The sequence below is a fragment of the Kitasatospora sp. NPDC048365 genome, from assembly GCF_043200835.1.
Lineage (GTDB): Bacteria > Actinomycetota > Actinomycetes > Streptomycetales > Streptomycetaceae > Kitasatospora > Kitasatospora terrestris.
Genome location: NZ_JBICYJ010000019.1, coordinates 54,638 through 166,928 on the forward strand (window position 1 = coordinate 54,638; position 112,291 = coordinate 166,928).

The window sequence follows — 112,291 nt, forward strand, 5'->3', positions numbered from 1 at the left end:
CGCACCGGTGATCATGAACTGGATGGCGTTGCTCAGGCCCTGGATGTTCATGCCGGACTGGATCGACCCGATGACCAGCGCACCCAGCAGCGCCGACCAGGTCGAACCCCGGCCGCCGAAGAGGCTGGTGCCGCCGATGACGGCCGCCGCGATCGCGTTCATCAGCAGGTTGCCGCCGCCCGAGGTCTGACTGGCCGACTGGATCTGCGCCGCCAGGAACAGACCGCCGATCGCCGCCATCGTGGAACAGATCATGAACACCGTGATCCGGACCATCGACACGTTGATGCCCGCCCGTCGGGCGCCCTCGATGTTGCCGCCCAGCGCGAACACCTGGCGCCCGTACGGGGTCCGGCGCAGCACCCACTCCAGCACCACGATGAAGATCAGGAAGACCAGCAGCGCCAGCGGCAGGCCCTTGTACTGGTTCAGGGTGTACGCCGCCAGGAAGGCGACGATCGCCAGCAGCCCGGTGCGCAGCGCGATGTCGGACACCGGCCGGGACGGGATGCCGGCCGCCTTCCGCCGCCGGGTGTCCAGCAGCGAGGCCCCCAGGAAGAGCAGCACGCCCACCACGGCCACCCCGTACGCGGCGATCTGCTGCCCGTAGATGGTCGAGTAGAGCCGGGAGACGATGTCCGTGCCCGAGAGGTTGACGGTGCCCTGGCTGCCCAGGATCTGCAGCATCAGGCCGTTCCAGCCGAGGTTGCCGGCCAGGGTGACGACGAAGGCCGGGACGCCGACCTTGGCGAAGAAGAAGCCCTGGATCAGGCCGACCAGCGCGCCGCCGACCAGGGCCGAGAGCAGCGCCACCCACTGGTTGACGCCGTGGGTCACGTTCATCACCGCGAAGATCGCCGCGCACAGGCCGCTGACCGAGCCGACCGACAGGTCGATCTCGCCTAGCAGCAGCACGAAGACCACGCCGATGGCGATCATCCCGGTGCCGACGATCTGCTGCGAGAGGTTGGACAGGTTCTGCGCCGAGAGGAAGCTGCTGTTCAGGCTGCCGAACACGGCCCAGATCACGATCAGCGCCACCACCACCGGCAGCGAGCCGAGCTCACCGCTGCTGAGCCGCCGCTTGAACTCGCCGAGGTAGCCCTTGACGCCCTCCTGCCGGACGATCAGCCGCGGGTCGACCGCCGGGGTGGCCTCCGCCGCCACCGGCACCGGCGCGTTCACCCCGCCCTTGGGCATGGTGTCCTCGGGCAGCGGGTGGTGCCGCTCCTGGCCGTCACCCGGCATGTTCCCGCTCATTGCGCACCCTCCGAGCCCCGGGCCCTGCGGCGGGTCACGGCGTTGTCCGTGGCGCCGGTGATGGCCGAGATGATCTCTTCCTGGTTGGTCTGCCGCTTGTCGAAGACCCCGTTGTTGCGGCCCAGCCGCAGCACCGCGACGGTGTCCGCCACCGCCATCACGTCCGCCATGTTGTGGCTGATCAGGATCACGCCCAGGCCCTGCTCGCGCAGCCGCTCGACCAGGTCGAGCACCTGGGCCGTCTGCTCCACGCCGAGGGCCGCGGTCGGCTCGTCCAGGATGACCACCTTGGGCGAGCCGATCAGCGCGCGGGCGATCGCCACCACCTGCCGCTGACCACCGGAGAGCGAGGCGATCGGGATCCGCACACTGGGGATCCGGATCGACAGGGTGTCCAGCAGCTCCCGGGAGCGCTTCTCCATGCCGACCTCGTCGAGGACCAGCCCGAAGTGCCTCAACTCCCGTCCCAGGAAGAGGTTTCCGACCACGTCCAGGTTGTCGCAGAGTGCCAGGTCCTGGTACACGGTGGCGACGCCGAGGTGCTGGGCGTCCTGCGGCCGGTGGATGGAGACCGGGTGGCCCTCCCATTCGATCGTGCCCTCGTCCGGCTGGTGCACCCCGGCGATCGACTTCACCAGGGTCGACTTGCCGGCGCCGTTGTCGCCGACCAGCGCGACCACCTCGCCGGGGTGCACCTCCAACTCGATGTCGGTCAGCGCCTGCACGGCGCCGAACCGCTTGGAGACGCCGCGCAAGGCCAGTACCGGCTCACCCGTCACCATCTCCAACTCCCTTCCGCAGCGCTCCGGTTGTCGACGGTTACTGCAGTCCGGCAGCGGCGCAGGCCGAGGCGTAGTCCGGGGTGCAGATCTGCGCAACGGTGTACAGGCCGTCCGCGACCACGGTGGACTTGATGTTGTCCTTGGTCAGCACGGTCGGGGCGATCAGCAGCGAGGGGACGGTGGCGCCGCTGCCGTTGGTCGAGGTGGTCGGCGCCTGCGAGGGCTCCAGCGACTTGCCCTGGGCGAAGGCCACCGCCATGGCACCCGCCGCGTCCGCCTCGGGCTTGTACGGCTTGTAGATCGACATGGTCTGAGTGCCGATCAGGATGCGCTGCACCGCGTCGAGTTGGGCGTCCTGACCGGTCAGCGGCACGCTCAGGTTGGCCGCCTTCAGCGCGGTCGCGATGCCGGCCGCCATGCCGTCGTTCGCCGAGTAGACGCCGACCACGTTCGGCCCGCCGATCGCGGTGATCGCCGCCGCCGCCTCCTGGTTCGCGGTGTTCGGGTCCCACTGCGGGGTGTCGTACTCCTTGCCGACCTGCAGCTTGCCGTCGATCGCGCTGTGCGCGCCCGCCTTGAACTCCGCGGCGTTCGGGTCGGTCGGCGAGCCGTTGATCATGATGATCTGGCCGCTGCCGGCCTTGTTGCCGACCGCCGCCACCAGCGCCTCACCCTGCAGCCGGCCCACCGCACGGTTGTCGAAGGACACGTACGCGTCCACCGGCCCCTGCGCCAGGCGGTCGTACGCGATCACCTTCACGCCCGCGTCGTGCGCCTTCTGCACCGAGGACTGGATCGCCTTGGAGTCCACCGCGTCGAGGATCAGGACCTTGTCGCCCTTGGTCAGCGCGGTGTCCACCTGGGTCTGCTGCTGCGTCGCGTCCTGGTTGGCGTTGTAGTAGTCGATCTGCGCGTCCGGGACCAGCGACTTGATCTTGGCCTCGATGAGCGGCTTGTCGAACTGCTCGTACCGCGTCGTCTTCGTCTCCGGCAGCAGCAGCCCGATCTTCACCGCCCCCGCAGCGGTGCCGGACGCGCCACCCGAGCCGGTGGACTGTTTTGCACTGCCGCAGGCCGCCAGCGACAGCCCGAGCGAGGCCACCGCGGTGACCAGGGCGATACGACGGAAACCGATGTTCATGACGAGGGCGCCTCTCCGGTTGAATCCACTCCCGTCACTCAGTGTGAGATTCCCCGTCCGCCCCCACGATCCGGACTGCGCCGAACGGGTCCAGAAGCCCCCGGGCGTCCCTCAGATGCTCCAGTGCGGCAGCTCCCGGCCGCTTCCCGACCCGGTTCCCGGCCGTCTCCCGCCACCGCCCCGGGCACCCGCCCGGCCCGTCCCTTGTCCGGCGGATTGGTCCAGTCCAGACTGATCACCGTGGTCGGGACGAGGGGGGACGCCGTGGTGGAGCACGCACCGGCCGCGCAGGTCACGCTCGGGGAACGGCTGCAGGCACTGCGCAGGCGGGCCGGGCTGAGCCAGGAGGCGGCTGCCGCCCGGGCCGGAGTCAGCACCAGGGCACTGCGCGACCTCGAACGCGACCGGGTCCGGCAGCCCCGGGCCGCCACCGTCCGGCGGCTGGCCGACGCCCTCGACCTGAGCGAGGACGACCTGGCCGGGTTGCGGGACGCCGTCCGCGGCCGAGCGCCGCACAGCACCGGCGGACCGCGGGTGCTGGTCCTCGGCCCGCTCGCACTCCGGCGCGGTACGGCCACCGTCCCGGTGACCGGCCCCATGCTTGGGCGGCTGCTCGGACTCCTCGCCCTCAAGCACCCCGAACCCGCCGGCATGCAGGAGATCACCGACATCCTCTGGCCGACCGGTCCACCCGGCTCCTGGCAGAGCCTCATCCACACCTACGTCAGCCAGGTCCGCCGCCTGCTGGCACCCGCCGGCCCGACCGTCACCCGGACACCCACCGGCTACCTGCTGCAGGCCTCCCCGCACCTGATCGACCTCGGCCGCTTCGACGCGCTGCTGACCCGGGCGACCGGCGGGCACCCCGCACCCGAGGCCGCGTACGAGTCACTGACCCGGGCGCTGCGCGAATGGCGCGGCCCGGTGCTCGCCGACGCGGACCCGGCGCTGCGCCGGCACCCGGCAGCGGTCGCGGCCGACGAACGGCGGATCAGGGCAGCCCTGCTGCACGCCGACACCGCGCTGCGGCTGCGGCGGCCCGCGGAAGCCGTCCCGTTCCTCTCCGACCTGGTGCACGCCGAACCGCTGCACGAGAGCCTGCACGCCCGGCTGATCCTCGCCCTGGCCGGCGGCGGGGAGCAGGCCGCGGCGCTCGCCGTCTTCACCCGTCTGCGCGACCGGCTCGACGAGGACCTGGGCATCGCCCCGGGCCCCGAGGTCCGCGACGCCCACCTGCGGGTCCTGCGCGGCCGGCTCCCCCGCGCCGGGCGGCCCGCCCCGACCGGCCCGGTCCCCGCCCAACTGCCGGCCGGGGTCGGCACCCACGTCGGACGCGAGGAGGAGCTGCAGGTCCTGGACACCCTCGTCTCGCCCGACCCCGCCCGGCGGCCACGGCTGGTGGCGGTGGTCGGCGCGCCCGGCATCGGCAAGACCGCGCTGGTCACCCACTGGGCGCACGCACGGCGCGGACACTTCGCCGACGGCCAGCTCTTCGCCGACCTGCGCGGCCACTCCCGGCTTCCGGCGCCGCGTCCCGACGAGGTCCTCGCCCGGTTCCTGCGTGCCCTCGACACCCCGCCCGACCGGATTCCCGCCGACCCCGACGAGGCCGGCGCCCTCTACCGGACCCTGCTCGCCGACCGGCGGACCCTGATCGTGCTCGACGACGCCCGCGACGCCGACCAGGTCAGGCCGCTCCTCCCCGGCTCCCCGAGCTGCGCGGTGGTGGTCACCAGCCGCAACCGGCTCGCCGGGCTGGTCGCCGCCGAGGGCGCCCGGCGGATCGGCCTGGACGTGCTCGCGCCGGACGAAGCCCTCCAGCTCCTGGGCAGCATCGTCGGCGGCTGCCGGGTCGCGGCCGAACAGGAGGCGACCCACCGACTCCTCCGCAGCTTCGGTGGCCTCCCGCTGGCCATCCGGATCGCCGGCGCCAACCTGGTCGCCCGCAACGCCGACCTCGCCGCGTACAGCGCCGAGCTCACCGGCGACGACCTGATCTCCCGCCTGCGCGTCGAAGGCGACCGCCGCTCGGCCCTGCAGGAGGCCTTCGACCTCTCGTACAGCGCCCTGCCGGCCGACGCCCGGCGGATGTTCCGCCTCCTCGCCCTGCTCCCCGGCCCCGACCTCACCCCGGCCGGGGCCGCCGTCCTCGCGGGCACCACCCCGGACCGGGCCGCCGTCCTCCTCGCCGGACTGGCCGACGCCCACCTGCTGCGCGAGCACCCGGGCGGCCGCTTCGACCTGCCCGACCTGCTCCGCCGCTACGCCCGCGACCTGCCCGCCCGCGACCTGCCCGCCGAGGCCTGACCCCGACGGACAACTGTCGGGGCAGTTCCGACCGTTCTGCCGGTACCCGCCGTCCGGACGGCAGAAGTGCAGGTCAGCGCCGGTACCGGCGGGGTACCGGCGCACCCCGGGCCTTCCGGTCCGGCTCCAGGAACCGCACCAGCCCCTCTCCGTACGGTGATCGCACCCGATCCACCGACCGAGGAGCACCGCATGAGCCGGTTCGACCGCCTCGCCCTCACCCCGACGGTCCGCCGGGTGCAGCAGGAGATGGGCAGCGCCGCGGCCGCCGACCGCCGCCTGCGGGATCCCGCCGAGCACCCCGAACCGCTCACCGCCGCCGAGGCGGACTTCATCGGCGGCCTCGACGCCTTCCTGTTCGCGAGCGTCGGCGAGACCGGCTGGCCCTACGTCCAGTTCCGCGGCGGCCCGCCGGGATTCGTCCATGTCCTCGACGAACGGACCCTCGGCTACCTGGACGTCCGCGGCAACCGGCAGTACATCACCACCGGCAACCTGCGCTCCGACGACCGGGTCGCGCTCTTCTTCCTCGACCACGCCCGCCGGACCCGGCTCAAACTGCTCGGCCACGCCACCGCCGTACCGGCCGGTGCCGACCCGGCGCTCACCGAACGGCTCGGCACCCCGCGCACCGACGGCACCGTCGAACAGCTCGTCACCGTCCGGGTCGAGGCCTTCGCCTGGAACTGCCCCAACCACATCACGCCCCGTTTCAGCCACCCCGAACTCGCCGAGGCCATGGCCCCGGTGCACCGGCGCCTCGCCCGGCTGGAGCAGGAGAACGCCGCACTCCGCGCGGGGCTCGCCCGATGACCGCCCGCACCGACACCCACACCGCCGCCGACGCCGACGCGCCCGTACCCGCACCCGCACCCGCCCGGACGGCCGGAGGATCACCGGCCATCTGGTCCCGCAACTTCCGCTACTGGTTCACCGCCCGGTCGGCCGGCCTGCTCAGCTGGGCGATGCTCCCGGTCGCGGTCTCGGCCGGGCTGCTCAGCAGCGGCCACGGACTGGACACCGCCGGGTACGCAATGGCCTTCCTGGTCGGCCCGTTCGCCGGGCTGGTGCTGTTCGGCGGCGTGCTCGCCGACCGGTTCACCGCCCGCCTGATGATGATCACCGCCGACCTGGCCAACCTCGCCGCCCACGTCCTGCTCGCCCTGCTCTTCCTCCACGGCATCGACCACCTCTGGCAGCTGTACGCCCTCCTCGCCGTGGCCGGGACCGCCAACGCCATGTTCCAGCCCGGCGCCTCCTCGACCGTCCCCCTGATCGCCCGTGACGTCCAGGGTGCCAACGGCGTCCTGCGCACCTCCGAAGCACTCACCGGACTCGCCGGCCCCGCCCTGGCCGGCGCCCTCGTCGGACTCGGCGCCACCGGCTGGGTGATGGCCGTCTCCGCCGCGGCCTACGCCACCAGCGCACTCTGCCTGTTCGCACTCCGGCTCGGCACCGTGCCCGGCCCGCCCGGCGGCCGGGGCCTGGCGCACAACCTGGCCGTCGGCTGGCGGGAGTTCCGCGCCCGCAACTGGCTGTGGAGCGTCGTCCTGATCTGGATCGTCTTCGCCGTCCTCTCCTGGGGCCCCCAACTCTCGGTCGCCGCCGGAGTGATCGTGCCCCGGCACGGCGCCACCGCCTTCGGCCTGCTCAACTGCGCGCTCGGCGCAGGCACTGTCGCCGGCGGCCTGCTGGCCATCCGCTGGAAGCCCACCCGCCCCCTCGCCGCCGGCGCCGCGGCCATGCTCGCCTTCCCGCTCTACCCGCTCGGAATCGTCCTCGACCTGCCCGTCGGGCTGCTCGCCGCCACCCAGATCGCGGTCGGCACCGGAATCGGCATCTGGGGCGTCATGTGGGCCACCACCGTCCAGACCCAGGTCCCCGGCGAAGTCCTCAACCGCGTCCACGCCTACGAGGTCGCCGGCTCCGTCGGCATGTACCCCATCGGCAGCGCCCTGGCCGGCCCCGCCGTCACCGCCGTCGGCACCGCTCCGGTCCTCCTCCTCGGCGCCGCAGTCGCCCTCGCCACCGCCACCGCCCTCCTCCTCACCCGCCCGGTCCGCACCCTCCACCGAGCACCCACCGGTCCGGACAACGAAAAAACCCCAGGTCGTTGACCTGGGGTTTTCTCTGTGGAGCGGGCGACGAGAATCGAACTCGCGCTCTAAGCTTGGGAATCTCAACAGCTGATCAGCTCGATAGGAGCTCTGACGTGCACAGATGCCGCCGGAAGGCACTCTGTGACGCTGGTCGGGAGCCCACGATTTGACCGCCACTGACCGCCCATCTCCGTCCCTTAAGGCACGGATGGGACACGCCTGGGGGCACCTACTCGTCGTCGTCCCGCTCGAGGATCAAGCTGACCGAGCCGTCCTCGAGCCCGCTGCTGTCTTCGAGATGCAGGTGGCTACCGTCCGGCGTGCCGTCCTCGGCGAGCGTCAGGAGGTGCCGAGCAAGAGTTCGCAACCCGGCGGCATTCGCCTCGATGACGACCTCGGCGCCAAGGTTGCGGACATTGATCCGCGCACTGTCGTCCCAGCTGAACACTCGCGGCACGCCATCACTGTTCACGGTCATGGTGCTGCTGGAGATCGGCGGCTGCTCCTGCTCGGCTGTCATGAGGCACATCCTGCCCGATTTGGTCTCCGGGCTTAGGCATGGTCCGCCCAGTGCCGCAGATCCGGAGAACTGTCCATTGTCCCGCAAGGGGCGGAGGGTGCAGCCGTAGTCATCGCCTGTCATCGTCGGCCACCCCCGCACGGCCCGCAGACGGCCCAGGACTCCCGTCGGTGCCGATCAACCTGCTCGGCCAAGAAGCAGCCCGACCACTGCCGTACGAGGCCCCGGGTAGTGATCCGGGTCCCAGAGATCGATTCCACGACGAAAACTCCCGGCCTTCACATTCCCACCTATGGAAGACCGGCTATCCTGATGCTCAATTCCCCGGGGAGTAACCCTAACCGATAGCCCTTCATGAGAAAAGAACCCGCGCTCGATAGAAATTCCACCCGGAGGATTGAAGACTACCTTTACAATAATCTCCCGCATGGCACTTCTAATCACGAGGCGGTCCGCAATAAATTCAACATCCCAATGTCCGGAAGAATAGCAGAGCTCATTATCTTCAATCCATAAAGCATCACCGCCCGATGGGTCCATGAGCCTCGCAGTAATGAGCAGATTTGCCCCCTCGGTGCGAAGCCTGAACACCGGCTCCCCATTTAGCACGAGAGTGTCAGAGCACTCCTTCTCACCAAGCACCTGGAAGAACTCGTTCGTCCCGATCGAGACTCGACTTGCGAGGCCCTCATACCTGAGAACATAAGGGGCCGAGTTGCCAGCCAGAACATTCCGGGGGCGCCGGTTCGCCGCTCTTATTTGCTCTAGGGAAATTAACCCCCTCCCCTTTTCGGAATGATGATTCGAGCAAAGGAGTGTCAAATTATCCGGATCATGCTCTTGGACGTCCGACCATGGCTCCATGTGGTCATACTCATAGAATGGAATGCCGCAAAAAACGCAGCCGAACCCGCATCGCTTCCTAACCGCACGCTTAACAGAAGCCAAGATGGCGGGGCGATTCGTCGACATTTTACCTCCGAAGCCCTACGCGCGCCGGAACCCGGCGACGCAGTACTTACATCCCGCTCCCTACTGCCCTGTCTCCATAGCTCCAGCCTCGCCCCGCACCTCGATACTCGGCAACAAGAATATGCTCCACTCCGGGCCGCATTCGCGCCGTGTAGAGCACATTCCCGCGGCTCGCTCGGCCGCCGCATTCAGCTCAGCCACGACCCGCTGCACGTCCTCGGCCTCCGTCGGCAGGTCGAACGGACGGGCCTTGTTGGCAGGCTTAGGCATGGTCCATCCAATGTCGCAGATCCGGGGAGCTGCTCCCTGTCCCACTTGGGGCGGAGAGCTCGGCAGCGGTCGTCATCTGTCGCTGGCCGACCTTGCACGGCCCACAGATGGCCCAGCAAGACCATCGCTACGCCCAGTGGACAGCTATCTGATCTTTCGCTTCCCAGAGGTGATCTTGTTGACGATCCGCTCGGCATCGGCATAGGCCTGCTTGTACGTGAACCCATGCCCTACCGCCTGCGGCCTGCCGGTAAAGGTGTCCGTGATCACGGCCTTGTGAGACAGCGATCCGCCGGACCCCCCGATGATCGTCTGCTCCTGCTGAACCTCGATGCTGAACCGCTCACGGGTCAGCGGTGCTGACTGCGCTTCCGCGAGCTCCGTCATAGTCGGCAGACCTCGCCGCTTGCGCTGCTCGTCCGTCTTGCCGAACCACCATTCCTTGGAAGCCAACTTGCCCATGTCGATCACTCCTCAGAACCAGCCTAGGACTGAGTGGACGGACCCTGCACGCGGGTGGTGGAGCGGTTTTGGCCGGTGTCCTGTCTGGTCTGGGTCCGAGCATGATCGGGGGGCCGTAAGCTGCTGCGACTCGGTCAGGGCTTTTGGGGCCTGACCGCAATTTGGCCGAGTGGCCCCCCGGTCTTGCTCGGTGCGGGTCCCGGTCCTGGCAGGTGGGTAAAACCGTGGAGCCGCCCGCCCCCGGCCCCGGCGGGGTTCTGGGCTCAGCCCTCTTCTGCCGTCCGTCCGCCGGCGCGGCCGGGGCGCCGCCGGAGTGGGGCGAAGACAGGAGCGTCGGCGAGCGGCCAGGGCCGCGCGCTGGCGCGCTGTGCGCGCCTTGATGAAGTAGCGAAACTCGTAACAACGTCCTCCACCCCTGCCTTGCTTCCGATCCTCGGGGCCCGCTGGTCGGCTTGGCTGACGGCGTTCTTGTCAGACCCGTACCGCGCGTGCTGATCTCGTGTCAGGGATCGCGCGAAGGGGGTAACGTGCAGGAACTGACGGTCAAGCTCTGGCGAGTGCCGGGCAAGGAGCGGCTGTACGTCAACCTGTCGGGCGCCCGCGGTGAGGCTGTTGCATGGCTCGACTGCCGAACAGGTGCAGTGGAGATCAAGGTCGAGCGCCTGAGAACGGCAGCGCTCGCGAAGGTCGAGGAGTGGGTCGCAGCCTCTGGCCGGCCAATCCCAGCGCGCACAGTCACCGCTGCTTCGCCAGCACCTGCGCCGATCCGCTTGCAGCAAGATCCGCCTCCGAGGCCAACAGCAGTCGCTCCGGCCTCAATCCCGGCCTTGCCTCCGTTCACCACAGAGGATGACCTCGCGGGAAACCTTCCAGGCACTGGCGTCCAAGGGATGATCCGCGAGGAGATGGACCAGCGGAAGTGGCTCGTTCGGGTAGCCGCGAAGCTGGCGCGTGATCCGTTGACGTCTCAGAAGCTGGTGACCGGGCTTCGCGGCGAAGAGATCGTCGGGAGCCACCTCAATGGGCTCCGCGGTCATGGCTGGCACGTGCTGCATGGCGTTCCGCTGCCGAGTGGCGCGGACATCGATCACGTGGTGATCGGCCCGCCAGGGGTCTTCACCGTGAATACGAAGCACCACCCCGATTCTTCGGTATGGGTGGGTGACAAGCGGGTCCTGGTGAACCGGGTCAGCTATCCCTACCTGGCGAACGCGGAGTTCGAGGCGGCCCGGGTGACCCAGCTCCTGGAGCGCTGGTGTGGCCACCCTGTGCCGGTTCGAGCCATCGTTGCCGTAGTCGGCGCTCGCAAGATCACCGTTCAGGGCAGCCCGATCGTCGAGGTGCTGGACGGTGAGCGGATCGCCTCGCTCCTTGCGAGTCGGCCGGCATCGCTTGAGCCGCATCGAGTCGACTCGGTGTTCACCGTGGCCCGTCGGCGAAGTGTGTGGGCGCAGATCGGGAAGCGCGGCTAACCAGGGATCTGACCGCCGAGCCACTGCCGGCCGTCATGGGTGCGAATGCTCGGAGCCGCATCTGCCTGGAGCGCGTCCAGCATGCGCACGGCGTAGACCTCAGCCATCCGCTCGGTGACCTCCGCCGGAGTCAGCCAGTCCACCGCCGTGGACTCGTCCGAGACCTGCTCGGTCCCACTCTCGGGGTGGCACCGGAACACCAAGGCAACGACTCCACGCGTGACGTTCTTGTAGACGCCCGTCAGGCGTTCGACGTCCACCCTGATGCCGGTCTCTTCGAAGACCTCCCGTCGGACGCCGTCTTCGACGCTCTCCGTGAGCTCAAGGACACCGCCCGGGGGCTCCCAGGTGCCGTTGTCGGCTCGGCGGATGGCCAGGACCTTCCCGTCCTCACGAACGACAGCACCCGCCACAGACACCGAGTGGAGGGGCGTTGAAACTTGCAGTGCGGGGCTGCTACTCATGTACAGGAGAATAGGAGCCCTAAAGGACTATGGCGAGCAACGAGGTGGCCTCCTCGGCCAAGGCGAAGTATCTGCAGATTGCTGATGATCTCGCCGCGCAAATCAAGTCAGGTGCCCTGGCCCCCGGCTCGGCGGTCCCCAGTGAGGCCGAACTCATGCAGCGGTACGGCGTTGCCTCCGGGACAGTGCGCAAGGCGATTGCTGAGCTGCGGACCTCGCAGCTGATCGAGACCCACCACGGCCGCGGGTCCTTCGTGCGTTCTCGCCCACCGGTGCAGCGCAAGTCCTCGGACCGTTTCCGCCGCGCACACCGGATGGCCGGCAAGGCGGCCTACCTGGCCGAGGCTGAGGTTTCCGGTGGGACGCCGTCCGTCACCGTGCTGTTCGTCGGGCCCACCGAGGCCCCTGCCGACATCGCCGAGCGGCTGAACGTTCCCGCCGGCGCCCAAGTGCTGGCTCGCAAGCGCCGGTACTTCCGGGACGGCGTGCCGACGGAGGAAGCGACTTCCTACCTGCCGTGGGACGTGGTGAAGGACATCCCCGAGATGTTCGCCGAGAACCCGGGCGGCGGCGGCATCTACGCCCGGCTCGAAGAGCGCGGCCAGCAGCTCGCAGAGTTCACCGAGACCGTTCGGGCCCGCCTGGCAACCAAGCCTGAGACCGCCGCGCTGGCCCTCAGCCCCGGCTCACCCGTGATCCACCTGGTCCGCGACGCGATCACCACCGAAGGGCGCGTGGTCGAGGTCTGCGACACCGTCATGGCCGCTGATCAGTTCGTTCTTGACTACCGCTTCCCCGCCAAGGACTGACGGAACATCATATTCCGCAACCCGTCTGGGCTTTCAGGCCTAGGCGGGTTGACTCATATACAGGAGTCGGGCACTCTTCTAGTCATCACTCCTGTACATGAGTGCAGGAGGTCACCTCATTTAGAGGAGAGGCCGTCATGGCTGTGTTCAAGGTCGACACGTCCACCGCGTTCGTGTTCGTCGCCGTTCCGCCGGCGCCGAAGGTTGCCAACCGGCAGACGGGCGAGATCGCCATCGACCGGGAGACCGGCGCCCGGCTGGTGACCGTGGGGCTGACCATCGCGGACGAGGGTGAGGCGAACCTCTACACCGTGTCGGTGCCGGAGACCGGAGTGTCCGAGGGGCTGGCGGTCGGGATGCCGGTCGCACTGACCGGGCTCAAGGCGCGGGACTGGGAGAACGAGTTCAACGGGCAGAAGCGGCACGGCATTTCGTTCCGCGCTGCGGCGGTCACCTCCCTCGTGCCGGTCCAGGGCTGATCACCGTGTCGGGGGAACTGCTTCTCGCCGAGGTCGGCGGCTCGCTCGCCGCTCTCGTGGGGACTGCTGCGTACACCCGGGTGAAGGCTCCGGCGGTGTACTGGTCGACGGTCGGTCTCCCGGCTGCCGCTGTGCGGTTCGCGGCGACGTACGGCAGCACGATGGACGCGTGCGGGCTGACCGTGGCGCCGTCGCGGCTGCGGGTGCTGGTGACCCGGGCGACGACCCGCCGGGAGATCCGGCCGGTGCCGCCGCGTATCCGCCGGGTCCGTCCGACGTCGACCGGGATGCGGGTGCGGCTTCGGCTCGCTCCCGGCCAGGAACCGGCTGACGTGGCGGCTTCCGCCGAGCGTCTGCGGCACGCGTGGGGTGTCCACTCCGTGCACGTCGCGGAGATCAAGCCCGGTGTCGTGGAGCTGCGGATGACCGGCTTCGATGTCCTGCGTCAGGTGCGGATGCCGCGCCGGGTGCCGTCCGGTCACCTGGTGGTGCCGGTGGCGATGCGGGAGGACGGGACCGCGTATGTCCGCGACTACCAGGCCGTGCCGCACGCGATGACGCTCGGTGCTCCGGGCAGCGGCAAGTCCGTCTACGTCCGCAACCTGGTCACCGGCCTGGCCAAGCTGCCGGTCGCGATCGCCGGGATCGACTGCAAGCGGGGCGTCGAACAGGCCCCGTTCGCCCCTCGCTTGTCGGCTCTGGCCACCGACCCGGACATGGCCCGGGACCTCCTGGACGCCCTGGTGGCCGAGTTGGAGGACCGGTACGACCGGATTCGCGACTACCAGGGGCTGCCGCGCACGGTCGCGGACGAGGAGATCACTTCCGACATCTGGGGCCTGCCCGCGAAGCTTCGACCGGTGCCGCTGATCCTGATCGTGGACGAGGTCGCGGAACTCTTCCTCGTCGCCACCCGCAAGCACGAGGAACGCCGGGACCACATGGTCACCCAGCTGATCCGCCTCGCCCAGCTCGGCCGCGCCGCCGGCATGTACCTGGAGGTGTGCGGGCAGCGCTTCGGCGCCGAACTCGGACGTGGCGCGACCATGCTCCGCGCCCAGCTCACCGGCCGCGTGGTCCACCGGGTCAACGACAAGGCCACCGCCGAGATGGGGCTGGGCGACATCTCCCCGGAGGCCGTCCTCGCCTCGACTCAGATCGCCCCGGAGATGCCAGGCGTCGCGGTCGCCGGAGACACCTCCGGAGGCTGGTCCCGGATCCGCACCCCTGATCTGTCCCTGGCCGAGGCCGCCGCCGTCTGCCGCCGCACCGCCCACCTGGTGCCTGACCTGCCCGCGCTCGACCAGTTCCGGCCGCACGTCCCGCCGGCCGTCGTGATCCCGGCGAAGCCCTCCGTGTCTCCCGGGCTCGTCCCGAACCCGGCCAGCGAGTAGCACCCGACTTCACCCGCCCGGCGCACTCGCGCCACGTCCCTACCCCGTCATGCCCCAACGGCCAACCGTTCTGACAAGGAAGGAACGGCCCATGCGCCTCCCGCGCCCGGACGCCGTCCTCGTCCAAGCCGCCATCGCCGGTGCCCTGTCCTTCGCCCACCTCCACGACCTGGCCGAAGCCGCCGGACAACACGGCTGGAAGGCCTGGGCCTACCCGGTCTCCGTGGACCTGCTGCTGGTCGCTGCGTGGCGCCGCATGCGGACCCTGCGCACCGCCCACCGCCCCGCGGCTTCCGCCTGGACCTGGTTCGGCATCGCCCTGACCGCCTCACTCGGCGCCAACGTCGCCACCGCCGGACTCCTCAACCTGACCCACGTGCCCTCGTGGCTGCGGATCCTGGTCGCCGGATGGCCCGCCCTGGCCTTCTTCGGCGGCACGCTCCTCGCCCACACCACCACCGCGCACGTCCAGGACGACAGCCCCGAGGTCGACCTCCCGCTGTACGAGCCCCCGGAAGCCCTGGACCTGGTGGAACCGGCCGCACCGGAACCGGCCCCGGAGCCGCCGGCCATCGCGGTACCCGCCGCCCTGCTCGACCACGCCCGCAAGGTCGCCGCCGACCACCAGACCCGCACCGGTGAGCCGATCGACGCGGACACCCTGCGCGCCCGCCTTGGCGTCCCGCCGCACTTCGCCACCGCGATCACTGCACAGCTCGCCTGACAGGAGGTCAGCCCATGCCCCGCCCGATCCGCCCCCGCAACGTCTCCCGCATCGGCCCCGTCCAGGTCGCCACCTACTACGACGGCCGCGGCCGCGAACGCCACACCGCCGTCTGCACCGCCCCGCGCTGCGGCTTCTCCGCGGACTACGACAGCCGCCCCGCCGCCGAGATCGCCGCCCGCACCCACCGCTGCGCCGTCCGCTGACAGGAGAGCTCCGCCATGACCATCACCCTGCCCCTGGTCCTCGTCCTCGGGATCCTCGCCTGGGCCGTCGTTCGCTTCCTCGGCGTCCGTCTCTGGGTCGCCGTCGTGATCGGCCTGTTCGGCTTCTACCTCGCCAGCACGTTCATCGCCCCGGTGATCGACGGCGCCACCCGCACCGGCGTCGAGGTCGTCAACGGCACCCAGCAGGACCGGCGATGACCACCGCCCTCGTCCTCCCGGGCGTCCTCGCGCTGACCCCCGAGGGCGCCGCCCTGGTCGCCGAGATCGAGGCCTACCTCGCCACCCTGCCGGCCACCGCCCGGCCCGCCGTCCCGTACGTCTGCCCGCACGGCAGCACCGTCCAGGCCTGGAACGCGGGCTTTCAGCTGCCCCGCCCGACGCTCCTCGACCGCATCGCCCACCGCCCGGCCCGCCCGCTGGCGGTCACGGTCGCCGACCACCTGGCCCTCGCCAACCGGTACATGACTGCGTTCGGCTGGACCCAGGGACGGCTGTGGGACTCCGCCGGCCGCGTCTGTCTCCTCGGTGCCCAGGCCGCCGTCCTCGCCCACGGCTACGGCACCCCGACCACCGTCGTCCGCGCCCGTGTCCAGGTGATGGAAGTCCTCCACGCCACCGGACGCCCCGTGCCCTCCCCCGACGCCTACAACGACGACCCGACTACCCGTCAGGCCGACGTGCACCACCTGCTCGACCGGGCGTCTGCCCGCGCACTGTCCCTCGGCATCTGACCGAGCCTCCCGGGCGGTCAAGCCGCCAAGCATCCCGCCGCCCCGAGGCCCCGCAGCCCACCCGGAAGGACTCGCACCGTGGACCTCGCCCCGATACTCGCCGCCAGCCTGCCGCTCCTCGGCTGGACCACCCACGGCACCTACCTCGCCCGCCGCCTGGCCACCGCCCGCCGCGACCCACTCACCGGGCTCCTCACCCGCGACGGCTTCACCACCCGCGCCGAACGCCTCATCCGCTCCCACCCCGACCGGACCACCGTCCTCCTGATCGACCTGGACGACTTCAAGGCAATCAACGACACCCACGGCCACGCCACCGGAGACGCCGTCCTCAAGGCCACCGCCGACCGCCTCACCGACTGGTGCGGGCCGTCCGGACTGGTCGCCCGACTCGGTGGGGACGAGTTCGCAGCCGTTGCCCTCGACGCCACCCACCGGCTCCCCGGCCTTACCGCGGCTCTTCGCCAGCCGGTTGAACTCGGCGGCCTGGTCCTCGACGTCAGCGCATCCGTCGGCATCTCACACCCGGCCGCGCTCCTGCTCACCGAGGCCCTGTCGGCGGCCGACCGCGACATGTACGCCCACAAGCCCGGAAGCCGGACCTCGCGTCGCCGGTGAGGTGTGCGGTCGGCGCTGGCGGGACTCACTCTTAGCCCTCTACTAGGCCTGGCCGTCGGTTAGGTCACGGGCGCTACCCGTGCCGCCCCCAGACAGAACCAGGGAGGCCGGCCGCTTTACGGAGCTGGACTCCCCGGAAGCCGACCGCACGCCCGCAGGGTAGCCGCGCACACCGACAGTCCCACCGGCCGCGATCTCCGCAAGACCGTCCCCGGGGCGGCAAAAGCCGCCAAGCATCCCACCGCCCCGAGGACTGCAACCCCTTCCCGAACCGAAGCCCACGAAGGAGACCTTCATGATGCCCCCGCAGCCCCACCGCCACGCCCGGATCTGCCCGAACTGCGACGGCTTCGCCCGCGTAGCCATCGCCACCGGAAACCACCTCCCCGATGGCTCCCGCCACACCATCCCGGTCAACTGCCTCACCTGCCACGGCCTCGGCGTCATCGCCCGCCCCCTGGCTACCGCCAAGAGCGCCTGACCGGCCAGACGACCGCCCGCCCCGGAGCCCCCGGCCACCCGCCGGCACTCCGGGGCCCCTGTCGGAGGGAACCGCCCGTGCCCCGCACCACCGCCCCGGCGCCCGACCTGGAGCGCCTGGCTGTCGCCGACCTCGCCCGCCTCGCCTCCCGCGGCGACCTGCCCAAGCTCCGCGAACAGATCGTCCGCACCGGAGGCTGCTCGAACCCGATCCACCTGTCCGGCTTCCGCACCCTCACCCACGTCCCGACCGGCAACGTGCTGCACCGCTACTCGACCTGGCACGAACCCGGCCACCGCCTCAAGGTCGCCTGCGGCAACCGCCGGGCCTCCCGCTGCACCTCCTGCGCCCGCACCTACTCCGCCGATACCTTCCACCTCATCCGCGCCGGCCTCGCCGGAGACGACACCAAGGGCGTCCCGGCCACCGTCCGCTCCCACCCCCGGGTCTTCGCCACCCTCACCGCCCCGTCCTTCGGCCCGGTCCACAACCGCCCCGACAAGGGCCGCTGCCACTGCGGCACCCAGCACCCGGCCGACTCCCCGATCCTCGGCACCCCGCTCAACCCCGACCGCTACGACTACGCCCACGCCGTGCTCTGGAACAACCACGCCCCCGACCTGTGGCGCCGCTTCACGATCTACCTGTTCCGCACACTGGCGAAGATGGCCGGGCTCTACCAGTACGAGCTCAAGGAGCAGGCGAAGATCTCCTTCGGCAAGGTCGCCGAGTACCAGCGCCGAGGCGCCGTCCACTTCCACGCCGTCATTCGCATCGACGGCCCCACCGGCCCCGACTCCCCGCCCCCGGCCTGGGCAACCGTGAGCCTGCTGGACGCCGCGATCCGCTCCGCCACCGACCGCGCCACCGTCCCCCTCGCCGCCGCCGGCCACCTGCCCGCCCGCGTCCTGGGCTGGGGCGACCAGGTCGACGTCCGACCCATCAAAGGCTTCGCGAACGGTGAGATCACCGAACAGGCCGTCGCCTCCTACGTCGCCAAATACGCCACCAAGTCGGCCGAGGCCACCGAGACCGTGGACCGCCGCATCCTCGAACGCCGCGAACTCGACCGCCACCAACTCCCCGACCACACGCGCCGCCTGATCGAAGCATGCTGGGACCTCGACCCGCTCTACCGGGGCCGACTGCTGGCCCACTGGTCACACATGCTCGGCTTCCGCGGCCACTTCTCCAGCAAGTCCCCCACCTACTCGACCACCCTCAGCGCGCTCCGCCAGGTCCGCGCCGACTACCGCGCCACCGAGGCCCGCACCGCACTCCGCGAACGCCTCCTCGCCGCCGGCCATCCCGACCTGGACGAACTGCCCGACACAGACACCCTCGTCCTCGCCCACTGGGTCTTCGCCGGATCGGGCAACTCGCCCGGTGAATCCCTGCTCGCCGCCAGCATCGCCCGCGAGCTGCACGAACGCCGCACCACCGACCGACAGGAGATGAACGCGCAACTCGCGCGAGAAGGGGAGGAGATGGCATGGACCGACTGCTGACGGTCAAGGAAGTCGCCGAACACCTCGGCACCTGGGAGACCAGCGGGGAGCGCTTCCCCCGTCGGCTCGTCGCCGAACGCCGCATCGCCTTCGTCAAGGTCGGCCGGCACGTCCGCATCCCCGCGGCGGCCCTCGCCGACTTCATCGCGGCCAACACCGTCCAGCCGGTCACCCGCCGGACCCGTCGACTGCGGGCGGTGGCCTGATGGCGGGCAAGCGCCGGCAGTTCGGCCGGATCCGGAAGCTCCCGTCGGGCCGCTTCCAGGCTCGGTACCTCGGTCCGGACGGCCTGCTCCGCCCGGCTCCGGAGACGTTCGAGACCAAGGCGGACGCCGATGACTGGCTCGCCGAGATGCAGACCGCGATCCGCAAGAAGGACTGGCGCGACCCGGACGCCGGCGCGGTCAACTTCACCGAGTACGCCGAGGCATGGATCACCGAGCGCGGGCTGATGCCGACCACAGAGGAGCTGTACCGGAGGCTGCTGCGGCTGCACCTCGTGCCCACCTTCGGCGAGTGGGACTTGGACGAGATCACGTCGCCGCGCATCCGGACCTGGCGGGCCGCGCTGCTGGCGACCGGCAAGCCCACGACCACGGCGAAGGCGTACCGCCTGCTCAAGGCTGTTATGGCGACCGCCACCGACGATGAACTGATCCGCCGCAACCCGTGCCGGATCAAGGGGGCTGGCAAGGAGTCCGCTGCGGAACGAGGGATCGCCACCGTCGAGCAGGTCTACGAGCTGGCCGAGCTGGTGGGGCCTCGCTGGCGTCTGATGGTGCTGCTCGGCGCCTTCACGACGCTCCGCCCCGAGGAGTTGGCCGAGCTGCGGCGGCCGGACTTCGACCTGGTCGCCGAGACAGTCCGGATCCGTCTCGCTGCCCCGGAGCTGAACACCGGCCGGCGGGCCCTCGGCGAGACCAAGACCGAGGCGGGCAAGCGGATCATCACGATCCCGGCGGCCGTGCTGCCGGACGTCCGGATGCACCTGGAGCTGTTCGCCGAGAGGGAGTCGGACGGACTCGTCTTCGTGGGTGAGAAGGGCGCCCCGTTCCGCCGGACCAGCTTCGGCCGGATCTGGCGCAAGGCACGCGCCAAGGCAGGCATGCCGGACTTCCGCTTCTACGACCTCCGTCACACGGGCAACACCATGGCGGCCGCCACCGGCGCCAGTCTCAAGGAGCTGATGGCTCGCATGGGGCATGCCTCCGTCCGGGCGGCGCTGATCTACCAGCACGCAACCAGCGAGCGGGACAAGAAGATCGCCGACGGCATGGACGCGGAGATCACGCGCCGGATCGGCCGGGGCACGCCCCCGCCGGCGGAGGCATAAGGCACGCAGGGGGCACGGGATCCCCGAATTGGTTCAGACAACAAAGAAACCCCAGGTCATTGACCTGGGGTTTTCTCTGTGGAGCGGGCGACGAGAATCGAACTCGCGCTCTAAGCTTGGGAAGCTCATGTTCTACCATTAAACTACGCCCGCATCTGACAGTCCGTCACAGACGGTCTGATCAAGCACCACTGTACCCCATCGCCGGAGCGGTTTGGGGCGTGCTGCGAGGGGCGGCGAGCCGTTGTGCACCGTGTCCGGAAGATCCCCTAATGTGACGCTGTCGCCTGGGCGCAGGCCGCGGAAGAGTGTGGGGAAAGGGGACCGATGGAGCAGCGCACCGTCGTTCGTTGTGCCGAGGGGCACGTGTTCAGCACCGCCACGTTTCCGATGCAGAACCTCCTGGAGGGACGGCTCGGGCCGGGGAGACTGATCCGCTGCCCGCAGTGCGGACGGCTGCGGAACTCGGTGCCGGCGGACGTCGCTGAGCTGTCCGGGGCCCAACTGGCCCGCGCGTTGCGGCTGGAAGCGGTCGAGTCGCTGGCCTGAGCCGTCCCGGAACGGTTCGGACGGGCTCCGGAGGGCCCCCGCGATTGGGCGGGGGCCCTCCGCTGCACGTAACCTCGGGGGCGTGCTGCTCTCTGACAAGGACATTCGTACCGAGATCGACAAGGGCCGGGTCGTGATCGACCCGTTCGAGCCCGCGATGGTCCAGCCCTCCAGCATCGACGTGCGGCTGGACCGTTTTTTCCGGGTGTTCGAGAACCACCGGTACCCGTACATCGACCCCTCCGAGGAGCAGTCGGACCTGACCCGGCTGGTGGAGCCGGAGGGCGACGAAGCGTTCATCCTGCACCCGGGCGAGTTCGTGCTGGCCTCGACGTACGAGGTGATCACGCTGCCGGACGACGTGGCGGCGCGCCTGGAGGGCAAGTCGAGCCTCGGCCGGCTCGGTCTGCTGACGCACTCGACGGCCGGCTTCATCGACCCGGGCTTCAGCGGTCACGTGACCCTGGAGCTGTCGAACGTGGCGACCCTGCCGATCAAGCTGTACCCGGGCATGAAGATCGGCCAGCTGTGCCTGTTCCGGCTGAGCTCGCCCGCCGAGCACCCGTACGGCTCGGAGCGGTACGGCTCGCGCTACCAGGGCCAGCGCGGCCCGACGGCCTCGCGTTCGCACCTGAACTTCCACCGCACCCAGGTCTGACCGACCGCGGACGAGAAGCACCGGAGGGCGGCCCGGTCCCGGCAGGGACGGGCCGCCCTCGCGCGTGTCCGCCGACGGGCCGCGGCGGGGGCGTTCCAGGCCGCTCAGGCGCGCTTGGGGCGGGTGACGGCGACCAGTTCGGCGCCGTCCTCGGAGAGCCGCAGTTCGGTGCGGAGCTCGGCGAGTTCGCCGAGGTGGTGCAGGTGGGTGCCGCCGCAGAAGATCTCGGCGGGGCCGGCCGGGAGGTCGGCGTGCCAGCGGCGACGGGCGGTCAGCTCCGGGCCGGGGACCTCGATGCGGACGGCCGCGTCGGCGGCGACCCAGGCGGCGAGCTGGGCGTTGACGGTCGCGGTGAGGGCGGGCAGTGCGTCGGCGAGGGAGGGCAGCTCGTCGGTGGCGTCGGTGGTGAAGCCCTTCTTGCGCAGCGACTTGCCGAGCCGGTAGGTGTCGGTGCTGGCCTCGGTGTCCATCACCGAGGTGTCCATCGCGAGGCTGTCGAAGTCGGGGCTGCCGAAGGCGTCGGAGCGGCCCGGGTCCTTGCGCCAGCGCGGGGCGAGCCCGGCGTTGAGGGCGAGCGCGAGCAGGTGGCAGCCGGTGTGCGAGGCGGAGAGCAGGCCCCGGCGCTCGGCGTCCACGGCGAGTGCGGCGGTCTTGCCGACCACGTCGGCCGGGATCTCCTCGACCACGTGCAGGACCAGCCAGGACCACTCCTCGTCGCCGCGGCGGACCGGGATGTCGGCGCCGACCAGCGGGTCGCCGCCGTCCGGGCCGACGCCGCCGGTGAGGCAGTCGACGACGGCGTAGCCGGTGCCGTCCACGGTCAGCGTGCCGAGGTCGGCGGGCTGGTCGGGCCAGGTGTGGTCGAGCGGGTGGAACGGGGTCGCCTCGGTGACCACGGCGCTGCGGCCGTCGGCGAGGCGGTGCACGGCGAGGATCGGCGACTCGCCGGTCACCGCTCCGGCCGGGAAGCTGACGTGGGTGGTGGGCAGGGGCATGCGGGGCTCCGGAGCACGAGGGTCGGCCGGGGATCGCCCGGCGTCGAACACCACAGCCTACAAAATCCCAGCATGCGGACAGCCGGGGAAGCCCGGGGGCCGTACAGCCGGAAAGCCGGAGAGCCGCGCAGACGGAGCCGCGCGGCCCGGGCGCCGGCCGGCTCAGCCCAGCGTGGGCAGCTTGATCAGCACCAGCAGCGCGAGCAGCTGCACCGCGGCGGCCCCGGCCGCCTTGCCCCAGGGCAGGTCGTGCACCCGGCGGACCATGGTGGTCAGCAGGGCGGCGCAGGCCAGCCAGGTCGCCCAGCCGACCACCTGCACCACCGGGTTGGTGACCGGCAGGAAGAGCGCGAGCAGCAGCCGCGGCGCGTCCGTGGTCCAGGTGATCAGGACGGCCAGGCCGACGGTGGACTGCCAGGGCCCGTCGCCGCCGAACTGGCGGGCCAGCGCGTAGGTGACGGCGCCGAGCACCGCCCCGGCGAGGCTGAAGCCGACCGCGGCGGCGACGATCGCCCAGACCGCGACCGAGAAGGTGGAGTTGACCACGTCCCCGCGGGTGGAGCCGATCGCGAAGACGGCGAGCACGCCGTAGAGCAGCGAGACGCAGAGCGCGGGCAGCCAGGCCTGGTGGTCGCGCATCCGGTCGAAGGTCCGGTTCGGCTCGCGGTACATCCCGACCAGCAGCTCCCGCCAGGGCAGCCGGGGGCCGCCCTGGTGCGGTGCGGACTGGCCGCCGGCCCGGTAGACGGCGACGTTGTCCTCGCCCCGGTAGCCGCCGTGCGGGTCCTGCTCGGGGCCGCCGCCGTCGTACCCGGCGTCGTAGCCGCCCTGGTAGCCGTAGTCGCCCTCGTACGGCTGGTAGGGCTCGGTGCCGCCGTACGGGTGACCGCCGTACGGCTGGCCCCCGATCGGGAAGGCACGGGTGTGCCCCGGCTGGTCGCCGGGGCCGTCCGCCGGGTAGGGCGGCTGCGGGGCGGTGAAGTACTCGGGCTCCCCCGCCGGGCCGCCGTACTGCGGCGTCTGCCCGCCGGGCGTCGACCACCCCTGTCGGGGGTCGACGCCCTGCCCGTTGTCGTTTCGATTGCCAGCCACGCTTCGACGGTACCTGCTGTCGCTGACCGTCCGTCCGTTGATCACGGTGCCGGGCCGCGATTGCAGCCGTCCTGTGACGCGGGCCGGGTGGTGGCCCGGGAGGCCGTCCGGAGGGCGTCCGGGAGCCCCCGGCGGGGAGCCGGGGTCAGTTCCCGACGCGGGCGGCCGGGGCGTGCACCGCGGCGGCGGCGGTGGTGCCGGCCGGGCAGCCGCCGGGGCCGGCGGTGAGCCGGACGGCGCCGGTGGGCAGCAGGGTGCCGCAGGCGATCCGCAGGCCGGGCGGCAGCTCGTTCTCGGGCTCCAGCACCGCGCCGTCGCCGATCACCGCGCCGTCCAGCGAGCAGCGTTCGCCGACCACGGCGTACGCGCCGACGATCGAGTCCTTCACGTAGGCGTCCGGGCCGATCGCGGCGCCGGGGAGGATCACGCTGCCCTCGACGATGGCGCCGGCGGCCACGGTGGCGTCCTCGGAGACCACGGTGCCGTTGGAGAGCACGGCGCCCTGGTCGACCCGGGCACCGGGCAGCAGCAGCGCCTCACCGGTCGGGCCGGGGACGGCCGGGGAGTCGACCTTGCCGAGCACCAGGTCGGCGGAGCCGCGGACGAACGCGCCGGGCGTGCCGAGGTCCAGCCAGTACGAGGTGTCGACCACGCCGCGCAGCAGGGCGCCCTCGGCGAGCAGCTTGGGGAAGGTCTCGCGCTCGACGGACACCTCCCGGCCGGCCGGGATGGTGTCGATCACCGAGCGGGTGAAGACGTAGCAGCCCGCGTTGATCTGGTCGGTGACGATCTGCTCGGGGGTCTCCGGCTTCTCCAGGAACTCCAGCACCCGCCCGTCCTCGTCGGTCGGGACCAGGCCGAAGGCGCGTGGGTCCTCGACCCGGGTGAGGTGCAGGGTGACGTCGGCGCCGCCGGCCACGTGGCTGTCGCGCAGCGCGGCGATGTCCACGCCGGAGAGGATGTCGCCGTTGAAGACCAGGACCGGCTCGTCGGGGCCGCAGGTCAGGCCGGAGGCGGCGTTGCGGATGGCGCCGCCGGTGCCGAGCGGCTCCTTCTCGGTGAGGTAGACCAGCTCGATGCCGTACGGGCTGCCGTCCTGGAAGTGGTCCTCGAAGACCTCGGCGAGGTAGGAGGTGGCCAGCACGACCCGGGTGACTCCGGCGGCGGCGGCGCGGGCCAGCTGGTGCGCGATGAACGGCACCCCGGCGACCGGCAGCATCGGCTTGGGCGTGTGGGTGGTCAGCGGGCGCAGCCTGGTGCCCTTGCCACCGACCAGCATGATCGCCTCGGGCATGCGGTACGTCTCCCTTTGCTGCATTGCCGGCGGGCCCTGTCCGGTCGCCTCCGGCGGACCCGCAGGTCGCGGGTCCGCAGCCTAATCTAGTTCCCCCGCTCCCCGCCCCGGTCAGCCAGGGGTCGGGCTGGAGCCTGCCGATCGGCGGGGGACGGCGGGTGGTTCAGGGCAGCAGCCAGGAGTACGCCGCGGGAACCCCCGCCGAGGCGCCGCCGCTCGCGTTCAGCCGGCCGACGGCGTCGGCCGGGAGCGCCTGGTTCCAGATCTGCAGGTCGGCGATGGCACCGTCCCAGTTGTCGGTCCACTGGTCCTTCCAGCGGGTGCGGCCGATCTGGGTGGGGCCGCCGGTCTGCCAGATCCCGGGAACGGCGGTGGTCTGCTGGAGGACGCCGTTGACGTACAGCGAGATCTTCTTGCTGCCCGCGTCGTAGACGCCGGTGAGCAGCAGCCACTGGCCGGTGGTGGCGGTGGCGGTGGAGAAGGCCTGGCGGACGTTGCGGTCGTCGTTGCCGGCCGCGCTCTGGATCTTGAAGACCCACTGGTTGTGCTCGCCCCAGTAGTCGCGGCCCAGGTAGAACGAGTAGTAGCCGCCGGTGCCCTGACTGATGATCGCCCGCGCGCCGGTGGGGGCGTTGTTGCGGACCACGGCGGAGACGGTGAAGCTCTTGCCGGTGTCGACCAGCGGGGCCCCGCTCTGGGCGTTGCCGTCGGCGCTGCCGTGCAGGTTGAGGGTCGGGCCGCGGTGGCCGTCGGCGGTGCCCACGGCGGCGCCCGCGCCGAGGGTCAGGCCGGCCAGCTGGGCCGGCGGCACGGGAGCGGTGGCACCGGTGGAGGCGGAGGCGCTCTTCCCGGGCCTGGGGGAGCCGCTGGGGCTCGCGGAGGCGGACGCTCCGGGGGAGGCCGGGGCGGAGGCCGAGCCGGACGCGGAGGCGGACGGGGAGGCGCTGTCGGGCGCGGGCCCGTCGGGCGCGGCGCTGACCGGTGCGGTGGGGGCCGCGACGTCGTGCCGCCCGTCCCCGCCGGGGCGGGAGACGGCCAGCGCGGTGGCGACCAGGGCGCCGACCACGAGTACGGCGGCCGCGCCGCCGCCGATCTTCCACAGCCGCTTGCGCCGGTGCTCGCGCTCGTTGGCCTCGGCCATCGCCGCCCAGTCCGGGGCCGCGCTGGTCACCGTCGGCAACTGCCCGCCCCAGCCCGGCGTTCCCCCGCCCGGCACTCCCCCGCCATCGCTCATGGCGCCGATGCTAGGCCATCCCGAACGGGTGTACGGCGAAGGCCCCGCCCGCCGCCACGGGGGCGGTGGACGGGGCCTTCGGGGCGGGTGGCCGTCAGGCCTCGACCGGCTCCGCGTCGGGCTCGACGGGCTGTGCCTTGACCGAGTCCAGCAGCAGCTGGGCGACGTCGACCACCTTCAGGTGCTCCTTGGCGGCGCCCTCGTTCTTCTTGCCGTTGACCGAGTCGGAGAGCATCACCAGGCAGAACGGGCAGGCGGTGGAGACGATGTCTGGGTTGAGGGACAGCGCCTCGTCCACGCGCTCGGTGTTGATGCGCTTGCCGATCCGCTCCTCCATCCACATCCGCGCGCCGCCGGCGCCGCAGCAGAAGCCCCGCTCCTTGTGGCGGTGCATCTCCTGCTGGCGCAGGCCCGGGACCTTGTCCATGATCTCGCGCGGCGGCGAGTAGACCTTGTTGTGGCGGCCCAGGTAGCAGGGGTCGTGGTAGGTGATCAGGCCCTCGACCGGGTTGACCGGCAGCAGCTTGCCCTCGTCGATCAGGTGCTGCAGCAGCTGGGTGTGGTGGATGACCTCGAAGTGGCCGCCCAGCTGCGGGTACTCGTTGGCGATGGTGTTGAAGCAGTGCGGGCAGGTGGCCACGATCCGCTTGACCGGGGCGTCCTCGAGCGCGGCGTTCAGGGTCTCGACGTTCTGCGCGCCGAGCATCTGGAACAGGAACTCGTTGCCCAGGCGGCGCGGGGAGTCACCGGTGCAGGTCTCCTCCTTGCCGAGGATCGCGAACTTCACGCCCGCGGTGTGCAGCAGCTCGGCGAAGGCCTTGGTGGTCTTCTTGGCCCGGTCCTCCAGGGCGCCGGCGCAGCCGACCCAGTAGAGGTACTCGACCTCGGCGGGGTCGATGTCCTCGCCGATCACCGGCACCTCGATGCCGGTCTCCTTCTTGAGCTCCTTGACCCAGTCCAGGCGCGCCTTGGTGGCCAGGCCCCACGGGTTGCCCTTGTTCTCCAGGTTCTTGAGCATCGTCCCGGCCTCGGTCGGGAAGCTGCTCTCGATCATCACCTGGTAGCGGCGCATGTCGACGATGTGGTCGATGTGCTCGATGTCCACCGGGCACTGCTCGACGCAGGCGCCGCAGGTGGTGCAGGACCACAGCACGTCCGGGTCGATGACGCCGTTCTCCTCGGCGGTGCCGATCAGCGGGCGCTCGGCCTCGGCCAGCGCCGCGGCGGGCACGCCCGCCAGCTGCTCGGCGGTCGCCTTCTCCTCGCCCTCCATGTCCTTGCCGCCACCGGCGAGCAGGTAGGGGGCCTTGGCGTAGGCGTGCTCGCGCAGGCTCATGATCAGCAGCTTGGGCGAGAGCGGCTTGCCGGTGTTCCAGGCGGGGCACTGCGACTGGCAGCGGCCGCACTCGGTGCAGGTGGAGAAGTCGAGGATGCCCTTCCAGGAGAAGTGCTCGACCTGGGAGACGCCGAAGACCGCGTCGTCGGCCGGGTCCTCGAAGTCGATCGGGGCGCCGCCGCTGGTCATCGGACGGAGCGCGCCGAGTGCGGTGGCGCCGTCCTCCTCGCGCTTGAAGTAGATGTTGAAGAAGCCGAGGAAGCGGTGCCAGGCGACACCCATCGACGGGTTGATGCCGATGGTGATGGCCCACGCGAAGGAGATGCAGATCTTCAGCATCGCGAAGATGTAGATCAGGTTGACCAGCGTGCCGTGCGCGACGCCGTTGAAGGCGGCGACGATCGGGTACGAGATCAGGTACGTCGGGTCGTAGGAGTCGACGCCCTCCAGGGCGCCCTCCAGGCCGCGCAGCATCATGATGCACAGGCCGATGCCGAGGATCGTGTACTCGACGTAGAACGCCTGCCAGGCGATCGAACCGGCGAACCGGGACTTGCGGCCGGCCCGCGAGGGCAGGCTGAGCAGCCGGATCACGATCAGGGTCAGGATGCCCAGCGTGGTCAGGGTGCCGATCAGCTCGACGAAGATGTTCCAGGGCAGCCAGTGGCCGATCACCGGCAGCGCGAACTCGGCGTCGAAGAGCTGGCCGAAGGCGTTGACCAGGGTCAGTACCAGGGAGAAGAAGCCGACCGCGACGAACCAGTGCGCGATGCCGACGATGCCCCACCGGTTCATCCTGGTGTGGCCGAGGAATTCGACCGCGACGGTCTTCACCCGCTGCAGGGGCGAACCGAAGCGGGTGGTGTCGACCGCGCCGGTCCTCACCACCCGGTAGATGTACGCGGCCGCACGGGCGGCGAGCGCGGTGCCGATCACAGTCGTGACCAGCGAGATGACGATCGCTGCTAGCTGCATCGGCTCTCCGTCTCCAGCGGCTTCGTGGCAGTGTCCTGATTGAGTGTACTCGTCGGTAACTTGCATGGCCGACGCGCCGGACATTACCGGTCGTTAACACTTCTATTGAAGATGCTCAAGGTATGGCGACAGTCACGTAAGGCCACACTCACCCGGTCGGACGGCATCGCGACATAAGCGCTCAGTAAAGTTGAGCGACACGGACTCATGGCTGTTGACGCTGTCCGGTCGGTCATGCATGCTTGAGTCCGTACAGCTCAACTTCTCCCCGGAGGTATTCACGATGGCACGCGCGGTCGGCATCGACCTCGGTACGACGAACTCCGTCGTCAGTGTTCTTGAGGGCGGTGAGCCCACGGTCATCACCAACGCCGAGGGTGCTCGGACCACGCCGTCCGTCGTCGCCTTCGCCAAGAACGGCGAGGTCCTGGTCGGTGAGGTCGCCAAGCGTCAGGCGGTCACCAACGTCGACAGGACCATCCGGTCGGTCAAGCGCCACATGGGCACCGACTGGAAGATCAACCTGGACGGCAAGGACTTCAACCCCCAGCAGATCTCGGCCTTCATCCTGCAGAAGCTGAAGCGGGACGCCGAGGCCTACCTGGGCGAGACGGTCACCGACGCCGTCATCACCGTCCCGGCCTACTTCAACGACTCCGAGCGCCAGGCCACCAAGGAGGCCGGCGAGATCGCGGGCCTGAACGTCCTGCGCATCGTCAACGAGCCGACCGCGGCCGCCCTGGCCTACGGCCTGGACAAGGACGACCAGACCATCCTGGTCTTCGACCTCGGTGGCGGCACCTTCGACGTCTCGCTGCTGGAGATCGGCGACGGCGTCGTCGAGGTGAAGGCCACCAACGGTGACAACCACCTCGGTGGTGACGACTGGGACCAGCGCGTCGTCGACCACCTGGTGAAGGTCTTCCAGGCCGGCCACGGTGTCGACCTGTCCAAGGACAAGATGGCCGTCCAGCGTCTGCGCGAGGCCGCCGAGAAGGCCAAGATCGAGCTGTCCTCGTCCTCCGAGACCTCGATCAACCTGCCCTACATCACGGCCTCCGCCGAGGGCCCGCTGCACCTGGACGAGAAGCTCAGCCGCTCCCAGTTCCAGCAGCTGACCGCCGACCTGCTGGACCGCTGCAAGGTCCCGTTCCACAACGTCATCAAGGACGCCGGCATCCAGCTGTCCGAGATCGACCACGTGGTCCTGGTCGGTGGCTCCACCCGCATGCCGGCCGTCGCCGAGCTCGTCCGCGAGCTGACCGGCGGCAAGGACGCCAACAAGGGCGTCAACCCGGACGAGGTCGTCGCCATCGGCGCGTCCCTGCAGGCCGGTGTGCTGAAGGGCGAGGTCAAGGACGTCCTGCTGCTCGACGTCACCCCGCTGTCCCTGGGCATCGAGACCAAGGGCGGCATCATGACCAAGCTGATCGAGCGCAACACCACGATCCCGACCAAGCGCTCCGAGATCTTCACCACGGCCGAGGACAACCAGCCGTCCGTGCAGATCCAGGTCTACCAGGGCGAGCGCGAGATCGCGGCGTACAACAAGAAGCTCGGCATGTTCGAGCTGACCGGCCTCCCGCCGGCGCCGCGCGGTCTGCCGCAGATCGAGGTCACCTTCGACATCGACGCCAACGGCATCATGCACGTGGCCGCGAAGGACCTCGGCACCGGCAAGGAGCAGAAGATGACCGTCACCGGCGGCTCCTCGCTGCCGAAGGACGAGGTCAACCGGATGCGCGAAGAGGCCGAGAAGTACGCGGAGGAGGACCACAAGCGCCGCGAGGCCGTGGAGACCCGCAACCAGGGCGAGCAGCTCGTCTACTCGACCGAGAAGTTCATCGCCGACAACGCGGACAAGCTCCCGGCCGACGTCAAGACCGAGGTCGAGACCGCCATCGGCGAGCTCAAGGAGGCCCTGAAGGGCGAGGACTCCGCGGCGATCCGCGAGGCCACCGAGAAGGTCTCCACCACCGCCCAGAAGCTCGGCGCCGCGCTCTACTCGCAGGCCGACGGCGCGGGTGCGGCCGGTGCCGCCGGTGCCGGCGAGTCCGCCGCCAAGGACGACGACGTGGTCGACGCCGAGATCGTCGACGACGAGAAGCCCAAGGGTGGTGCGGCATGACGGAGAAGCCGCAGGGCGAGCAGCCCGGCGACGACTCCGCCGCCGAGGAGGCCGTCCTCAAGGCGGCCGAGGAGGCCGTGTCCGGCGCGGCGGGCGAGGAGCTCGCCGCCGCCAAGCGGGAGGCCGGCGAGCGCACGGCCGACCTCCAGCGCCTCCAGGCCGAGTACCAGAACTACCGCAAGCGGGTCGAGCGCGACCGGCTGACGGTCCGCGAGATCGCCGTCTCCAACATCCTGGAGTCGCTGATCCCGGTGCTGGACGACATCGGCCGGGCCCGTGAGCACGGCGAGGTGACCGGCGGCTTCAAGTCCGTCGCCGAGTCGCTGGAGACCGTGGTCGCCAAGCTGGGCCTGCAGCAGTTCGGCAAGGAGGGCGAGCCCTTCGACCCGACGCTGCACGAGGCGCTGATGCACAGCTACTCCTCGGAGGTCACCGAGGACACCTGCGTGCAGATCCTCCAGCCGGGCTACCGGATCGGCGAGCGGATCATCCGCCCGGCGATGGTCGCGGTGGCCGAGCCCCAGCCCGGCACCCAGACCACCGCGGAGCCCGATGCCGACAAGGCCGACGGCACCGAGAGCTGAACCAGCTGACCCCAGCTGACAACCCGTGCGCTGCGGAGTCGTACGTCGTCCAGTACGACGGCCGGCTCCGCAGCGCCGTATCCACGCACAGACATCTCCGGGAGGTGGCGGTAACCAGCCATGAGCGCTAAGGACTACGTGGAGAAGGACTACTACAAGGTCCTCGGCGTGCCCAAGGACGCCACCGCCGCCGAGATCAAGAAGACGTACCGGAAGCTCGCCCGCGAGTTCCACCCGGACGCCAACAAGGGTGACGCCAAGGCCGAGGAGCGTTTCAAGGACATCTCCGAGGCCTACGACGTCCTCTCGGACGACAAGCGCCGCAAGGAGTACGACGAGGCCCGCTCGCTGTTCGGCTCGGGCGGATTCCGGCCGAACGGCGCCGCCGGCGGCTCCTTCGACTTCGGCGACCTGTTCGGCGGGGCCGGCCCGCAGAGCGGCGGCGGGCTCGGCGACGTGTTCGGCGGCCTGTTCAACCGCGGCGGCCGCACCGCCCAGCCGCGCCGCGGCGCCGACGTCGAGACCGAGGTCACCCTCTCCTTCGAGGAGGCGGTCGACGGCGCCACCGTCCCGCTGCGGATGACCAGCCAGGCCGCCTGCCGCTCCTGCGCCGGGACGGGCGCCAAGGCCGGCACCACCCCGCGGGTCTGTCCGACCTGCGTCGGCGCCGGCACCGTCAGCCGCGGCCAGGGCGCCTTCGCGCTCTCCGAGCCCTGCCGGGACTGCAAGGGCCGCGGCATGATCGTCGACGACCCCTGCACCGTCTGCCACGGCAGCGGCCGGGCCTCCTCCGCCCGCACCATGCAGGTCCGCATCCCCGCGGGCGTGCAGGACAGCCAGCGGATCAGGCTCAAGGGCAAGGGCGCCCAGGGCGAGCGCGGCGGCCAGCCCGGCGACCTGTACGTCACCGTCCACGTCGACGCGCACCCGGTCTTCGGCCGCAAGGGCGACAACCTCACCGTCACCGTGCCGGTGACCTTCCCCGAAGCCGCGCTCGGCGGCACCATCGAGGTGCCGACGCTGAACGGCCCCGCCGTGAAGCTGAAGCTGCCCGCCGGCAGCGCCAACGGCCTCACCATGCGGGCCCGCGGCAAGGGCGCCACCCGCAAGGACGGCACCCGCGGCGACCTCCTGGTCACCGTGGAGGTCGTGGTCCCCAAGCACGTCACCGGCGACGCGCTGGACGCCTTGGAGCAGTACCGCGAGGCCACCGCCTCGGACGACCCGCGAGCCGCCCTCTTCAAGGCGGCGGAGGGAGCGTGATCACCCCATGACCCCGACCCCCGACAGTCCCATCGGCCCCGGCCTCGGCGAGGGCCTGCCCGGCTCCGCCGGCCCGACCGCGCGCCGCGTCACCGCGACGGCGTACGTGCTCACCGAGGAGACCCCGGTCTACGTGATCTCGGTCGCCGCCGAGCTCTCCGGCCTGCACCCGCAGACCCTGCGCCAGTACGACCGGCTCGGCCTGGTCTGCCCCGACCGCACCGCCGGCCGCGGCCGGCGCTACTCCGCGCGCGACATCCAGCAGCTGCGCGAGGTCCAGCGGCTCTCCCAGGACGAGGGCATCAACCTGGCGGGCATCAAGCGCATCATCGAGCTGGAGAACCAGGTCGCCGCCCTGCAGTCCCGGGTCGCCGAGCTGGCCGACGCCCTCGACGGCGCCGCCGCCACCCTCCAGCAGCGCGAGGCCGCCGTGCACGCCTCCTACCGCCGCGACCTCGTCCCCTACCAGCAGGTCCAGCAGTCCAGCGCCCTGGTCGTCTGGCGCCCCAAGCGCTGACCCCGCCCAGCTCAGCTGCCGGTTCCCTCCTCCCGGGGGGTGCCGGCAGCGGCGGCTTGGTGAGAGAGTGCTCAGCATGCTGCGAGAGTCGATCTCGTTGTCCCGAATCCAGGTGGCTGCCACAGGTTCACGGCCTAGGATCCGTGGAGTAGCGGCGGCGAGAGCACATGAACTGCTTGTCCGATCAATGACAAGGAGCCTGGGATGAGTGGGCGAGAGCATCCGGGAACCGGGCAGGGGGCTCGGATCCTGTCTTCTGATGCGCGCGCACTCTATTTGAAGGCCATCGATCAAAACGGCCGTCTGATCCGGAAGGAATGCACCGCCTCCGATGAGGCCGCACTCAATGAACTTCTGGGAATAGGCCTTCTGATATCCGACAGTGAGGATGCGGGAATCCTCGTCGCGTCCGATCCCGCCCAACTGTCGGCCGGACTCAGCTCCACCTGGCAGCGGCAGGCACTCGATCTCCTGGCGCGGGCCGTCGCCCTGCCGTCCGACCTCAACGAGCTCGCCGAGGCCTTCCACCGGCCCAGCGACAGCGGCGGCTCCATCGAGTACGTCCACGGCAAGGCCCTCATCAACCAGCGGCTGCAGCACGCCATGGCCGTCGGCATGGGGGAAGGACTGGCCATGCAGCCCGGCGGGCCGCGCCCGCCCGAGATGCTCGCGTCGAGCATGACGCGGGACCTCGCGACACTGCGTCAGGGCACCGCCATGCGCACCATCTACAACGCGAGCACCCGCTACCACCAACCCACCCGGGACTACGTGTCGACGCTCGCCAAAGAGGGGTGGATGTTCCGCACGCTGGACGAACCGTACGCCCGGCTGCTCATCATCGACCGGCGTCTGGCCGTCATTCCCGTCGTCGACTACGACGTGGCCGCCTTCGTCCACGATCCGGCCGTGATCACGTTCATGGCGGAGGAGGTCTTCGAGCGCAACTGGAGCCGCGCGCTGGAATTCGACGGTGACCGTGCGGTGCCGCAGCAAGTGGTCTCGCGCCTTCGTCGCACGATCATCGATCTGCTGCTGTCCGGCACCAACCACCGCGTCATCGCCCGCCGACTGGGCATCAGCGAGCGTACGCTCGCCCGCCACATCGCCGAGATGCGCGAGGAGCACAACGTCGACTCGCTGTTCCAGCTCGGCTACATCCTGGGCCGGACGTCACACGAAGAACACGACTGACAGGTCTTCAACAAGTGGTGCTTCCGGCATCTCCACATGGACCTGTCGGTCTCGCGGAGACTTGGTCCCCACGCCCGGAAGCGGGACAAATCATCCCTTTTCCGCTCAACTCCAGTTGAAGTCGTCAGCAGCAGCAGCAAGCGCGACCGACGGAGGGGCGTCCGCACCGGCCACACCGCCCGTGACCTGCCCGGAACCTCCCAAGAGCAAGCCGCCCACCACCAAGGTCGCGGCAGCAACTACCGGCACCACAACCTTCCGAACAAGCCGATACACGCCAGACACGGGCCCACCCCTTTCCAAAGCTCCGCGAGCCAAACTAATAGGACTAACGCCCACATGATGCCGCACCCCTGTGGCGCTGTCATCCACCGCGCCCCTGCCGGTGCGTCATCTCCCTGCCAGTCATCCAGATGCCAGGGAGGAAAGCTGGACGCGCGCGCTCTCGCCGATGGACGATCAGTTCGCTCCCGATGGTCCATTGCAAGATCTTGAACTTGCCAATGAACTGTCAATCGCCCGAGGACGGGCACACCACAACGAGCAAGAGCAGCTACCGTCCACAGCGCCTGCCGGCACCAACCACACCCGGTCGGCCTTTTTCGCGGAGTCGACATGAGTGAGCCCCACCTGCGTCAACGCGCGGCCCAGACCCCCGAGGGCCGGCGTGCACGTGTGTTCCTGGCCGCGCCGCTGATGCGGCTCACCGGTCCGGCCGACAGCGTGGTGACGCTCGCCAGCCGGGCGCGGCTGACCACCCTGCGCACCACGCTGCTGCGCAGCGGTGCGGCGGTCTACAGCGCGCACCACAGCGACGCCTGGACGGTGGCCGGCCGCGCGCCGGAGCCCCGGGTGCCCTCGGACTTCCGGGCCCTGCAGACCGCCGACCTGGTGTTCGCGTACGTCGGCGCGCCGCTGTCGGCCGGGGTCAGCCTGGAGCTGGGCTGGGCGTCGGCGCTGCGCAAGCCGATCGTGCTGCTGGTCGACGAGGCGATCACCCACAACCCGCTGATCGCCACGATCGAGCAGGTCTCCCCGGTGCTGCCGCTGGTCTTCGACGACACCTGGTCGCAGGACGCGCTGCACCACACCGTGGAGACCGCGCTGGACTGGGCGGGCATGGCGCTGTCGCTGCGCGGCGGCTTCTGGACCGCGCCCGGCGACCAGTTCCCGCGCCCGCGTCGGGAGCCCCCGGCGGGCGGCCCGTACGGCTTCTGGTCCTCCGAGGTCGCGACCGGCTGACGGCCGTTCGGACGGCCGGCCCACCCGCCGGCTCAGTCCGCCGACGGACCCTCGGCTCCCCGCATCTGCCAGCCCAGCTGGAAGAGGGTCTCGGCGTCGTAGAGCTCGCGCAGGCGGGAGATGTGGCCGGCGACGGTCCGCTCGCTCAGCCCGAGCCGGTTGGCGATCGCCCGCTGGGTCAGACCCTTGGCCAGCAGCCGGCCGACCTGCTCGTGCACCGGCAGGCTCTCGGCGGTGTCGCTGACCGAGCCCCACTGGACCCGCTCCGCCCGCTCCCAGTCCCGCTCGAACACCCCGACCAGGAAGCCGACCACCGCCGGGTCCTCGATGAAGGCCGCGCTGCTGTTGTCCGGCGAGGCCGGGATCACCGCGACCCGCCGGTCGAAGACCAGCACCCGGGTGAACGGCTCGCTGAGGATCCGGATCCGCTCGCCCCAGCCGGTGACCTGCGCCGCGTAGCGCACGGTGGCCTCGTCGAAGCGCGCCGCCGGCTGGTAGAGCGTGCGCAGCTGGCCGCCCTGGGCGAGGTACTCGCGGGTGCGCGGCAGGGCGTACTCCAGGTGGTCCGCCGGCCGGGCCCCGCCGGGCTGGGCCGCCAGCACCTCCTCGCGGCACTCCGCCTCCAGCTGGACGATCCGGTGCCGGATCTCCCGGAAGTCGTCGATGTGCTGGATCTCACTGGAGCGGTCCACCTTGCGCGGGGTGGCGTCGTACGCCTCCGTCAGCTCGGCCAGCAGCGAGGGCATCTCCTCGGCCTGGACCAGCATCCGGGTGCCGGCCGAGCGGAGCTCGGCGCTGATCCGCTCGCTGACCGAGCGCGGGTTGACCGCGGTCAGCGACTCGTCGGCGGTGTGATGGATCACCAGGCCGAGCTCCATCAGTCGCAGCACGCCGGCCGCGTCCTGCTCGACCGCCTCGCGGAAGCCGACCCGCCCGCCCTGTTCGAGGATCGCCTGGTAGAGCTTGCGCTCCCGCTCGTTGGGCAGCGATCCCGCATTCAATCCACTCACTCCGCACCTCGCATCTGCCATCCCAACTGGAACAGCGTCTGGGCGTCGTAAACGTCACGCAGACCCGCGATATGTCCCGCCACCGTTCGCTCGCTCAGACCCAGCCGGCCGGCGACCGCCCGCTGGGTGAGGCCCTCGGCGAGCAGCCGCCCGATCTGTTGGTGAACTGTCAGACCGTCCTGCTGTCCGAGATCCTGCCACCGGACCCGCTCGGCGCGCTCCCAGTCCCGCAGAAACGCGCTCACCAGCGTGTCGACCGCGGCGGGGTCCTCGACGAAGGCCGCGCTGCTGTTGTCCGGCGAGGCCGGGATCACCGCGACCCGCCGGTCGAAGACCAGCATCCGGGTGAAGGCCTCGTCGAGGACCCGGAACCGCATGCCCCAGCGGGACGCCCGCGCGGCGTAGTCGCGGGTGCTCCGCTCCCGGTAGGTATCCGGCTGGTAGAGGACCTGGATGGTGACGCCGCGGTCGAGGGCGGCGCGCCAGCGGCCGTCGTCGGCCAGGTGCGCGGCAGGCCGGTTGCCCGGCTGGGCCGCCAGGGCCTCCTCCCGGTAGTCGGCTTCGAGTTGGAGGATCCGGTGGCGGATCTGCTCCATCTCGTCGACGTGCCGCACCGTGCTGGCCCGGGCCGTCCGGCGCGGGGCGGTGTCGTACGCCTCGGCGAGGTCGGCCAGCTGGTCCGCGACCCGGTCGGCGCGGCCCAGGCGGGCCAGGCCCTCGGCGCGCAGGCGGTTGCCGGTCCGGCCGGCGACCGCGCGGGGGTCGACGGCCCTGAGCGTCCCGTCGACGGTCTGATGGACCAGCAGGCCGAGCCGCATCAGGGCGAGGGCGGCGGCGGCGTCCTCCGTCACCGCTTCGCGGAACGACGTCCGCCCGCCCTGGGCCAGCACCGCCAGGTACATCGCCCGCTCCGCCGCGCCCGGGGCGGCCGGTTCAGTCACGGCGGCCGCCTCGCATCAACCAGCCGAGCTGGAAGAGCGTCTGGGCGCCGTAGCGCTCGCGCAGGCGGGAGATGTGGCCGGCCACGGTGCGCTCGCTGAGGCCGAGCCGGGAGGCGACGCCGCGCTGGGTCAGACCGGTGGCCAGCAGCCGGCCGACCCGGTCGGAGACGGAGCGGGTGACCTGGCGGTTGTCGACCTGGTGCCACTGGACGAGGTCGGCGCGGGCCCAGTCCCGTTCGAAGCAGGCGACCAGGAAGGCGACGGCGGCCGGGTCCGAGAGCAGGACGGCGCGGCTGTGGTCGTCGGCGGCCGGGATGACGGCGCACCGGCGGTCGACGATGATCATCCGCTGGTACGGCTCGTCGAGGAGGCGGAACTCGGCCCCGATGGAGGTCAGCTCGGCGGCGTACTCGACGGTCACCGACTCGCCGAGGACCATCGGCTGGTAGATGGTGCGGAGCTTTCCGCCGCGGCCGACGAAGGCGCTGTCCTGGGGCCTGGCGAGTTCGAGGCTGGAGGGGGGCCGGGGGCCGGGCTGGGCGGTGAGCAGCTCCTCCTTGCAGTCGGAGACGAGCTCGGCGATGCGGTGGCGGATCCGGTCGCGGCCTTCGAGGTAGACGGTGGGGCGGCTCTGGTCGGCCTCGCGGGGCATCGCGTCGTAGGCGCGGGCGAGGCCGGCGAGGGCGTCGGGCAGCCGGTCGGCGTTCTGGAGGAGGCGGGCCGCCCGGGAGCGCATGTCCGCGCCCAGCCGGTCGCCGACGGAGCGGGGGCTGACGGCGAGGTAGGCGGCGTCGATGGGGTTGGCCATGACGAGGCCGATCGTCAGCAACTGGTCGATCGCGGGCCGGTCGGCGTCGGTGACGGAGGCGACGGGGATCCGGCCGCCCTCGGCGAGGATGGCGAGGTAGCGGCGCGCCGCGGCTTCGTCGGGGAGGCCGTCGCCGTGGTCGGTTGCGGGTTCGGCGGCCACGTCGAGCTCTCCTGCCGGTCTCCTCGGGTCTGTGCGCAGGACATGCTCTCAGCGGTGTCGACCTGCGGGAACGCGGGAGGCCCGCGTCCGGGCGTGTTCCCCGGGGCCAGCGCGCAGTTGCACTCTGAAACCCCGGGGAACCCGCTCGGTTCACGCCGGTCCTGTGACGCTTTCGGCGAGGCGGAGCAGCAACGCCTCACCGACTCCGGTTCCGGGGGCCACCACCACACGTGGCTTCCCGGCCGGCGCTCTTCTTCCCCCCGGTCCGTCGGTGCGGGACGCACCTCTCGCACCCACGACGAAGAGCAAGCTCACTCCGGGCTGCGGCGGCCCGTGCGACCTGGCGTGTCACAACCCTCACAGCGCGGCGTCCTGCGAACAAGTGCTCTCCGGTTGCAGGTTCCCGCAAGTGCATGAACCTGCAAAGTGTGCGCGCGGCGACCTGCGGAAATTCCGATTTTCCGGAAGCACTCCCTGCCACCTGACGACCATTCGGTCGACCGCCCGGGGGCCATTCGAACACCTGGACAGTCATGTACACAACACCACAGCAACCGGCCCCCCACCAGGCATCCCACCGCCCGGCCCGCACCGGAGACCGTTCGGACCCCAGAATTTCCGAATTCTTCGCAGAATCCTCGGAACCGGAATCCAGCCCCCCGCCCGGCGCACCGCCCCGGGTGGGGGCTATTGGCGGCGCCGGCTCACAGCAGCCGGCCGTCCAGCAGCCCCGCGACGGTCCGCGCGGCGGCCACCGCCCAGGCGCCGATCAGCAGCACCAGCAGCCCGGCAGCCAGGCCGGTGAAGCCCGCGAAACCGGTGTGCCGCTCCAGCCCGGCGGCGCCGGTCACCAGGGTGCCGAGCGGGAAGGTGAAGGCCCACCAGGTCATCGCGAACGGCATCTCGGCCCGCAGCGCCCGCAGGTTGGCGGCCAGCGCGACCAGCAGCCACAGCAGCGCGAAGCCCATCACGGCGACGCCGTACAGCACCGCGAAGGCCGTGGCGGGACCGGTCAGCGCCGGCGCGGCGCTGCGGGTGGCGTCGGCCAGCGTGTTGGCGGCGGTGGTGGACTGCCCGAGCGGTCCGAGCACCAGGAAGAGCGAGGGGGTCAGCACCAGCGCGGGCAGCTTGTGGTGGACCAGCCCGGCGAAGACCACCGGCAGCAGCACCAGGGTGGCCAGCAGGCTGGCGCCGAACAGCGCGAAGCAGACGTAGAGCATCGCGGCCCGGGCCCCGCCCTCGGGCAGGTGCGGGATCAGCGCGGGGCCGAGCGCGGCGGCCACCATCGGCGCCACCACCGGCAGCAGCCAGGTGGGGTTGGCCTCCAGGACCGAGAGCCGGTGCCGGGTGATCATCAGCAGCGGGATGCCGGCCGCCACCGCGACCGCGTACAGGGTGCCGACCGTCCACAGCGCCAGGTCGACGGCGACGGCCGGGCCGTCGCCGATCAGCGGGGCGCCGACCGCCAGGGTTCCGTAGCCGACGGCGACCAGGGCCATCGGCGGGCAGCCGTAGAAGACTGCGGCGGCCGGCTCGTCCAGCAGGTGGCGGCGGGCGGCCTCGCGGTGCCGCAGCAGGTGGACGGCGCGGGCCGGGACCAGGACGGCCAGCGCGGCCAGGGCGAGCACCCACATCAGCTCCGCGAAGCCGGTCCGGCCGGGTACGTCGAGCGGGAGCGCGGCGGCGCCGTTGGCGACGATCGCGGTGCCCATCACGGTGGCGTACCAGTTGGGGCCGAGCCGGCCGAGGTCGAGGGCCGCGAACCGGGCCCGGGGAGCGAGGAGGAGTGCCATGGTTCCACCCTCGCGGGCCGCTTCGACCTGCGGTAGCGTCCGCCGGGCTATGAGGACATAGCCTGACCCTATGGCTCTCTCCCCGCACGTCCCCGAGCTCGGCGCCCTCGAACTGCTGCTGGCGGTGGCCCGGCTGGGCAGCGTCGGCCGGGCCGCCGCCGAGCTGGGAGTCAGCCAGCCCGCCGCCAGCGCCCGGATCAAGGGCATGGAGCGGCAGATCGGCGTCCCGCTGCTGGAGCGCTCGCCGCGCGGCTCCCGACCCACCGAGGCGGGCCGCCTGGTGGTCGAGTGGGCCCGGAACGTGGTGGAGGCGGCGCAGGCGCTGGACGCCGGGATCGACGCGCTGCGCGGCAGGCGGGACGCCCGGCTGCGGGTGGTGGCCAGCCTGACGGTGGCCGAGTACCTGATGCCCGGCTGGCTGCTGGCGCTGCACCAGGCCAGCCCGGGCACCGCGGTGACGCTGCGCACCGCCAACTCCTCGGACGTGGCCGCGCACGTGCTGGCGGGCGACGCCGACCTGGGGTTCGTCGAGGGCACCGGTACGCCCGCCGGGCTGGAGGGCGCGGTGGTCGCCGCGGACACCCTGGTGGTCGTGGTGGCGCCGGAGCACCGCTGGGCCCGCCGCCGGGCGCCGGTCACCGGCGAGGAGCTGGCGGCCACCCCGCTGGTGCTGCGGGAGCCGGGGTCGGGCACCCGGGAGGTGCTGGAGGAGGCGCTGGCCCGGTTCGGCGGGGCGGCCGCGCCCCGGCTGGAGCTGGCCTCCTCGACCGCGCTGAAGGCGGCCGCGCTGGCCGGTGCCGGGCCGGTCTGCCTGAGCGAGCTGGCGGTCACCGAGGAGCTGGCCACCGGCCGGCTGGTCGCCGTCCCGGTGGCGGGGCTGGACCTGCACCGGCCGCTGCGGGCGGTCTGGCCGTCCGGGCAGCGGCCGGTCGGGCCGGCCCGGGCACTGCTCGGGCTGACCCGGGTGGACGTCCCGCGCGGCCCGACAAGGAGTTCACCCAAAAGTTGAGTGGAATAGACTCAACTTAGTGCATGCTGTAGAGAGCAACAGTCTTCCCGACCGAAAGGGGTACGCCAGCAGTGGATGCCAGCAAGTTCACCAGCAAGACGCAGGACGCCCTGTCCTCCGCGATCCAGCGGGCCGGCGCCGCGGGTAACCCGGACGTCAAGCCGGTGCACATCCTGCTGGCGCTGCTCGACCAGCCCGAGGGCATCGCCCGCCCGCTGCTGGAGGCCGTCGGGGCGGACGTCGCGCCGCTGACCGCCGCCGCCCGGCAGCAGGCCGCCGCGCTGCCCACCGCGCAGGGCTCCACGGTCGCGGCGCCGCAGCTCGCCCGGGACACCCTCGCGGTGCTGGAGGAGGCCGGCCGGCGCGCCGCCGACCTGGACGACCAGTACGTCTCCACCGAGCACCTGATGGTCGGCCTGGCCGCCGAGGGCGGCGCGGTCGCCGACCTGCTCGGCCGGCAGGGCGCCACCGCCAAGGCGCTGCTGGCGGCGTTCAAGGACGTCCGCGGCTCGGCCCGGGTCACCTCGCCGGACCCGGAGGGCACCTACAAGGCCCTGGAGAAGTACGGCTCCGACCTCACCCAGGCCGCCCGCAGCGGCAAGCTCGACCCGGTGATCGGCCGGGACCAGGAGATCCGCCGGGTGGTCCAGGTGCTCTCCCGCCGGACCAAGAACAACCCGGTGCTGATCGGCGAGCCCGGCGTCGGCAAGACCGCCGTGGTCGAGGGCCTGGCCCAGCGGATCGTGGCCGGCGACGTGCCGGAGTCGCTGCGCGGCAAGCGCCTGGTCGCGCTGGACCTCGCGGCGATGGTGGCCGGCGCCAAGTACCGCGGCGAGTTCGAGGAGCGGCTGAAGGCCGTCCTGAACGACATCAAGGCCTCCGACGGCCAGGTGATCACCTTCATCGACGAGCTGCACACCATGGTCGGCGCGGGCGCCGGCGGCGACTCGGCGATGGACGCGGGCAACATGCTCAAGCCGATGCTGGCCCGCGGCGAGCTGCGGATGGTCGGCGCCACCACGCTGGACGAGTACCGCGAGCGGATCGAGAAGGACCCGGCGCTGGAGCGCCGCTTCCAGCAGGTGCTGGTCGGCGAGCCCAGCGTGGAGGACACCATCGCGATCCTGCGCGGCCTCAAGGGCCGCTACGAGGCGCACCACAAGGTGGAGATCACCGACGCCGCGCTGGTCGCCGCCGCCACCCTGTCCAACCGGTACATCACCGCCCGCTTCCTGCCGGACAAGGCCATCGACCTGGTCGACGAGGCCGCCTCCCGGCTGCGGATGGAGATCGACTCCTCCCCGGTGGAGATCGACGAGCTGCAGCGCTCGGTCGACCGCCTGCGGATGGAGGAGCTGGCGCTGGAGAAGGAGTCGGACCCGGCCTCGGTCGAGCGGCTCGGCAAGCTGCGCCGCGATCTCGCCGACAAGCAGGAGCAGTTGAGCACCCTCAACGCCCGCTGGGAGCAGGAGAAGAAGTCGCTCAACCGGGTCGGCGAGCTCAAGGAGCGCCTGGACGACCTGCGCGGCGCGCTCGAACGCGCCCAGCGGGACGGCGACTTCGAGCGCGCGTCCAAGCTGATGTACGCCGAGATCCCGGCCGCCGAGCGGGAGTTGACCGAGGCGCAGGACCGCGCCGCGGACGACCCGGCCGCCACCATGGTCAAGGAGCAGGTCGGTCCGGACGACGTGGCCGACGTGGTCGCCTCCTGGACGGGTATCCCGGCCGGCCGGCTGCTGGAGGGCGAGAGCGCCAAACTGCTGCGGATGGAGGAGGAGCTGGGCCGGCGCCTGATCGGCCAGGGCGAGGCCGTCCGGGCCGTGTCGGACGCGGTGCGCCGCACCCGTTCCGGCATCGCCGACCCGGACCGCCCGACCGGTTCCTTCCTCTTCCTCGGCCCGACCGGCGTCGGCAAGACCGAACTGGCCAAGGCGCTCGCGGACTTCCTGTTCGACGACGAGCGGGCGATGGTCCGGATCGACATGAGCGAGTACGGCGAGAAGCACTCGGTCTCCCGCCTGGTCGGCGCCCCGCCCGGGTACGTCGGCTACGAGGAGGGCGGCCAGCTCACCGAGGCCGTGCGGCGCCGCCCGTACAGCGTGGTGCTGCTGGACGAGGTGGAGAAGGCCCACCCCGAGGTGTTCGACGTGCTGCTCCAGGTGCTGGACGACGGGCGGCTCACCGACGGCCAGGGCCGCACGGTGGACTTCCGCAACGCGATCCTGATCCTCACCTCCAACCTGGGCAGCCAGTACCTGGTCGACCCGGCCACGCCTCAGGAGCGCAAGAAGCAGCTGGTGCTGGAGACGGTGCGCGGCGCGTTCAAGCCGGAGTTCCTGAACCGGCTGGACGACATCGTGGTCTTCGACCCGCTGGGCACCGAGGAGCTCAGCCGGATCGTCGACCTGCAGGTGGCGGCCCTGGCCAAGCGCCTGCACGAGCGCCGGCTCAGCCTGGAGGTCACCCCGGCCGCCCGCGACTGGCTGGCGCTGACCGGCTACGACCCGGCGTACGGCGCCCGGCCGCTGCGCCGGCTGGTGCAGTCGGCGATCGGCGACCAGCTGGCCAAGGAGATCCTCTCCGGGCGGGTGCACGACGGCGACACCGTGCTGGTCGACCGGGACGAGGCGCAGGACCGGCTCGGCGTCGGGCCCAAGCCCTCGCTGAAGAAGTAGCGGGCCCGCGCGGAGGGCGGACCGGGGTCTCCCGGTCCGCCCTCCGCCGCGTTCAGGCGCCGTTCTCGGCGAGGACCGCGGCGATCCGGTCGGCCCGCTCGCGCAGCTGGCGCTGCATCCCGGCGAGCTGCTCGCCGTGGCGCTCGATCTGCTGCTGCTGGTAGCCGGCCAGCACCGCGAACCAGATGCCGGCCAGGCCCGCGGTGGCGGTGCAGTCGGCGTCCGCCCGGGCCGCGGACAGCTCGTCGGGCTGCACCGAGGGGCTCCGGCGGTAGCGGGTCACCAGCGCCTCCGGGTCCTCGACGCGGAACCCGGCCCCGGCCATGCACTCGCGCCAGGCGGCGGTGGCCGCGACCACCCGGTGGTCCTTGCCGACCGCGACCAGCGAGGCGCCGAACAGCTCGGACACCAGCCTGCTCTCCGCCGACTCCGGCAGCTGGAGCCGCTGCAGGCTCTCCCGGGTGCACCGCTCGGTCATCGACTGCTCGGCCTCCGAGCCGGCCGGTGCCGGTGCCGCGGCACCGGCCGCGCCGGGCCTCTCCGCGGGCCGGGCGTGGAAGCCCTGGACGGCGGCGGCCGCGGTACCGAGGTACCCCCAGGCGCCGCCCGGCATCGCGGTGTCGTTGTCCACGTCCGCCGGGGCGGACCCGCGGAACAGCGACGCCGGGTCGACCCGGAAGCCGGCGTCCCGCAGGCACTTCGCGGTGAGCGACCGCACCGCCCGGAAGTGCTCCTCGGACTGCCGGTCGTCGCTGCGGTACGCGGAGAGCGGCAGCCCCAGCATGCCGCCCCGCCCGCTGGCCGGCGCCGACGGCGCGGCCGCGATCGGCGGCGGGGTGAGCGCGCCGGCCGGCGCGGCACCCGGCCCGCCGCCCGACGCGCAGCCCGCGAGCAGCAGCACCGCGGCCGCGGTGGCGCCCGCGAGCGCCCGCCTCACGCGTAGGCCTCCGTCCGCGGGCCGCCGGCCCGGTAGCGGCTGCGGGCCATCCGGTCGCGCTGGATCCTGGCCAGCCGGTTGAGCTCCTCGCGCTGCTCCTCGGACAGGCCGAAGGCCTGCGCCAGCAGCCGGATGGTGGAGATCCGCGGGCAGGACACCCCCCGCTCCACGTCGCTGATGGTGCGGACACTGATGCTGGTCGCGGCGCCCAGGTCCTCCTGGGTCAGGCCGCAGTCGAGCCGGAGGCCGCGCAGCCGCTCCCCCAGGCCGCCCGTGCGTTCCGGCACCCCTTGCTCCGACACGTCTCCCCCCAAGGTGGCGTGCAGCGGCCCGGCGGCCGCTCCGGTGGCGCGCCGCGCCTACGGCGCGACTGTCGTCCGGACGCTAACGGCCCCGCTGCCCCGGCTGCAACTCCCCTACCAGGCTTGGTCGGTGAGCAAATTCACGACTCCCGGGGGTTTGTCCCGGGCAACCGGCAGTTCCTCCGGACAGGCTCCTGACAACTTCCTGGCGGCGTCCACCGGGCGCCACCCAGCATGGGGCGTCCGACCGACGGGAGGAGCACCACCGTGGCATCCGTACGCCGCCGCGCCGCACTGGTCCTCGCCGGTGCCGCCGCCCTGGCCCTGGCCCTGCCGACCAGCGACGCCTCAGCGATCAGCCGGGTCAACTGCAACGGCCGCTATGACTTCGTGAACGTCTTCAACTACAACTGGAGCGGCCGCCTCTGCTTCGCCAACGCCGGGTACACCGGGGTCACGATCTACAGCGTCGACGACGTCTACTCGGGCAACAACGAGGTCTGGTTCTACCTGGACGGCGGGATCGGCACCCACCGGCTCTCCCCGTGGACCTGGCAGAGCGACGTGTACTACGACGCCGGCGCCAAGAGCACCATGCGCTGGATCCAGATCGGGTGATCACGCACTCCGGTGGTCTCTGTGCCGCAGGCCACGAATGAGGCAGGATGGAGGGAGACCCGAGGGCGGCCCCCGTCGCTGACAGCAGCCACCCTTGCGCACCGTGTGAAAGGGACCCCCGTGAGCATCGACCCGTCGTCCATCCCGTCCTTCGGCATGCCGCAGCCGCCGCAGGGTGGCGGCCAGCCCGGCGGCGCTCCGGCCGGTCCGCCGCCGGTGGTCGTGCCGGACCAGAACCTGGTGTCCCAGCTGCTCGACCAGATGCAGCTCAAGCACGTCGTGGACGAGGAGGGTGACCTCACCGCGCCGTGGGAGGGCTTCCGGGTCTACTACATGTTCCGCGGCGACCACAAGGAGCTCTTCGCGGTCCGCGCGTTCTACGACCGCTCGTACCCGCTCGAGCGCAAGGGCGAGATCCTCGACCTGATCGACGAGTGGAACCGCGAGACCCTGTGGCCCAAGGTCTACACCCACACCCACGAGGACGGCGTGGTCCGCCTGATCGGCGAGTCCCAGATGATCGTCGGCGCCGGCGTCAACCTGGACTACTTCGTCACCACCACCGCGAACTGGACCCAGGCCTCGGTCGGGTTCGAGCAGTGGATCGTCGAGCGCCTCGGCCTCCAGGAGGAGATCGAGGGCGAGGACGGCGAGAACGGCGAGGGCACGGGCGACGAGGCCTGATCCTCCCCCGCACCCGCTGACGGGCCGCCCCGCACGCCGGGGCGGCCCGTCACTGCTTGTGACCGGACCCCGCGCGCCCGATGATGGTCTGCGACGACGAGGCGTGAGGAGCCGGAATGAGCGCGAGGCCGCTGTTGAACCGCCGGTTGGCGGGCCTGGGGACGACGATCTTCGCGGAGATGTCGGCGCTGGCCACGTCCACCGGTTCGATCAACCTCGGCCAGGGCTTCCCCGACACCGACGGGCCCGCCGAGATCGCCCGGGCCGCCGCCGACGCGGTGCTGACCGGCCGCGGCAACCAGTACCCGCCCGGCCCCGGCATCCCCGAGCTGCGGCAGGCCGTCGCCGAGCACCAGCAGCGCTTCTACGGCCTCGACTGGGACCCGGACACCGAGGTGCTGGTCACCGCGGGCGCCACCGAGGCGATCGCGGCGGCGATGCTCGCCCTGCTGGAGCCGGGCGACGAGGTGATCGCCTTCGAGCCGTTCTACGACTCGTACGCGGCCTGCATCGCGATGGCCGGCGCCACCCGCGTCCCGCTGACCCTGCGGGCCCCCTCGTTCCGGCCCGACCTGGACGAGCTGCGTGCGCTGATCACCCCGCGCACCCGGCTGCTGCTGGTCAACACCCCGCACAACCCGACCGGCCTGGTGCTCCACGCCGAGGAGCTCGCCGAGATCGCCCGGCTCGCGGTCGAGCACGACCTGCTGGTCGTCACCGACGAGGTCTACGAGCACCTGGCCTTCAGCGGCGGGCACCACCCGATCGCCGCGCTGCCCGGGATGCGCGAGCGGACCGTCTCGATCTCCTCGGCCGGCAAGACCTTCTCCTTCACCGGCTGGAAGGTCGGCTGGGTGACCGCCGCCCCCGCGCTGGTGTCCGCCGTCCGCACCGCCAAGCAGTACCTGACCTACGTCTCCGCCGGTCCGTTCCAGTACGCCGTCGCCGAGGCACTGCGGCTGCCCGACAGCTACTTCGACACCCTCCGCGCCGACCTGCGCCGCAAGCGCGACCTGCTCGCCGACGGCCTGACCGCGGCGGGCTTCGGCGTCTTCACGCCGGAGGGCACGTACTTCATCACCACCGACATCACCCCGCTCGGCGAGAAGGACGGCCTGGAGTTCTGCCGCTCGCTCCCCGCCCGCTGCGGCGTGGTCGCCATCCCGAACGTGGTGTTCTACGACGACACCGAGGCCGGCCGCCCGCTCGTCCGCTTCACCTTCTGCAAGCAGGACGCCGTCCTCGAAGAGGCCGTGGCCCGGCTGCAGCGCCTCTGACGTCAGCAGAACGCCCTTCCCTTCACCCGTGCGCAGTAGCTCCGAAGGGATGATTTCGCGCCCGCGGGGTGGGGCGTACGACCCGCGCGCACGGCGCACGCGCCCGGGCGGAGGCGTGCGGCGGACAGAGTCAATCCCACCGTTGATCACACCCAGTCGGACACTGCGCCCAGAACGGTGAATGCACGACAAAGATGGGTAAATCCCTGACGGACCCGGAGAATTCGTGCTTCTCTGCTGCTGAATCTCCAGCCGGAATCCTTCCTTCCACGGTCGGCCGCGCCCTGGACCGGACAGCCTCGAACAGCCTCGCCCCGCCGAGACCGACGCTGCCCACAGGACGTGCACGGAGCTGAAACGCGGAGCCGAGCATGCTCACCACACTGCAGACCTCCTACACGGACACCCGCGCCGGCGACCTGGCGTGGCAGCTGGGCGGTGACCCGCTGCCCGCGCTGGCCGTCCGGGACCTGAGACTGGACGGCACGGACGGCGCCGGCGACCCCGGCGCCGACGGCGACCCCGGCCACGACGGCGGGCGGATCCGCGGCACCCTCCAGCTGCGCCTGCTCGGCGCCTCCCACCAGGTGATCCTGGCGGCCGGCCCCGGTGACTGCCTGGAGACGGTGGCCTGCCTGCCCGGCCGGCGCACCCCGCTGCCCGCCCGGGTGGCCGAGCAGGTCGCGGGCTGGGAGTACGAGTTCGCGGCCCGGATCGAGGAGCTGCCGCCGCACGTGTTCGCCGCCCGCGCCCAGGAGCTGCTGGCCCTGGTGGAGGGCCATCCGCGCGGCCTGGCCGGGATCTTCCCGGGCGACCCGAGCGCCTTCACCGCGCTGGTCGCGCACTGCGAGGACCGCCGCGTCCTGTGGCGCACCTGGCACGCCTACCCGCAGGAGGGAAGACTGGTCTGTACCCGCTCCTCGCTGGTCCTGCGCACCGCCACCACCTCGGACGACACCCTTGGAACCTGGTGACGAAACGTCAATGCAGCTACCGCAGGTGTCACTCCGACGGGTGCAGCTATCGGTGGCGGTTCTCACGTAGCGTCACGACATGATCAACCATCCGGCCCGACCGTCCGCTCAGCCGGGTCACGACGGCCCCGCGGATCCGCCGCCGCGCCCGCCCGGGCCGCCCGTCGGCGCGGTCCGGGCCGGCGGCGCCATACGGATCCCGCTGCGGCCCCGGGCCGCCCGGCTGCTGGTACTGCTGGCGGCGTTCGTCTGCGCGGCCTGCGGCCTGGTGTACGAGCTGGAGCTGGTCGCCCTCGGCGGGTACCTGCTGGGCGACTCGGTCACCCAGACCTCCGTGGTGCTGTCCGTGATGGTCTTCGCAATGGGCGTGGGCTCACTGCTCGTCAAGGGCCTGACCCGGCGCCCGGCCACCTCCTTCGCCCTGGTCGAGTGCGCGCTGGCGCTGACCGGCGGCCTCTCGGTGCTCGGCCTGTACACGGGCTGGGCCTGGCTGGACCACCACCGGGCGGCGATGGCCGCGCTGGTCGCCACCACCTTCCTGATCGGCCTGCTGATCGGCGCCGAGATCCCGCTGCTGATGACCCTGATCCAGCGGATCCGGCGGGAGCACGCCGGCCGGGCCGCCGCCGACCTGTTCGCCGCCGACTACGTGGGCGCGCTGATCGGCGGGCTGGCCTTCCCGTTCCTGCTGCTGCCCGCGGTCGGCCAGGCGACCGGGGCACTGCTCACCGGCGCGGTGAACGCGCTGGCCGGCGCCGCCGTGGTGCTCTGGCTGTTCCGCGCCGAGCCGTCGCGCCGGGCCCGCCCGCTGCTGTGGACCGGCTGCGGCCTGGTCCTCGCGGTGCTCGCGGTGGCCGCCGCCTGCACCGGCCTGATCGAGCGGGCCGCCCGGCAGGCGCTGTACGGCGGGCAGATCCGCTTCGCGGCGCAGAGCCGCTACCAGGAGATCGTGCTCACCGGCGGTCCGCCCGCCGCCGGGGCGGGCCCCGACGGCGCGGCCGCCCGGGTTCCCGAGCAGCGCCCGGCCCCGCCGCTGGAGCTCTACCTGGACGGCCGGCTCGCGGTCTGCGGCGCCGACGAGTACCGCGAGCACGAGGCCCTGGTCCGCCCGGCGATGGCGGCCGCGCCGGCCGGCCGGGTGCTGGTGCTCGGCGGGGACGGCCTGGCCCTGCGCGAGGTGCTGCGCCACCCGGGGGTCGGCTCGGTCCAGGTGGTCGAGCTCGATCCGGAACTGACCGACCTGGCCCGCCGCGACCCGGCGCTGGCCGCGCTCGGCGGCTACCCGTACCGGGACCCGCGGGTGCGGGTGACCGGCGCCGATCCGCTGGACTGGCTGCGGGCGACCGGGCCGCAGTTCGACGTGATCGTCTCCGACCTGGACGGCTCCGCGCACGGCGGCAAGTACCGCTCCCGGGAGTTCCTGGGGCTGGCCGCCCGCCGGCTGGCTCCCGGCGGGCGGATCGCGGTGCGCACCGGCCCGGTCGGACCGCAGCTGTGGTCGGCCGAGGCGGGCCTGGCCGCGGCGGGCCTGCGGACCGTGCCGTACCAGGGCGCGGACGGCCCGGCGGGCTGCGGGCAGCGGGTCGAGCGGCCGGCCTTCGTGCTGGCCGGGCAGGAGCGGCCGGTGCTCGCCCTGGCGGCGGACGCGCCCGCGCCGCGCTCGCTGACCGTGGACGCCCTGCGCGGCTCCGCGGCCCGGCTGGCCGCCGCCCGGCCGCCCGGGCCGGGCGCGCCGCACAGCCTGGTCGACTGACCCGCACAGCCCGGTCCGGCCGCGCCGCACAGCCTGGTCGACCGAGCCCCGGCCGGGGCCGCCGCAAGCCCTGCGGTGGCCCGTCCGGGCGGCCGCGCGCCCCAACCTGACCGCAAGTCTCCGCAGTGGGCGCCCGGATGGGTAGGCTCGCAGGCATGGAGCATGAGGTTGTCGTCCCGCTGCCGGCCGAGGTCGTCCGGGAGGCCCTGCTGGACCGCGAGCTGGTGGCGCGCTGCGTGCCCGGCCTGAGCGCCATCTCGGAGGCGTCCTCGCCGGTCGAGACCGGCGGGCGGCTGCGGGTGCGGATCGGCGGCTCCACCATCACGTACGGCGGCTCGCTGTCCGGTGACGGCTGGGTCGGCGACGAGCTGCTGGTCCGGCTGTCCGGCGAGGAGATCCGCGGCGGGGCGGCGGTCTCGGTGCTGCTGCGGATCACCGTGGCCGAGGCCCCGGGCGGCACCCGGGTCCGGTTCGACGCGGTGGCGGAGGTCGCCGGGCGGCTGGCCGCCTTCGACGCCGAGACCCGGGAGGCCGCCGCGCGGCGGCTGCTCGACCGGGCGGCGGCGACGCTGGTCGAGGAGCTCACCGTGGCCGAGGAGGACCTGGACGGCACGGACGAGGACGGCGCCACCGTGGTCTACCTGGAGGACCGGTCGATCGGCGGCGACCTGGACGACGACCTGTCCGACCTGATCGCCTTCAGCGACGACGAGCCGGGCCTGCCGTTCGGCGAGCCGGACGCGCTGCCCGCCCCGCAGCCGGAGCTTCCCTACGAGTCCGAGCCGGTCCCGGTCGGCGGCCCGGTGCGGCGTTCGATCGTCGGCCGCTCCGCCGAGGAGGTCGACCACGCCCCGCCGCACGGCCGGTACGCGCCGACCCCGCCGTCCCACAGCGCCCGGGCCCGGGCCGCGTCCCGCTGGGGCGGCGTGGAGCCGACGCTGCTCTCCGGGCACCCCGGTGAGCGCAGCGCGATGCCCTGGGTGATCGGCGGCGGTGTGGCCCTGATCGGCGGCGCCGTGGTGCTGGTCCGCGCGCTGCGCCGACGCTGACGCGCCTCGGGGCTCCGGGCGCCCGTAAACTGGCTGCTCATGAGCAATGACCGGGACGCCCTGCTGGCGCAGATCAAGGACAAGGCCGTCGTGCACGGCAAGGTCACCCTCTCCTCCGGGCTGGAGGCCGACTACTACGTCGACCTGCGCCGCATCACGCTGGACGCCGAGGCGGCGCCGCTGGTCGGCAAGGTCATGCTGGACGCGACCGCGGACCTGGAGTACGACGCGGTCGGCGGACTGACCCTGGGTGCCGACCCGGTGGCCGCGTCGATGCTGCACGCCGCCGCCGCCCGCGGCCGCAAGCTGGACGCCTTCGTGGTCCGCAAGGCGGGCAAGGCGCACGGCCTGCAGCGCCGGATCGAGGGCCCGGACGTGAAGGGCCGCCGGGTGCTGGCGGTCGAGGACACCTCCACCACCGGTGGCTCGGTGCTGACCGCGGTCGAGGCGCTGCGCGAGGCCGGCGCCGAGGTGGTCGGCGTCGCGGTGATCGTGGAGCGCGGCGGCGCCGCCGCGATCGAGGAGGCGGGCCTGCCGTACTACACCGCCTACACCCTGGACGACCTGGGCCTCTGAGCCCGCACCCCGCTGACCCGCGGATACGCGAACGGCCGGTGTTTCACGTGAAACACCGGCCGTTGCCGTCTCCCGCCGCGGTCAGCCCTTGCGGTGGCGGCCGCCGCCGACCGGCTCGCCGGGCTGCTCGGCCTCGGCGCCGGCCTTCTTCTTCTTCCGCTCGCGGATCACCTCGATGATGATCGGCGAGATCGACAGCAGGATGATGAACGCCATCGCGGGCAGCAGGTACTTGTCGATCACCGGCGCCATCGCGTCGCCGAAGAAGTAGCCGATCATCAGCATGGACTCGGTCCACAGGACGCCGCCGACCACGTTCCAGACGAAGAACTTCCGGGCGGGCATGCCGAGGGTGCCGGCCACCGGGTTGAGGAAGGTCCGCACCACCGGGATGAAGCGGGCCATCACCACGGCCTTGGCCGGGCCGAACTTGTCGAAGTACTCCTCGGCCTTCACCACGAACTCGCGCCGGAAGATCTTCGACTCCGGCTTCTCGAAGAGCCGCGGCCCCACCTTCACACCGAACGCGTGGCCCAGCTGGGCGCCGGCGATGGCGCAGATCGGCGCGCCGACGAACAGGATCGCGGCCGGCAGCCGGGCGCCCTCGCCGAGCACCTTGTCCGCGGCGCTGGAGGCGGCGACGCCCGCCAGGATCAGCAGGGAGTCACCGGGGAAGAAGAACCCGACCAGCAGGCCGGTCTCGGCGAAGATGATCGCGAGAATCCCGATGGCGCCCACGGACGCGACGAGCGACTTGGCGTCGAGCAGGTTGACGGCTAGCTGGTTGTAGTCCACGGGCGCAGGATAGCGCTCCCCCCTTACGAGCGGTCTAAAGTCCCCGCGGCCGACGGGACCACGGCCGTCGCTTCCCCTGTCATCCGTCCCAAGGGGCGGGCCGCTGGGTGTGTGGGAAGGGCGAGTCTGGGAAGATGGCCCTGGTGTCCGGCCGGCGGTCGAGGACCACCCTCTTCTCGTACCGATCGCGCCCGTGACCAGAGGCGTATCGAGCAGTCGGACAGCGTCGTCCGATCGCCCCACACCGACAGGAGCGGATTCGCATGCCTATCGCAACCCCCGATGTCTACAACGAGATGCTGGACCGGGCCAAGGCGGGCAAGTTCGCCTACCCGGCCATCAACGTGACCTCGTCGCAGACGCTGCACGCCGCCCTGCGCGGCTTCGCCGAGGCCGAGAGCGACGGCATCATCCAGATCTCCACGGGTGGCGCGGAGTTCCTCGGCGGCCAGCACAGCAAGGACATGGTGACCGGCGCGGTCGCCCTGGCCGAGTTCGCGCACATCGTCGCCGCCAAGTACGACATCACCGTCGCGCTGCACACCGACCACTGCCCGAAGGACAAGCTGGACGCCTACGTCCGCCCGCTGCTGGCGATCTCCGCCGAGCGCGTGGCCAAGGGCCAGAACCCGCTGTTCCAGTCGCACATGTGGGACGGCTCCGCCGAGACCCTGGCCGACAACCTGGCCATCGGCCAGGAGCTGCTGGCCCAGGCCGCCGCCGCCAAGATCATCCTTGAGGTCGAGATCACCCCGACCGGCGGCGAGGAGGACGGTGTCTCGCACGAGATCAACGACGAGCTGTACACCACCGTCAACGACGCCGTCCGCACCGCCGAGGCGCTGGGCCTGGGCGAGAAGGGCCGCTACCTGCTGGCCGCGTCCTTCGGCAACGTGCACGGCGTGTACAAGCCGGGCAACGTCGTGCTGAAGCCGGAGCTCCTGCGCGACCTGCAGGACGAGATCGGCAAGCAGTACGGCAAGGCCGACCCGTTCGACTTCGTCTTCCACGGCGGCTCCGGCTCCACCGCCGAGGAGATCGCCACCGCGCTGCAGAACGGCGTGGTGAAGATGAACCTCGACACCGACACCCAGTACGCCTTCACCCGCCCGGTCGTGGACCACATGTTCCGCAACTACGACGGCGTGCTGAAGGTCGACGGCGAGGTCGGCAAGAAGAACACCTACGACCCGCGCACCTGGGGCAAGCTGGCCGAGGCCGGCATGGCCGCCCGCGTGCTCGAGGCCGCGCAGCAGCTGCGCTCGGCGGGCAACCGCATCAAGTAGGGCCCTCCCGGTGCCCCGGACGGTCGGACCCAGGTCCCGGCCGTCCGGGGCACCGGCGTGTCCGGGGATCCGCCCGGGGATGGTTGACTGGGGGCCATGAGCATTCACGAGAACCTGCTCGGCGGCCCCCCGCCGACCCACCTGCCGGCCGAGCCCGGCCCGCTGGAGCTGCTGGCCTCTGGTGCCACCCCCGCGGAGGTCGCGGCCGCCTACCCGACCTCCTCGCTCGCCTGGGCGCAGCTGGCCGACGACGCCTTCGCGGCCGGTCGCACGGTCGAGTCCTACGCGTACGCCCGCACCGGGTACCACCGCGGTCTGGACGCGCTGCGCCGCAGCGGCTGGAAGGGGCACGGCCCGGTGCCGTGGGAGCACGAGCCGAACCGCGGCTTCCTGCGGGCGCTGCACGCGCTGGGCCGGGCCGCCGGCGCGATCGACGAGAAGGACGAGGCGGAGCGCTGCACGCAGTTCCTGCGCGACTCCTCGCCGACCGCGGCGGACACGCTGGGCTGACCTCCGCAGTCCCCTCGAACCGCCGTCCGGCTCCGTGCCGGGCGGCGGTTCCTTCATGTGCCGCCCGTTCAGGGCTGGCGCAGCCGGACGGCGACCAGGCCGTCGTCGAGGCCGGCCAGCAGGGTGTCGCCGACCAGCGCGAGGGTCCAGACCCGGGAGCCGAGCCGCAGGTCGAGCGGGCCGCCCGGCTGTTCCGGCCGGCGGATCCGGATCAGTCCGTCGGCCCAGGCGGCGGCCACCACCAGTCCGGCCGGGCCGGTGCCGAGCGCCACTGCCGCCACTGCACAGGGCCGCCGGTCGGCGGGATCGGGCATCGGATCGCCGCCCGGGCCCCAGAGCCGGACGGCCCCGTCGAAACCGCCGCTGGCCAGCAGGGCGGGGCCGGGGTCGGCCGGGTCGGTGCCGAGGGCGGCACCCGCCAGTGCGGTCACCGGGCCGGCGTGCAGCGGCCGGCTGTGCACGTCACCGCTGTCGTACCAGTGCACCGCGCCGGAGGTGTCGCCGAGGGCCGGGGCGGCGGCCGCCAGGCCGGGGACGCCGGCCAGCACGGTCGCCTCGCCGCCGACCGCGGAGCGCAGCCGGGCCAGCGCCGCGTCCAGCGCGTACGGGTCGAGGCCCGGGGCGGGATCGGCCGGGGCCACCAGTTCGATGCCGCCCCAGGTGTCGAGCAGCACCAGGCTGCCGCCCTCGGTCGCGGCGATCCCCCGCAGCGGTTTGGGGCCGGGCACCGGGATCCGACCGAGGGTGTCGCCGTTGAGCGGCGCCAGGGTGCGGACCGTGCCGGTCCCGTCGGCGAGCAGCCACTGCTGCCGGTACGGGCCTGCGCCGGGGGCGGAGACGGTCGCCGCGCCGGGTTCCCAGTGCGCCCAGCGGGCGGTCCAGGCGCTCGGTGCGGAGCCGAGCCGGGCCGCGGCGGCGCCGTCCGAGCCCAGCAGGCGGGTGCGCAGCAGGTGGGCGCGCTGGGCGGCGTCCGGGGTGTCGATGAGCCCGGGGCCGGCGGCGTCCCAGGCGGCGGCGAGCGGGCCGTCGGCCGTTTCGAGGCCCGCGGTGACGGCGACCGGGTGGGCGAGGACGGACAGCAGCGGGTCGGCGGTGAGCGGTCCCGGGTCGCGCTCGTGTGCGGCGGCCGTCCACAACTCGGTGAGCAGGGGCTCCCCGGCGGCCGGCAGGTCGGGGGCGCCGTCCGGGCCGTTCGGCACCCGGGCGAGCAGTTCGGCGAACGGACGGGGTGCGGCCGGTTCGACGCCGAGCGCCCGTCCGGGGTTCGGGTATCCGTCGGGGTCGGCGTCCTGCTGGGCGCACCACTGGGCGAAGCGGTCCCGGTCGGTCCACTGCGGGTCGTCCAGCTCCAGTACCGCGGGGGTGGGCACCACGGTGAAGGCGCCGGCCTCCAGCGAGTCGGTGTCGGACTCGACCACCAGCCGGACGTGCTCCAGCTCCAGGAGCGGGTTGAGGAACTCGTAGACGATGCGGATCGGGGCGACGGCCCGGTCCAGTTGCGGCACGCAGATCACCGTCCGCCGCGGGTCGGCGGCGAGTGCGGCGAGCAGGTCGTCCTGGTTGCGGGCCGGGATCTCCAGCTGCTTGCCGAGCTGCCAGACGAGTCCGCGCAGGCTCAACCCGTCGGCCGGGACGACGGCGTTGAGCCGTTGCGCCGGCGGGGTCTCGGGGGTGGTGCACCCGGCGACCAGCCAGGCCAGCAGGTGGGTCTTGCCCGATCCGGGCGGGCCGGAGACCCGGCACAGCCGCGGTGCGCGCTCGTCGTCCAGCCAGCCGAGCAGGGCGGCTCCGGCAGCCCTGCGCCCGGCCCGCAGCGGCGGTATGCGACGGTCGGTTCCCATGTTTCGTGCCCCCGTTCCGAACAGTCCTACGACCCGAGCCTACTCACCGGAAGCCTGCTGAGGGGGCCGGAGAGTTGACCACCGCCCACAGCAGACCGATAGTCATATGACCACTCTCGGGGGAAGGGGAACAGATGGGCGTCGTGCTACCCGACGAACTCGCCTGGGTGCTCGACCTGATCGGGATCAACTGGCCCAATGTCGACGAGGACGAGTACCGCGAAATGGCGGACGAACTCCGCGACCTCGCATCGACGTTGAACGCTGATCGGGATCTGATCGCCAATGCCGCGCAGGAGTTCCTGGGCATCAACCAGGGCGCCGGCGCGGACGCCTTCCAAGCACACTGGGACAAGGTCGCCGGCACCCACATGCCGCAAGTCGCCCAGGCGCTCGGCGTGTTCGCGATCGGCCTGGACGGTGCTGCACTGGTGATCAGCGGCGCGAAGATCGCCGCGATCGTCCAACTCGGCATCATGGCTGCCGAGGTGATCGCTGCCCAGGCCGCCGCGCCGTTCACCTTCGGCCTCTCCGAGGCCGGCGCGCTCGGCGCCACCCAGGCCACCCGGATCATCGTCAAGCGCCTCCTCAAGGAGGCCGAGCAGCAGCTGATGTCCGAACTGATGTCGCTCGTCGAGGGGCCGGTCTTCGCCGCCCTCGGCAACATCGCCCAGGACCTGGTGATCCAGCTCGCCCGCAACGCGCTCGGCGCCCAGGACGGCATCGACTGGGGCGAGGCGGCGAACGCCGGCAAGCAGGGCCTCAAGGACGGCGTCCAGCAGTCGGTCGACCAGGTCAAGGGCTACGCCGACGATCCGCTCGGCAGCGCCCGCAACTTCGCCCAGAACACCGTCACCGGCGCCGCGCAGAACAGCCAGCAGCAGGCGCCGTCCCACCGAGGTGCGCGATGACCGACATCAAGCACGACTTCGACGCGGCCGAGGCACTCGCCCGGAACTTCGACAGCCACTCCGCCCGGCTCAGCGAGCACCACGCCCGGACCGGCCGCAGCCGCGCCCGGGCGGTCAGCGGCCGCGGCGGCCACCCGCTCGCCCGGGCCGTCTCGGAGGCCGCGGACCGCGCCCTGGAGGCCATCGAGAAGGCCCTCGACGGGCTCGCCAAGCACGGCACCGACGCCGCCGGCGGCATCCGCACGATGAGCAAGAACCACGCCGAGATGGAGAAGAAGCTCGCCGACCGGTACAAGCGCATCGTCGAGGGCCACGACACCACCCCGGTCTACCTGCTCGACCGCAAGGGCGCCCTGCACCGGGTCGGCCACGACGGCAACCTGCACGCGGTCGGCGACGACGACACCTCCGGTGTCCGGCACTTCTTCGGCGGCAACACGCCCCGCCCGCCGGCGGTGATGAAGAAGGTCCCGGACGACAAGGCCGGCGACAAGGTCACCTCGCGCAAGATCCGCCCCGGCTCGACCGAACTGGCCCGGGCCACCGAACGCGCCCGCCTGGCCGCCCGGGACGACCCGGAGGACGGCGACTACGGGTCCCCCCAGTCCAAGATCAAGGCGAACTACGCCGCCCTGCACTACCAGGACGACAACCGGAACTTCATCGTCGTGGCCAGCAGCCTCTGGCCCGACCTGCACTCCGAGAAGCGCCTGGGCGTACCGATCCTGGACAAGGGCCTCGGCCAGCACGCCCAGGCGGTCTACACCGAGCGCGCCCCCTGCGACGAACGGTCCAACTCCAACTGCTCGGCCTGGCTGAAGTGGAAGTTCCCGGGGCTGACCGACGTCAGCCACGGCATCGACTACCCCGGCAACGACGAGCACAAGACCTACCTGGAGACCCTCCGGCGCCGCCACGGCCAGATCCACGGCGGGCACTGACGGATAGGCTGACACCATGACCTCAGAACTCGCCCAGCGCCTCGTCGGCCGCTTCGGCCAGGACGGTCTGCGCCGCTTCGACGCCGCCGACCTGGCTCCGGCCGCGGCCCCCGCCGGTGCCGCCGAGCTGCTCGCCGGCACCGGTGTGCCGGTCCAGGTCGGCCCGTACTTCGAGACCCGGTCCGACGAGCCGGCCACCCTCGGCGGCTACGCCGCACAGCTGGAACTGGCCGTGCCGGGCAACGGCGAGGAACACTGGGTCCGGCTCGGCACCGACCGCGGCGCCGAGCTGTGCCTGGACGGCCGCGGCCAGGTCTGGGCGGTCTACCTGGCCTTCCCCGAGCCGCCCGTCCTGGTCAACACCGACCTGGCCGCCTTCCTCGGCTCGCTCGTCGAACTGGACGACAACCTGCGGAAGTTGGCGGCGGCCGACCGGCCGGAGGAGATCTTCCGGCTGTTCGCCGAGGCGGAGAGCCGGCTGCGCGCCGCCGACCTGCGCGCCTTCGAGGACGACGAGCTGTGGTGGCCCCGGGTCCTGGAGGACGTCCGGCACACCCGCGGCGTCCCCGGCTACGCGGCCTTCAAGTACCGCGGTGCCAAGGGCGAACCGGAGATCGTCACCGCGGACGGCTCGCTGGCCCTGCACCCCGAGGAGGCGGTCTGGTACCGGCTCAACGCGGCCGGGGTGGAGCCCGAGGACGTCCTGGAGGTCTACACCGAACTCCAGGCCTGCTCGATGCCCGGCCACTACTGCAGCGTCTGGATGGCCCGGGCCTTCCCGCAGGCGGAGTTCAGCCACAGCTACGACTACGGCGACACCGCGGCCGAGCGGGAGGCCGGCGTCCGCGAACTGGCCGCCGCGCTGGAGGAGAGCACCCGTGGCTGAGCCCGCACCCGGCACCGGACCGGTCACCCGCGAGGCGCTGGAAGGCTTCTTCGGCGCCGACGGGCTGCTCCGCGTCCCCGCGGAGCGGCTCCCCGCCGGCCTGACCGATCCCGGCGCCCGAGCCTTCCTCACCGGCATCGGCCTCCCCCGGACCCCGGTCACCCCGCTGGAACCCGACAGCCACGTCGAGCAGGGCATGATCCGGCTCGCCGACCTCTACCTGCCGCACTACCGGCTGTCCGAGATGCACCACGGCCTGCCCGCCGAGGCCGACGACTGGCTGGTCCTCGGCGTCCACGGCGAGGTGCCGTTCGCGCTGGACGGGGCCTCCGGCGCCGTGTACACCCTTGCGGGCGACCCGGAGCAGGCATACTCCCGTCCGGCCCACCGCGACCTGCACTCCCTGGCCCGCTGCCTCATGGCGTACGACGCCGAGGTGATGAAACTGGTCTTCGCCGACTTCCTCGACGAGGACCAGACCGCCTGGTGCGCCGACCGCCTCCCGCACTGGGACGAGATCGAGGACGCGGAGCACGAGGACATCATCGACCGCTTCGCCGCCCGCCTGGAGACCGCCGAACCCGGCATCCTCGGCAACCCCGGCTGGCAGGGCGCCGTCCACGCACTCCGCTACGGCTTCTAGTGCGCCCCGGCCGCGAAGCCACCGCACTGGAGCAGGTGTTCGGCGCCGACCACCTCGCCCGGCTCCCCGAGGAACGGTTGCCCGCCACGGTCACCGACCCGGGCGCACGCGCCTTCCTGACCGGGATCGGACTGCCGACCGCGCCGGGCGCGGTGATCCGCGCGGACGAGGGACTGGCCGCCGGGCAGCCGAGCCCGCTCGGCGGCGCGATGCTCCTGGTCGGCCGCTACGGCACCGCCCGGTTCGTTCTCGACGGGAGCTCGGGCGCGGTCCACGCCCTGCTCCCGGGGCAGGACCCGACAGCCGGCACCCGTCCCGCGCACCGCGACCCGGGCTCGCTCGTACGCTGTCTGCTCGCCTTCGGTGGACGGGAACTCTGGCTGCTCTCCGACCTCATGGACCCCGACACTGCCGACTGGTGCCGGGAACACCTCCCCGGGTTCGCCGAGCTCTGCCCGGTCCGTGACGAGGAGGACGACCTCCTCCCCGACGAGGAGGACGACGACTTCCTCGCTCGGTTGCCGGACGCCGACGAGGTCCTGGCGGAGCTGACCGCGCGGCTCCGGCAGATCGAACCGCAGATCACCGACCAACCCGTCTGGCAGGCGATCCTCCGGGACTTCCGCCACGGCTACTGACGCCGGACGGCGGGGGCATGCGGAACCACCACGCGTGTCCGGACCGTCCTTGCCCGCAGCCGAACAGAAAGCGTCCTTGTGCCCGCAACCCGCAGTGCCGCCGTGTCCCGCCGTGCCCGCAACGCCCTGCGCCGACGGCGCGAGCGCCTGCGGCGGCTGCGGCGGACGGTCCTGGTGGCCGTGGTGCTGGTGGCGACCGGGGTGGCGGTGCTGCTGCACGGCGGCGGCAGTCCGAAGCCGGGGCCGACCGCCCAGGCCCGTCCGGTCCCGCCCGCCGAGGCGACGGCGAAGCCGAGCCAGAGCCCGACGCCCAGCCCCACACCGACCCCGACCCCGACCCCGACGCCGACCCCCTCGCCCACCCCGACCGTGGTCGCCCGCGGCGAGGGCACCTTCACCGCCGCCCGGGCGGACGGCAAGGCGGTCGGCAAGGGCACCGTCCGCCGCTACAAGGTCGAGGTGGAGGACGGCATCGGCATCGACCCGCAGGCCGCCGCCGGTGTGGTCCAGGCCGTCCTGGCCGACCCACGCGGCTGGACCGCGGGCGGCTCGTACGGATTCCAGCTGGTCTCCTCCGGCAGCTACGACTTCACCGTCCGCATAGCGTCCCCGGCCACCGTCGACAAGATCTGCGCCACCGTCGGGCTGAACACCAAGGGCGAGGTGAACTGCGACGCCGGCAGCCAGGTGATGGTCAACTCCAAGCGCTGGCTGACCGGTTCACCGCAGTTCAGCGGACCGCTGGCCGACTACCGGGCGCTGATCGTCAACCACGAGGTGGGCCACCGGATCGGCCGCGGCCACGAGGGCTGCCCGGGCCCGGGCAAGCCGGCGCCCGCCATGATGCAGCAGATCTACGGCCTGGACGGCTGCACCCCCAACGCCTGGCCGTACACCGCCGACGGCGAGTACATCGGCGGCCCGTCGGTGCCGTAGTGCCGTGGCCCTCAGCCCAGCACCGGCAGATGGGCGCTCAGGTCGCTGCGTTCGCCGCTCGCCGAGAGCGACACGTCCAGCACCTCCGCCCAGGCCACCCGCCCGGTGGCCAGCCGGATCCAGGTCAGCGGTTCGGCCTCCACCACGTTCGGCGGCGTCCCCCGGGTGTGCTTCGGGCCCTCCACGGCCTGCACCACGGCGTACGGCGGCACCCTCAACTCGACGGCACCGCCCGGCACCTGGTCGGCGAAGGCGTCGGCGAGCAGCCGGGTCGCGGCGGCCACCGCCTGCTTCTCGTGCGTGAAGTCGGTGCCCAGCGCCTGCGCCAGGTCGTCCGCGTGGACCACGGTCTCCACCAGCCGGGTCACCAGGAAGTCGGCCAGCGGCATCGGCCCGAAGCGCATCGCGATCAGGCGGCCGGGCTCCTCGGCGGCCGGCAGCGCCGCCAGCAACGCGTCGCAGCACCGGTCGAACTCGGCGGCGACCTCGGCGGCCCTGCCGGCGAACGCCCCGGCGGCCAGCTCCTCGGCGATCTCGTTGATGGTGGCGGCGGCCGTCCGGGTCTGCCGCGCCCAGTACAGCGGGGTGATCGGCCGGACGTCCGGGACCGGGTCGTCCAGGTGGGCCGGCACCCAGCTGACCACCATGCCCAGGTGCGCGACCAACTCCCGTACCCGCCAGTCCCCGAGCCGGGTCGGGAGGCTCAACTGCGCTTCGTCCAGGGCCCGGACGGTGGAGCGCAGGGCCTCGGTCTGCCCGGCCAGCGCAGCGCGCACCTTGGCCGGGTCGTAGGTGCGGGTCTTGGTCGCCATGGACGGCAGCGTACGCGCCGAAGGGCGGCCCGCGCAGAACGCGCGGACCGCCCTTCGGACACAGCCGGCCGGATCAGGCCAGCAGGGCCTCGATGACGCCGGTGTTGGCGTCCTTCAGCTCGGCCAGCGAGACGGTGAACTGGCCCTGGACGTCCAGGACGTCGCCGTCCACGACACCGATGCGGGTGGCCGGCAGGCCACGCGCGCCGCACATGTCGTTGAAGCGGAGCTCCTCGCTGCGCGGAACGGAGACCACCGCGCGGCCGGCCGACTCGGAGAACAGGAACACGAACGGGTCCAGGCCCTCCGGGACGACGACGCGAGCGCCGCGGCCGCCCTTGAGCGAGCTCTCCACCAGCGCCATGCCGAGGCCGCCGTCGGAGAGGTCGTGCGCGGCGTCGATCATGCCGTCGCGGGAAGCCGCGATCAGGATCTCGCCGAGCAGCCGCTCGCGCTCCAGGTCGACCTTGGGCGGCAGGCCGCCCAGGTGGCCGTGGACGACCTGGGTCCAGGCGGAGCCGCCCAGCTCGTCCTCGGTGTCGCCGAGGAGGTAGAGCAGCTGCCCCTCCTCGCCGAAGCCGATCGGGGTGCGGCGGGTGACGTCGTCGATGACGCCGAGCACCGCGACCACGGGGGTCGGGTGGATGGCGGTCTCGCCGGTCTGGTTGTACAGCGAGACGTTGCCGCCGGTGACCGGGGTGCCGAGCACCAGGCAGGCGTCGGCCAGGCCGCGGGTGGCCTCGGCGAACTGCCACATCACGTCCGGGTCCTCGGGGGAGCCGAAGTTGAGGCAGTCGGAGACCGCGAGCGGCTTGGCGCCGCCGGCCGCGACGTTGCGGTACGCCTCGGCCAGGGCCAGCTGGGCACCGGCGTACGGGTCCAGCTTGGCGTAGCGGCCGTTGCCGTCGGTGGCGACCGAGACGCCGAGGTTGGTCTCGTCGTCGATCCGGATCATGCCGGAGTCCTCGCCGTGCGAGAGCACGGTGTTGCCGAGCACGTAGCGGTCGTACTGGTCGGTGATCCACGCCTTGGAGGCCTGGTTCGGCGAGGCGGCGACCTGGAGCAGCGCGTCCTTGAGCTCCGCGCCGTTCGCCGGGCGGGCCAGCCGCTCGGCGGTCGGGGCGTCGGCCTGCAGCGCGTCCTGCCAGCTCGGGCGGGCGTACGGGCGCTGGTAGGTCGGGCCCTCGTGGGCGACGGTGCGCGGCGGCACGTCGACGACCTGCTCGCCGTGCCAGAAGATCTCCAGGCGCTCGCCGTCGGTCACCTCACCGATGACGGTGGCGATGACGTCCCACTTCTCGCAGATCTCCAGGAAGCGCTCGACCTTGGCCGGCTCGACGATGGCGCACATGCGCTCCTGCGACTCGCTCATGAGGATCTCCTCGGGCGAGAGCGTGTTGTCGCGCAGCGGCACGGTGTCCAGCTCGACCCGCATGCCGCCGGTGCCGGCGGAGGCGAGCTCGGAGGTCGCGCAGGACAGGCCCGCGCCACCGAGGTCCTGGATACCGGCGACCAGGTCCTCCTTGAAGATCTCCAGGGTGCACTCGATGAGGAGCTTCTCCTGGAAGGGGTCGCCGACCTGGACGGCGGGGCGCTTGGCCGGGCCGGTGGCGTCGAAGGTCTCCGAGGCGAGCACGGAGACGCCGCCGATGCCGTCGCCGCCGGTGCGGGCGCCGTAGAGGATGACCTTGTTGCCGGGGCCGGAGGCCTTGGCGAGGTGGATGTCCTCGTGCTTCATCACGCCGACGCACAGCGCGTTGACCAGCGGGTTGCCCTGGTAGCAGGAGTCGAAGACGACCTCGCCGCCGATGTTGGGCAGGCCCAGGCAGTTGCCGTAGCCGCCGATGCCCGCGACGATGCCGGGCAGCACGCGCCGGGTGTCCGGGTGGTCCGCGGCGCCGAAGCGCAGCGGGTCCATCACGGCGACCGGGCGGGCGCCCATCGCGAGGATGTCGCGGACGATGCCGCCGATGCCGGTGGCCGCGCCCTGGTAGGGCTCGATGTACGACGGGTGGTTGTGCGACTCGACCTTGAAGGTGACCGCGTAGCCCTGGCCGACGTCGACCACACCGGCGTTCTCGCCGATGCCGACGAGCATGGCGTCGTTCTCGGGCGCCTTCTCGCCGAACTGCTTGAGGTGCACCTTGGAGCTCTTGTACGAGCAGTGCTCCGACCACATGACGGAGTACATGGCGAGCTCGGCGCCGGTGGGACGGCGGCCGAGGATCTCGCGGATCCGCGCGTACTCGTCTTCCTTGAGACCCAGCTCGGCCCAGGGCTGGGCGGCGTCCGGGGTCTGCTCGGCGTTCTTGACGGTGTCCAGGGTCATCAGGCGTTCACCAGCTGCTTGAGGACGGAAGTGAAGAAGCCCAGGCCCTCGGTGGTCGGGCCGGTGAGCGGCTCGACGGCGTGCTCCGGGTGCGGCATCAGGCCGACGACATTGCCCGCGGCGTTGGTGATACCGGCAATGTCGCGGTACGAACCGTTGGGGTTCACGTCCAGGTACCGGGCGACGACGCGGCCTTCGGCCTCGAGCTCGTCGAGGACGTGGGCGTCGGCGACGAAGCGGCCCTCGCCGTTCTTCAGCGGAACGACGATTTCCTGGCCGGCCGAGTAATCCCGGGTCCAGGCGGTGCCGGCGTTCTCGATGCGCAGCTTCTGGTCGCGGCAGATGAAGTGCAGCGAGTCGTTGCGGGTGAGCGCGCCGGGCAGCAGGTGCGATTCGCAGAGGACCTGGAAGCCGTTGCAGATACCGAGGACCGGCATTCCGAGCTTGGCCTGCTCGATGACGGTGTCCATCACCGGCGAGAAGCGGGAGATGGCCCCGCAGCGCAGATAGTCGCCGTAGGAGAATCCGCCCGGCAGGACGACGGCGTCGACCTGGTGGAGATCCTTGTCACGGTGCCAGAGGGCGACCGGCTCGGCGCCGGCCAGGCGGACCGCGCGCTGCGCGTCGCGGTCGTCGAGGGAACCGGGGAAAGTGACGACGCCGACTCGGGTGGTCACTTGCCCTCCTCCTCGACGCGGACGGTGAAGTCCTCGATCACGGTGTTGGCGAGGAAGGTCTCGGCGGCTTCGCGGATGCGGGCGAGGGCGGCGTCGTCGACCGGGCCCTCCAGCTCCAGCTCGAAGCGCTTTCCCTGGCGGACGTCGGCGATCCCGGCGAATCCGAGACGCGGCAGTGCACGCTGCACCGCCTGTCCCTGGGGGTCGAGGATCTCCGGCTTGAGCATGACGTCGACTACGACGCGTGCCACTGGCACTCCCGGTGGTGATTGCGTGAAGGCGGGGGACCTTCAGCCTACCTGGGGTTCGGGGCCGGATTGCTGGCCCGGGAGGGCGACGCGCGTAGACCCCCACCCCTTACGCCGCAAGGGTTCCGGGCCCCTCCGGCCTCCCAGGGGGGCATCCGATTTCGGAGGTTTAATCCCTTCCGTAACGCCCGTGTATCGATGCATCGGGGAAGCACGTGAATATCCGGAAAAAAGGAATCGAGACCCTTCGATTTCCCCCGCCTTTGGGTGCAGAATAGGGCGACCGGCAGCCGGGCGCGCTGCGTATCCGGTTCGGGCCCCCACGCCCTCCGTATGCGCCCGCGCAGCGGCACACCGGGCCGACGGGGCACCCGAGACACCCGGCGGCCTAATTGCCCGAGAGGATTGACACCCATGGCTCAGCGTGTAGTCGTCACGCTCTCCGACGACCTGGACGGCGGCGCCGCCGCGGAAACCGTCCACTTCGGCGTTGACGGGAAGTCGTACGAGATCGACCTGTCCGCCGACAACGCGGAAAAGCTCCGGGAGGCCCTCGCCCCGTTCGTCGCGGCCGGCCGCCGCCAGAGCCGCAGCGGAAAGTCCTTCCGCCGCACCGCACTGACCCCGGACCCGGCCGCGGTGCGCGCCTGGGCCCAGTCCAACGGCATGGAGCTGCCGGCCCGCGGCCGCATCCCGAAGCACGTGTACGAGGCGTTCGCCGACGCGAACTGACCGCCTGCGGTCCGCCCCACCCGGCCCGGAGAGGAAGGGTGGGGCGAGCACTCTCGCGGATGTTGTAGAGTATTTCTCGTCGCCAAGGGGAACACCCCGGGAGCGGCCGGCGCCCCAGGTGCCGTGCGGACGTGGCTCAGTTGGTAGAGCATCACCTTGCCAAGGTGAGGGTCGCGAGTTCGAATCTCGTCGTCCGCTCGCAGTGCCGAAAGGCGCAGCAGTACAAGTGAATAGACCTGCGGACGTGGCTCAGTTGGTAGAGCATCACCTTGCCAAGGTGAGGGTCGCGAGTTCGAATCTCGTCGTCCGCTCCATGACAGAAGGCCCCCTCGATCGATCGAGGGGGCCTTCTGCGTTGCCCGGCCCCTCCCCCATGACATTTGTCACCGCCGACCCGTGGATCCGCACCGGCGGCCGGTGACGGCCCGCACTGCCCGCGCGGCCGGGGCGACGGGAGGCTGGAGCCATGACCGACACCAGTCGCCCCGCCGTCGAGGCCGTGGGCCTGCACCGCCGTTACGGGCCCGCCAAGGGCGCCGGATTCGACGCCGTCCGCGGCCTCGACCTCACCGTCCACCGGGGCGAGCTGTTCGCCCTGCTCGGCACCAACGGCGCGGGCAAGACCTCCACCATGGAGCTGCTCGAAGGGCTCGCCGAACCCACCGCGGGGCAGATCCGGGTGCTCGGCCACGACCCGTACCGGGAGCGCGCCGCGGTCCGGCCGCGGATCGGCATCATGCTGCAGGAGGGCGGCTTCCCGGGCGAGCTGACCGTCGCCGAGGCCGGCCGCTGCTGGGCAGGCCTGACCAGCGACGCCCGCCCGGTGGACGAGGCGCTGGACCTGGTCGGCCTGCTGGACCGCCGCTCGGTGCGGGTCAAGCAGCTCTCCGGCGGCGAGCGCCGCCGGCTCGACCTGGCGGTGGCCCTGCTCGGCCGGCCCGAGGTGCTGTTCCTGGACGAGCCGAGCACCGGCCTCGACCCGGAGGCCCGGGCCTCGGTCTGGCAGCTGGTCCGCGACCTGCGTGCGGGGGGCACCACCGTGCTGCTCACCACGCACTACCTGGAGGAGGCGGAGGAGCTCGCCGACCGGCTGGCCATCATGCACCGCGGCCGGGTGGTCGTCGCCGGCACCGTCGCCGAGGTGATCGCCGACCGCCCGTCCCGGATCGGCTTCGAGCTGCCGGAGCGCAGCGGCCCGCACGGGGACCTGGTGCTGCCGCCGCTCGCCGGCGCCGAGGTGACCGCCGACGGCCGCCGGATCACCGTCCGCACCACCACCCTGCAGGCCACCCTGACCGACCTGCTCGGCTGGGCCGCCCACCACGGGGTCGCGCTCGGCGGTCTGGACGCCCGCAGCGCCTCGCTGGAGGAGGCCTTCCTCGCCATCGCCGCCGGCGCCGAGGCGTCCGGCCCCCGCATCCCGTCCCCGATCGGAGCCTCGCTGTGACCACCGCCACCGGACGCATGCTCGCCCTCGGCCGCGCCGAGGCCACCCTGCTGCTGCGCAACCGCACGGCACTGTTCACCGCGCTGCTGCTGCCGCCGGCCATGGTCGTCGGGCTGTCCAGCGCGCTGCAGCAGCAGGCGAAGGACAACCCCGGGCTGGACGTCCACGCCAGCGTGATCAGCGGCCTGGCCGGGGTCATCCTGCTGTTCGTCGTCTACTACACGCTGACCGCCTCGTACGTGGCCCGCCGCGGCGAGCTGGTGCTCAAGCGGCTGCGCACCGGCGAGGCCCGGGACGCCGAGATCCTGCTCGGCACCTCGGTGCCCGCGGTCGCCCTGGCGCTGCTGGAGGTCGTACTGCTCAGCGGGATCGGCGCGGTGGTGTTCGACCTGCCGGTGCCGGCCAACCCGGTGCTGCTGCTGGCCGGCGTGCTGCTGTCGCTCGCCGTGCTGATCGCCCTGGCGGCGCTCTCCAGCGTCTTCACCAGGACGGTGGAGAGCGCCGGCCTGACCACGCTGCCGCTGCTGCTGGTCTCCCAGCTCGGCTCGGGCCTGATGTTCCCGCTGGAGGTCATGCCGGACGGGCTCGCCCGGATCTGCCAGTCGCTGCCCACCACGCCCGGCTTCCAGCTGATCCGGCTCGGCTGGTTCGGCACCGACGGTTCCGCCCCGCCCACCGGGTTCCTCAGCACCTGGGGCGAGGCCTGGCCGCACCTGCTGCTGGGCGTCGCGTGGACGGTCGCGGCCGCCTGGGCCGCCCGCCGGTACTTCCGGTGGGAGCCGCGTCGCTGATGGCCTCGGGCCCGGCTGATATGAAGAAGGCCGAACCGAAGGGGGGCGACCACATGGACGTGGCGATGCCGGTCCGCCGCTGGCGGGCCACCGGGAAGCCGCAGCGCACCGAGCTGTACGTCCGGTGGTCGCTCTACGCCGTCTCGCTGGTGCAGCCGCTGGCCACCCTCGGCATGCTCGGCGGCGCCGCCCGGAACGAGGTCGACCCTGCGGTGCTGCGGGTCGCCGCCGTCGGGACGGTGGTGGCCGCCGCGCTCAACGCGGCGCTGTTCAAGGTCGCGCTGCCCGCCTACCTGGGCCGGCGACCCCGCCCGACCGGCTGGCTGGTGGCCAGCGGCCTGGTCACCTACGGCATCGCCTTCGCGGTGCTGCTGCTCGCCCCGGCCCTCGACCGGCAGGGCCAGCCGTCCTTCGGCCCGGGCATCGCGGTGATCACCATGACCTTCTGGGTCGCGGCGGCCTCGCTCGCCCTGAAGATCCGCGAGGCCGCGGTGGTCGGGGCGGCCGCGATCGCGCTCACCGGCGTCCCGCTGGTGCTCTCCGGCCTGCCGGGGTCGAGCACCGCCGGGGCGCTGACCGGCGCCGCGATCGGCGCGCTGGCCGCCGCCACCACCTGCCGCTGCTCGGCGTGGACGGCGGCGGTGGTGTGGGAGCTGGACTCCGCCCGGGAGGCGCAGGCCCGGCTCGCGGTCGCCGAGGAGCGGCTGCGCTTCTCCCGCGACCTGCACGACGTGCTCGGCCGCAACCTCACCACCATGGCGCTCAAGAGCGAGCTGGCCGTGCAGCTGTCCAAGCGCGGCCGCCCGGAGGCGGTCGACCAGATGACCGAGGTGCAGCGGATCGCCCAGGAGTCGCACCGCGAGGTCCGCGAACTGGTCCGCGGCTACCGGGAGGCCGACCTGCCGGCCGAGGTGGCCGGTGCCCGCTCGGTGCTGCGCGCCGCCGACGTGGAGTGCGAGACCGACTTCGCGATGGAGCCGGGCACGCTGCCGCCGCGGGTGCAGTCGGTGCTCGGCTGGGTGGTCCGCGAGGCGACCACCAACGTGCTGCGGCACAGCGAGGCCGGGCACTGCGCGATCCGGCTGCGGGTGCGCGGCGGCGCGGCCGTCCTGGAGGTGGAGAACGACGGGGTGCCGCTGGTCCCCGCCCCCCGCCCGGCCGACGGCGCGGGCGGGCACGGGCTGAGCGGCCTGCGCGAGCGGCTCGCCCCGCACGGCGGCGTCCTGGACCTGCCCGCCGTCGCAGCCGGCAGCTTCCGGCTCACCGCGACCCTGCCGCTGACCGATCCCGCACCGGAGGCACCGACCCGATGAACCGGACACCCGTCCGCGTGCTGCTCGCCGACGACGAGCACCTGATCCGCGGCGCACTGGCCGCGCTGCTCGCCCTGGAGGACGACATCACGGTCGTCGCCGAGGCCGCGTCCGGCGGGGAGGCGCTGGCCATGGCCACCGCGCACCGGCCGGACGTCGCCGTGCTCGACCTGCAGATGCCCGGTCTGGACGGCATCGAGGTGGCCGCCGAGCTGCGGCACCGCCTGCCGGAGTGCCGGACGATGATCGTCACCGGGCACGGGCGGCCCGGCTACCTCAAGCGGGCGCTGGAGGTCGGGGTGCGCGGCTTCCTGCCGAAGACCGTCTCCGCGTCCGACCTGGCCAGGATCATCCGCACCGTGCAGGGCGGTGGGCGGTACGTCGACCCGGAGCTGGCCGCCGACGCGATCAGCTCCGGCGACAGCCCCCTGACGCCGCGCGAGACGGACGTCCTGGAGCTGGCCGCGCACGGCACCTCGATTGCCGAGATCGCCGAGCGCGCGGCCCTCTCCCCCGGGACGGTCCGCAACTACCTGTCCTCGGCGGCCACCAAGCTCGGTGCCGAGAACCGCCACGCGGCCGTGCGGATCGCCCGGGAGCACGGCTGGATCTGAGCGCCTACCAGGACAGGCCGGTGAGCCGCTCGTAGGCCTCGATGTAGCGGGCCCGGGTGTGCTCGACGACCTCCAGCGGGAGGGCCGGCGGCGGGAGCTCGCCGGACGGGTCCCAGCCGGAGGCGGGCGAGGCCAGCCAGTTGCGGATGATCTGCTTGTCGAAGGACGGCTGGCTCTGCCCGGGCTTCCACTCGTCGGCCGGCCAGTAGCGCGAGGAGTCCGGGGTGAGCACCTCGTCGCCGATCACCAGCTCGCCGTCCAGCAGGCCGAACTCGAACTTGGTGTCCGCCAGGATCAGCCCGCGCTCCCGGGCGACGTCCTGGGCCCGGGAGTAGACCGCGAGGGTGGTCTGGCGCAGGGTGGCGGCCAGCTCGGCGCCGATCCGCCGCGCGGTCTCCTCGTACGGGACGTTCTCGTCGTGCTCGCCGACCTCGGCCTTGAGCGCCGGGGTGTAGATCGGCGCGGGGAGCTCCGAGCCGTCCTCCAGGCCCTCCGGCAGGGCGATGCCGCAGACCGTCCGGTCGGCCAGGTACTCCTTGAGGCCGGAGCCGGTGAGGTAGCCGCGGGCGACGCACTCGACCGGGATCATCTCCAGGTTGCGGCAGATCATCGTCCGCCCGGCCCAGTCGGCGGGGGCGCCGACCGGGACCTCGGTGGAGACCACGTGGTTGGGCACCAGGTCGGCGATCCGCTCGAACCACCACAGGGACAGCTGGGTGAGGATCCGGCCCTTGTCGGGGATCTCGTTGGGCAGCACCCAGTCGAACGCCGACGTCCGGTCGCTGGCCACCATCACCAGGTCGCCGTTCTCGGCCCGGTACAGGTCGCGCACCTTTCCGGTGTGCAGGTGGACCAGGCCGGGCACCTGGACCGGCTCGGGCTTGGTGACGAATCCGCTCAAGATCAGTCCTCAGGGCGAAAGGAAGGGGAGATTCGCCACCGAGTCTTTCACGGGCCGGCTCACCCCTCCTTGCAGAGGTGGTCCAGCAGGTTCGCGGTGGCCCGCTGGATCCGCTCGTCGGTGTGCCCGGGCCGGTCCAGCGCGGGCGACCAGGCGAAGGTGCCGGAGGCGAAGACGTAGGCGCCGCTGGCCGCGCGGTAGAGCGAGGTCTCCTGGTGGGTGACCCGCCCGGCGGCGTCCCGGTACGGGGAGTGGGCGAGCAGGATCCGCTCGGTGTGCTCGGGCAGCGCGACCTTCGGGAAGTACCGGTCGGCCTCGCCGGCCACCAGGCCGGGCAGCTGGTCGCCGTCGCGCAGACCGGTGCCCTCCCACAGCCAGTGCTCGGTGTTCCGGGCGACCAGCGGGACGGGCGCGGGCACGCTGCCCGCGTACTGCACGCCGAGCAGGTGCTGCTCCGGCTCGCCGGCGTCCCGCCACAGCGCGCTGGCGGCGCCGGGGACGCCGGCCGCCGGGCTGTCCGCGTCGACCCGCTGCCGCTTGCGGCAGTTCAGCAGCCGGTTCGGCTCGCCGGAGGCGCCGGCGGTCAGCTCGACCCGCCAGTACATGCTGTTGGCGGAGAGGAAGACCAGCGAGGTGCCGCCGTCCCGGGCCCGCTCGACGGCCCGCCGCATCGGCTCGGACCAGTACTCGTCGTGCCCGGGGAAGACCAGCGCCTTGTGCCGGGACGGGTCGACCAGCCCGGCGTGCAGGTCGGTCGCGGTGGCGTAGGCGAGGTCGTAGCCGTAGCGCTCGGCCCAGCGGATGAAGTCGTAGGCGTGGCCGACGTGCAGCGGCAGCCCCGCCCCGGCGTGCGGACGGTCGAAGGAGACGGTGACCGCCGCCTCCCGCTCGCCGACCAGCCGGCCGTCCCCGTCCCAGGCGTGGTAGAGACTGGCCCCCCGGTGGCCGTCCTCGGGGAAGAGGTTGTACGCCTGCCAGGTGACGTCCGGGATCACCAGGAGCAGCTCGGCGGCGTGCGTGGCGGGGCTGAAGTCCCGGACGGTGAACGGGATGTGGCTGCGGTGGCCGCCGTCGGCGGTGGTCAGCACGGCGACGTAGGCGCCGGGCCGCCAGTCGGTCGGGACCTGCAGCCGCCAGGACTGCCACCAGTGGTGGCAGGAGACGGTGCGGCCGACCACCAGCGGCGCGGCCTGCGCCATGCCGGCGATCAGCGGGCTGGAGTGGACCTGCCGGGCGCCGTCGCCGCCGTCGTGGCCGATCCGGTAGACGTCCACCTGGAACTCGCGCGGCGGGTTGACGGTGACCCGGAAGTCCACCGAGCCGCCGGGGCGGATCACCCCGGCCGAGGCGAAGCCCTTGATCTGCTGGTCCACGTCGTCCGCGTTGCGCGGGGTGCCGACCGGCGGCCGGGGGCGGGCGCCGGCGGTCAGCGGGCGCTGGCCGGGGGCGTCCACGCTGACGTACCAGGGCACGGCGGCCTCGCCGTCGGCGAGGTAGTGGTCGGGGCTGCGCAGCCAGGGCAGCGGGCCCTGCCCGAAGGGGTCCGAGACGCCGTGTGCCAGCGTGGCGGACTCCCATCTTCCGTTGGGTTCCGTCCCCACACGCCCTCCCCACCCCTGGCCCATCCGTCGCGGGTGGCAATTGCCATACGGATGTGCGTGCGGTCTAGCACACCACGACCGCTGGCGCTCCGTCACCCCACCGTAGCAAGTAGTACTCGTGAATCCGGGTCAGCCGGACAGCCGCACCGGCCGCTCCAACCGCACGCCCGCCGACTCCAGCCAGGCGCGCAGCGGGGCGTCGTCGCCCTGCTCCACCGCGGCGCAGACCGCCGGGCCCAGGTCGGCCCGCCGACCGGCCGTCAGCAGCACCGGGCCGTCCAGCCAGTCCAGCCCCGGGGTGGCCGCGCCGGCGTCCACCGCGGCGCAGCAGACCGTCGCGGTGATGTGCTCGACCAGCAGCTCACGGCCGCTGCGCACGGGTGCGGTCGGGGGCGTGACGCGGGCGGCGCGCGCCACCTGGCCGGCCAGGGCGGCGGCGAGCTGCTCGCTCTCGCCGGCCTTCAGCCGGGCCAGCAGCCGGGCCAGGCTGGGGCCGTCGGCCGGGCCGGCCGACGGACGGTCGCCGGGCGTGCCGGGCCGGTCGAGCGCGGCGTGCAGGGCGGCCGCCTGGGCCCGCCAGCCGCGGTCGACCACGGCGCAGGGGTAGTCGGCCCAGTCGAGATCGCACCAGCCGGTCGCGGGCTCCTCGTGCAGCAGGGCGGCGGCGACCCGGGAGACCTCGGCGTCGATCCGGCCCGGCTCCTCCAGCAGGTCGCAGGCGGGGCGGTCGCCCAGCCGCGTCCCGTAGCCGTCGGCCAGCCGGTCGCGGCGGGACAGCTCGGTCAGCGCGGCGACCACGCCGGCATTGAGGTGGGTGGGGTGGCGGCCGAGCCGCCAGGCGGGCTCCGCGACGCGGGTGAGGAGGCGGTCCCACCCCGCGTAGGCCAGGCCGACCTGCTCCTGCGCGGCGATCCGCAGGCCGTAGTCGACGGCCTTGGCCTGCTCGGAGGCGGCGGCCGCGACCGCGTGCTCCAGCGCGGCGGAGTGCTCGCGGCAGGAGCGCAGCAGGGCGCGGTTGATCCGGTCGACCAGGGCGGCGGGGCCGCGGTGGCGGTCGCCGAGGGCCGCGTCCAGGCTGCGGACGAAGCGGCGGGCGGCGGCGATCTCGGGGTCGGCCGAGGCGGCGGCGCCGGCCACCACCGGGGCGAGCAGGGCGCGCAGCTCGCCGGCCCGCATCCACCACAGGAAGGGGGAGCCGATGACCAGGACGGGCGCGGGCGGCTCGTGGTGCCGGTGGAGTGGGCCGGGGGCCTCCTCCAGCCAGCTGTCGCAGTCCGGGGTGAGTTCGACGGCGGAGGGGGCGGGCACCTCCAGCCGCTCGGCGAGGTCGCCGATCAGGCGGTACAGCTCGGGGGCCGCGGCGGGGTCGAGCCGGACCGCCGGGGTGACCGGTGGGACGGCGCGCCGGTGCGAGCGGGTGACCAGCGCGGCGAGCAGCAGGCCGAGCGCGGCGACGGCGGCCACCACCAGGCGCACCGCGTCCCACGCGGCGGCGTCCGGCGAGCCGGGTGCGCCGATTCTGCCGGTGAGGCGCCCGGCGGTCAGCACCGCGGCGAGGGCGGCGGGCAGCGCGGCGGCCGCCAGGGCCCGTCCGCGGACCCGCAGGACGGCCTGGGCGTGTGTGCGTGCGGCATCGACAGCGACCATTCGACGCGGCACCCCCTTCGCAGCCGACTAGAAACGATCAACATCCGGGTGGAGAGCGGCCTTCACGGCCCCCGCCCGTGCATTCTGCGTGGCACTTCCGACAGTTTTGACGCCCGCGTGCAGACGGGTGTTCCGGATCGCCATGGATTCCACCCGTCCTGGTGACGGGGCGTGCGCACGCTCCCCCAGCATCCCCCCGGCACCACCCCGCCACGAGTGGCGGCCGCGCCGGCACGGCCCGGCCCATCGCGATCCAGCGCACCCTACGACCGCCGCCGGGGCTCCGTCAGCCGGATGCCCGGAACATCACCCGAAGGACTGGAATTCCGGGCTGCCGGCCGGTCCGCGACCCCCGCGGAAAAGACTGCGGGGTGCTGCGTCCGGACGGGTAGTCCGTACACAGCACCCCGGTGGGGCCGTCCGTCAGCGGGCGGCCTTGAGCGCGATGTCGGTGCGGTGCTGGGCGCCCTTGAAGGCGATCCGCTCCACGCCGCGGTAGGCCTTGGCGCGGGCCTCGGCCAGGTCGCCGCCGGTGGCGGTGACCGACAGGACGCGGCCGCCGGCGGTGAGCACCGCGCCGTCCTCGCCGAGCCGGGTGCCGGCGTGCAGCACGAAGGCGGTGCCGTCGGCCTCCGCCTCGGCCAGGCCCTCGATCGGGTCGCCGGTGCGCGGCGCGGCCGGGTAGCCCTCGGAGGCGAGCACCACGGTCACCGCGGCGCCGTCGCTCCAGCGCAGCGGCTCCAGCTCGGCCAGGGTGCCGTTGGCGGCCGCCAGCAGGACGCCGGCCAGCGGGGTCTCCAGGCGGGCCAGCACGACCTGGGTCTCCGGGTCGCCGAAGCGGGCGTTGAACTCGATCACCCGGGTGCCGCGCGAGGTGAGCGCGAGCCCGGCGTAGAGCAGGCCGGAGAACGGGGTGCCGCGGCGGCGCAGCTCGTCCACGGTCGGCTGCAGGACGGTGTCCAGCACCTCCTGGACCAGGCCCTCGGGGGCCCAGGGCAGCGGGGAGTAGGCGCCCATGCCGCCGGTGTTCGGGCCCTCGTCGCCGTCCAGGGCGCGCTTGAAGTCCTGGGCCGGGACGAGCGGCAGCACGGTGGTGCCGTCGGTGATCGCGAAGAGCGAGACCTCGGGGCCGTCCAGGTACTCCTCGATCACCACGCGCTCGCAGGAGGCGGCGTGGGCCAGCGCGGCCTCGCGGTCGGAGGTGACCACGACGCCCTTGCCGGCGGCCAGGCCGTCGTCCTTGACCACGTAGGGGGCGCCGAAGGCGTCCAGCGCCGCGGCGGCCTCCTCGACGGTGGTGCAGACGTAGGAGCGGGCGGTGGGCACGCCGGCGCCGGCCATCACGTCCTTGGCGAAGGCCTTGGAGCCTTCCAGCTGGGCGGCCTCGGCGGACGGGCCGAAGACCGGGATCCCGGCGGCGCGCAACGGGTCGGCGACGCCGGCCACCAGCGGGGCCTCCGGGCCGACCACCACCAGGTCGGCGGACAGCTCCCGGGCCAGCGCGGTGACGGCGGTGCCGTCCAGCTGGTCGACCGGGTGGACCGTCGCCACCTGCGCGATCCCGGCGTTGCCCGGGGCGCAGTGCAGCGCGGTGACAGCGGGATCTTGGGACAGAGAGCGGCACAGGGCGTGTTCGCGGGCGCCGCCGCCGATGACGAGGACCTTCACGCCTGGAAAGCGTAGTCGCTGGTGGAAGCTCCAATAGCAGGCGATCCAGGGCGTGGACACTTGGATGATCCTCCAGTCTGCCCGTGGGGTCAGGCCGGCAACCGTTCTTCACCTCGCTCGGACGAGTGAAATCCGTCCGAGCGCCGAAACCCGCTCACCTCGTGTTCCGGAGGTGAAATCCGATAACGATCACTGGCGAAGCGCCCCCACGGTCAGCCATTTGGCGGTAAGAAGTGCTGTTGGACCCGATCCGGCCCCACCCCCGGACACGGCACCATGGGCGGCCCACACCCGCACTCGGCGCCGCGGGCCCGACGACCAGCACGTTCGACATCCGTCAGCCGGACGCACAGTCAGATGCACGCACCGCCAGTCCCGGTACCCGCCGGGCCTCCGCAGTCACCCCGCCACAGGGAGCGCCACAGGTGAGCCAGCCGGAAATGCAGCCCGAGGAGAGCCCCTGGGGCAAGGAGATCGGTGAGGAGGACCAGCCGACCGTGCCCGCCCAGGGCCGGACGCCGACCCGCCGCCGCACCGACCTGAGTGCCCGCCAGTTCCCCCTGGGCGACTGGGGGGAGCCGGCCGAGCGCCTGGAGGAGCTCTACCGCTGGTCCGAGGAGCGCGCCGTCGAGGCGATCGACTGGTACCGCCGGGACCGGATCTGGAAGCGCCGCTGGGCCCGGTTCCTGCGCTTCGACGCGGCGGTCTTCGGTGCGGCCGGGGTGGCCGCACCGCTGGTCGCGCTCACCGGGGTGATCGACCACGCCGCCGAGTGGGGGTACGTCGGCCTCGCGCTCTCCGGCGCCTGCCTGCTCGCCGACCGCGCCTTCGGCCTGACCTCCGGCTGGATGCGGGACGTGTCCACCGCGCAGGCCCTGCAGCGGCGGCTGGAGGCCTTCCAGTTCGACTGGGCCTCGGAGTGCGTGCGCGAGGTGCTCGGCCCCACCGAGGGCACCGCGGGCGAGGCCGCCGAGCGCTGCCTCGGGGTGCTGCGGCGCTTCTGCGAGGACGTCTCCGACATGGTCCGCTCCGAGACCTCGGAGTGGATGCTGGAGTTCCGTGCCGGGATGAGCCGGCTGCCCACCCAGGTGCCCGGCGCCTGGGCCGGCCGCAGCGAGGGCGGCCCCGGCGCCCAGGTCCGCGTCCTGCCGCCGCCCGGCACCCGGCCCACCATGCCGCGCCAGCGGCCCCCGGAGGGCCCGCTGCGCTGAGCGGGACCGGACCCCGGCCGGATCTGCCGGACCGGCCGCTAGGCGAAGACGACCATCGACCCCTGCGTGACGCTGCGGGTGGCCGCCGCGTACAGGCCGGCCCAGGCGTGCCGCTCGCGCGCGTAGGGATGGAGGTCGTCGATCGGCGGCCCGAACGGCTGCTCCAGCTCGGTCGGCCCCAACGGCCGGGTCGGCATGGGCGGGTTGAGCACGTCTATGCCCAACACCGGGGCCACCGCCTGCAGTTCCCGCAGCAGCCCGTACGAGGAGCCGAGCGGGCCACCGGCCGCCAGCAGGCCGTCGTCCACCAGCGGCAGCTGGAAGTCGACCGGGACGTAGGCGCCGGCGTGGTCGAAGTGCCAGACCAGGTGCGACTGCTCGGCCGTGGACTCGAACATCTCCAGCAGCTGCTCGTAGTCGCCGCCGAGCGCGTCCACCGGGGTGATCTCGAAGCCGGTGATGCCCAACAGGTAGGCCCGGCGCAGGAAGTGGAGCGAGTCGTAGTCGAAGGCGGCTATCGGCTCCACCTCTCCGCTGAACCCCGGTACGTACTGGTGGACCGGGACGGCCGGCAGACCGTGCGAGGCCAGCACGCCGTTGTAGCGGTCGAGGTCGTCCCGGAAGGGGTTCTCCGGGCTGTGGGTCAGGACGTCCACGAGCGGGACGAGCCAGAGGTCGCAGGCCATGGGCCGGCTCATCCTCCTCCGAGAGGCGGGCAACGACGGCTCACCCTACCGGCCGGGCGCGGGCTCCCCGCTCCCCCCTCCGAACCGGCCCAGCGGATGCGGTGGCCCCTCCAGCCGGCCCGGCGGCAGATGCCTGGGCAGCGGCACCCGGCCCAGCCCGACCTCGGTCACCGTCTCGGCGACCACTTCCGCGACCACCTCGCCCGGCGGCTGCTCCGCCGGGCCCCCGAGGGGCTGCTCCGGCACCAGCGGCGGCGCCTCCGGGTCGCGCAGCAGGGACAGCACCGCCACCGACTCCAGCGTCCTGCCGAGCAGCCGGGCCAGCAGCCGGACGGTGAACAGGTTGTAGTCGTTGATGATCCGGTGCGCGCCGGCCTGGTCCCGGTCCTCGATCCGGTCGACCAGCTCGCCGTGCCGGTCCCAGCAGACCCCGCTCAGGTCGCCGGCCGCCCGCAGGTGCGGGGCGGCGAACATCCAGGACTGCACCCGCAGCCAACCCAGGTACCCGGCGATCCGGTCGTTGCACAGCAGCGCCGCCGCCTCCTGCCAGAACCGCAGGTCGCAGCCGACCAGCACGTCCAGCTGGCCGGAGCGCGAGGCGCGCACCGCGGCGTCCGCCCGGCGGCGCAGCGAGGACAGCCGCGCCCAGTCGTACCGGCCGATCCGGCCGGACAGGTGGCGCAGCGCATTGTCGGTCAGCAGCGTGCGGGCCTCGAAGATCTCCAGGAAGTCGTCCCAGTCGAAGGACGGGACGGTGAAGCCGCGGTGGTGCTCGGCGGCGAGCAGCCCCTGGGCGGCCAGATCCACCAGTGCCTCGCGCGCCGGGGTGGCGGAGACGCCGTACAGGTCGGCGATCTCCTTCACGGTGAAGTTCCGGCCGGCCGGGAAGCGGCCCGCCATCAGCTCCTCGCGCAGGGCGTCGGCGATCTGCTCCCGGAGGCTGTTGCGGCGGATCGCCGACCGGCCGTCACCGGAACGGCTCGCCGAACTCCCGAACAGGCCGCTGCCGACCATCACCCACCCCCTCCCGCCCCGCCTGCCCGATCCCCGGTCGTGCTCGCAAAATCGCGCACAGGGTACCCAACGGCCCCAATCCGGACCAAGCCCCCCGCTCGCGCGCCGCCGGAGCGGGCCTCGGGCGGGCCTGCGGCGGCAAGCCCGGCGGCGGGCCCCGGCGGCGCGCGGACCGGTGGTGCGCGGACCGGTGGTGCGCGGACCGGTGGTGCGGGGCTAGCGCTGGACGGGGGCCGGGATGCCGAGCAGGCGGTCCCGGTGCACCGGGAACTCGGCGCGGGCCTTGGCCACCTCCGCCGGGTCGAACTCCACCGTCAGCACCTGCTCGTCCGCGCCCGCCTCGGCCAGCACCCGGCCCCACGGGTCCACCACGATGCTGTGCCCGCCCTGCTCGACGCCGCCGTGCGTCCCCGCGGTGTTGCAGGCCAGCACGTACGCCTGCTCCTCCACCGCGCGGGCCCGGGCCAGCAGCGTCCAGTGCTCCACCCGCCGGGCCGGCCACGCCGCCGGGACCACCAGCAGCTCCGCGCCGGCGTCCAGCAGCGCCCGGAACAGCTCCGGGAAGCGCAGGTCGTAGCAGGTCGCCAGGCCCAGCGTGGCGAAGTCGGCGGCGGCCGTGACGATCTCCTGCCCGGCGCCCATCACCACCGCCTCGCCGCTGTCGAAGCCGAAGCGGTGGATCTTGCGGTAGGTGTGCACCAGCTCGCCGTCCGGGGCGAACAGCAGCGAGGTGTTGTAGATCGGCCCGTCCGGGTCCCGCTCGACGATCGACCCGGCGTGCAGCCAGGCCCCGATCGACTTCGCCGCCGCCGACATCGCCTCCGCGGTCGGCCCGTCCAGCGGCTCGGCGCCGTCGGACCACAGCTCGTACGCGAAGCCGCCCAACGGCCACAGCTCGGGCAGGACGACCAGGTCGGCGCCCGCTTGGGCACGGACCACGGCCGCCGCCCGGGCCCGCCGCTCGGCGGCCGGCTCGGCGTCGGAGACCGCGAGTTGGATCAATGAAGCGCGCACAGTACCACCGTCCACGGCAAGAGTCCTACGATCGTCACCCGAAAGCGCTGCCCTGCGCTCACCGGGCAGCGTAACGTGCCGGTAGCGCGTCCGCCCGGAGGTCCCGACGGCCCGGGGCGACGCCGGACGGAAGCTGACGGAGGGCCGGAGATTCCCGTGACGGACAACCAGACCGCGCAGGCGCACATCGACGCGTGGACCCACTCCATCGAAGCGATATCCGAGCTGCTCGCCCCACTCCCCACCGATGCGTGGAACCGCCCCACCGAGTGCCCCGGCTGGTCGGTCCGCGACATCGTCTCGCACATCATCGGCTTCGAGTCCGAGCTGCTCGGCGACCCCCGGCCGATCCACGCCCTCCCGAGCGACCTGCGGCACGTCACCACCGAGACCGCCCGCTACCTGGAGCTGCCGGTCGACAAGCGGCGCTGCCACACCCCCGTCGAGATCACCAGCGAGCTCGAGTACACGATCATCCGGCGCTCGCGTGCCCTGCGGAACGCCCGCCACCAGCCCACCGACCTGGTCCGCTGGCCGCTCGGCCCGCAGGGCGAGGAGATCCCGTACGTCCAGCTGCTGCGCATGCGCGTCTTCGACGTCTGGGTGCACGAGCAGGACCTCCGGCGCGCCCTGCGCGAGCCCGGCAACCTGGCCTCCCCCGGCGCCCTGGTCACCCGCGACCTGCTGCTCTCCGGCCTCCCCCAGGTCGTCGCCAAGCGGGCCGGCGCCCCGGCCGGCACCACCCTCGCCGTCGAGGTCACCGGCCCGGTGGAGTTCCTGCGCACCGTCCGCGTCGACGCGGACGGGCGCGGCACCGCCGACGAGTCGGTGACCCTCGCCCCGGACGCCCGCCTCACCCTCGACTGGGAGACCTACCTCCGCCTCGCCTGCGGCCGTGTCCGCCCCGAGGCCGTCACGGACCGTGTCCGCATCCAGGGCGACCACGAACTGTCGGCGAGGGTTCTGGCCAACTTCTCACTGACGCCCTGATCAGACGGGTTACATATGACTAGTGGCACCGGTCGTTAGCCCACGCCGGTGACGCGCTTCGCACTTCCGAGCGGCAAGGTGCAGCCGTCACGCTCACCCGTTCGGCCTCGTTTCACCGGGCAGCCCATCACCGAGAGTGAAGGAGGGGCTGCCTTGAAGAACGAGGCCGACATGGTGCTGGTGCACTCCAGCTTCCCCGTCACGGGTCACCCGATCCGCGTCGTGATGATCGACGGCGACCCGTGGTTCGCGACCGCGGACGTCTGCAGGATCCTCGAACACACCAACCCGAGCAAGGCCGTCCGAGGGATCGGCGCGGAGCACCAGCGCACCGTGAATACCCTCGGTATTTCCCTAACCGAAGGTTCGGGAAATACCGTCCCCGCAGGTCAGCAGACACGCGGCCGGGGTACCCCGATCCTCGGCGTGATCAGCGAGGCCGGGCTCTACACCCTGCTGATGCGCTCGAACAAGCCGACCGCCCGCCCCTTCCAGGAGTGGGTCACCGCCGAGCTCCTGCCGTCGATCCGGCGGGGCGACGCGGACGTCCCGTGGCACCGGCAGCGGATGGCCGAGACCCTCGCCGAGGCGGTCGGGCAGCGGGTGGAGGTGCTCGCCGAGTTCGACCACGACACGGCGTTCGCGATCAGCGTCCGCTCGGACGGGACGGTGCACTGCCGGCACGGCGAGATGGAGTTCGTGGTGCCCGCGCCCGAGGAGGACAGCGGGCCGCCGTACGGCGGGTACTTCCGCTGCCCGAGCGTGGAGCGGGTCGGGATCCGCGGCGGCCGGGCGCTCCCCCGGTGCGCCAAGCTGAAGCTGGTGGACCTGACCACGCACCTGGCGCACGCGCGGCTCCAGGAGCCCCGCCGCCGGCCGGACGGCGGCCCGCTGCTGTTCGAGTACGGCAGGGCCCGGATCCACGGCGAGGCGCCGGACATCGCGGCGCTGCTCAGGGAGATGGGCGAGTTGTAGGAAGCGGCGGTTCCGGGCTCAGCCCGGGACCGCCGCGGTCTTCCGGCGCAGGCGCAGGATCATGCCGGTGCCGACCGCCAGCGGCAGGAACTGGAAGCAGAAGGCCAGCCGGTACGCGGCGGCCGAGTAGCCGTCCCCGTCCGAGAGCAGGTCGAGCAGGACGCCGATCCCGAGCAGGGTCACCATCGCCCCGATGAAGCCGCCCATGTTGGCGATGCCGGAGGCGGTGCCCATCCGTTCGGCGGGGTTGGACGAGCGGGCGTAGTCGAGGCCGATCAGCGAGGCGGGTCCGTTGCTGCCCATCACCACCAGCAGCAGCACCAGCAGCCACAGCGGCGGGTGCCCGCCCGCCCAGGCCAGGGTGACGGCCCAGCCGAGCGCGGTGACGCCGAGCACGGTCAGCGTGATCGGCATCCGCAGCGCGGCGGAGCGCGAGACCAGCCGTCCGAAGAGCAGGCCGAACGCCATGCTGCTGAGCACCAGCAGGCTGAGCATGCCGCCCGCCTCGGCGCGGGTCATGCCCTGGCCCTCGACCAGGTAGGGCAGGCCCCAGAGCAGACCGAACGCGGCGGCGGGGAAGGCGGTGGTGAAGTGCACCCACATGCCGAGCCGGGTTCCGGGCTCGCGCCAGGAGTCGCGGATCTGCCGCCGGACCGACATCCGGCGCACCGGCTCGACCGGGAGCACCGACGTCCCGGGCGGGCCTTCCCGCAGCAGCAGGGCGACCAGGGCGAAGACGGCCGTGCCGGCCACCGCGATGGTGCCGAAGGTGCGGGTCCAGCCCTGGCTGTGCAGGGCCTGGGCGAGGACGACCGTGGTGACCAGGTTGCCGCCGGTTCCGACCAGGCCGGTGAGCTGGGCGACCAGCGGGTTGCGGGCGGGCGGGAACCAGCGGGCGGCGACCCGCAGGACGCTGATGAAGGTCATCGCGTCGCCGCAGCCGAGCACCGCCCGGGAGACCAGCGCGGGCCCGTACCCGGTGGAGAGCGCGAAGGCGAGCTGCCCGCCGCTCATCAGCAGGACGCCGAGCAGCAGCACCCGGCGCGGTCCGAAGCGGTCGACCAGCAGCCCGACCGGGATCTGCATGGCCGCGTAGACCAGCACCTGGAGGATCGAGAAGGTGGCGAGCGCGGACGCGCCGATGCCGAAGCGGGCGGTGGCGTCCAGTCCGGCGACGCCGAGGCTGGTGCGGTGCACCACGGCGAGGACGTAGACGGAGCACCCGATCGCCCAGGCGACCCAGGCGGCCCGGCCACCGGGCGGCAGGACGGCCTCCGCGGCGCGGCGGGGGCGGGGTACGGATACGGAGGGTGCGGACTGTGCGGTGCCTGCTGGGTCCACGGTCATAGTGGAACCAGGCTAGTCATCCCATCAAATGATCAATTGTCCGGGTCACCCGGTGAGCGTCCAGCTCACCGTGCGGGTCATGAACTGGTCGCGGAAGGCCTCGTCGCGCACCCAGTCGGTGGTGTCCCGGACGGTCGCCGTGACGACGGTCTTCCGGCCGGGGGCCAGGGCCAGCGTCGAGGTGTCCAGCCAGGTCCGGTCGGCGGCGGTCGGTTCGACCGGCTGCCCGTCGACCGTCCAGTCGACCCGGAGCTGGCGCGGGCCGGTCAGCGGGAGCGGGTGGACGGCCAGCCGGGGGCGGCCGTCGACCGCTCCGGCGGCCGGTTCGGGCGCGTCCACCGGGCGGACCCGGCGGTAGATCTGCTCCAGGATCGCCTCCCGCGAGGGCAGGTTGTACGTGCCGCCCAGGGTGCGCATCACCGAGTCCGGGGTGGGCCGGTACAGGCCGTTGGCGCTGCGGTACGCGCCGACCGGGCCGCCGCCGTCCGGCGAGGGGGCGTCCAGCCAGCGCCACCACTTGGTGTGGGTCCGGCGCATCTCGTCCGCGTCCGCGGTGGAGAGGTTGGGGTAGTCCGGGTCGGTCGGGGCGCTGTCGTACTCGTCGCCCAGGTCGCCGATGGTGTGGCCTATCTCGTGCTGGATGATCCGCCCGGCGTCCGGGCTGCCGCCGGCCAGCGTGGTCACCCCGGTGCCGCCGGCGCCGCCGTACTCGGTGGAGTTGGCCAGCGCGATCAGGTACTGCGGCCCGTCGCCCTCGCCGGCGTACCGGGCGGTGGCGTTCTCGTCGGCGCAGAGCAGCCGGGCGGTGCCCTCGCACCAGAAGTGCATGCCCAGCGGGGTGCTGGTGGAGCGGCCGGCGCTCTCGCTCTCGGCGATGCCGGAGACGGTGGAGACCACGTCCACCCGCCTTATGTTGAAGAACGACTGGTACGAGCGGAACGGCTCGATCTCCAGCAGCGCCCGCCAGGTCCGGTCGGCCTGGTCCCGGAAGAGCGACTGCTGGGCGTCGGTGTACCCGTCGCCCAGCAGCACCAGGGTGATCCGGTTCCCCGGGTCGCCGGAGAGCTTCAGGTCGACGGTGGGCGCCGCGCCGGGGGCGCGCAGGTCGACGGCGCGGGGCCGGTTCGGCGGGACGGCGCGGTCGGTCACCGGGCCGGCCGGGGGTCCTATCACCGCGGACGGGGCGGGCGACGCCAGCTCCAGCACCACGGGCAGCACCGCCGCGGCGGCCAGCACCAGGGCGGCGGCGGTGCGCATCACGGGGCCGGGATTGCCAGGCGTCATACGCGGGCGTCCTCCGTGCGACGGCCACCCGGCGGGTCGCACGGGTGGGTGGTCGCACAGACGTACCCATGGACGGCGCACACGGCCCGCCGCGCGCCCCCGGCTCCCCCACGCGGCCCAACCGGACGACCCGCCCGGCTCTTCCGGGAGGCGCCCGGGGGGCGCGGCCGCTAGCGGCGGCGCGCGGTCAGCACCAGGTGGGTGGCCACGCCCAGCAGGAGGCCCCAGAACGGCGCGCCGATGCCGAGGACGCTCATCCCCGAGGCGGTCGCCAGGAAGGTCACCACGGCGCCGTCGCGGCCGCCCTCGTCGGCCACCGCGGCGGCCAGGCTGCCCTGGAAGGCGGCCAGCAGGGCGACGCCGGCGATCACCGCGATCAGCGCGTGCGGCAGGCCGGTGAACAGGCTGACCAGCATCCCGCCGAAACTGCCCACCACCAGGTACAGCACGCCGGCCGACATCCCGGCGACGTACCGGCGGCGCGGGTCCGGGTGGCTCTCCGGGCTGGTGCAGATCGCGGCGGTGATCGCGGCCAGGTTGACGCCCGGCGAGCCGAACGGCGCCAGCAGTACCGAGACACCGCCGGTGGCCCCGATCAGCAGCCGGTCGTCCGGCCGGTAGCCGGAGGCCCGCATGATGGCCAGGCCCGGCGCGTTCTGCGAGGCCAGCGCCACGATGGTGAGCGGCAGCGCCAGGCCGACCAGCGAGGCCCAGGAGAACGCCGGCACGGTGAGCACCGGCCGGACCGGCCCGCCGTCGCCCAGGTGCACCGGCAGCCCCACCGTGGCCGCCGCCAGCCCCGCGCCGACCAGCAGCGCCACCGGCACCGCGTACCGGGGCAGCAGCCGCTTGGCGACCAGGAACGCGGCGAAACTGCCGAGCACCAGCACGGGGGCGGCCTTGAGCTCGGCGAAGATGCCCGCGCCGAAGGTGAACAGGATGCCCGCCAGCATCGCGTTGACGATCCCCACCGGTATCGCCCGGATCAGCCGTCCGAACAGCCCGGTCACCCCGAACACCGCCACCGCCACGCTGCTCACCAGGAAGGCGCCGACCGCCTCCCGGTACGGGAAGGCACCGAGGCTCGCCACCAGCAGCGCCGCCCCCGGGGTGGACCAGGCGGTGATCACCGGGGTGCGGGTCCACCAGCTGAGCAGCAGGCAGGTCAGGCCGCTGCCGATGGACACCGCCCAGATCCAGGACGCCGTGTGCGCCTGGTCCAGCCGCCCGGCGGCCGCTGCCGCCAGCACCACCACCAGCGGGCCGGAGAACGACACCGCGATGCACACCAGCCCCGCCAGCAGCGCCGGCAGCGACACGTCCCGCCGCAGCGAGGGCCGCGGCCCCTGCTCCCCGAGCGCCGCCCCGACCTGCGTCACCGTTCCCTGTTCCGTCACCCCGGCAGTATTCCGGAGGCCCCGGCGAGGGCTCGAAAAAATTTCTCGGAACCACCTGCAACCCCCTCGGGGGATGCACGTCTATCAGGGTGAAGGCGCGGGAAGCGCCCGGCTCCGAAAAACCACTCAGCTCACTGTCCCGGGGGACCTCTGCCATGCGTACGCCCGTTATCTCCCGCTTTGTCGCCACGTCCGCCGCCGCTCTCACCCTCGGCGTCGCCCTCCCGCTGCTGGCCTCCACCCCCGCCTTCGCCTGCGGCGACGCGCCGGGCGCCTCGGCCCCCGCCCAGCAGCCGGAGCACCACGCCAAGGACCCGGTCGCCTCGTTCCTCCCGGACTTCCCCACCTCGATCACCGCCGGCGGTGCCCCGGTGGAGATCGGCGTCGAGCAGGCCAACTTCACCGGTGAGCCGTACCAGCACCTCGCCCCCTACCTGGGGTTGTTCGCCTCCGAGCCGTCCGCGACCGTCCCGAACCGGCTGGCGAACCTGGAGCCCCAGCACCTCAAGGTCGAGGTGATGCGGGGCGGCGCGTGGCAGACCCTGAAGCTGCGGGTGGGCTGCGACCCGACCATCTCCGCCGACACCTCCTCGCTGGCCGAGCCGCTCGCGGACGGCCGCGCCCACCGCTTCCTGTTCCGGGTCACCCTGAAGGCGAGCGCCCCCGCCGAGCTGAAGCAGATCCAGGTCTCCGGCGGCCCCGACGCCCTGACCACCATCCCCGTCGCCCGCATGCCGAAGCCGACCACCGCCGCGCCGACCACCCCGGCGCCGAAGCCGACCACCGCCGCGCCGACCACCCCCGCCGCCGTCGTCCCGGCCGCCGACACCACCACCCCGGCTGCCTCCCCCACCACCGCCGCGCCGAGCACCTCCGCACCCGCCGGGCTGCAGGAGCTGGCCTCCACCGGGCCGTCAAAGGCCACCGGGTTCCTGTTCTGGTCCGCCGGCGCGATGCTCGTGCTCGGCGGGGCGGTGCTGTACGGCGTCAAGCGGATCGCCAAGCGCTGAGCACGCGGAAGGGCCCCGCTCCCTGGGGAGCGGGGCCCTTCGCCGTTCGCGGGGTGTCAGCCCCAGGTGATCAGGCGCTTCGGGTACTCCAGGATCGCCGCCACGTCGGCGAGGACCTTGGAGCCGAGCTCGCCGTCGACCAGGCGGTGGTCGAAGGAGAGCGCGAGGGTGGTGACCTGGCGCGGCACCACCTTGCCCTTGTGCACCCACGGCATGTCCCGGACCGCGCCGAAGGCGAGGATGGCCGCCTCGCCCGGGTTGAGGATCGGGGTGCCGGTGTCGACGCCGAAGACGCCGACGTTGGTGATGGTGATCGAACCACCGGCCATGTCGGCCGGCGAGGTCTTGCCCTGGCGGGCCGTCTCGACCAGCTCGCCCAGCGAGACCGCCAGCGCCGAGAGCGTCTTCGACCCGGCGTCCTTGATGTTCGGGACGATCAGGCCGCGCGGGGTGGCCGCGGCGATGCCGAGGTTGACCGCGCCCTTGAGGACGATCTCCTGGGCCGCCTCGTCCCAGCTGGCGTTGATCTCCGGGTGACGCTTGACCGCGGTCAGCAGCGCCTTGGCGACCAGCAGCAGCGGGCTGACCCGCACGCCCGCGCCCAGCTCGCCGCTCTCCTTGAGCTTGCGGACCAGCTTCATTGTGCGGGTCACGTCGACCTGGACGAACTCGGTGACGTGCGGCGCGGTGAAGGCCGAGGAGACCATGGCCGCGGCGGTCGCCTTGCGCACGCCCTTGACCGGGATCCGCACGTCCCCGGCGGCGGAGGCCACCGGGACCGGCTGCTCGGCGACCGGGGCCGCGACGGCCGCCGACTGCTCGACCGCGGCGACGGCGACCGGAGCCGGCGCCGGAGCGGCGGCGGCGTGCACGTCCTCGCGGGTGATCACACCGCCCGGGCCGGTCGGGGTGACCGTCCGCAGATCGATGCCGAGGTCCTTGGCGAGCTTGCGCACCGGCGGCTTGGCCAGCGGGCGGTCGTCGCCCGCCGACTGGGCCGGCAGCACCGGGACGGGCGCCGGGACCGGAACCGCGGCCGGCGCGACCGGGGCGGCGACCGGCGGGGTGACGGGGGCGACCGGCGCGGCGGTGGTCCGGCGGGCCCGGCGCTGGGCGGTGCCGGTGCGCGGGCCGTAGCCGACCAGCACCTCGCGGCGCTCCGGCTCGGTCTCGGCGGCCGGGGCGGCAGCGGCGGGAGCCGCGGCCACGGGTGCGGCGGCCTCGGCCGGGGCGGCGCCCTCGACGGCGACCGCGATGATCGAGGTGCCGACGTCGACGGTGGCGCCCGCCGGGAAGTGCAGCGCCTCGACCACGCCGGTGAACGGGATCGGCAGCTCGACGGCGGCCTTGGCGGTCTCGACCTCGCAGACCACCTGCCCGTCGGTGACGGTGTCGCCCGGCTTGACGTACCAGGTGAGGATCTCGGCCTCGGTGAGGCCCTCGCCCACGTCGGGCATCTTGAACTCGCGGAGCGAGCGAACAGCGTTGGTCATTCTCGCTCTCCGGTTCAGAAGGCCAGCGCGCGGTCGACGGCGTCGAGCACGCGGTCCAGGTCGGGCAGGAAGGACTCCTCCACCCGGGACGGCGGATACGGGGCGAAGTAGCCGCCGACCCGCAGGATCGGCGCCTCCAGGTGGAAGAAGCACTTCTCGGTCAGGCGGGCGGCGAGCTCGGCACCGATGCCCATGAAGACCGGCGCCTCGTGCACCACGATGCCGCGGCCGGTCCGCTTGACCGACTCCTCCAGGGTCGCGAAGTCGATCGGCGACAGCGAGCGCAGGTCGACGACCTCCAGCCGGCGGCCGTCCTCCTCGGCGGCCGCGGCGGCCTCCTGGCAGACCTTGACCATCGGGCCGTACGCGATCAGCGTCGCGTCGGTGCCGGGGCGCACCACCCTGGCCGAGTGCAGCGGGATCATCGGGTCGTCGCCGACCTCGCCCTTGTCCCAGTAGCGGCGCTTGGGCTCCAGGAAGATCACCGGGTCGTCCGACTCGATGGACTGGCGGAGCATCCAGTGCGCGTCGTGCGCGTTGGACGGGGTGACCACCCGCAGACCGGCGGTGTGCGCGAAGTACGACTCGTGCGACTCGCTGTGGTGCTCGACCGCGCCGATGCCGCCGCCGTACGGGATGCGGACGGTGATCGGGAGCTTGACGTGGCCGAGCGCGCGGGCGTGCATCTTGGCCAGCTGGCAGACGATCTGGTCGAAGGCCGGGTAGACGAAGCCGTCGAACTGGATCTCCACCACCGGGCGGTAGCCGCGCAGCGCGAGGCCGATCGCGGTGCCCATGATGCCGGCCTCGGCGAGCGGGGTGTCGATCACCCGGTCGTCGCCGAAGTCCTTCTGCAGGCCGTCGGTGATCCGGAAGACGCCACCGAGCTTGCCGATGTCCTCGCCCATCAGGACGGTCTTCGGGTCGCTCTCGAGCGACTTGCGCAGCGCCTCGTTGAGCGCCTTGGCGATGCTGAGCTGACCGGTCATCAGTGGTGCTCCCCACCCTCGAAGGAGGCCGCGTACTCGACGAACTCCACGCGTTCCTCGTCCACCAGCGTGTGCGGCTCGCTGTACACGTGGTCGAAGATCAGGGTCGGGTCCGGGTCCGGCATCGAGCGCACGCCCTCGCGCACCCGCAGGCCCAGCTTCTCGCTCTCGGCCTCGACCTCGGCGAAGAACGCCTCGTCGGCCAGGCCCTCCTTGTCCAGGTAGGCCTTCAGGCGCAGGATCGGGTCCTTGGCCTTCCACGCCTCGGTCTCCTCGGAGAGCCGGTAGCGGGTCGGGTCGTCGGAGGTGGTGTGCGCGCCCATCCGGTAGGTGAAGGCCTCCACCAGCACCGGGCCCTGGCCGCTGCGGGCGTGGTCGAGCGCCCAGCGGGTGACCGCGAGGCAGGCGAGCACGTCGTTGCCGTCCACCCGGACGCCCGGGAAGCCGAAGCCGGAGGCGCGGCGGTAGAGCGGGACGCGGGTCTGCATGGTGGTGGGCTCGGAGATCGCCCACTGGTTGTTCTGGCAGAAGAAGACCACCGGGCTGTTGTAGACCGAGGCGAAGGTGAAGGCCTCGTTGACGTCGCCCTGGCTGGAGGCGCCGTCGCCGAAGTAGGCGATCACCGCGTCGTCCGCGCCGTCCTTGGTGATGCCCATCGCGTAGCCGGTCGCGTGCAGGGTCTGCGCGCCGATCACGATGGTGTACAGGTGGAAGTTCTTCTCGTTCGGGTCCCAGCCGCCGTGGTTCACACCGCGGAACATGCCGAGCAGGTTCAGCGGGTCGACGTCGCGGCACCAGGCCACACCGTGCTCGCGGTAGGTCGGGAAGGCGTAGTCGCCGGGACGCATCGCGCGGCCCGAACCGACCTGGGCCGCCTCCTGGCCGAGCAGCGAGGCCCACAGGCCCAGCTCGCCCTGGCGCTGCAGCGAGGTCGCCTCGGCGTCGAAGCGCCGGACCAGCACCAGGTCCCGGTAGAGCCCGCGGAGCTCCTCCGGGGTGGTCGTCAGCGGGAAGTCCGGGTGCTCGACGCGCTCGCCTTCCGGCGTGAGCAGCTGTACGAGCTCCGGCGCGGCGCCCGAGCCGGCCTGCTTGTCAGGGACGGAGGGGGCCGCCTTCTTGCGCGCCCTCGCCGTGCTTTTGACAGTCACGTTCACTCCTCGGTCTGTCCGGCCGCCCGGGGTCGCCGGTGACCGGTCCGGTCACCGCCCCGTACGAATGCGTGGGTGTACGCACCGACTGCGGGGCAGGTGGTGTTCCGATTCCGACGGCGTCCCTCACGAGAACGTTACCCAGCGCCGCCCTTAGGCGCGCTTGAGCTAGGACGTCCTAGTTGTTCTCTCTCGATCGCCGCAGGTGTGGTGCGACTCCCATTTCCGGTGCCGTCGGGACACCAGCGCACGGTATCCGGGCAGCGGCCCGAACGTAAGGGGGTAACAGGCATCGATTTGTGCGACGCTTTGCAAATGACTGATAACGGACAAATCCGGGTGTTTCTACTCGATGATCACGAGGTGGTGCGACGGGGCGTCCACGACCTTCTGTCCATGGAGGGCGACATCGTGGTGGTCGGCGAGGCCGGCACGGCGGCCGAGGCGCTGACCCGCATCCCGGCGGTCCACCCGGACGTGGCGGTGCTGGACGTCCGCCTGCCGGACGGCAACGGCGTCGAGGTCTGCCGCGAGGTCCGCTCCATGGACCCCTCGATCCGCTGCCTGATGCTCACCTCCTTCTCCGACGACGAGGCACTGTTCGACGCGATCATGGCCGGGGCTTCGGGATATGTCCTGAAAGCGATCCGCGGCACCGACCTGCTCTCGGCCGTGCGCGACGTCGCGGCGGGCAAGTCGCTGCTCGACCCGATCGCAACCAGCCGGGTGCTGGAGCGGCTGCGCGACGGCGGCGAGAAGGAGGACGAGCGGCTCGCCCAGTTGACGAAGCAGGAGCGCCGGATCCTCGACCTGATCGGCGAGGGCATGACCAACCGGCAGATCGGCAACGAGCTGCACCTGGCCGAGAAGACGGTGAAGAACTACGTCAGCAGCCTGCTCGCCAAGATGGGGATGGAGCGGCGGACCCAGGCGGCGGCCTATGTCGCCCGCCACCAGGCCGATCACCATCACTGATCATATCATTGACGTTCTGTCAAGTCGCCAACCGGCCGAGTATTACGCTCGACCCCGTGACGGACGGTCAGATCATCGCCCTCGCGCCCGCCCGCCCGGACGTGGCCGCACCCCCCGTCGGAACCCTCAGCCCCCCGGTCGCGCACGCCGCCGTGGCCGGGGTGCTGAGCGCCTATCCGACCCCACCACCGCTCTCGGTCGACCCGGTCGCCGAGGGCCTGCTCAACCGCGGGTACCGGGTCACCACCCGGTCCGGCGGCGCCTACTTCCTCAAGTGCTACGTCGACCGGGCCACCGCCGGTCGCGCCGCGATCACCGCGCAGCACCGGGCCAGTGCGGGCCTCGCCGCGCTCGGCCTGCCGGTGGTCCCGCCGCTACCCGCCCGGGACGGCCGGACGGTCACCGCGCGCGGCGGCCGGCTGTTCGCCCTGTACCCCTGGGTGGAGGGCGAACACCGGCACGGCACCGACCTCGACCAACCGGGGTGTGCCGGGCTCGGTGCGCTGCTCGGCCGACTGCACGGCGCGCTGGTCGAGGTCTGCGCCCCCGTCCGGCAGCCCGCCGGGGTGCTCTCCGCCGATCCCGAGGAGACCGCCCGGATCGTCGCGGAGCTGCGGGTGCACGCCCGCGAGCACCGCCCGTACGGGGAGCTCGACGCGTTGGTCGAGCGGCGGCTGGCGGAGCGGCTGGAGCTGCTCGACACCCACCGGCACCGTCGGCCGGGCCCGGCCGACGCCCCGCCGACCGGCTGGACGCACGGCGACTTCCACGGCCTCAACCTGCTCCACCGGGGCGGCCGAGTGACGGCCGTGCTGGACTGGGACAAGCTCGGGCTGCACCCGGTCGCCGAGGAGGCGGTGCGCGCCGCCACCCTGCTGTTCAACGACCGCGCCACCGGGGTGCTCGACCTGGTCCGGGTCCGGCACTACGCCCGCGCCTACCGCACCACCGGCGCCGCCGACGCGGCGCAGCTGGCCGCCGCCGCCCACCGGGTCTGGTGGGAGCGGCTGAACGACCTGTGGATGCTGCAGTGGCGCTACCAGCGCCGCGACCACCGCGCCGACCCGCTCTTCCCGGCCTCCGCGGGCCAGTTGACCTGGTGGTGCGAGGAGTACGAGCAGGTGCTGGACGCCTTCACCAACTGACCGCCGACCGGGCCGGCCGAGCGGGCCGGCCCGGGCCGACGGCCGGGACGCGCTACTGCCCGGGCCCGGCCGTGGGGGACTTCACCGGCGGCGGCGCGCTGCTGGCGGTGGTGGGCGTCCCCGCGCTGGCCGAGGGCGATGCCGAGTGGGAGGGCGAGGCGGAGGCGCTGCCGCTGGCCGAGCCGCTGGCCGAGGCCGACGGCGAGGCCGACTTCGACGGCGACGCGGAGGGGCTGTAGGTCGGACTCTCCGGCGCCCGGGTGGTGCTCTGCGGCTTGGTGGGCGCCTGGGTGGTCGGCTTCTCCTCGGTCGGCGTGCTCGGCGTGGAGGTGACCGTGGTGACGCTCGGCTGCGGCGCGGGGGTGTTGCCGTGGCCGCCGGACAGCGCGAAGCCGATCCCGGCCCCGGCGGCCGCCAGCAGTCCGAGCCCGGCGAGCACCCAGCCCCACTTGCGCGAGCCGTGCCCGTTGCCGCCGTTGCCGCCCCCGCCGTAGCCGTCCCCGCCGTTGCCTCCGGCGCCGCCGTACGGCTGGGCGGGCGTCTGGTACGGGGTGCCGGCCTGGTACGACATCGCCTCGGTCGGGCCGGTCGCGGCGGCCTTGCCGAACGGCTCGGTGAGCGCGGTGCCGCCGCTGGGCACGCCCTCGTAGCCCGGGTAGTTGCCGGTGTTCCCGGAGGCGGCCGCGGCCAGCCCGGCCGCGGCGGCGGCCGCGGCGGCGGCACCGGCCGCGTACCCGGCGCCGCCCGCGCCGTGCATCTCGCGCAGCGCGTGCTGGACGTGGGCGCGGAACTCGTCGGCGCTCTGGAAACGGTCCTCCGGGTTCTTCTCCAGCGCCCGCAGCACCAGCGCGTCCAGCTGCGGCGGCACCCGGTCGTTGGCCCGGGAGGGCGGCACCGGCACGTCCTGGACGTGCTGGTAGACCACCGAGAGCGGGGTGTCGCCGGTGAACGGCGGCCGCAGCGCGAGCAGCTCGTAGAGCATGCAGCCGGCCGCGTAGAGGTCGGAGCGGTGGTCGACCGACTTGCCGAGCGCCTGCTCCGGCGACAGGTACTGCGGGGTGCCCATCACCATGCCGGTCTGGGTCATGGTGGAGGCCGCGCCGGTCAGTGCCCGCGCGATGCCGAAGTCCATCACCTTCACGGCGCCGCTGACGGTGATGATGACGTTGGCGGGCTTGATGTCGCGGTGCACGATGCCGTGCCGGTGGCTGTACGACAGCGCCTCCAGCACCCCGGCGGTGATGATCAGCGCCTGGTCGACCGGCGGCGCCGCCTCGTCCACCAGCAGTTCGCGCACGGTCCGGCCCTCGACCAGCTCCATCACGATGTACGGGGTGGTGTCGCCCGCGTCGTCGTGCTCCTCGCCGGTGTCGTAGACCGCGACGATCGAGTGGTGGTTGAGCGAGGCGACCGATTGCGCCTCCCGGGTGAACCGCAGCCGCGCGGTCTCGTCCTGGGACAGCTCCGGGCGGAGCAGCTTGACCGCGACGGTGCGGCCCAGCCGGATGTCCTGGGCCGCGAAGACCTCCGCCATGCCGCCCCGGCCGAGCCGCTTGGTCAGCCGGTAGCGCCCCTCCCCGACGGTGCCGTACGGGGCCGCCGTGCCGCGCGCGGGCGTGGCCGCGCCGGCGGGCAGCACCGTGGTCTCCGCCGTCCCGTCGGCCTCGGCGGGATGCTCGGCCTCCGCCGTCCCGTCACCGGCCGCGGAAACGTCCTGCTCGTCCGCGCCGTCGCCCGGCTGCTCAGTCTGGCCCATCGCTCCTCGCCCCGGGCACTCGCTCGGCGCGCGGTCGCCCTGTCGGTTCGTCCTCAGGAACGCTACCGCCTTTGGCCGTCAGCCGTTGACGGCGGCGGGCGGAGCCCCGGTCAGATCCGGCCGTCCCCGGCGGGGGTGCCGCCGAGGTCGAGCACGGTGGTGGTGCGCGGCGCACTGTAGGTGCCGTTGTTGGAGTTGGCGGTCACCGCGATCATCACGATGACGACGGCCAGCACGATCACACCGACGATCACGCCGACCACGATCAGCGCGGTCGAGCAGCCGCTGTTGTTGTTCGCCGCCTGGTTGGGTGCGAACTGCGGGGCGGGCATCGGCCGCGGCGTGTTCATCTGCTGCTGCGGGAACGGCTGCGGCGTCGAGTACGGCTGCGGGAAGACCGGCTGGCCGAACGGCGGCGGGGTCTGCGCCGCCTGCGGGAACGGCTGCGGAGTCGGCGCCGCCTGCGGGAACGGCTGCGGGGTCTGCGCGTACGGCGGCGGGGTGTGCGGGCCGGGCGCGGGCTGGTACGGCTGCTGGATCTGCGGCGCCGGGGTCCGCAGATCGGCGTTCACCTGCGGGAAGTTGGTGAGCGACGGCGCGGCGTGCACGGAGCGCGGGCCCTCGCTGATCACCAGCGGCGTGGAGGCCTGCAGCGGGGTGCCGGCCTGCTCGCCGGACGAGACGCGCTCCACCTCCTCGCGCATCGCCGCCGCGGTCGGGAAGCGGTGCGCCGGGTCCTTGCGCAGGGCGCGGGCCACCAGCGCGTCCACCGCCGGGGTGACCGCCCGGTTCAGCGCGGACGGCGCCGAGGGCTCCTCCTGGACGTGCTTGTACGCGATCGAGAAGGCCGAGTCGCCGTCGAACGGCAGCTGCCCGCTGAGCAGTTCGAACAGCATGCAGCCCACCGAGTACAGGTCGGACCGGGCGTCCACGCTCTTGCCGAGCGCCTGCTCCGGCGACAGGTACTGCGGGGTGCCGACCACCATGCCGGTCTGGGTCATCGAGGTGACCCCGGACTGCAGCGCCCGCGCGATGCCGAAGTCCATGACCTTGACGATGCCCTTGGAACTGACCATCACGTTGCCGGGCTTGATGTCGCGGTGCACCAGGCCCTGGTCGTGCGAGGCCTCCAGCGCCGACAGCACCGCGGCGGTGATCTTCAGCGCCTGCTCGGTCGGCATCGCGCCGTACCGGGCGATCGCGTCGTCCAGCACGTCCTTGAGCGCCTGGCCCTCGACGTACTCCATGACGATGTACGGGGTGGTGGTGCCGTCGGCGGCGACGTCCTCGCCGGAGTCGAAGACCGAGACGATGTTGGTGTGCTGCAGCCGGGCCACCGCCTGCGCCTCGCGCCGGAACCGCTCCTTGAACGAGGCCTCGCGGCCCAGTTCGGTGTGGAGGGTCTTCACCGCGACCTGGCGGTCGAGCACGGAGTCGTACGCCAGGTGCACCGATGCCATGCCGCCCTGGCCGAGCAGCCGCTGGAGCACGTAGCGGCCGTTGCCCAGCGAGTGGCCCTCGGCCGTGGTGCCGTCACTCATCGTCGGTGTTCCCCCTCGGCGCGGTACGTCCGGACAGGGGGCCAGGGTATCGGCTCGGGGCCGCGCCGATACGCGGCCCCCGCCGATGGTTACGGGTCCGGAACTCCGCCTACGGAGCGGCCTACAGGTACGGGCCGGAGCGGATGCCGCGGCCGGGGGCCGGCTCCTCCGGGTCCTCCGGGCCGTGCAGTCCGGGCGGCAGCGCGCGGCGCATCTGCTCCAGCTGGGCGCGGGCCGCCATCTGCTGGGCGAACAGCGCGGTCTGGATGCCGTGGAACAGGCCCTCCAGCCAGCCGACCAGCTGGGCCTGGGCGATCCGCAGCTCGGCCTCGGTCGGCACCGAGTCGTCGGTGAAGGGCAGCGACAGCCGCTCCAACTCCTCGACCAGCTCGGGGGCCAGGCCCAGCTCCAGCTCCTTGATCGAGCTGGCGTGGATCTCCTTGAGCCGCACCCGGCTCGCCTCGTCCAGCGGCGCCTGGCGGACCTCCTCCAGCAGCTGCTTGATCATGCTGCCGATCCGCATCACCTTGGCCGGCTGCTCGACCATCTCGGTCACCGGCAGCTCGCGCGGCTCACCGGACTCGTCGCCGCCCCGGCCGAACCCGGTGCCCGGCACCATGCCGACGGGCATCCCGTCGGGCCCGACGATCAGCACCTTGGGGCTGTCCTCCGAGGGGTCCTGCTGCGACCGTTCGTTCATCGGGTTGGTCATAGCTCCTTCATATGCTTCGTCCACCGAGCTGGTCAACGAACCGGGCCCGGCGATCGTCCCACAGCCGTCCGCGGTTCTCCGCCAACACCCGCTGATCCCAGGGCAGATGCGCGGGGGGGGCGGAGGGCGCGGTTCAGCGGCGGCGCAGCCGGAAGCCGACCAGGGCCAGGCCGAAGCCGATCAGGGTCAGGCCGGCGCCCAGCGGGAGCTGCAGGGTGGAGGGATCGGTCCAGTGCAGCGGCAGCGCGGCGTCGGCCTGGGCCTGCGCGGCGGCCTGCGGCCGGGCCGCACCGGCGGCCGCGGTGACCGGGGCGGAGGGCGAGGGGTCGTCCGGGCCGGCCATCGGGGGCAGCGCGTCGCCGGCCTCCTCGTCCCAGCCGTCGGTCGGTTCGGCGGGGACGACGAGCTCGGGCTCCTCGGGCAGCGCGGCCGCCGGTGCGGGCTGGTGCCGGATCCCGCGCTCGCCGCCGTGCGCCGGCGGGGTCCGTCCGGCCGCGGCGGTCGGAGCCGGCGAGGCCGAGGGGGACGCGGTGGCCGCGGTGGACGTCGGGGCGGTGGGCGAGACGGAGGCGGAGGGGGACGCGGGGACGGAAGGGCTCGGCTCGGCCGCGTCGCTCGGATCGGCGGACGGCGACGGCGACGGCGACGGCGAGGGCAGCGGGGTGGCGCGGGTGGGCTCGCCGCTCGGCGGGCAGGTCTCGCCGGGATCGGTCGGCACCGGAGTCGAGGGCTGCGCCGTCACCGCGGACGGCACGGGGACCTGGGGCAGCTGCGGCAGCTCGGGCAGCACCGGCGTCACGGGGACGGCCGGCAGGTCCGCGGATATCCGGGCCGGCGCCTGCTGGACGGCCGGCTCCACCGTCCGCCCCTCCCCCGGCGGGGTGTCCGGGCCGGCCGCCGCCGCGGTGCCCGCGACCAGCAGCGGCAGGGCCAGTCCGGCACCGGTCACCGCCGCCCAGCGGCGGGCGGCGGTGAGGCGGGGCGAGAGGAACGCTGAGCGCGGGTACCGAGGCGCGGCCATGGGAACAGGTCCTTCCGACGGCCGACCGCGCCGGGGGGCGGTCGGAGGCGGAACAGCTCTGGACCAGCGTCACACATTCCGACATTCCGGGCATTTCGGGTGCGGAGCAGCCGCCCCGGGCCCGGCCGTCACAGCTCTCGGCGCAGGCCGTCACATGCCGTCACAGCTCCCGGTACATCAGGTGCAGCCCGACCCGACCGAGCCCGGGGTGGGCGAACGCGCCCGGCACCGTGCCGAGCACCTCGAAGCCGAGCCGCCGGTACAGCTCGACCGCCGGGGCGTTGCTCTCCACCACGGCGTTGAACTGCATGCCCGCGTACCCCTCGCGGCGCGCCCAGTCCAGCGCCGTCTCGCAGAGCGCGCGGCCCACACCCTTCCCCCGGGCGCCGGTGGCGACCATGAAGCTCGCGGTCGACACGTGGGCACCCGGCCCGGGCCGGTTCGGGCCCATCTTGGCGGTGCCGAGCACCCGGTCGCCGTCGACCGCCACCACGGTCCGGCCCGGCGCGGACTCGATCCAGGTGGCGCGGGCGTCCGCCTCGTCCAGCCCGGGGTCGTAGACGAAGGTCTCCTGCGCCCGGACGACCTCGCGGACGATCTCCCACACCTGCGGCCAGTCGGCCTCGGTGAACTCTCGAATCTGCATGGAACTCGAATACCACGACAGACGGCGGCGAACCGGACAGTGTGATCAACCTTTTCCGGATTCCCACACTCCACTCCGCCGCACCCGGGTTTCCGGCGCCACGGGACAGAATCCCGGCCCGCCGCCCCGCCATTCCATGGCATCCAGCGCTGCATGCCGCTGTTCCACGACGAGGCCCGCCGTTTCCCTGCGGCCTCCGCGCGCCACGGGGGCAATGAACGCGGCAATCCCGCGCACCGAGCGTTCCGCCGATCCCGTGCGGCGCTGCGCCGAAGAAGCCGAGGCGAAACTCGACCCGGCCTCCGTCGGGGAGATCGAGTGGAACGGCTCACGACCGACCGATCCGGACGAACAGTTCGAGCACATTCGATCCTTGGAAAGTGTCGACCGGCAACTCGTCCGGAAGTGGCTGATCGCCGAGGGAGAAGCACCCGCGCCATACGTTCCAGCACGTCGGCCCGATGCTGGTGCATATCGGCACCCGGCACTTCACCAACCTCGGCAGAACGGCCGATCCGGCCGGAAAGTCGCTCTCCGCCGAGGGCCGTCAGACCGTGAGGACGACCTTGCCGACCTGCTCGCCCGCCTCGACCACGCGGTGCGCCTCGGCGGCGTCCGCCATCGGCAGCACCCGGTCCACCACCGGACGCACCACACCCGCCTCGACCAGCGGCCAGACGTGCTCGCGGACGGCGGCGACGATCGCCGCCTTCTCCGCCAGCGGGCGGCCGCGCAGGTTGGTGGCGATCACCGCGGCCCGCTTGCGCAGCAGCGCGTTCAGGTCGAGCTCGCCCTTGACCCCGCCCTGCAGGCCGATGATCACCAGCCGGCCGTTGACCGCCAGCGCCTCCACGTTCCGCTGCAGGTACTTGGCGCCGATGATGTCCAGGACCACGTCCGCCCCGGCGCCGTCCGTCGCCTTCCGGACCTCCGCGACGAAGTCCTGCTCGCGGTAGTCGATCAGGACGTCCGCACCCAGCTCCGCACAGCGCTCCAGCTTCGCCGCGCTGCCGGCGGTGACCAGCACCCGCGCCCCGACCGCCTTCGCCAGCTGGATCGCCATCGTGCCGATCCCGCTCGCCCCGCCGTGGACGAGCACCGTCTCGGCGGGCCGCAGGTGTGCCGTCATGAAGAGGTTCGACCAGACCGTGCAGACCACCTCGGGCAGCGCCGCCGCCCGCTCCGCGTCCAGACCCGCCGGGACCGGCAGCAGCTGGCCGACCGGCACCGCCACCCGCTCCGCGTACCCGCCGCCGGTCAGCAGCGCGCACACCTCGTCTCCGACACCCCACCCCGCCACGCCCGGACCGAGCGCAACGATCCGCCCGGCGCACTCCAGCCCCGGGTACGGCGAGGTGCCGGGCGGCGGGTCGTAGAAGCCCTGACGCTGCAGCAGATCGGCCCGGTTGACCGCACCGGCCGCGACCTCGACCAGGACCTCGCCCGCACCGGGCACGGGATCGGGCACCTCGGTCCAGGTCAGCACCTCGGGTCCGCCCGGCCGGGAAATCGTGATGGCTCGCATGCGGCCCACGCTACAAGTGGGCCCGGCGTCAAGTGACGTGGCGTCCGGATGTCGGGGTGGCGACACTCCGCGAAAGGGTGCCCCGAAGGGCCGTACGCCCCCCATCCTTGACCGTGTGCCGTACTCGAACCCGCCGATCGTCTCCCTGCCGGCCCGGCCCACCACGCCGCCGATCCGGCAGGTCCTCAAACGACTGCTGCTGGCCCTGGGCGTCCTCGTCCTCACCGCGCTGATCGTCTGGGCCGACCACGCCGGGTACAACGACAACTCCGACGGCAGCGTCGACTTCCTGGACGCCGCGTACTACGCCACCGTCACCCTCTCGACCACCGGCTACGGCGACATCACCCCGGTCAGCGACAGCGCCCGGCTGATCAACATCCTGGTGATCACCCCGCTGCGCGTGGTCTTCCTGATCATCCTGGTCGGCACCACCCTCGAGGTGCTCACCGAACGCACCCGCCAGCAATGGCGCATCGGCCGCTGGAGGTCCACCGTGCGCGAGCACACCGTCGTGATCGGCTACGGCACCAAGGGCCGCAGCGCGGTGGACACCCTGATCGGCCAGGGCGTGCCCAAGACCTCCATCGTGGTCGTCGACCCGCACCCCCTGGCCATCGAACAGGCCGGCCACCACGGCCTCACCGGCGTGGTCGGCGACGCCACCCGCACCGAGACCCTGCTGCGCGCCGAACTCCCCCGCGCCGCGCAGGTGGTCGTCGCCCCCGAACGCGACGACACCGCCGCGCTGATCACCCTCACCGCCCGCCAGCTCAACAAGGCCGCCACCGTGGTCGCCGCCGTCCGCGAGGACGAGAACGCCCCGCTGCTGCGCCAGAGCGGCGCCGACGTCGTGGTCACCAGCTCCAGCTCGGCCGGCCGGCTGCTCGGCATGTCGATGCTCAGCCCGCACGCCGGCTCGGTGATGGAGGACCTGCTCACCTACGGCAACGGCCTGGACGTGGTCGAACGCCCGGTCAACCGGGCCGAGGCCGGGCGCAGCCCGCGCGAGGTCGAGGACCTGGTCGTCGCGGTGGTCCGCGGCCGACGGGTGCTCAACTACACCGAGCCGGAGGCCGCCACCCTCCAGCTCACCGACCGCCTGATCGTCATCAAGCCGGCCACCGCCCCGACCCCGCAGTAACCGGCCTACGGACAGCACCGACCCGCCGGCAGCGCAGCGAAACGGCGAAGCCGAACCGGCGTGGTCCTCCGGGCGGGTCGGGGGCGGGGGCCGGTCAGTGCAGCGGGAGGAGTTCGGCGCGGCCGCCGGACGGGACGCCGCCCGGGGGGACCACGGCCAGCGCCTCGGCCAGGGCCAGGCCTCGCAGCATCGCCGGGCCGTCGAACGGCAGCGGCACCGCGCCGTCGGTCCGGCGGACCACCGGGACCAGCCGGGTGTCCCGCGGGTGGCCCGGCAGCTCGGCGGCCACCCGTTCGGCCCGCTCACGCCCGTCCCCCGATGCCGGGCGGCCGCTGAGCGCGTGCAGCAGCGGCAGGGCGAGGGTCACCGTTCCGGCCACCGCCGCCAGCGGGTTGCCGGGCAGGCCGACCAGGTGCCGGCCGCCGGGCAGCCGGGCGAGCAGCATCGGGTGCCCGGGCCGGACGGCCACCCCGTCCACCAGCAGGTGCCCGCCGGTCGCTTCCAGCGCGGCGTGCAGGAAGTCCACCGGCCCGGCGGCGGTGCCGCCGGTGGTCAGCACCACGTCGGCGGGCGAGTGCCGGATCGCGTCGCGCAGCAGCCCGAAGTCGTCCCGGACGCAGCGCCGTCCGATCACCTCCGCACCGGCGGCGGCGAGCAGCGGTGGCAGCAGCGGTCCGAGCGCGTCCCGGACCCGGCCGGGCGCGGGCACCCCGCTCTCCTGCAGCTCGTCCCCGAGGACCAGCAGTTCCACCGTCGGCCGGCGCCGGACCGGCAGCGTGTCGTGCCCGGCGGCCGCGGCCAGCCCCAGCACCACCGCTGTCACCTCGGTCCCGGCCGGCAGCAGTTCCTCGCCCCGTCGGCACTCCTGCCCGCGCGGCCGTACGTCCTGCCCGGGCCCCACGGACCCGTACAGCAGCCCGGCGCCGCCGCCCGGCCGTACCGCGGCCGCAGGCTCGCCACCACTTGCCCCGGCCGCCCCCGCCGACCCGTCGGACCGGCGCTCCCGCCCCGCACCGGCCGTACCCCGTCCGGCGAAGCCCTGGGCCCCGGGCCCTGCCACCGCCCGGCCGCCGGTCTCCGCGGACCCGTACTCCGGCTCCGCCGGGAAGCCCGGAGGGGTACCCTCACCGGCCGCCCCGCCGCCGGGGCCACCTGGGCCACCGGGGCCGCTCGGGCCCGCCGGGGGTGCCACACGGCCGTGCTCACGGCGCAGGACGCCGGTCGCGCCGGACGGCAGTTGCGCCCCGGTGGCGATCTCCACCGCCTCGCCGTCGGCGAGCGGCCCGGCCGGCTGCCCGGCCAGCACCCGTCCGGCGAGCCGCCACGGCCCGGGTCCGGCCACCGCCCAGCCGTCCATCGCCGAGGTGTCGAACGCGGGCAGGTCGGTGAGCGCCGTGAGCGGCTCGGCCAGCGTCCGGCCGAGCGCCTCGGCGAGCGTTTCCTCCCGCGCCGTCAGCGGCCCGGCGGCGGCCCGCTCGGCCGCCTGCCGGGCCTGCGGCCAGGGGCAGTGCCGCAGGGTGGGCGGGACGTCCGGCAGGACCGGCCCGTCGAAGGGGTCCACCGGGTGCAGCGACTCCACCGGGTTCATGCCCCCGCCGGCCCCGCGTCGCCCGCGCCCTGCCCGGCCGACGGCTCGGCGGGCGACTGGGCCGCCGCGACCCACCGTTCGGCCAGCGCCTCGGCCTTCGCGCTCGCCTCCGCGACCGCCGCCGCCCCGCCGCCGCGCTGCGCGGCCGCGTACCCGACCAGGAAGACGGTCAGTGGCGCGGCGGGCCGGTCGATCCCGTGCGCGACCACCCGGGTGAGGTCGAGCAGCCCCCGGACGTCGACGTCCAGTTCGATGCCCAACTCGGTGCTGACCTCGGCGATCCAGTCGTCCAGCGTGCGCTCCATAGCCCCATGCTGCCCGATCCGGGGCCGCCGGGGCCGCTCGGCCGGTGAGCATCGCGGGTCGTTTCGCTCACGGCGTCGCCCGCACGGCGGTGAGACGGCGTTCCGGCAGGATCCCGGCGGCTGCGCGGCGGCGCCCCGCCGGTCAGCGACCGGCCCGCTGCGCCCGCTCCCGCTCGCGGGCCCGCTCCAGTTCCTCCCAGGTGTCGCAGTCGTACGCGGCGCCCTGCGGGTCGGCCAGCCGGACCAGTCGCAGCCCCCCGGTGAGCCGCCGCACCGGCTTCCCCGCCGGGTCGCCGAGCGCGTCGAGCGCGGCCCGCAGCGGCCCGGTCCGGTAGCCGGCCGCGAGCGGCTGGTCCCGCCCGTCCGCGTCGACCAGCAGCGCCCCGTCCGCGGCGTCCTCCGTGCCCGGGGCCGGTCCGTCGAGTGCGGCGAGCAGCCGCCGCACCGTCGCCGGGTCCAGGAACGGCAGGTCGGCGGCGAGCAGCAGCACCCGCCCGGCGGTGACCTCCGCCAGTCCGGCGGCGACCGCGGCGACCGGCCCGCCGCCGGGGGGCTGCTCGCGGGTCCAGCGCACCTCCGGGTGCCGGGTGGCGCGTTCCGGCCCGACCACCACGACGGTCCGCGCGTCCGCGCAGGCGTCCAGCACCCGGTCGAGCAGGGTGCGGCCCCCCACCGCGAGACCGGGCTTGTCGGCTCCGCCCAGCCGGCTGCCCGCGCCGCCCGCCAGCACCACCACGTCGTACACCGTCGCCGTCATGCGGCCAGTATCCGCCGGGCGCCGGGCCGGCTACGGCTCGTCGTCCTCGACGATCTCCGCGTCCACGATGCCGTTGTCCTCCGGCGCCGGCGGCTCGGTGACGTTGGCGGCGGCGCCCAGCTCCAGGATGGCCGGCAGGGTCAGCCCGCCGTAGCGCTCGTTGACCGCCGCGGCCAGCGCCTCCGCGTCGTGCGGGTGCTCGGCGAGGGCGTGGTCGAAGTCGCGCAGGTAGCCGTCGGTGAAGGTGAGCACCCGCATCGCGTCGTCGTCGGAGCCGGGCGCCCGGTGTCCGGCGATCACCCGCTCCACCCCGAGTTCGGCGATCCGGGCCAGGTTGGCTGCCCACTCGGAGCGCTCGCCCGGGCCGGTGTCGGCCGTCCACACGTGGGTGCCGTTGTAGACGAAGTCGCCGGCCACCACCGTGCGGATGCTCGGCAGGTGCGCCACCGTGGAGCCCCCGCAGTCGCCCTGGCCGAGCTCCAGCACCCGGATGAACTGGCGGTCGAGCACCAGCGGCTGCGGCAGCAGCGGACCGGGCACCAGCGGCTGGTCGGGGATGTCGTCGCCGTACACCGGCTTCCACTGCTCGACCTTGGCGGCGGCGGTCCGCATGATCCCGTCGACCACCGAGGGCGCGGCGAGCAGCTGCGCGGCGGGGAACAGCCGCAGCACCTCCTCGGCGCCGAAGTAGTGGTCGGGGTGCTGGTGGGTGACCAGGATGGCGAGCAGCTGCCGGTCCTTGCCGGCGATCCACTCGGCGAGCTCCCGGCCCGCGCTGCGGGTCAGCTGGGCGTCGACCAGGACCGCCGTGTGCTCACCCATGATCAGCGTGGACGTCGCGAAGAACGTGCTCTCGGGGCCGGTGAAGACGTCCACCTCCAGGGGTGGCGGCAACGGCTGCGGACCGGCACCGCCGGGGACCGCCCGGTCCACTCCGCCGGTCTCGTCGGGCGGGAACGCCGTCACGTCTGCTCCCTGGTCGAGGCGGTGGGCCGCACCGGCCCCGTCCCTACCAGCTTGGGAGGAAGCCCGGGCCGATGTCGGGTAGGCGCGCCCAGGAGGGTGATCATCCGTGGCCGAATCAGGCCGGTCACGGACGTCGGCTAGAGTCTGATCCTTCACGAGGCGGCCCACCGGTACAGAGAGCAGGGAGCACGCCATGGACAGGCTCCGCAACGCCGTCCGCCCCTACGCCTGGGGATCGGCCACGGCCATCCCGGCGCTGCTCGGGCAGGTCCCCACCGGCGAACCGCAGGCCGAACTGTGGATGGGCGCGCACCCCGGCGACCCCTCGCGGATCGACCGGGGCGACGGCCCCCGCTCGCTCGCCGACGTGATCGCCGCCGACCCGCGGGCCGAGCTCGGCGCCGCCGCGGTCGCCAAGTTCGGCACCGAACTGCCCTTCCTGTTCAAGGTGCTGGCCGCCGGACTCCCGCTCTCCATGCAGGCCCACCCCACCCTCGACCAGGCCAGGGCCGGCTTCGCCGACGAGGAGGCCCGCGGCGTCCCGCTGGACGCCCCGCACCGCAACTACCGGGACGCCAACCACAAGCCCGAGCTGATCTGCGCGCTGGACGAGTTCGAGGGCCTGTGCGGCTTCCGCGCACCCGCCGCCACCGCCGACCTGATGGCCTCGCTCGGCGTGCCCGCGCTCGACCCGCTGATCGACGTGCTGCGGGCCAAGCCCGAGTCCGAGGCACTGCGCGAGGTCCTCGCCACCGTCCTGTCGATGACCGGCCCCGAGGCCGAGCACACCGTCACCGAGGTCGCCCGCGCCCTGACCGCCGCCGCGCCCGGCGACCCGACCGGCGCCCTGGCCGGCTACGCCTTCGCCGCCGCCGAGCACCCCAGCGACACCGGGCTGCTCGCCGCACTGCTGCTCAACCACGTCGTACTGCAGCCCGGCGAGGCCCTCTACCTCGGCGCCGGCGTCCCGCACGCCTACCTGCGCGGCACCGGCGTGGAGATCATGGCCAACTCCGACAACGTGCTGCGCTGCGGGCTCACCCCCAAGCACGTGGACGTCCCGGAGCTGCTCCGGGTGGTCGACTTCGAGGCCGCCGCACCGCAGGTGCTCCGCCCGGAGGCGGACGCCACCGGTGAGCGGCTCTACCCGGTGCCGATCGACGAGTTCCGGATCAGCCGGTACGAGCCGGCCGACCGGCCCGTCGAGCTGGCCGGCGGTGCCCCGCAGATCCTGCTCTGCACCGAGGGCACGGCCTTCCTGGCCGCCGCCGACGGCACCGGGCTGACGCTGGCGCGCGGCGAGTCCGCCTTCCTGCCCGCCGAGGGCGGCCCCGTCGAGCTGCGTGGCGCCGGCGCCACGGTCTTCCGGGCCACCGTCACCCTCTGACACCCCCTCGGGCCGTACCTCCCGCACCGGGAGGTACGGCCTACCCGCGCGCGGTGCGGGCCGCGACCTGGCCCAGCAGCCGGTCCAGCAGGCCGACCAGGACGGTCCGCTCGTCCGCCGTCAGACCGGCCACCAGCTCCGCCTCCCGGCCGAGCACCGCGTCCACCGAACGCTCGATCACCGCGTGCCCCTCCTCGGTCAGCGACACCTCCACCGAACGGCGGCCGGCGGCGGACGGCGCCCTGCGCACCAGCCCCTCCCGCTCCGCCCGGGCCACCCGCTGCGAGATCGCCCCGGCCGTCACCAGCGTCCGCCGGGCCAGCTCCCGGGTGGTCAGCACGTACGGCGGCCCGGAGCGGCGCAGCGTGGAGAGCAGGTCGAGGGTGGCCGCGTCGATCTCCGCCTCGCGCAGCACGCGGCCGCGGTCGTCCGCGAACAGCTTGGCGAGCCGCCAGATCGGCGTGACCACCTCGATCGACCCGGTGGGGGTGCCGGGCCGCTCCCGGTGCCAGGCCGCCGCGATCTCGGCCGCCGAGTAGGGTGCCCGGTCTCCTGCGCCGTCCTCGACCATGTGCGCTCCTCTCGCTATGTTTAGGCCTAAACGTACCAGCCGGGAGGGAACCCATGACCGCAGCCACCGCAGCCACCGCAGCCACCGCGCGAACCGTTCTCGTCACGGGCGGGGGGAGCGGCATCGGCCGCGCCGTGGCCGCCCGGTTCGCCGCCGACGGCTCGCGCGTCGTCATCACCGGCCGCCGACCCGAGGCCCTCGCCGAGGCCGCCGCCGACCTCGGCGTCGAAGCCTTCCCCTGCGACGCCACCGACCCCGCCCGGACGGCCGCCCTCGCCGAGCGGATCGACCGGCTGGACGTCCTGGTGAACGCCGCCGGCGGTCTCACCGCCGCCCCCGACGGCCCCCCGCTGGACGCCCTGCTCGCCCACTGGCAGGCCGACCTCGCCCAGAACCTGCTCGGCGCGGTGCTCACCACCACCGCCCTGCGCGAGCGGCTGCGCCCCGGCTCGGCGGTGATCAGCATCGGCTCGATCGGCGCCGAACGGCGCGGCGGCTCGTACGGCGCCGCCAAGGCCGCGCTCGCCGCCTGGAACGCCTTCTTCTCCGCCGAGGCGGCCCCGCACGGCATCACCGCCAACGTGATCGCCGCCGGCTACGTCGACGACACCGCCTTCTTCGGCGGCGCACTGCCCGAGGCCCGTCTCGCCGCACTGCTCGCCGAGACCCACAACGGCCGGGCCGGTGCCCCCGAGGACATCGCCGCGACCGCGCACTTCCTCGCCTCCCCCGGCGCCCGCCACATCACCGGCCAGACCCTGCACGTCAACGGCGGCGCCCACACCACCCGCTGATCCCGGATCAGGCACGGCCGAGCCGTTCGTCGCGCACCGGCGGGTTTCCCGCGCCACGCTGGTCTGGACGCCGGAACACCCACGCACGAAAGGCCGGCCATGCGGAAACTGATCTACGGCATGAACCTGACCCTGGACGGCTACGTCGCCGCGGCCGGCGACGACATCGGCTGGGGCGGACCGCCGAGCCCCGAGCTGTTCCAGTACTGGCTCGACCACGAGCGGGCGAGCGGCCTGACCCTGTACGGGCGCAAGCTGTGGGAGACGATGAGCTCCTACTGGCCGACCGGCGACCAGCAGCCCGACGCCACCCCGGCGGAGATCGAGTTCGCCCGGAACTGGCGGGACACGCCGAAGGTGGTGTTCTCCTCGACGCTCGACGAGGTCGGCTGGAACGCCCGCCTGGTCAGCGGCGACGCGATCGCCGAGATCACCCGGCTCAGGGCCGGGGACGGCGGCCCGATGACCATCGGCGGCGCGACGCTCGCCGGGGCGGCCATGCGCGCCGGGCTGATCGACGAGTACGTGATCGCCACCCACCCGGTCCTGGTGGGCGGCGGCACGCCGTTCTTCGGCGCACTGGACGGCTGGGTGAGGCTGGACCTGCTGGAGACCCGGCCGCTTCCCGGCGGTGTGGTCGTGACCAGGTACGGGACGAGGCGCTGAGCGGCCGTCCCGGACGGATGCAGGTTCCGGTCGTACCTGACGTGCGGCAGAGCGCCGACCTGGGATTCGCGAGTCCGGATCCATGGCGGGGCGGGCCCACCCGAATCCGATGGCGGATTGCTCGGGGCAGGCGCGAAACTGTGGCGGTGCACCCCACGGGCCCGTACCAGGCGGGAACCTCTGCTCCGGCCCGGAACCTTCGAACCCGCACTCCCACAGTCGAACGGAAGCACCACCGATGAGCCGTCCCGCGGTACCCGACCTGGCCTGGTGGTGCGAGGACCCGGAACGGTGGGAGCTTCTGGAGTTCGACGGACAACACGATGACGACGGTCTGCCCGTCGACATCCGCTGGGAGGACCGGCAACAGGTCCTCGAAGCCCTGATCCTCACGCCCGAACCCGGCATCGGGGACTTCGCCAGGTACCTGCTGGTCCAGGAGACCGAGCGCCACCGGCATTCCTGGGGCTTCGGCCACAGCATCGAGCTCGCGGCCCTGATCGTCGCCGAGGAACGCCGGATCGAGGATGTCTGGCTCCTGTGGAACGCAATCTGCCGGAGCTTCGACACCTGGTGCGGACTGCCGCACCGCCTGCTGCTCGCGGCCGGTGCGGCCCGCACTGTCGAGTACGTCAGCAGCTCGAAGCACCCACAGCGGGACAACCTCCTGGGACATCTCGGGCAGATGAACGAGACCGATGACGACGAGGTCGCCCGGACGCTGACCGAGCGGCGTCGCCACTACAGCCGGATCCTCGGCGAGCCGGCCGGGGAGTGAGCCGCCTCCGGATTCCGTGGCAGATCCGCCGGGATCACGCCGTCAGAAACCGGAATCCGCCACGGGGAACCGGAACCCACCGGATCAGGTGACGTCCCGGGTCATGTCGACGAAGCGCGAGTAGTGGCCCTGGAAGGCGACCGTGATCGTCGCGGTGGGGCCGTTACGGTGCTTGGCGACGATCAGGTCGGCCTCGCCCGCTCGCGGGGACTCCTTCTCGTACGCGTCCTCGCGGTGCAGCAGGATGACCATGTCGGCGTCCTGCTCGATCGAGCCGGACTCGCGGAGGTCGGAGACCATCGGCCGCTTGTCGGTGCGCTGCTCGGGGCCACGGTTCAGCTGCGAGAGCGCGATGACCGGGAGCTCCAGCTCCTTGGCCAGCAGCTTGAGGTTACGGGACATGTCCGAGACCTCCTGCTGGCGGTTCTCGGCCCGTCGGGAGCCGCCGGACTGCATCAGCTGGAGGTAGTCGATGACGACCAGGCGGATGTCGTTGCGCTGCTTGAGCCGGCGGCACTTGGCCCGGATCTCCATCATCGACAGGTTGGGCGAGTCGTCGATGAACAGCGGCGCGTTGGTGACGTCCGGCATCCGCCGGGCGACCCGGGTCCAGTCGTCGTCCGTCATGTTGCCGGAGCGCATGTGGTGCAGGGCCACCCGGGCCTCGGCGGAGAGCAGGCGCATGGCGATCTCGTTGCGCCCCATTTCGAGCGAGAAGATCACGCTCGGCAGGTTGTTGTGGATCGAGCAGGCCCGCGCGAAGTCCAGCGCCAGCGTCGACTTGCCCATGGCGGGACGGGCCGCGATGACGATCATCTGGCCGGGGTGGAGGCCGTTGGTGAGCTGGTCGAAGTCGGCGAAGCCGGTCGGCACCCCGGACATCTCGCCGTTGCGGGAGCCGATCGCCTCGATCTCGTCGAGGGCGCCCTCCATGATGTCCGCGAGCGGGGCGTAGTCCTCGTTGGTGCGCTGCTCGGTGACCGCGTAGATCTCGGCCTGGGCGGCGTTGACGATCTCGTCCACGTCGCCCTCGGCGGCGTAGCCCATGCCGGCGATCCGGGTGCCGGCCTCGACCAGGCGGCGCAGCACGGCGCGCTCGTGGACGATCTGGGCGTAGTACTCGGCGTTGGCCGCGGTCGGGACGGAGTTGACCAGGGTGTGCAGGTAGGAGGCGCCGCCGACGCGGGCCAGCTCGCCGCGCTTGGTCAGCTCGCCGGCGACGGTGATCGGGTCGGCCGGCTCACCGCGCGCGTACAGGTCGAGGATCGCGCCGTGGACGAGTTCGTGGGCCGGCCGGTAGTAGTCGGCGGGCTTGAGCACCTCGACCACGTCGGCGATGGCGTCCTTGGAGAGCAGCATGCCGCCGAGCACCGACTGCTCGGCCGCGAGGTCCTGCGGGGGGACGCGCTCGAAGCCCTCGCCGGAGCCGCCGCGGTCCTGGTCGCGGTCGCCGTCCCGGTCGCGCCGGTCGCCCTTGCCGCCGTACCCGCCCTTGCCGCCCTGGCCCTGCCCGTCGCGCTTGGAGAAGCCGCCCTCGCGCCGTCGGACGGGCAGCCTGTCGCCGGGGCCGTCGGGGAAGCCGTCGGGGGAGAAGGCGTCGTCGGACGGCTGCCAGTCGTCCTCCGGCGGCGGGGGAACGTCGTGGTCGTCGAACTGGGGGCCGGTCACGCGAAATCCCCGATCAGCAGTGTGGTGCGGTTGTGGTGCGGGCCTGTCCTGGCGCACCCTCTTTCTTACGCCACCGGGCGGACAACTCCGGCCCCCGGTGGGCGGTGTCGCGCAGCCACCCCAGGTCTTGTCCCGGCCCACGCTACGGCCGTTGGGCGGGTTCCACCAAGATGGTTATCCACAGGCTGTGTGGATAAGTTAGCCGCCGCTGTGGAGAACCGGCCCAAAGCTGTGAACAACCCTGTGGACACCTCTGTGGATAACCACACCATCAGCCCAGCGTCAACCCGCTGACCAGCAATGACTTCCCCATTCGGCTGTGCATGAGAATTTCTTCACACGGGTGGGGAGGCGCTCGCCACACCGCCCGCCCGGGCGTTCGATCAAGATTTCGAGTAATGGACGAAGCTCCATTGCGCCACTTACCTGTGGATGAGTACGCTGGCCTCCATGACGACCGCCACCGGCCGCCGCCCCGAGCGCGCCCCACGCCAGGACCGCCGCCGGTACGACCGAGAAATCCTCGCCCTGGCGGTGCCGGCCTTCGGCGCGCTCGTCGCCGAGCCGCTCTTCCTGATGGCGGACGCCGCGATCGTCGGCCACCTCGGCACGGCCGAACTGGCCGGCTTCGGCATCGCCGCCACCGCGCTCGCCGCCGTGGCCGGGATCTTCGTGTTCCTGGCGTACGCCACCACCGGCGCGGTGGCCCGCCGGGTCGGCGCCGGCGACCGCCGGGCCGCCATCCAGCAGGGCGTCGACGGCATCTGGCTGGCCCTGGCCCTCGGCGCCGGCATGGTGGTGCTCACCCTGGCCCTCGCCCCGCAGGCCGCCGCCCTGCTCGGCGCCTCCCCCACCGCCGCCCCGTACGCGGTCACCTACTTGCGGATCAGCGCCCTGGGCGTGCCCGCGATGCTGATGGTGCTGGCCGCCACCGGCGTGCTCCGCGGCCTGCAGAACACCCGGACGCCGCTGGTCGTCGCAATCGCCGGCTTCACCGCCAACATCCTGCTCAACCTGACCCTGGTGTACGGCGCCGGGCTCGGCGTGGCCGGCTCCGCCTGGGGCACCGTGCTGGCCCAGACCGGCATGGCCGCCGCCTACCTGTGGGTGGTCGTCCGCGGCGCCCGCCGGGAGGGCGCGAGCCTGCGGCCGGACCGGGCCGGCATCCGGGCCTGCGCCAGGGCCGGCGGCCCGCTGATGCTGCGCACCCTCAGCCTGCGGGCGGTGCTGCTGCTGGCCACCGCCGTGGCCGCCGGGCTCGGCGACGCCGAGATGGCGGCCCACCAGATCACCATGACGGTGTGGAGCTTCGTGGCCTTCGCGCTGGACGCCATCGCGATCGCCGGGCAGGCCATCATCGGCCGCCACCTGGGCGCCGGTGACGTACCGGGCACCCGGGCGGCCACCCGGCGGATGGTCGAGTGGGGCGTCGGCTCCGGCGTGCTGCTCGGCCTGCTGATGGTGCTGGCCCGGCCGCTGTACGTGCCGCTCTTCACCTCGGACCCGGCGGTGCAGCACCAGCTGTCGGCGGTGCTGCTGCTGGCCGCGCTCACCCAGCCGCTGGGCGGCCTGGTGTTCGTGCTGGACGGGGTGCTGATGGGCGCCGGGGACGGCACCTACCTGGCCTGGGCGATGCTGGCCACCCTGCTGGTCTTCGCCCCGGCGGCGCTCGCCGTCCCGGCGCTGGGCGCCGGCGTGGTCGGCCTGTGGTGGGCGATGAACCTCTTCATGCTGGTCCGCGCGGCGCTGATGGCCTGGCGGGCGCGCAGCGGCAAGTGGCTGGTCACCGGCGCGGTCCGGGCCTGAGCCGTCCGGGCCCGAGCGCCCCGGCCCGACGGGCCGATCCGTCACCGCGAACGACCGAGGGCCGGACTCCCGAAGGAGTCCGGCCCTCAGCACTGGCTACCGGGTAGCTCAGGCGGCCACAACGTTGACGTTG

General features: G+C 72.9%; 105 protein-coding genes, 3 tRNA genes and 3 pseudogenes (2 of these 111 cut by a window edge). 60 read left to right on the forward strand and 51 right to left on the reverse strand.

Going from position 1 to position 112,291, the window contains the following annotated elements; genetic code table 11:
- The 3 genes in view from ACGFX4_RS20525 to ACGFX4_RS20535 are tightly spaced (at most 56 nt apart) and all read right to left on the reverse strand, a layout consistent with a single transcriptional unit that may run on beyond the window.
- Positions 1-1,200: the 5' portion of a sugar ABC transporter permease gene (locus ACGFX4_RS20525; RefSeq protein WP_393076483.1), read on the reverse strand. The gene continues 69 nt to the left of window position 1, outside the view; the window shows 1,200 of its 1,269 coding nt (coding positions 1-1,200); its start codon is at positions 1,198-1,200; its stop codon lies off the left edge, out of view.
- 56 nt (positions 1,201-1,256) lie between these two features.
- Positions 1,257-2,039, reverse strand: coding sequence for an ATP-binding cassette domain-containing protein (locus ACGFX4_RS20530; protein ID WP_393076485.1), 783 nt, complete (start codon positions 2,037-2,039; stop codon positions 1,257-1,259).
- A 40-nt stretch (positions 2,040-2,079) separates the two neighbouring features.
- Entirely contained in the window at positions 2,080-3,183 is a 1,104-nt protein-coding gene (locus ACGFX4_RS20535; RefSeq protein ID WP_393076196.1) for a sugar ABC transporter substrate-binding protein, read from the reverse strand.
- Between the two features lie 240 nt (positions 3,184-3,423).
- Between ACGFX4_RS20535 and ACGFX4_RS20540 the strand changes: the two genes are divergently transcribed.
- The 3 genes from ACGFX4_RS20540 (at position 3,424) to ACGFX4_RS20550 (ending at position 7,607) form a co-directional block, all read left to right on the forward strand.
- Positions 3,424-5,490 (forward strand): BTAD domain-containing putative transcriptional regulator, encoded by a 2,067-nt coding sequence (locus tag ACGFX4_RS20540; protein WP_393076199.1) that lies wholly within the window; start codon positions 3,424-3,426, stop codon positions 5,488-5,490.
- Positions 5,491-5,682: 192 nt separating this feature from the next.
- The gene (locus ACGFX4_RS20545) at positions 5,683-6,303 is read left to right on the forward strand and encodes a pyridoxamine 5'-phosphate oxidase family protein (RefSeq protein ID WP_393076202.1); all 621 of its coding nucleotides are present in this window, start codon (positions 5,683-5,685) and stop codon (positions 6,301-6,303) included.
- Complete coding sequence (locus ACGFX4_RS20550; RefSeq protein WP_393076205.1) at positions 6,300-7,607, forward strand: MFS transporter; 1,308 nt, start codon at positions 6,300-6,302, stop codon at positions 7,605-7,607. The genes ACGFX4_RS20545 and ACGFX4_RS20550 overlap by 4 nt, the downstream gene beginning before the upstream one ends.
- 211 nt (positions 7,608-7,818) lie before the next feature.
- Here the strand turns inward: ACGFX4_RS20550 and ACGFX4_RS20555 are convergent, their stop codons facing one another.
- The 3 genes from ACGFX4_RS20555 to ACGFX4_RS20565 form a co-directional block, all read right to left on the reverse strand.
- Positions 7,819-8,109: a hypothetical protein gene (locus tag ACGFX4_RS20555; RefSeq protein ID WP_393076208.1), complete on the reverse strand. Its 291-nt coding sequence runs from the start codon at positions 8,107-8,109 to the stop codon at positions 7,819-7,821.
- Positions 8,110-8,286: 177 nt separating this feature from the next.
- Positions 8,287-9,081, reverse strand: a complete 795-nt coding sequence (locus ACGFX4_RS20560) for an HNH endonuclease (RefSeq protein WP_393076211.1) — start codon at positions 9,079-9,081, stop codon at positions 8,287-8,289.
- Between the two features lie 414 nt (positions 9,082-9,495).
- Positions 9,496-9,813 carry a hypothetical protein gene (locus ACGFX4_RS20565; protein ID WP_393076214.1) on the reverse strand — a complete coding sequence of 106 codons (318 nt, stop codon included), beginning with the start codon at positions 9,811-9,813 and terminating at the stop codon, positions 9,496-9,498.
- Between the two features lie 527 nt (positions 9,814-10,340).
- Between ACGFX4_RS20565 and ACGFX4_RS20570 the strand changes: the two genes are divergently transcribed.
- Positions 10,341-11,285 carry a nuclease-related domain-containing protein gene (locus ACGFX4_RS20570; RefSeq protein WP_393076217.1) on the forward strand — a complete coding sequence of 315 codons (945 nt, stop codon included), beginning with the start codon at positions 10,341-10,343 and terminating at the stop codon, positions 11,283-11,285.
- Here ACGFX4_RS20570 and ACGFX4_RS20575 read toward each other — a convergent pair.
- The gene (locus tag ACGFX4_RS20575; protein WP_393076488.1) at positions 11,282-11,761 is read right to left on the reverse strand and encodes an NUDIX hydrolase; all 480 of its coding nucleotides are present in this window, start codon (positions 11,759-11,761) and stop codon (positions 11,282-11,284) included. The two genes, ACGFX4_RS20570 and ACGFX4_RS20575, sit on opposite strands and share 4 nt — an antisense overlap.
- 17 nt (positions 11,762-11,778) lie before the next feature.
- On the opposite strand from ACGFX4_RS20575, the gene ACGFX4_RS20580 reads away from it, so the two are divergent.
- The 12 genes from ACGFX4_RS20580 to ACGFX4_RS20635 all read left to right on the forward strand — a co-directional run bounded on the left by ACGFX4_RS20580 (position 11,779) and on the right by ACGFX4_RS20635 (position 20,053).
- Positions 11,779-12,558, forward strand: coding sequence for a GntR family transcriptional regulator (locus ACGFX4_RS20580; RefSeq protein WP_393076220.1), 780 nt, complete (start codon positions 11,779-11,781; stop codon positions 12,556-12,558).
- 137 nt (positions 12,559-12,695) lie between these two features.
- Positions 12,696-13,037, forward strand: a complete 342-nt coding sequence (locus ACGFX4_RS20585) for a hypothetical protein (protein WP_393076223.1) — start codon at positions 12,696-12,698, stop codon at positions 13,035-13,037.
- A gap of 5 nt (positions 13,038-13,042) precedes the next feature.
- Complete coding sequence (locus ACGFX4_RS20590; RefSeq protein WP_393076226.1) at positions 13,043-14,431, forward strand: FtsK/SpoIIIE domain-containing protein; 1,389 nt, start codon at positions 13,043-13,045, stop codon at positions 14,429-14,431.
- Between the two features lie 91 nt (positions 14,432-14,522).
- Positions 14,523-15,155, forward strand: coding sequence for a DUF2637 domain-containing protein (locus tag ACGFX4_RS20595; RefSeq protein ID WP_393076229.1), 633 nt, complete (start codon positions 14,523-14,525; stop codon positions 15,153-15,155).
- 14 nt (positions 15,156-15,169) lie between these two features.
- Positions 15,170-15,361, forward strand: coding sequence for a mobile element transfer protein (locus tag ACGFX4_RS20600; RefSeq protein WP_393076232.1), 192 nt, complete (start codon positions 15,170-15,172; stop codon positions 15,359-15,361).
- A 15-nt stretch (positions 15,362-15,376) separates the two neighbouring features.
- A complete protein-coding gene (locus ACGFX4_RS20605; RefSeq protein WP_393076235.1) occupies positions 15,377-15,580 on the forward strand; it encodes a hypothetical protein in 204 nt (67 codons plus the stop codon).
- Complete coding sequence (locus ACGFX4_RS20610; protein WP_393076238.1) at positions 15,577-16,113, forward strand: hypothetical protein; 537 nt, start codon at positions 15,577-15,579, stop codon at positions 16,111-16,113. The genes ACGFX4_RS20605 and ACGFX4_RS20610 overlap by 4 nt, the downstream gene beginning before the upstream one ends.
- A gap of 78 nt (positions 16,114-16,191) precedes the next feature.
- Positions 16,192-16,731, forward strand: coding sequence for a GGDEF domain-containing protein (locus ACGFX4_RS20615; RefSeq protein WP_393076241.1), 540 nt, complete (start codon positions 16,192-16,194; stop codon positions 16,729-16,731).
- Between the two features lie 295 nt (positions 16,732-17,026).
- Positions 17,027-17,212: a hypothetical protein gene (locus ACGFX4_RS20620; RefSeq protein ID WP_393076244.1), complete on the forward strand. Its 186-nt coding sequence runs from the start codon at positions 17,027-17,029 to the stop codon at positions 17,210-17,212.
- Between the two features lie 77 nt (positions 17,213-17,289).
- A complete protein-coding gene (locus ACGFX4_RS20625) occupies positions 17,290-18,720 on the forward strand; it encodes a replication initiator (RefSeq protein WP_393076246.1) in 1,431 nt (476 codons plus the stop codon).
- Complete coding sequence (locus ACGFX4_RS20630; protein ID WP_345698078.1) at positions 18,705-18,926, forward strand: excisionase family DNA-binding protein; 222 nt, start codon at positions 18,705-18,707, stop codon at positions 18,924-18,926. Before ACGFX4_RS20625 ends, ACGFX4_RS20630 begins: the two co-directional genes overlap by 16 nt.
- On the forward strand, positions 18,926-20,053 hold the full coding sequence (locus ACGFX4_RS20635; RefSeq protein ID WP_393076250.1) for a tyrosine-type recombinase/integrase: 1,128 nt from the start codon (positions 18,926-18,928) through the stop codon (positions 20,051-20,053). Before ACGFX4_RS20630 ends, ACGFX4_RS20635 begins: the two co-directional genes overlap by 1 nt.
- A gap of 79 nt (positions 20,054-20,132) precedes the next feature.
- Here ACGFX4_RS20635 and ACGFX4_RS20640 read toward each other — a convergent pair.
- A tRNA-Gly gene (locus tag ACGFX4_RS20640) sits at positions 20,133-20,206 on the reverse strand.
- Between the two features lie 174 nt (positions 20,207-20,380).
- Here ACGFX4_RS20640 and ACGFX4_RS20645 point away from each other — a divergent pair.
- Together ACGFX4_RS20645 and dcd are read left to right on the forward strand one after the other, a co-directional pair.
- A complete protein-coding gene (locus ACGFX4_RS20645; RefSeq protein WP_393076252.1) occupies positions 20,381-20,602 on the forward strand; it encodes a hypothetical protein in 222 nt (73 codons plus the stop codon).
- Between the two features lie 82 nt (positions 20,603-20,684).
- Positions 20,685-21,260, forward strand: a complete 576-nt coding sequence (dcd, locus tag ACGFX4_RS20650; protein ID WP_345698081.1) for a dCTP deaminase — start codon at positions 20,685-20,687, stop codon at positions 21,258-21,260.
- A 104-nt stretch (positions 21,261-21,364) separates the two neighbouring features.
- Here dcd and ACGFX4_RS20655 read toward each other — a convergent pair whose 3' ends face one another.
- The 5 genes and pseudogenes from ACGFX4_RS20655 to ACGFX4_RS20675 form a co-directional block, all read right to left on the reverse strand.
- Entirely contained in the window at positions 21,365-22,255 is an 891-nt protein-coding gene (locus tag ACGFX4_RS20655) for a metal-dependent hydrolase (RefSeq protein ID WP_393076256.1), read from the reverse strand.
- A gap of 162 nt (positions 22,256-22,417) precedes the next feature.
- Positions 22,418-23,347 (reverse strand): Yip1 family protein, encoded by a 930-nt coding sequence (locus ACGFX4_RS20660; RefSeq protein WP_393076259.1) that lies wholly within the window; start codon positions 23,345-23,347, stop codon positions 22,418-22,420.
- Between the two features lie 220 nt (positions 23,348-23,567).
- Positions 23,568-24,641 (reverse strand): annotated as a pseudogene (locus ACGFX4_RS20665) (sugar phosphate nucleotidyltransferase); the annotation flags it as partial.
- Positions 24,642-24,804: 163 nt separating this feature from the next.
- Positions 24,805-25,875: a LamG domain-containing protein gene (locus ACGFX4_RS20670; RefSeq protein WP_393076262.1), complete on the reverse strand. Its 1,071-nt coding sequence runs from the start codon at positions 25,873-25,875 to the stop codon at positions 24,805-24,807.
- 94 nt (positions 25,876-25,969) lie between these two features.
- On the reverse strand, positions 25,970-28,186 hold the full coding sequence (locus tag ACGFX4_RS20675) for a (Fe-S)-binding protein (protein WP_393076265.1): 2,217 nt from the start codon (positions 28,184-28,186) through the stop codon (positions 25,970-25,972).
- A gap of 283 nt (positions 28,187-28,469) precedes the next feature.
- Between ACGFX4_RS20675 and dnaK the strand changes: the two genes are divergently transcribed.
- The 6 genes from dnaK to ACGFX4_RS20705 all read left to right on the forward strand — a co-directional run bounded on the left by dnaK (position 28,470) and on the right by ACGFX4_RS20705 (position 35,114).
- The gene (gene dnaK / locus ACGFX4_RS20680; RefSeq protein ID WP_393076268.1) at positions 28,470-30,314 is read left to right on the forward strand and encodes a molecular chaperone DnaK; all 1,845 of its coding nucleotides are present in this window, start codon (positions 28,470-28,472) and stop codon (positions 30,312-30,314) included.
- Complete coding sequence (gene grpE / locus ACGFX4_RS20685; RefSeq protein ID WP_345698087.1) at positions 30,311-30,898, forward strand: nucleotide exchange factor GrpE; 588 nt, start codon at positions 30,311-30,313, stop codon at positions 30,896-30,898. Before dnaK ends, grpE begins: the two co-directional genes overlap by 4 nt.
- Before the next feature lie 120 nt (positions 30,899-31,018).
- Positions 31,019-32,161: a molecular chaperone DnaJ gene (gene dnaJ / locus ACGFX4_RS20690; protein ID WP_393076272.1), complete on the forward strand. Its 1,143-nt coding sequence runs from the start codon at positions 31,019-31,021 to the stop codon at positions 32,159-32,161.
- Between the two features lie 7 nt (positions 32,162-32,168).
- Positions 32,169-32,678 (forward strand): heat shock protein transcriptional repressor HspR, encoded by a 510-nt coding sequence (locus ACGFX4_RS20695; RefSeq protein ID WP_393076275.1) that lies wholly within the window; start codon positions 32,169-32,171, stop codon positions 32,676-32,678.
- 204 nt (positions 32,679-32,882) lie between these two features.
- Positions 32,883-33,872, forward strand: a complete 990-nt coding sequence (locus ACGFX4_RS20700; RefSeq protein WP_393076278.1) for a hypothetical protein — start codon at positions 32,883-32,885, stop codon at positions 33,870-33,872.
- Positions 33,873-34,487: 615 nt separating this feature from the next.
- Entirely contained in the window at positions 34,488-35,114 is a 627-nt protein-coding gene (locus ACGFX4_RS20705; RefSeq protein ID WP_345698091.1) for a hypothetical protein, read from the forward strand.
- 32 nt (positions 35,115-35,146) lie between these two features.
- Here ACGFX4_RS20705 and ACGFX4_RS20710 read toward each other — a convergent pair whose 3' ends face one another.
- The 4 genes from ACGFX4_RS20710 to ACGFX4_RS20725 all read right to left on the reverse strand — a co-directional run bounded on the left by ACGFX4_RS20710 (position 35,147) and on the right by ACGFX4_RS20725 (position 39,828).
- Positions 35,147-36,115 (reverse strand): LuxR C-terminal-related transcriptional regulator, encoded by a 969-nt coding sequence (locus ACGFX4_RS20710; protein WP_393076281.1) that lies wholly within the window; start codon positions 36,113-36,115, stop codon positions 35,147-35,149.
- A 5-nt stretch (positions 36,116-36,120) separates the two neighbouring features.
- Positions 36,121-37,065 (reverse strand): LuxR family transcriptional regulator, encoded by a 945-nt coding sequence (locus ACGFX4_RS20715; RefSeq protein WP_393076284.1) that lies wholly within the window; start codon positions 37,063-37,065, stop codon positions 36,121-36,123.
- Entirely contained in the window at positions 37,058-38,035 is a 978-nt protein-coding gene (locus ACGFX4_RS20720; RefSeq protein WP_393076287.1) for a LuxR C-terminal-related transcriptional regulator, read from the reverse strand. The genes ACGFX4_RS20715 and ACGFX4_RS20720 overlap by 8 nt, the downstream gene beginning before the upstream one ends.
- A gap of 704 nt (positions 38,036-38,739) precedes the next feature.
- Entirely contained in the window at positions 38,740-39,828 is a 1,089-nt protein-coding gene (locus ACGFX4_RS20725) for a TDT family transporter (protein ID WP_393076289.1), read from the reverse strand.
- Positions 39,829-39,898: 70 nt separating this feature from the next.
- Between ACGFX4_RS20725 and ACGFX4_RS20730 the strand changes: the two genes are divergently transcribed.
- Entirely contained in the window at positions 39,899-40,837 is a 939-nt protein-coding gene (locus tag ACGFX4_RS20730) for a LysR family transcriptional regulator (RefSeq protein ID WP_393076292.1), read from the forward strand.
- A gap of 71 nt (positions 40,838-40,908) precedes the next feature.
- Positions 40,909-43,512 carry an ATP-dependent chaperone ClpB gene (gene clpB / locus ACGFX4_RS20735; protein ID WP_393076295.1) on the forward strand — a complete coding sequence of 868 codons (2,604 nt, stop codon included), beginning with the start codon at positions 40,909-40,911 and terminating at the stop codon, positions 43,510-43,512.
- A 52-nt stretch (positions 43,513-43,564) separates the two neighbouring features.
- Here clpB and ACGFX4_RS20740 read toward each other — a convergent pair whose 3' ends face one another.
- On the reverse strand, positions 43,565-44,449 hold the full coding sequence (locus ACGFX4_RS20740; protein ID WP_393076298.1) for a hypothetical protein: 885 nt from the start codon (positions 44,447-44,449) through the stop codon (positions 43,565-43,567).
- Positions 44,446-44,736, reverse strand: coding sequence for a helix-turn-helix domain-containing protein (locus ACGFX4_RS20745; RefSeq protein WP_393076301.1), 291 nt, complete (start codon positions 44,734-44,736; stop codon positions 44,446-44,448). The genes ACGFX4_RS20740 and ACGFX4_RS20745 overlap by 4 nt, the downstream gene beginning before the upstream one ends.
- 282 nt (positions 44,737-45,018) lie before the next feature.
- Here ACGFX4_RS20745 and ACGFX4_RS20750 point away from each other — a divergent pair, with 282 nt between their 5' ends.
- The 7 genes from ACGFX4_RS20750 (at position 45,019) to pyrE (ending at position 51,682) form a co-directional block, all read left to right on the forward strand.
- Positions 45,019-45,369, forward strand: coding sequence for a beta/gamma crystallin domain-containing protein (locus tag ACGFX4_RS20750; RefSeq protein WP_393076304.1), 351 nt, complete (start codon positions 45,019-45,021; stop codon positions 45,367-45,369).
- 120 nt (positions 45,370-45,489) lie between these two features.
- Positions 45,490-46,053: a YbjN domain-containing protein gene (locus ACGFX4_RS20755; RefSeq protein WP_393076307.1), complete on the forward strand. Its 564-nt coding sequence runs from the start codon at positions 45,490-45,492 to the stop codon at positions 46,051-46,053.
- A 116-nt stretch (positions 46,054-46,169) separates the two neighbouring features.
- Positions 46,170-47,330, forward strand: coding sequence for a pyridoxal phosphate-dependent aminotransferase (locus tag ACGFX4_RS20760; RefSeq protein WP_393076310.1), 1,161 nt, complete (start codon positions 46,170-46,172; stop codon positions 47,328-47,330).
- A gap of 371 nt (positions 47,331-47,701) precedes the next feature.
- Positions 47,702-48,304, forward strand: coding sequence for a DUF2617 family protein (locus ACGFX4_RS20765; RefSeq protein WP_393076313.1), 603 nt, complete (start codon positions 47,702-47,704; stop codon positions 48,302-48,304).
- Positions 48,305-48,383: 79 nt separating this feature from the next.
- Positions 48,384-50,057: a spermidine synthase gene (locus ACGFX4_RS20770; protein WP_393076315.1), complete on the forward strand. Its 1,674-nt coding sequence runs from the start codon at positions 48,384-48,386 to the stop codon at positions 50,055-50,057.
- A 155-nt stretch (positions 50,058-50,212) separates the two neighbouring features.
- On the forward strand, positions 50,213-51,106 hold the full coding sequence (locus tag ACGFX4_RS20775; protein WP_393076317.1) for a CoxG family protein: 894 nt from the start codon (positions 50,213-50,215) through the stop codon (positions 51,104-51,106).
- 39 nt (positions 51,107-51,145) lie between these two features.
- Entirely contained in the window at positions 51,146-51,682 is a 537-nt protein-coding gene (pyrE, locus tag ACGFX4_RS20780; RefSeq protein ID WP_393076319.1) for an orotate phosphoribosyltransferase, read from the forward strand.
- A gap of 81 nt (positions 51,683-51,763) precedes the next feature.
- On the opposite strand, the gene ACGFX4_RS20785 is transcribed toward pyrE, so the two are convergent.
- A complete protein-coding gene (locus ACGFX4_RS20785) occupies positions 51,764-52,477 on the reverse strand; it encodes a DedA family protein (protein ID WP_393076322.1) in 714 nt (237 codons plus the stop codon).
- Positions 52,478-52,740: 263 nt separating this feature from the next.
- Between ACGFX4_RS20785 and fbaA the strand changes: the two genes are divergently transcribed.
- Together fbaA and ACGFX4_RS20795 are read left to right on the forward strand one after the other, a co-directional pair.
- Positions 52,741-53,763: a class II fructose-bisphosphate aldolase gene (gene fbaA / locus ACGFX4_RS20790; RefSeq protein WP_393076325.1), complete on the forward strand. Its 1,023-nt coding sequence runs from the start codon at positions 52,741-52,743 to the stop codon at positions 53,761-53,763.
- A gap of 96 nt (positions 53,764-53,859) precedes the next feature.
- Positions 53,860-54,273: a DUF3151 domain-containing protein gene (locus tag ACGFX4_RS20795; protein ID WP_393076327.1), complete on the forward strand. Its 414-nt coding sequence runs from the start codon at positions 53,860-53,862 to the stop codon at positions 54,271-54,273.
- Between the two features lie 68 nt (positions 54,274-54,341).
- Here ACGFX4_RS20795 and ACGFX4_RS20800 read toward each other — a convergent pair whose 3' ends face one another.
- Entirely contained in the window at positions 54,342-56,114 is a 1,773-nt protein-coding gene (locus tag ACGFX4_RS20800; RefSeq protein ID WP_393076330.1) for a hypothetical protein, read from the reverse strand.
- A 134-nt stretch (positions 56,115-56,248) separates the two neighbouring features.
- On the opposite strand from ACGFX4_RS20800, the gene ACGFX4_RS20805 reads away from it, so the two are divergent.
- The 6 genes from ACGFX4_RS20805 (at position 56,249) to ACGFX4_RS20830 (ending at position 61,069) form a co-directional block, all read left to right on the forward strand.
- The gene (locus ACGFX4_RS20805) at positions 56,249-57,025 is read left to right on the forward strand and encodes a hypothetical protein (protein ID WP_393076333.1); all 777 of its coding nucleotides are present in this window, start codon (positions 56,249-56,251) and stop codon (positions 57,023-57,025) included.
- Complete coding sequence (locus ACGFX4_RS20810) at positions 57,022-57,966, forward strand: nucleic acid/nucleotide deaminase domain-containing protein (protein ID WP_393076335.1); 945 nt, start codon at positions 57,022-57,024, stop codon at positions 57,964-57,966. The genes ACGFX4_RS20805 and ACGFX4_RS20810 overlap by 4 nt, the downstream gene beginning before the upstream one ends.
- A gap of 16 nt (positions 57,967-57,982) precedes the next feature.
- Positions 57,983-58,852 carry a nucleic acid/nucleotide deaminase domain-containing protein gene (locus tag ACGFX4_RS20815; RefSeq protein ID WP_393076338.1) on the forward strand — a complete coding sequence of 290 codons (870 nt, stop codon included), beginning with the start codon at positions 57,983-57,985 and terminating at the stop codon, positions 58,850-58,852.
- The gene (locus ACGFX4_RS20820) at positions 58,845-59,495 is read left to right on the forward strand and encodes an SUKH-4 family immunity protein (protein ID WP_393076341.1); all 651 of its coding nucleotides are present in this window, start codon (positions 58,845-58,847) and stop codon (positions 59,493-59,495) included. Before ACGFX4_RS20815 ends, ACGFX4_RS20820 begins: the two co-directional genes overlap by 8 nt.
- A complete protein-coding gene (locus tag ACGFX4_RS20825) occupies positions 59,495-60,133 on the forward strand; it encodes an SUKH-4 family immunity protein (RefSeq protein ID WP_393076344.1) in 639 nt (212 codons plus the stop codon). Before ACGFX4_RS20820 ends, ACGFX4_RS20825 begins: the two co-directional genes overlap by 1 nt.
- 102 nt (positions 60,134-60,235) lie before the next feature.
- Positions 60,236-61,069: a DUF3152 domain-containing protein gene (locus tag ACGFX4_RS20830; RefSeq protein WP_393076347.1), complete on the forward strand. Its 834-nt coding sequence runs from the start codon at positions 60,236-60,238 to the stop codon at positions 61,067-61,069.
- An 11-nt stretch (positions 61,070-61,080) separates the two neighbouring features.
- On the opposite strand, the gene ACGFX4_RS20835 is transcribed toward ACGFX4_RS20830, so the two are convergent.
- The 4 genes from ACGFX4_RS20835 to purS form a co-directional block, all read right to left on the reverse strand.
- On the reverse strand, positions 61,081-61,881 hold the full coding sequence (locus tag ACGFX4_RS20835; RefSeq protein ID WP_393076350.1) for a sterol carrier family protein: 801 nt from the start codon (positions 61,879-61,881) through the stop codon (positions 61,081-61,083).
- A 73-nt stretch (positions 61,882-61,954) separates the two neighbouring features.
- The gene (gene purL / locus ACGFX4_RS20840; RefSeq protein ID WP_393076353.1) at positions 61,955-64,210 is read right to left on the reverse strand and encodes a phosphoribosylformylglycinamidine synthase subunit PurL; all 2,256 of its coding nucleotides are present in this window, start codon (positions 64,208-64,210) and stop codon (positions 61,955-61,957) included.
- Positions 64,210-64,887, reverse strand: a complete 678-nt coding sequence (gene purQ / locus ACGFX4_RS20845; RefSeq protein WP_345698121.1) for a phosphoribosylformylglycinamidine synthase subunit PurQ — start codon at positions 64,885-64,887, stop codon at positions 64,210-64,212. Before purQ ends, purL begins: the two co-directional genes overlap by 1 nt.
- Complete coding sequence (gene purS / locus ACGFX4_RS20850) at positions 64,884-65,138, reverse strand: phosphoribosylformylglycinamidine synthase subunit PurS (protein ID WP_033250393.1); 255 nt, start codon at positions 65,136-65,138, stop codon at positions 64,884-64,886. The genes purQ and purS overlap by 4 nt, the downstream gene beginning before the upstream one ends.
- A gap of 411 nt (positions 65,139-65,549) precedes the next feature.
- Between purS and ACGFX4_RS20855 the strand changes: the two genes are divergently transcribed.
- The 7 genes from ACGFX4_RS20855 (at position 65,550) to ACGFX4_RS20885 (ending at position 70,032) form a co-directional block, all read left to right on the forward strand.
- Positions 65,550-65,867 carry an Lsr2 family protein gene (locus tag ACGFX4_RS20855; protein WP_345698122.1) on the forward strand — a complete coding sequence of 106 codons (318 nt, stop codon included), beginning with the start codon at positions 65,550-65,552 and terminating at the stop codon, positions 65,865-65,867.
- Positions 65,868-65,992: 125 nt separating this feature from the next.
- A tRNA-Gly gene (locus ACGFX4_RS20860) sits at positions 65,993-66,065 on the forward strand.
- A gap of 40 nt (positions 66,066-66,105) precedes the next feature.
- A tRNA-Gly gene (locus tag ACGFX4_RS20865) sits at positions 66,106-66,181 on the forward strand.
- 152 nt (positions 66,182-66,333) lie between these two features.
- Positions 66,334-67,314, forward strand: coding sequence for an ABC transporter ATP-binding protein (locus ACGFX4_RS20870; protein ID WP_393076357.1), 981 nt, complete (start codon positions 66,334-66,336; stop codon positions 67,312-67,314).
- Entirely contained in the window at positions 67,311-68,105 is a 795-nt protein-coding gene (locus ACGFX4_RS20875) for an ABC transporter permease (protein ID WP_393076360.1), read from the forward strand. Before ACGFX4_RS20870 ends, ACGFX4_RS20875 begins: the two co-directional genes overlap by 4 nt.
- 53 nt (positions 68,106-68,158) lie before the next feature.
- A complete protein-coding gene (locus ACGFX4_RS20880; RefSeq protein ID WP_393076363.1) occupies positions 68,159-69,418 on the forward strand; it encodes a sensor histidine kinase in 1,260 nt (419 codons plus the stop codon).
- Positions 69,415-70,032: a response regulator gene (locus ACGFX4_RS20885; RefSeq protein WP_393076366.1), complete on the forward strand. Its 618-nt coding sequence runs from the start codon at positions 69,415-69,417 to the stop codon at positions 70,030-70,032. Before ACGFX4_RS20880 ends, ACGFX4_RS20885 begins: the two co-directional genes overlap by 4 nt.
- A 4-nt stretch (positions 70,033-70,036) precedes the next feature.
- Here ACGFX4_RS20885 and ACGFX4_RS20890 read toward each other — a convergent pair whose 3' ends face one another.
- From ACGFX4_RS20890 to purD, 4 genes are all read right to left on the reverse strand, one after another.
- Complete coding sequence (locus tag ACGFX4_RS20890; protein WP_393076369.1) at positions 70,037-70,933, reverse strand: phosphoribosylaminoimidazolesuccinocarboxamide synthase; 897 nt, start codon at positions 70,931-70,933, stop codon at positions 70,037-70,039.
- 59 nt (positions 70,934-70,992) lie between these two features.
- Positions 70,993-72,534, reverse strand: a complete 1,542-nt coding sequence (locus ACGFX4_RS20895) for a N,N-dimethylformamidase beta subunit family domain-containing protein (protein ID WP_393076372.1) — start codon at positions 72,532-72,534, stop codon at positions 70,993-70,995.
- A 129-nt stretch (positions 72,535-72,663) separates the two neighbouring features.
- On the reverse strand, positions 72,664-74,181 hold the full coding sequence (locus tag ACGFX4_RS20900) for a hypothetical protein (protein WP_393076375.1): 1,518 nt from the start codon (positions 74,179-74,181) through the stop codon (positions 72,664-72,666).
- 423 nt (positions 74,182-74,604) lie between these two features.
- A complete protein-coding gene (gene purD / locus ACGFX4_RS20905; protein ID WP_345698130.1) occupies positions 74,605-75,849 on the reverse strand; it encodes a phosphoribosylamine--glycine ligase in 1,245 nt (414 codons plus the stop codon).
- A 425-nt stretch (positions 75,850-76,274) separates the two neighbouring features.
- Here purD and ACGFX4_RS20910 point away from each other — a divergent pair, with 425 nt between their 5' ends.
- The gene (locus ACGFX4_RS20910; RefSeq protein WP_393076378.1) at positions 76,275-77,060 is read left to right on the forward strand and encodes an SLATT domain-containing protein; all 786 of its coding nucleotides are present in this window, start codon (positions 76,275-76,277) and stop codon (positions 77,058-77,060) included.
- Between the two features lie 38 nt (positions 77,061-77,098).
- On the opposite strand, the gene ACGFX4_RS20915 is transcribed toward ACGFX4_RS20910, so the two are convergent.
- The 3 genes from ACGFX4_RS20915 to ACGFX4_RS20925 all read right to left on the reverse strand — a co-directional run bounded on the left by ACGFX4_RS20915 (position 77,099) and on the right by ACGFX4_RS20925 (position 79,774).
- Positions 77,099-77,746 carry a hypothetical protein gene (locus ACGFX4_RS20915; protein ID WP_393076381.1) on the reverse strand — a complete coding sequence of 216 codons (648 nt, stop codon included), beginning with the start codon at positions 77,744-77,746 and terminating at the stop codon, positions 77,099-77,101.
- Between the two features lie 45 nt (positions 77,747-77,791).
- Positions 77,792-78,760, reverse strand: a complete 969-nt coding sequence (locus ACGFX4_RS20920) for a GntR family transcriptional regulator (RefSeq protein ID WP_393076491.1) — start codon at positions 78,758-78,760, stop codon at positions 77,792-77,794.
- A 216-nt stretch (positions 78,761-78,976) separates the two neighbouring features.
- Positions 78,977-79,774 (reverse strand): carbon-nitrogen family hydrolase, encoded by a 798-nt coding sequence (locus ACGFX4_RS20925; RefSeq protein WP_345698132.1) that lies wholly within the window; start codon positions 79,772-79,774, stop codon positions 78,977-78,979.
- Between the two features lie 156 nt (positions 79,775-79,930).
- Here ACGFX4_RS20925 and ACGFX4_RS20930 point away from each other — a divergent pair, with 156 nt between their 5' ends.
- Both ACGFX4_RS20930 and ACGFX4_RS20935 read left to right on the forward strand, forming a co-directional pair.
- Complete coding sequence (locus ACGFX4_RS20930; RefSeq protein ID WP_393076384.1) at positions 79,931-80,764, forward strand: maleylpyruvate isomerase family mycothiol-dependent enzyme; 834 nt, start codon at positions 79,931-79,933, stop codon at positions 80,762-80,764.
- A gap of 153 nt (positions 80,765-80,917) precedes the next feature.
- A complete protein-coding gene (locus tag ACGFX4_RS20935; protein WP_393076387.1) occupies positions 80,918-81,739 on the forward strand; it encodes a Bro-N domain-containing protein in 822 nt (273 codons plus the stop codon).
- 18 nt (positions 81,740-81,757) lie between these two features.
- Here ACGFX4_RS20935 and ACGFX4_RS20940 read toward each other — a convergent pair whose 3' ends face one another.
- From ACGFX4_RS20940 to ACGFX4_RS20950, 3 genes are all read right to left on the reverse strand, one after another.
- Positions 81,758-83,086 (reverse strand): nitrate/nitrite transporter, encoded by a 1,329-nt coding sequence (locus tag ACGFX4_RS20940; protein WP_393076389.1) that lies wholly within the window; start codon positions 83,084-83,086, stop codon positions 81,758-81,760.
- 45 nt (positions 83,087-83,131) lie between these two features.
- Entirely contained in the window at positions 83,132-84,370 is a 1,239-nt protein-coding gene (locus ACGFX4_RS20945; protein WP_393076392.1) for a M64 family metallopeptidase, read from the reverse strand.
- A gap of 170 nt (positions 84,371-84,540) precedes the next feature.
- Complete coding sequence (locus tag ACGFX4_RS20950; protein ID WP_393076395.1) at positions 84,541-85,767, reverse strand: benzoate/H(+) symporter BenE family transporter; 1,227 nt, start codon at positions 85,765-85,767, stop codon at positions 84,541-84,543.
- Between the two features lie 155 nt (positions 85,768-85,922).
- Between ACGFX4_RS20950 and ACGFX4_RS20955 the strand changes: the two genes are divergently transcribed.
- Positions 85,923-86,777 carry a hypothetical protein gene (locus tag ACGFX4_RS20955; protein WP_393076398.1) on the forward strand — a complete coding sequence of 285 codons (855 nt, stop codon included), beginning with the start codon at positions 85,923-85,925 and terminating at the stop codon, positions 86,775-86,777.
- Positions 86,778-86,833: 56 nt separating this feature from the next.
- On the opposite strand, the gene ACGFX4_RS20960 is transcribed toward ACGFX4_RS20955, so the two are convergent.
- From ACGFX4_RS20960 to pdhA, 3 genes are read right to left on the reverse strand one after another with little or no spacing between them, the layout of a single operon-like run.
- On the reverse strand, positions 86,834-88,270 hold the full coding sequence (locus ACGFX4_RS20960) for a dihydrolipoamide acetyltransferase family protein (protein ID WP_393076401.1): 1,437 nt from the start codon (positions 88,268-88,270) through the stop codon (positions 86,834-86,836).
- A 14-nt stretch (positions 88,271-88,284) separates the two neighbouring features.
- Positions 88,285-89,259 carry an alpha-ketoacid dehydrogenase subunit beta gene (locus tag ACGFX4_RS20965; protein WP_393076404.1) on the reverse strand — a complete coding sequence of 325 codons (975 nt, stop codon included), beginning with the start codon at positions 89,257-89,259 and terminating at the stop codon, positions 88,285-88,287.
- Positions 89,259-90,407, reverse strand: coding sequence for a pyruvate dehydrogenase (acetyl-transferring) E1 component subunit alpha (gene pdhA, locus ACGFX4_RS20970; protein ID WP_393076407.1), 1,149 nt, complete (start codon positions 90,405-90,407; stop codon positions 89,259-89,261). Before pdhA ends, ACGFX4_RS20965 begins: the two co-directional genes overlap by 1 nt.
- 315 nt (positions 90,408-90,722) lie before the next feature.
- On the opposite strand from pdhA, the gene ACGFX4_RS20975 reads away from it, so the two are divergent.
- The gene (locus ACGFX4_RS20975) at positions 90,723-91,382 is read left to right on the forward strand and encodes a response regulator (RefSeq protein WP_393076410.1); all 660 of its coding nucleotides are present in this window, start codon (positions 90,723-90,725) and stop codon (positions 91,380-91,382) included.
- Positions 91,383-91,438: 56 nt separating this feature from the next.
- On the forward strand, positions 91,439-92,527 hold the full coding sequence (locus tag ACGFX4_RS20980; RefSeq protein ID WP_393076413.1) for a phosphotransferase enzyme family protein: 1,089 nt from the start codon (positions 91,439-91,441) through the stop codon (positions 92,525-92,527).
- A 52-nt stretch (positions 92,528-92,579) separates the two neighbouring features.
- On the opposite strand, the gene ACGFX4_RS20985 is transcribed toward ACGFX4_RS20980, so the two are convergent.
- The 6 genes from ACGFX4_RS20985 to ACGFX4_RS21010 all read right to left on the reverse strand — a co-directional run bounded on the left by ACGFX4_RS20985 (position 92,580) and on the right by ACGFX4_RS21010 (position 99,728).
- The gene (locus ACGFX4_RS20985) at positions 92,580-94,283 is read right to left on the reverse strand and encodes a protein kinase (protein ID WP_393076416.1); all 1,704 of its coding nucleotides are present in this window, start codon (positions 94,281-94,283) and stop codon (positions 92,580-92,582) included.
- Between the two features lie 110 nt (positions 94,284-94,393).
- Entirely contained in the window at positions 94,394-95,824 is a 1,431-nt protein-coding gene (locus ACGFX4_RS20990) for a protein kinase (protein ID WP_393076419.1), read from the reverse strand.
- Between the two features lie 121 nt (positions 95,825-95,945).
- A complete protein-coding gene (locus ACGFX4_RS20995; RefSeq protein ID WP_345698145.1) occupies positions 95,946-96,536 on the reverse strand; it encodes a bacterial proteasome activator family protein in 591 nt (196 codons plus the stop codon).
- Positions 96,537-96,669: 133 nt separating this feature from the next.
- Complete coding sequence (locus ACGFX4_RS21000; RefSeq protein WP_393076421.1) at positions 96,670-97,557, reverse strand: hypothetical protein; 888 nt, start codon at positions 97,555-97,557, stop codon at positions 96,670-96,672.
- Between the two features lie 160 nt (positions 97,558-97,717).
- Positions 97,718-98,203: a GNAT family N-acetyltransferase gene (locus ACGFX4_RS21005; protein WP_393076424.1), complete on the reverse strand. Its 486-nt coding sequence runs from the start codon at positions 98,201-98,203 to the stop codon at positions 97,718-97,720.
- Between the two features lie 547 nt (positions 98,204-98,750).
- Positions 98,751-99,728 (reverse strand): NAD(P)H-quinone oxidoreductase, encoded by a 978-nt coding sequence (locus ACGFX4_RS21010; protein WP_393076427.1) that lies wholly within the window; start codon positions 99,726-99,728, stop codon positions 98,751-98,753.
- 115 nt (positions 99,729-99,843) lie between these two features.
- On the opposite strand from ACGFX4_RS21010, the gene ACGFX4_RS21015 reads away from it, so the two are divergent.
- Positions 99,844-100,872 carry a potassium channel family protein gene (locus tag ACGFX4_RS21015; protein ID WP_393076430.1) on the forward strand — a complete coding sequence of 343 codons (1,029 nt, stop codon included), beginning with the start codon at positions 99,844-99,846 and terminating at the stop codon, positions 100,870-100,872.
- Positions 100,873-100,966: 94 nt separating this feature from the next.
- Here ACGFX4_RS21015 and ACGFX4_RS21020 read toward each other — a convergent pair whose 3' ends face one another.
- The 4 genes and pseudogenes from ACGFX4_RS21020 to ACGFX4_RS21035 form a co-directional block, all read right to left on the reverse strand.
- Positions 100,967-102,460 (reverse strand): molybdopterin molybdotransferase MoeA, encoded by a 1,494-nt coding sequence (locus ACGFX4_RS21020; protein ID WP_393076433.1) that lies wholly within the window; start codon positions 102,458-102,460, stop codon positions 100,967-100,969.
- Positions 102,457-102,786 (reverse strand): annotated as a pseudogene (locus ACGFX4_RS21025) (DUF6457 domain-containing protein); the annotation flags it as partial. The gene ACGFX4_RS21020 and the pseudogene ACGFX4_RS21025, both read right to left, overlap by 4 nt.
- A gap of 150 nt (positions 102,787-102,936) precedes the next feature.
- Positions 102,937-103,522: pseudogene (locus ACGFX4_RS21030) on the reverse strand (molybdenum cofactor guanylyltransferase); the annotation flags it as partial.
- Positions 103,523-103,552: 30 nt separating this feature from the next.
- Positions 103,553-104,488, reverse strand: a complete 936-nt coding sequence (locus tag ACGFX4_RS21035; RefSeq protein WP_393076436.1) for an MBL fold metallo-hydrolase — start codon at positions 104,486-104,488, stop codon at positions 103,553-103,555.
- 193 nt (positions 104,489-104,681) lie between these two features.
- Between ACGFX4_RS21035 and manA the strand changes: the two genes are divergently transcribed.
- Positions 104,682-105,875, forward strand: a complete 1,194-nt coding sequence (manA, locus tag ACGFX4_RS21040) for a mannose-6-phosphate isomerase, class I (protein ID WP_393076439.1) — start codon at positions 104,682-104,684, stop codon at positions 105,873-105,875.
- 40 nt (positions 105,876-105,915) lie between these two features.
- On the opposite strand, the gene ACGFX4_RS21045 is transcribed toward manA, so the two are convergent.
- Complete coding sequence (locus ACGFX4_RS21045; protein WP_393076442.1) at positions 105,916-106,446, reverse strand: MarR family winged helix-turn-helix transcriptional regulator; 531 nt, start codon at positions 106,444-106,446, stop codon at positions 105,916-105,918.
- 53 nt (positions 106,447-106,499) lie between these two features.
- Between ACGFX4_RS21045 and ACGFX4_RS21050 the strand changes: the two genes are divergently transcribed.
- The 3 genes from ACGFX4_RS21050 to ACGFX4_RS21060 all read left to right on the forward strand — a co-directional run bounded on the left by ACGFX4_RS21050 (position 106,500) and on the right by ACGFX4_RS21060 (position 108,684).
- A complete protein-coding gene (locus ACGFX4_RS21050; RefSeq protein WP_393076445.1) occupies positions 106,500-107,240 on the forward strand; it encodes an SDR family NAD(P)-dependent oxidoreductase in 741 nt (246 codons plus the stop codon).
- Positions 107,241-107,339: 99 nt separating this feature from the next.
- Complete coding sequence (locus ACGFX4_RS21055) at positions 107,340-107,906, forward strand: dihydrofolate reductase family protein (protein ID WP_393076448.1); 567 nt, start codon at positions 107,340-107,342, stop codon at positions 107,904-107,906.
- Positions 107,907-108,144: 238 nt separating this feature from the next.
- Positions 108,145-108,684 (forward strand): hypothetical protein, encoded by a 540-nt coding sequence (locus tag ACGFX4_RS21060; protein WP_393076451.1) that lies wholly within the window; start codon positions 108,145-108,147, stop codon positions 108,682-108,684.
- An 84-nt stretch (positions 108,685-108,768) separates the two neighbouring features.
- Here ACGFX4_RS21060 and dnaB read toward each other — a convergent pair whose 3' ends face one another.
- Entirely contained in the window at positions 108,769-110,238 is a 1,470-nt protein-coding gene (dnaB, locus tag ACGFX4_RS21065) for a replicative DNA helicase (protein ID WP_393076494.1), read from the reverse strand.
- A gap of 564 nt (positions 110,239-110,802) precedes the next feature.
- Between dnaB and ACGFX4_RS21070 the strand changes: the two genes are divergently transcribed.
- On the forward strand, positions 110,803-112,158 hold the full coding sequence (locus tag ACGFX4_RS21070) for an MATE family efflux transporter (RefSeq protein WP_393076454.1): 1,356 nt from the start codon (positions 110,803-110,805) through the stop codon (positions 112,156-112,158).
- A 108-nt stretch (positions 112,159-112,266) separates the two neighbouring features.
- Here the strand turns inward: ACGFX4_RS21070 and rplI are convergent, their stop codons facing one another.
- On the reverse strand, positions 112,267-112,291 hold the 3' portion of the coding sequence (gene rplI / locus ACGFX4_RS21075; protein WP_393076457.1) for a 50S ribosomal protein L9. It continues 422 nt past the right edge of the window; only the last 25 of its 447 coding nucleotides appear in the window; the start codon falls outside the window, past its right edge; it ends in the stop codon at positions 112,267-112,269.

Coding starts and splice junctions, on each gene's coding strand:
- ACGFX4_RS20620 (WP_393076244.1), top strand. CDS start 17,027: ATGATGCCCCCGCAGCCCCACCGCCACGCCCGGATCTGCCCGAACTGC.
- ACGFX4_RS20965 (WP_393076404.1), bottom strand. CDS start 89,259: ATGACCGGTCAGCTCAGCATCGCCAAGGCGCTCAACGAGGCGCTGCGC.
- ACGFX4_RS21045 (WP_393076442.1), bottom strand. CDS start 106,446: ATGGTCGAGGACGGCGCAGGAGACCGGGCACCCTACTCGGCGGCCGAG.
- ACGFX4_RS20775 (WP_393076317.1), top strand. CDS start 50,213: ATGGAGCATGAGGTTGTCGTCCCGCTGCCGGCCGAGGTCGTCCGGGAG.
- ACGFX4_RS20920 (WP_393076491.1), bottom strand. CDS start 78,760: ATGGTCGGCAGCGGCCTGTTCGGGAGTTCGGCGAGCCGTTCCGGTGAC.
- ACGFX4_RS20945 (WP_393076392.1), bottom strand. CDS start 84,370: ATGACGCCTGGCAATCCCGGCCCCGTGATGCGCACCGCCGCCGCCCTG.
- ACGFX4_RS20700 (WP_393076278.1), top strand. CDS start 32,883: ATGAGTGGGCGAGAGCATCCGGGAACCGGGCAGGGGGCTCGGATCCTG.
- ACGFX4_RS20645 (WP_393076252.1), top strand. CDS start 20,381: ATGGAGCAGCGCACCGTCGTTCGTTGTGCCGAGGGGCACGTGTTCAGC.
- ACGFX4_RS20955 (WP_393076398.1), top strand. CDS start 85,923: ATGCGTACGCCCGTTATCTCCCGCTTTGTCGCCACGTCCGCCGCCGCT.
- ACGFX4_RS20760 (WP_393076310.1), top strand. CDS start 46,170: ATGAGCGCGAGGCCGCTGTTGAACCGCCGGTTGGCGGGCCTGGGGACG.
- ACGFX4_RS21050 (WP_393076445.1), top strand. CDS start 106,500: ATGACCGCAGCCACCGCAGCCACCGCAGCCACCGCGCGAACCGTTCTC.
- ACGFX4_RS20595 (WP_393076229.1), top strand. CDS start 14,523: ATGCGCCTCCCGCGCCCGGACGCCGTCCTCGTCCAAGCCGCCATCGCC.
- purL (WP_393076353.1), bottom strand. CDS start 64,210: ATGACCCTGGACACCGTCAAGAACGCCGAGCAGACCCCGGACGCCGCC.
- ACGFX4_RS20975 (WP_393076410.1), top strand. CDS start 90,723: ATGACTGATAACGGACAAATCCGGGTGTTTCTACTCGATGATCACGAG.
- ACGFX4_RS20670 (WP_393076262.1), bottom strand. CDS start 25,875: ATGAGCGATGGCGGGGGAGTGCCGGGCGGGGGAACGCCGGGCTGGGGC.
- ACGFX4_RS20880 (WP_393076363.1), top strand. CDS start 68,159: ATGGACGTGGCGATGCCGGTCCGCCGCTGGCGGGCCACCGGGAAGCCG.
- ACGFX4_RS20630 (WP_345698078.1), top strand. CDS start 18,705: ATGGACCGACTGCTGACGGTCAAGGAAGTCGCCGAACACCTCGGCACC.
- ACGFX4_RS21020 (WP_393076433.1), bottom strand. CDS start 102,460: ATGAACCCGGTGGAGTCGCTGCACCCGGTGGACCCCTTCGACGGGCCG.
- ACGFX4_RS21005 (WP_393076424.1), bottom strand. CDS start 98,203: ATGCAGATTCGAGAGTTCACCGAGGCCGACTGGCCGCAGGTGTGGGAG.
- ACGFX4_RS20855 (WP_345698122.1), top strand. CDS start 65,550: ATGGCTCAGCGTGTAGTCGTCACGCTCTCCGACGACCTGGACGGCGGC.
- ACGFX4_RS20655 (WP_393076256.1), bottom strand. CDS start 22,255: ATGCCCCTGCCCACCACCCACGTCAGCTTCCCGGCCGGAGCGGTGACC.
- ACGFX4_RS20800 (WP_393076330.1), bottom strand. CDS start 56,114: ATGGGAACCGACCGTCGCATACCGCCGCTGCGGGCCGGGCGCAGGGCT.
- fbaA (WP_393076325.1), top strand. CDS start 52,741: ATGCCTATCGCAACCCCCGATGTCTACAACGAGATGCTGGACCGGGCC.
- ACGFX4_RS20555 (WP_393076208.1), bottom strand. CDS start 8,109: ATGACAGCCGAGCAGGAGCAGCCGCCGATCTCCAGCAGCACCATGACC.
- ACGFX4_RS20705 (WP_345698091.1), top strand. CDS start 34,488: ATGAGTGAGCCCCACCTGCGTCAACGCGCGGCCCAGACCCCCGAGGGC.
- ACGFX4_RS20870 (WP_393076357.1), top strand. CDS start 66,334: ATGACCGACACCAGTCGCCCCGCCGTCGAGGCCGTGGGCCTGCACCGC.
- ACGFX4_RS20940 (WP_393076389.1), bottom strand. CDS start 83,086: ATGACCGTGGACCCAGCAGGCACCGCACAGTCCGCACCCTCCGTATCC.
- pyrE (WP_393076319.1), top strand. CDS start 51,146: ATGAGCAATGACCGGGACGCCCTGCTGGCGCAGATCAAGGACAAGGCC.
- ACGFX4_RS20550 (WP_393076205.1), top strand. CDS start 6,300: ATGACCGCCCGCACCGACACCCACACCGCCGCCGACGCCGACGCGCCC.
- ACGFX4_RS20795 (WP_393076327.1), top strand. CDS start 53,860: ATGAGCATTCACGAGAACCTGCTCGGCGGCCCCCCGCCGACCCACCTG.
- ACGFX4_RS20695 (WP_393076275.1), top strand. CDS start 32,169: ATGACCCCGACCCCCGACAGTCCCATCGGCCCCGGCCTCGGCGAGGGC.
- ACGFX4_RS20810 (WP_393076335.1), top strand. CDS start 57,022: ATGACCGACATCAAGCACGACTTCGACGCGGCCGAGGCACTCGCCCGG.
- ACGFX4_RS20610 (WP_393076238.1), top strand. CDS start 15,577: ATGACCACCGCCCTCGTCCTCCCGGGCGTCCTCGCGCTGACCCCCGAG.
- ACGFX4_RS20545 (WP_393076202.1), top strand. CDS start 5,683: ATGAGCCGGTTCGACCGCCTCGCCCTCACCCCGACGGTCCGCCGGGTG.
- ACGFX4_RS20960 (WP_393076401.1), bottom strand. CDS start 88,270: ATGACCAACGCTGTTCGCTCGCTCCGCGAGTTCAAGATGCCCGACGTG.
- ACGFX4_RS20600 (WP_393076232.1), top strand. CDS start 15,170: ATGCCCCGCCCGATCCGCCCCCGCAACGTCTCCCGCATCGGCCCCGTC.
- ACGFX4_RS20580 (WP_393076220.1), top strand. CDS start 11,779: ATGGCGAGCAACGAGGTGGCCTCCTCGGCCAAGGCGAAGTATCTGCAG.
- ACGFX4_RS20565 (WP_393076214.1), bottom strand. CDS start 9,813: ATGGGCAAGTTGGCTTCCAAGGAATGGTGGTTCGGCAAGACGGACGAG.
- dnaK (WP_393076268.1), top strand. CDS start 28,470: ATGGCACGCGCGGTCGGCATCGACCTCGGTACGACGAACTCCGTCGTC.
- ACGFX4_RS20885 (WP_393076366.1), top strand. CDS start 69,415: ATGAACCGGACACCCGTCCGCGTGCTGCTCGCCGACGACGAGCACCTG.
- ACGFX4_RS21010 (WP_393076427.1), bottom strand. CDS start 99,728: ATGCGAGCCATCACGATTTCCCGGCCGGGCGGACCCGAGGTGCTGACC.
- ACGFX4_RS20985 (WP_393076416.1), bottom strand. CDS start 94,283: ATGGGCCAGACTGAGCAGCCGGGCGACGGCGCGGACGAGCAGGACGTT.
- ACGFX4_RS21000 (WP_393076421.1), bottom strand. CDS start 97,557: ATGGCCGCGCCTCGGTACCCGCGCTCAGCGTTCCTCTCGCCCCGCCTC.
- ACGFX4_RS20535 (WP_393076196.1), bottom strand. CDS start 3,183: ATGAACATCGGTTTCCGTCGTATCGCCCTGGTCACCGCGGTGGCCTCG.
- ACGFX4_RS20770 (WP_393076315.1), top strand. CDS start 48,384: ATGATCAACCATCCGGCCCGACCGTCCGCTCAGCCGGGTCACGACGGC.
- ACGFX4_RS20995 (WP_345698145.1), bottom strand. CDS start 96,536: ATGACCAACCCGATGAACGAACGGTCGCAGCAGGACCCCTCGGAGGAC.
- ACGFX4_RS20585 (WP_393076223.1), top strand. CDS start 12,696: ATGGCTGTGTTCAAGGTCGACACGTCCACCGCGTTCGTGTTCGTCGCC.
- ACGFX4_RS20835 (WP_393076350.1), bottom strand. CDS start 61,881: ATGGCGACCAAGACCCGCACCTACGACCCGGCCAAGGTGCGCGCTGCG.
- ACGFX4_RS21070 (WP_393076454.1), top strand. CDS start 110,803: ATGACGACCGCCACCGGCCGCCGCCCCGAGCGCGCCCCACGCCAGGAC.
- manA (WP_393076439.1), top strand. CDS start 104,682: ATGGACAGGCTCCGCAACGCCGTCCGCCCCTACGCCTGGGGATCGGCC.
- ACGFX4_RS20605 (WP_393076235.1), top strand. CDS start 15,377: ATGACCATCACCCTGCCCCTGGTCCTCGTCCTCGGGATCCTCGCCTGG.
- ACGFX4_RS20900 (WP_393076375.1), bottom strand. CDS start 74,181: ATGGTCGCTGTCGATGCCGCACGCACACACGCCCAGGCCGTCCTGCGG.
- ACGFX4_RS21055 (WP_393076448.1), top strand. CDS start 107,340: ATGCGGAAACTGATCTACGGCATGAACCTGACCCTGGACGGCTACGTC.
- ACGFX4_RS20560 (WP_393076211.1), bottom strand. CDS start 9,081: ATGTCGACGAATCGCCCCGCCATCTTGGCTTCTGTTAAGCGTGCGGTT.
- ACGFX4_RS20990 (WP_393076419.1), bottom strand. CDS start 95,824: ATGAGTGACGGCACCACGGCCGAGGGCCACTCGCTGGGCAACGGCCGC.
- ACGFX4_RS21060 (WP_393076451.1), top strand. CDS start 108,145: ATGAGCCGTCCCGCGGTACCCGACCTGGCCTGGTGGTGCGAGGACCCG.
- ACGFX4_RS20635 (WP_393076250.1), top strand. CDS start 18,926: ATGGCGGGCAAGCGCCGGCAGTTCGGCCGGATCCGGAAGCTCCCGTCG.
- ACGFX4_RS20915 (WP_393076381.1), bottom strand. CDS start 77,746: ATGGCCTGCGACCTCTGGCTCGTCCCGCTCGTGGACGTCCTGACCCAC.
- ACGFX4_RS20730 (WP_393076292.1), top strand. CDS start 39,899: ATGGCTCTCTCCCCGCACGTCCCCGAGCTCGGCGCCCTCGAACTGCTG.
- grpE (WP_345698087.1), top strand. CDS start 30,311: ATGACGGAGAAGCCGCAGGGCGAGCAGCCCGGCGACGACTCCGCCGCC.
- ACGFX4_RS20805 (WP_393076333.1), top strand. CDS start 56,249: ATGGGCGTCGTGCTACCCGACGAACTCGCCTGGGTGCTCGACCTGATC.
- ACGFX4_RS20675 (WP_393076265.1), bottom strand. CDS start 28,186: ATGCAGCTAGCAGCGATCGTCATCTCGCTGGTCACGACTGTGATCGGC.
- ACGFX4_RS20765 (WP_393076313.1), top strand. CDS start 47,702: ATGCTCACCACACTGCAGACCTCCTACACGGACACCCGCGCCGGCGAC.
- ACGFX4_RS20815 (WP_393076338.1), top strand. CDS start 57,983: ATGACCTCAGAACTCGCCCAGCGCCTCGTCGGCCGCTTCGGCCAGGAC.
- dnaJ (WP_393076272.1), top strand. CDS start 31,019: ATGAGCGCTAAGGACTACGTGGAGAAGGACTACTACAAGGTCCTCGGC.
- ACGFX4_RS20725 (WP_393076289.1), bottom strand. CDS start 39,828: ATGGCACTCCTCCTCGCTCCCCGGGCCCGGTTCGCGGCCCTCGACCTC.